This is a genomic window from Litoreibacter roseus (assembly GCF_009811795.1).
Taxonomy (GTDB): domain Bacteria; phylum Pseudomonadota; class Alphaproteobacteria; order Rhodobacterales; family Rhodobacteraceae; genus Litoreibacter; species Litoreibacter roseus.
Genome location: NZ_BLJE01000002.1, coordinates 1,194,688 through 1,305,207 on the forward strand (window position 1 = coordinate 1,194,688; position 110,520 = coordinate 1,305,207).

The 110,520-nt window shown below is 56.1% G+C and carries 114 protein-coding genes, 3 tRNA genes, 1 other RNA gene, 1 pseudogene and 1 CRISPR repeat array (2 of these 120 cut by a window edge); of the genes and pseudogenes, 51 read left to right on the plus strand and 68 right to left on the minus strand.

Annotation, left to right across the window (positions count from 1 at the left end; genetic code table 11):
* Positions 1-1,234: the 3' portion of a reductive dehalogenase gene (locus KIN_RS12895; protein WP_159807537.1), read on the plus strand. Its footprint begins 1,976 nt before the window's first position; the window shows 1,234 of its 3,210 coding nt (coding positions 1,977-3,210); the start codon falls outside the window, past its left edge; its stop codon occupies positions 1,232-1,234.
* On the opposite strand, the gene bluB is transcribed toward KIN_RS12895, so the two are convergent.
* From bluB to KIN_RS22245, 13 genes are all read right to left on the minus strand, one after another.
* Positions 1,231-1,911, minus strand: a complete 681-nt coding sequence (bluB, locus tag KIN_RS12900; RefSeq protein WP_159807539.1) for a 5,6-dimethylbenzimidazole synthase — start codon at positions 1,909-1,911, stop codon at positions 1,231-1,233. The genes KIN_RS12895 and bluB overlap by 4 nt on opposite strands.
* Positions 1,912-2,066: 155 nt before the next feature.
* Positions 2,067-2,141: transfer RNA gene (locus KIN_RS12905), tRNA-Phe, on the minus strand.
* A 91-nt stretch (positions 2,142-2,232) separates the two neighbouring features.
* The gene (locus KIN_RS22690) at positions 2,233-2,415 is read right to left on the minus strand and encodes a DNA gyrase inhibitor YacG (RefSeq protein ID WP_159807541.1); all 183 of its coding nucleotides are present in this window, start codon (positions 2,413-2,415) and stop codon (positions 2,233-2,235) included.
* A complete protein-coding gene (locus KIN_RS12915) occupies positions 2,412-3,437 on the minus strand; it encodes a ribonuclease E/G (RefSeq protein ID WP_159807543.1) in 1,026 nt (341 codons plus the stop codon). Before KIN_RS12915 ends, KIN_RS22690 begins: the two co-directional genes overlap by 4 nt.
* The gene (locus tag KIN_RS12920) at positions 3,437-4,018 is read right to left on the minus strand and encodes a Maf family protein (RefSeq protein WP_159807545.1); all 582 of its coding nucleotides are present in this window, start codon (positions 4,016-4,018) and stop codon (positions 3,437-3,439) included. Before KIN_RS12920 ends, KIN_RS12915 begins: the two co-directional genes overlap by 1 nt.
* Before the next feature lie 11 nt (positions 4,019-4,029).
* Positions 4,030-4,248, minus strand: a complete 219-nt coding sequence (gene infA, locus KIN_RS12925; protein WP_007205486.1) for a translation initiation factor IF-1 — start codon at positions 4,246-4,248, stop codon at positions 4,030-4,032.
* Between the two features lie 259 nt (positions 4,249-4,507).
* Positions 4,508-4,954: an arsenate-mycothiol transferase ArsC gene (locus tag KIN_RS12930; protein WP_159807547.1), complete on the minus strand. Its 447-nt coding sequence runs from the start codon at positions 4,952-4,954 to the stop codon at positions 4,508-4,510.
* A gap of 5 nt (positions 4,955-4,959) precedes the next feature.
* Complete coding sequence (locus KIN_RS12935; protein ID WP_159807549.1) at positions 4,960-5,427, minus strand: UPF0262 family protein; 468 nt, start codon at positions 5,425-5,427, stop codon at positions 4,960-4,962.
* Positions 5,424-6,725, minus strand: coding sequence for a histidinol dehydrogenase (hisD, locus tag KIN_RS12940; protein WP_159807551.1), 1,302 nt, complete (start codon positions 6,723-6,725; stop codon positions 5,424-5,426). Before hisD ends, KIN_RS12935 begins: the two co-directional genes overlap by 4 nt.
* Before the next feature lie 83 nt (positions 6,726-6,808).
* Complete coding sequence (locus KIN_RS12945; protein ID WP_159807553.1) at positions 6,809-7,300, minus strand: GNAT family N-acetyltransferase; 492 nt, start codon at positions 7,298-7,300, stop codon at positions 6,809-6,811.
* The gene (locus KIN_RS12950) at positions 7,297-7,776 is read right to left on the minus strand and encodes a DUF2948 family protein (RefSeq protein ID WP_159807555.1); all 480 of its coding nucleotides are present in this window, start codon (positions 7,774-7,776) and stop codon (positions 7,297-7,299) included. The genes KIN_RS12945 and KIN_RS12950 overlap by 4 nt, the downstream gene beginning before the upstream one ends.
* On the minus strand, positions 7,773-9,038 hold the full coding sequence (gene murA / locus KIN_RS12955; protein ID WP_159807557.1) for a UDP-N-acetylglucosamine 1-carboxyvinyltransferase: 1,266 nt from the start codon (positions 9,036-9,038) through the stop codon (positions 7,773-7,775). Before murA ends, KIN_RS12950 begins: the two co-directional genes overlap by 4 nt.
* A gap of 3 nt (positions 9,039-9,041) precedes the next feature.
* Positions 9,042-9,215 (minus strand): hypothetical protein, encoded by a 174-nt coding sequence (locus KIN_RS22245; RefSeq protein ID WP_174239119.1) that lies wholly within the window; start codon positions 9,213-9,215, stop codon positions 9,042-9,044.
* Between the two features lie 94 nt (positions 9,216-9,309).
* On the opposite strand from KIN_RS22245, the gene KIN_RS12960 reads away from it, so the two are divergent.
* Positions 9,310-9,384, plus strand: a tRNA-Thr gene (locus KIN_RS12960).
* Here the strand turns inward: KIN_RS12960 and KIN_RS12965 are convergent.
* The 5 genes and pseudogenes from KIN_RS12965 to KIN_RS12985 form a co-directional block, all read right to left on the minus strand.
* Positions 9,374-10,921, minus strand: a complete 1,548-nt coding sequence (locus KIN_RS12965; RefSeq protein ID WP_159807559.1) for a recombinase family protein — start codon at positions 10,919-10,921, stop codon at positions 9,374-9,376. The genes KIN_RS12960 and KIN_RS12965 overlap by 11 nt on opposite strands.
* 25 nt (positions 10,922-10,946) lie before the next feature.
* Positions 10,947-11,270: a hypothetical protein gene (locus tag KIN_RS12970; protein ID WP_159807561.1), complete on the minus strand. Its 324-nt coding sequence runs from the start codon at positions 11,268-11,270 to the stop codon at positions 10,947-10,949.
* A gap of 484 nt (positions 11,271-11,754) precedes the next feature.
* On the minus strand, positions 11,755-12,000 hold the full coding sequence (locus tag KIN_RS12975; RefSeq protein WP_207710132.1) for a hypothetical protein: 246 nt from the start codon (positions 11,998-12,000) through the stop codon (positions 11,755-11,757).
* Positions 11,997-13,622: a type IV secretory system conjugative DNA transfer family protein gene (locus KIN_RS12980; RefSeq protein WP_159807563.1), complete on the minus strand. Its 1,626-nt coding sequence runs from the start codon at positions 13,620-13,622 to the stop codon at positions 11,997-11,999. Before KIN_RS12980 ends, KIN_RS12975 begins: the two co-directional genes overlap by 4 nt.
* A gap of 244 nt (positions 13,623-13,866) precedes the next feature.
* Positions 13,867-14,030, minus strand: a pseudogene (locus KIN_RS12985) (transposase); the annotation flags it as partial.
* Between the two features lie 156 nt (positions 14,031-14,186).
* Between KIN_RS12985 and KIN_RS12990 the strand changes: the two are divergent.
* On the plus strand, positions 14,187-15,125 hold the full coding sequence (locus KIN_RS12990; protein ID WP_159807565.1) for a hypothetical protein: 939 nt from the start codon (positions 14,187-14,189) through the stop codon (positions 15,123-15,125).
* Positions 15,118-15,294 (plus strand): hypothetical protein, encoded by a 177-nt coding sequence (locus KIN_RS12995; RefSeq protein WP_159807567.1) that lies wholly within the window; start codon positions 15,118-15,120, stop codon positions 15,292-15,294. The genes KIN_RS12990 and KIN_RS12995 overlap by 8 nt, the downstream gene beginning before the upstream one ends.
* A 195-nt stretch (positions 15,295-15,489) precedes the next feature.
* On the opposite strand, the gene KIN_RS13000 is transcribed toward KIN_RS12995, so the two are convergent.
* From KIN_RS13000 to KIN_RS13010, 3 genes are all read right to left on the minus strand, one after another.
* Positions 15,490-15,708: a hypothetical protein gene (locus tag KIN_RS13000; protein ID WP_159807569.1), complete on the minus strand. Its 219-nt coding sequence runs from the start codon at positions 15,706-15,708 to the stop codon at positions 15,490-15,492.
* A gap of 12 nt (positions 15,709-15,720) precedes the next feature.
* Positions 15,721-16,011, minus strand: a complete 291-nt coding sequence (locus KIN_RS13005) for a hypothetical protein (protein ID WP_159807571.1) — start codon at positions 16,009-16,011, stop codon at positions 15,721-15,723.
* A gap of 95 nt (positions 16,012-16,106) precedes the next feature.
* Positions 16,107-16,589: a hypothetical protein gene (locus KIN_RS13010; protein WP_159807573.1), complete on the minus strand. Its 483-nt coding sequence runs from the start codon at positions 16,587-16,589 to the stop codon at positions 16,107-16,109.
* Positions 16,590-16,782: 193 nt separating this feature from the next.
* On the opposite strand from KIN_RS13010, the gene KIN_RS13015 reads away from it, so the two are divergent.
* Positions 16,783-18,600, plus strand: a complete 1,818-nt coding sequence (locus KIN_RS13015) for a helix-turn-helix domain-containing protein (RefSeq protein WP_159807575.1) — start codon at positions 16,783-16,785, stop codon at positions 18,598-18,600.
* 10 nt (positions 18,601-18,610) lie between these two features.
* Here the strand turns inward: KIN_RS13015 and KIN_RS13020 are convergent, their stop codons facing one another.
* A complete protein-coding gene (locus KIN_RS13020; RefSeq protein ID WP_159807577.1) occupies positions 18,611-19,105 on the minus strand; it encodes a hypothetical protein in 495 nt (164 codons plus the stop codon).
* A 57-nt stretch (positions 19,106-19,162) separates the two neighbouring features.
* Positions 19,163-19,633, minus strand: a complete 471-nt coding sequence (locus KIN_RS13025) for a recombinase family protein (RefSeq protein WP_159807579.1) — start codon at positions 19,631-19,633, stop codon at positions 19,163-19,165.
* A 297-nt stretch (positions 19,634-19,930) separates the two neighbouring features.
* Between KIN_RS13025 and KIN_RS13030 the strand changes: the two genes are divergently transcribed.
* A complete protein-coding gene (locus tag KIN_RS13030) occupies positions 19,931-20,470 on the plus strand; it encodes a hypothetical protein (RefSeq protein WP_159807581.1) in 540 nt (179 codons plus the stop codon).
* On the opposite strand, the gene KIN_RS13035 is transcribed toward KIN_RS13030, so the two are convergent.
* Positions 20,467-21,366 carry a hypothetical protein gene (locus tag KIN_RS13035; protein WP_159807583.1) on the minus strand — a complete coding sequence of 300 codons (900 nt, stop codon included), beginning with the start codon at positions 21,364-21,366 and terminating at the stop codon, positions 20,467-20,469. The two genes, KIN_RS13030 and KIN_RS13035, sit on opposite strands and share 4 nt — an antisense overlap.
* Before the next feature lie 214 nt (positions 21,367-21,580).
* Positions 21,581-22,348: a hypothetical protein gene (locus KIN_RS13040; protein ID WP_159807585.1), complete on the minus strand. Its 768-nt coding sequence runs from the start codon at positions 22,346-22,348 to the stop codon at positions 21,581-21,583.
* A 999-nt stretch (positions 22,349-23,347) separates the two neighbouring features.
* Here KIN_RS13040 and KIN_RS13045 point away from each other — a divergent pair.
* From KIN_RS13045 to KIN_RS13070, 6 genes are all read left to right on the plus strand, one after another.
* The gene (locus KIN_RS13045) at positions 23,348-23,860 is read left to right on the plus strand and encodes a hypothetical protein (RefSeq protein WP_159807587.1); all 513 of its coding nucleotides are present in this window, start codon (positions 23,348-23,350) and stop codon (positions 23,858-23,860) included.
* Complete coding sequence (locus tag KIN_RS13050; protein ID WP_159807589.1) at positions 23,857-24,453, plus strand: hypothetical protein; 597 nt, start codon at positions 23,857-23,859, stop codon at positions 24,451-24,453. The genes KIN_RS13045 and KIN_RS13050 overlap by 4 nt, the downstream gene beginning before the upstream one ends.
* Positions 24,454-24,459: 6 nt before the next feature.
* A complete protein-coding gene (locus tag KIN_RS13055; protein ID WP_159807591.1) occupies positions 24,460-26,640 on the plus strand; it encodes a calcium-binding protein in 2,181 nt (726 codons plus the stop codon).
* A 437-nt stretch (positions 26,641-27,077) separates the two neighbouring features.
* Positions 27,078-28,046 (plus strand): capsular polysaccharide export protein, LipB/KpsS family, encoded by a 969-nt coding sequence (locus KIN_RS13060; RefSeq protein WP_159807593.1) that lies wholly within the window; start codon positions 27,078-27,080, stop codon positions 28,044-28,046.
* A 318-nt stretch (positions 28,047-28,364) separates the two neighbouring features.
* Entirely contained in the window at positions 28,365-29,045 is a 681-nt protein-coding gene (locus tag KIN_RS13065) for a DNA methyltransferase (RefSeq protein WP_159807595.1), read from the plus strand.
* Entirely contained in the window at positions 29,042-29,683 is a 642-nt protein-coding gene (locus tag KIN_RS13070; RefSeq protein ID WP_159807597.1) for a hypothetical protein, read from the plus strand. The genes KIN_RS13065 and KIN_RS13070 overlap by 4 nt, the downstream gene beginning before the upstream one ends.
* 248 nt (positions 29,684-29,931) lie before the next feature.
* Here the strand turns inward: KIN_RS13070 and KIN_RS13075 are convergent, their stop codons facing one another.
* Positions 29,932-30,276, minus strand: a complete 345-nt coding sequence (locus KIN_RS13075; protein ID WP_207710134.1) for an H-NS histone family protein — start codon at positions 30,274-30,276, stop codon at positions 29,932-29,934.
* 697 nt (positions 30,277-30,973) lie between these two features.
* Between KIN_RS13075 and KIN_RS13080 the strand changes: the two genes are divergently transcribed.
* Complete coding sequence (locus tag KIN_RS13080) at positions 30,974-32,665, plus strand: AIPR family protein (protein WP_159807599.1); 1,692 nt, start codon at positions 30,974-30,976, stop codon at positions 32,663-32,665.
* Between the two features lie 131 nt (positions 32,666-32,796).
* Here the strand turns inward: KIN_RS13080 and KIN_RS13085 are convergent, their stop codons facing one another.
* Both KIN_RS13085 and KIN_RS13090 read right to left on the minus strand, forming a co-directional pair.
* Positions 32,797-33,753: a lipase family protein gene (locus KIN_RS13085; protein ID WP_159807601.1), complete on the minus strand. Its 957-nt coding sequence runs from the start codon at positions 33,751-33,753 to the stop codon at positions 32,797-32,799.
* An 807-nt stretch (positions 33,754-34,560) separates the two neighbouring features.
* Entirely contained in the window at positions 34,561-36,087 is a 1,527-nt protein-coding gene (locus tag KIN_RS13090) for a hypothetical protein (protein ID WP_159807603.1), read from the minus strand.
* 887 nt (positions 36,088-36,974) lie between these two features.
* On the opposite strand from KIN_RS13090, the gene KIN_RS13095 reads away from it, so the two are divergent.
* The 6 genes from KIN_RS13095 to KIN_RS13120 all read left to right on the plus strand — a co-directional run bounded on the left by KIN_RS13095 (position 36,975) and on the right by KIN_RS13120 (position 44,799).
* Positions 36,975-37,442 carry a mobile mystery protein A gene (locus KIN_RS13095; protein WP_159807605.1) on the plus strand — a complete coding sequence of 156 codons (468 nt, stop codon included), beginning with the start codon at positions 36,975-36,977 and terminating at the stop codon, positions 37,440-37,442.
* On the plus strand, positions 37,439-38,041 hold the full coding sequence (locus KIN_RS13100; RefSeq protein ID WP_159807607.1) for a mobile mystery protein B: 603 nt from the start codon (positions 37,439-37,441) through the stop codon (positions 38,039-38,041). Before KIN_RS13095 ends, KIN_RS13100 begins: the two co-directional genes overlap by 4 nt.
* Before the next feature lie 284 nt (positions 38,042-38,325).
* Positions 38,326-41,550 carry a type II CRISPR RNA-guided endonuclease Cas9 gene (cas9, locus tag KIN_RS13105; protein WP_159807609.1) on the plus strand — a complete coding sequence of 1,075 codons (3,225 nt, stop codon included), beginning with the start codon at positions 38,326-38,328 and terminating at the stop codon, positions 41,548-41,550.
* 78 nt (positions 41,551-41,628) lie between these two features.
* Positions 41,629-42,540, plus strand: a complete 912-nt coding sequence (gene cas1 / locus KIN_RS13110; RefSeq protein WP_159807611.1) for a type II CRISPR-associated endonuclease Cas1 — start codon at positions 41,629-41,631, stop codon at positions 42,538-42,540.
* Between the two features lie 35 nt (positions 42,541-42,575).
* The gene (cas2, locus tag KIN_RS13115; RefSeq protein ID WP_159807613.1) at positions 42,576-42,881 is read left to right on the plus strand and encodes a CRISPR-associated endonuclease Cas2; all 306 of its coding nucleotides are present in this window, start codon (positions 42,576-42,578) and stop codon (positions 42,879-42,881) included.
* 73 nt (positions 42,882-42,954) lie between these two features.
* Positions 42,955-43,781: direct repeats of the CRISPR family, unit length 36 nt; unit sequence AGTGTAGCTGTTCAAAATTCGCGGTCCAGCCGCAAC.
* Positions 43,782-43,815: 34 nt separating this feature from the next.
* Positions 43,816-44,799 carry a hypothetical protein gene (locus KIN_RS13120; RefSeq protein ID WP_159807615.1) on the plus strand — a complete coding sequence of 328 codons (984 nt, stop codon included), beginning with the start codon at positions 43,816-43,818 and terminating at the stop codon, positions 44,797-44,799.
* A 109-nt stretch (positions 44,800-44,908) separates the two neighbouring features.
* On the opposite strand, the gene KIN_RS13125 is transcribed toward KIN_RS13120, so the two are convergent.
* The 4 genes from KIN_RS13125 to KIN_RS13140 all read right to left on the minus strand — a co-directional run bounded on the left by KIN_RS13125 (position 44,909) and on the right by KIN_RS13140 (position 46,919).
* A complete protein-coding gene (locus KIN_RS13125; RefSeq protein WP_159807617.1) occupies positions 44,909-45,127 on the minus strand; it encodes a hypothetical protein in 219 nt (72 codons plus the stop codon).
* Between the two features lie 2 nt (positions 45,128-45,129).
* Positions 45,130-45,588, minus strand: a complete 459-nt coding sequence (locus KIN_RS13130) for a hypothetical protein (protein WP_159807619.1) — start codon at positions 45,586-45,588, stop codon at positions 45,130-45,132.
* A 686-nt stretch (positions 45,589-46,274) separates the two neighbouring features.
* Positions 46,275-46,559, minus strand: coding sequence for a hypothetical protein (locus KIN_RS13135; RefSeq protein WP_159807621.1), 285 nt, complete (start codon positions 46,557-46,559; stop codon positions 46,275-46,277).
* A 93-nt stretch (positions 46,560-46,652) separates the two neighbouring features.
* Positions 46,653-46,919 carry a hypothetical protein gene (locus KIN_RS13140; protein ID WP_159807623.1) on the minus strand — a complete coding sequence of 89 codons (267 nt, stop codon included), beginning with the start codon at positions 46,917-46,919 and terminating at the stop codon, positions 46,653-46,655.
* Between the two features lie 523 nt (positions 46,920-47,442).
* Here KIN_RS13140 and KIN_RS13145 point away from each other — a divergent pair.
* Both KIN_RS13145 and KIN_RS13150 read left to right on the plus strand, forming a co-directional pair.
* Positions 47,443-48,351 (plus strand): ArdC family protein, encoded by a 909-nt coding sequence (locus tag KIN_RS13145; RefSeq protein ID WP_159807625.1) that lies wholly within the window; start codon positions 47,443-47,445, stop codon positions 48,349-48,351.
* A gap of 122 nt (positions 48,352-48,473) precedes the next feature.
* Positions 48,474-49,958, plus strand: a complete 1,485-nt coding sequence (locus tag KIN_RS13150; protein WP_159807627.1) for an RES family NAD+ phosphorylase — start codon at positions 48,474-48,476, stop codon at positions 49,956-49,958.
* Here the strand turns inward: KIN_RS13150 and KIN_RS13155 are convergent.
* The gene (locus KIN_RS13155; protein WP_159807629.1) at positions 49,955-50,134 is read right to left on the minus strand and encodes a hypothetical protein; all 180 of its coding nucleotides are present in this window, start codon (positions 50,132-50,134) and stop codon (positions 49,955-49,957) included. The genes KIN_RS13150 and KIN_RS13155 overlap by 4 nt on opposite strands.
* A 543-nt stretch (positions 50,135-50,677) precedes the next feature.
* Here KIN_RS13155 and KIN_RS13160 point away from each other — a divergent pair.
* Both KIN_RS13160 and KIN_RS13165 read left to right on the plus strand, forming a co-directional pair.
* A complete protein-coding gene (locus KIN_RS13160) occupies positions 50,678-50,914 on the plus strand; it encodes a hypothetical protein (RefSeq protein ID WP_159807631.1) in 237 nt (78 codons plus the stop codon).
* Entirely contained in the window at positions 50,911-51,363 is a 453-nt protein-coding gene (locus tag KIN_RS13165; protein ID WP_159807633.1) for a hypothetical protein, read from the plus strand. The genes KIN_RS13160 and KIN_RS13165 overlap by 4 nt, the downstream gene beginning before the upstream one ends.
* A gap of 41 nt (positions 51,364-51,404) precedes the next feature.
* Here KIN_RS13165 and KIN_RS13170 read toward each other — a convergent pair whose 3' ends face one another.
* Positions 51,405-52,829 carry a relaxase/mobilization nuclease domain-containing protein gene (locus KIN_RS13170; protein ID WP_159807635.1) on the minus strand — a complete coding sequence of 475 codons (1,425 nt, stop codon included), beginning with the start codon at positions 52,827-52,829 and terminating at the stop codon, positions 51,405-51,407.
* A complete protein-coding gene (gene mobC / locus KIN_RS13175; protein ID WP_243144918.1) occupies positions 52,826-53,281 on the minus strand; it encodes a plasmid mobilization relaxosome protein MobC in 456 nt (151 codons plus the stop codon). Before mobC ends, KIN_RS13170 begins: the two co-directional genes overlap by 4 nt.
* Positions 53,282-53,929: 648 nt before the next feature.
* On the opposite strand from mobC, the gene KIN_RS13180 reads away from it, so the two are divergent.
* Positions 53,930-54,394 carry a hypothetical protein gene (locus KIN_RS13180; protein WP_159807637.1) on the plus strand — a complete coding sequence of 155 codons (465 nt, stop codon included), beginning with the start codon at positions 53,930-53,932 and terminating at the stop codon, positions 54,392-54,394.
* 15 nt (positions 54,395-54,409) lie between these two features.
* On the opposite strand, the gene KIN_RS13185 is transcribed toward KIN_RS13180, so the two are convergent.
* Genes KIN_RS13185 through KIN_RS13235 form a run of 11 tightly spaced genes read right to left on the minus strand, consistent with a single transcriptional unit; the run spans position 54,410 to position 66,667 of the window.
* Entirely contained in the window at positions 54,410-55,912 is a 1,503-nt protein-coding gene (locus KIN_RS13185; RefSeq protein ID WP_159807639.1) for a class I adenylate-forming enzyme family protein, read from the minus strand.
* A complete protein-coding gene (locus KIN_RS13190; protein WP_159807641.1) occupies positions 55,909-56,919 on the minus strand; it encodes an NAD(P)H-dependent flavin oxidoreductase in 1,011 nt (336 codons plus the stop codon). Before KIN_RS13190 ends, KIN_RS13185 begins: the two co-directional genes overlap by 4 nt.
* Positions 56,916-57,347 (minus strand): PaaI family thioesterase, encoded by a 432-nt coding sequence (locus KIN_RS13195; protein ID WP_174239120.1) that lies wholly within the window; start codon positions 57,345-57,347, stop codon positions 56,916-56,918. Before KIN_RS13195 ends, KIN_RS13190 begins: the two co-directional genes overlap by 4 nt.
* On the minus strand, positions 57,328-58,461 hold the full coding sequence (locus KIN_RS13200; RefSeq protein ID WP_159807643.1) for an acyl-CoA dehydrogenase family protein: 1,134 nt from the start codon (positions 58,459-58,461) through the stop codon (positions 57,328-57,330). Before KIN_RS13200 ends, KIN_RS13195 begins: the two co-directional genes overlap by 20 nt.
* Before the next feature lies 1 nt (position 58,462).
* Positions 58,463-59,656, minus strand: a complete 1,194-nt coding sequence (locus KIN_RS13205) for an acyl-CoA dehydrogenase family protein (protein WP_159807645.1) — start codon at positions 59,654-59,656, stop codon at positions 58,463-58,465.
* A gap of 21 nt (positions 59,657-59,677) precedes the next feature.
* Positions 59,678-60,853, minus strand: a complete 1,176-nt coding sequence (locus KIN_RS13210; RefSeq protein ID WP_159807647.1) for an acetyl-CoA C-acyltransferase — start codon at positions 60,851-60,853, stop codon at positions 59,678-59,680.
* A complete protein-coding gene (locus KIN_RS13215; RefSeq protein ID WP_159807648.1) occupies positions 60,850-62,937 on the minus strand; it encodes a 3-hydroxyacyl-CoA dehydrogenase NAD-binding domain-containing protein in 2,088 nt (695 codons plus the stop codon). Before KIN_RS13215 ends, KIN_RS13210 begins: the two co-directional genes overlap by 4 nt.
* A 21-nt stretch (positions 62,938-62,958) precedes the next feature.
* Positions 62,959-63,738 (minus strand): IclR family transcriptional regulator, encoded by a 780-nt coding sequence (locus KIN_RS13220; protein WP_159807650.1) that lies wholly within the window; start codon positions 63,736-63,738, stop codon positions 62,959-62,961.
* Positions 63,738-65,075, minus strand: coding sequence for a TRAP transporter large permease (locus KIN_RS13225; RefSeq protein WP_159808069.1), 1,338 nt, complete (start codon positions 65,073-65,075; stop codon positions 63,738-63,740). The genes KIN_RS13220 and KIN_RS13225 overlap by 1 nt, the downstream gene beginning before the upstream one ends.
* Positions 65,075-65,587 carry a TRAP transporter small permease gene (locus KIN_RS13230; RefSeq protein WP_159807652.1) on the minus strand — a complete coding sequence of 171 codons (513 nt, stop codon included), beginning with the start codon at positions 65,585-65,587 and terminating at the stop codon, positions 65,075-65,077. The genes KIN_RS13225 and KIN_RS13230 overlap by 1 nt, the downstream gene beginning before the upstream one ends.
* Before the next feature lie 27 nt (positions 65,588-65,614).
* Positions 65,615-66,667 carry a C4-dicarboxylate TRAP transporter substrate-binding protein gene (locus KIN_RS13235; protein WP_159807654.1) on the minus strand — a complete coding sequence of 351 codons (1,053 nt, stop codon included), beginning with the start codon at positions 66,665-66,667 and terminating at the stop codon, positions 65,615-65,617.
* Between the two features lie 167 nt (positions 66,668-66,834).
* On the opposite strand from KIN_RS13235, the gene KIN_RS13240 reads away from it, so the two are divergent.
* From KIN_RS13240 to KIN_RS13270, 7 genes are all read left to right on the plus strand, one after another.
* Positions 66,835-67,071 (plus strand): Lrp/AsnC ligand binding domain-containing protein, encoded by a 237-nt coding sequence (locus KIN_RS13240; protein ID WP_159807656.1) that lies wholly within the window; start codon positions 66,835-66,837, stop codon positions 67,069-67,071.
* 34 nt (positions 67,072-67,105) lie between these two features.
* The gene (locus KIN_RS13245) at positions 67,106-68,254 is read left to right on the plus strand and encodes an ABC transporter substrate-binding protein (RefSeq protein WP_159807658.1); all 1,149 of its coding nucleotides are present in this window, start codon (positions 67,106-67,108) and stop codon (positions 68,252-68,254) included.
* Between the two features lie 72 nt (positions 68,255-68,326).
* Complete coding sequence (locus tag KIN_RS13250; RefSeq protein ID WP_159807660.1) at positions 68,327-69,247, plus strand: branched-chain amino acid ABC transporter permease; 921 nt, start codon at positions 68,327-68,329, stop codon at positions 69,245-69,247.
* Positions 69,244-70,227, plus strand: coding sequence for a branched-chain amino acid ABC transporter permease (locus KIN_RS13255; RefSeq protein ID WP_159807662.1), 984 nt, complete (start codon positions 69,244-69,246; stop codon positions 70,225-70,227). Before KIN_RS13250 ends, KIN_RS13255 begins: the two co-directional genes overlap by 4 nt.
* Complete coding sequence (locus KIN_RS13260) at positions 70,220-70,969, plus strand: ABC transporter ATP-binding protein (RefSeq protein WP_159807664.1); 750 nt, start codon at positions 70,220-70,222, stop codon at positions 70,967-70,969. Before KIN_RS13255 ends, KIN_RS13260 begins: the two co-directional genes overlap by 8 nt.
* Positions 70,966-71,655, plus strand: a complete 690-nt coding sequence (locus KIN_RS13265) for an ABC transporter ATP-binding protein (RefSeq protein ID WP_159807666.1) — start codon at positions 70,966-70,968, stop codon at positions 71,653-71,655. The genes KIN_RS13260 and KIN_RS13265 overlap by 4 nt, the downstream gene beginning before the upstream one ends.
* Before the next feature lie 84 nt (positions 71,656-71,739).
* Positions 71,740-73,698, plus strand: a complete 1,959-nt coding sequence (locus KIN_RS13270; RefSeq protein ID WP_159807668.1) for a bifunctional 2',3'-cyclic-nucleotide 2'-phosphodiesterase/3'-nucleotidase — start codon at positions 71,740-71,742, stop codon at positions 73,696-73,698.
* A 3-nt stretch (positions 73,699-73,701) separates the two neighbouring features.
* Here the strand turns inward: KIN_RS13270 and dtd are convergent, their stop codons facing one another.
* From dtd to KIN_RS13315, 9 genes are all read right to left on the minus strand, one after another.
* Positions 73,702-74,145 (minus strand): D-aminoacyl-tRNA deacylase, encoded by a 444-nt coding sequence (dtd, locus tag KIN_RS13275; protein WP_159807670.1) that lies wholly within the window; start codon positions 74,143-74,145, stop codon positions 73,702-73,704.
* Positions 74,142-75,062 (minus strand): carbohydrate kinase family protein, encoded by a 921-nt coding sequence (locus KIN_RS13280; RefSeq protein WP_159807672.1) that lies wholly within the window; start codon positions 75,060-75,062, stop codon positions 74,142-74,144. Before KIN_RS13280 ends, dtd begins: the two co-directional genes overlap by 4 nt.
* Positions 75,059-76,153 carry a TFIIB-type zinc finger domain-containing protein gene (locus KIN_RS13285; protein ID WP_159808071.1) on the minus strand — a complete coding sequence of 365 codons (1,095 nt, stop codon included), beginning with the start codon at positions 76,151-76,153 and terminating at the stop codon, positions 75,059-75,061. The genes KIN_RS13280 and KIN_RS13285 overlap by 4 nt, the downstream gene beginning before the upstream one ends.
* Positions 76,150-77,256 (minus strand): SPFH domain-containing protein, encoded by a 1,107-nt coding sequence (locus KIN_RS13290; RefSeq protein ID WP_159807674.1) that lies wholly within the window; start codon positions 77,254-77,256, stop codon positions 76,150-76,152. Before KIN_RS13290 ends, KIN_RS13285 begins: the two co-directional genes overlap by 4 nt.
* Before the next feature lie 10 nt (positions 77,257-77,266).
* Positions 77,267-78,205 carry a DUF2927 domain-containing protein gene (locus tag KIN_RS13295; protein ID WP_159807676.1) on the minus strand — a complete coding sequence of 313 codons (939 nt, stop codon included), beginning with the start codon at positions 78,203-78,205 and terminating at the stop codon, positions 77,267-77,269.
* Between the two features lie 8 nt (positions 78,206-78,213).
* The gene (locus KIN_RS13300) at positions 78,214-79,395 is read right to left on the minus strand and encodes a toxic anion resistance protein (RefSeq protein ID WP_159807678.1); all 1,182 of its coding nucleotides are present in this window, start codon (positions 79,393-79,395) and stop codon (positions 78,214-78,216) included.
* Positions 79,396-79,405: 10 nt separating this feature from the next.
* On the minus strand, positions 79,406-80,263 hold the full coding sequence (locus KIN_RS13305) for a 5-bromo-4-chloroindolyl phosphate hydrolysis family protein (RefSeq protein ID WP_159807680.1): 858 nt from the start codon (positions 80,261-80,263) through the stop codon (positions 79,406-79,408).
* A gap of 153 nt (positions 80,264-80,416) precedes the next feature.
* Positions 80,417-81,241 (minus strand): TerC family protein, encoded by an 825-nt coding sequence (locus KIN_RS13310; RefSeq protein WP_159807682.1) that lies wholly within the window; start codon positions 81,239-81,241, stop codon positions 80,417-80,419.
* A gap of 68 nt (positions 81,242-81,309) precedes the next feature.
* Positions 81,310-82,122 (minus strand): pseudouridine synthase, encoded by an 813-nt coding sequence (locus KIN_RS13315; RefSeq protein WP_159807684.1) that lies wholly within the window; start codon positions 82,120-82,122, stop codon positions 81,310-81,312.
* Between the two features lie 75 nt (positions 82,123-82,197).
* On the opposite strand from KIN_RS13315, the gene KIN_RS13320 reads away from it, so the two are divergent.
* The 8 genes from KIN_RS13320 (at position 82,198) to rnpB (ending at position 87,653) form a co-directional block, all read left to right on the plus strand.
* Complete coding sequence (locus KIN_RS13320; protein WP_159807686.1) at positions 82,198-82,656, plus strand: nucleoside deaminase; 459 nt, start codon at positions 82,198-82,200, stop codon at positions 82,654-82,656.
* 1 nt (position 82,657) lies between these two features.
* Positions 82,658-83,305 (plus strand): ceramidase domain-containing protein, encoded by a 648-nt coding sequence (locus KIN_RS13325; RefSeq protein WP_159807688.1) that lies wholly within the window; start codon positions 82,658-82,660, stop codon positions 83,303-83,305.
* Between the two features lie 90 nt (positions 83,306-83,395).
* Positions 83,396-83,683: an Asp-tRNA(Asn)/Glu-tRNA(Gln) amidotransferase subunit GatC gene (gene gatC, locus KIN_RS13330; RefSeq protein WP_159807690.1), complete on the plus strand. Its 288-nt coding sequence runs from the start codon at positions 83,396-83,398 to the stop codon at positions 83,681-83,683.
* On the plus strand, positions 83,680-85,167 hold the full coding sequence (gene gatA / locus KIN_RS13335) for an Asp-tRNA(Asn)/Glu-tRNA(Gln) amidotransferase subunit GatA (RefSeq protein WP_159807692.1): 1,488 nt from the start codon (positions 83,680-83,682) through the stop codon (positions 85,165-85,167). Before gatC ends, gatA begins: the two co-directional genes overlap by 4 nt.
* Before the next feature lie 36 nt (positions 85,168-85,203).
* Positions 85,204-85,896, plus strand: a complete 693-nt coding sequence (locus KIN_RS13340) for a hypothetical protein (protein ID WP_159807694.1) — start codon at positions 85,204-85,206, stop codon at positions 85,894-85,896.
* Positions 85,851-86,591, plus strand: coding sequence for an N-acetylmuramoyl-L-alanine amidase (locus tag KIN_RS13345; protein ID WP_243144919.1), 741 nt, complete (start codon positions 85,851-85,853; stop codon positions 86,589-86,591). The genes KIN_RS13340 and KIN_RS13345 overlap by 46 nt, the downstream gene beginning before the upstream one ends.
* A gap of 89 nt (positions 86,592-86,680) precedes the next feature.
* Positions 86,681-87,202 carry a PAS domain-containing protein gene (locus KIN_RS13350; protein WP_159807696.1) on the plus strand — a complete coding sequence of 174 codons (522 nt, stop codon included), beginning with the start codon at positions 86,681-86,683 and terminating at the stop codon, positions 87,200-87,202.
* A 59-nt stretch (positions 87,203-87,261) separates the two neighbouring features.
* Positions 87,262-87,653: RNase P RNA component class A (rnpB, locus tag KIN_RS13355), an RNA gene on the plus strand.
* 37 nt (positions 87,654-87,690) lie between these two features.
* Here the strand turns inward: rnpB and ggt are convergent.
* Complete coding sequence (gene ggt / locus KIN_RS13360) at positions 87,691-89,442, minus strand: gamma-glutamyltransferase (protein ID WP_159807698.1); 1,752 nt, start codon at positions 89,440-89,442, stop codon at positions 87,691-87,693.
* A 198-nt stretch (positions 89,443-89,640) separates the two neighbouring features.
* Here ggt and rpmG point away from each other — a divergent pair, with 198 nt between their 5' ends.
* Together rpmG and KIN_RS13370 are read left to right on the plus strand one after the other, a co-directional pair.
* Positions 89,641-89,808 carry a 50S ribosomal protein L33 gene (gene rpmG, locus KIN_RS13365; RefSeq protein ID WP_011454349.1) on the plus strand — a complete coding sequence of 56 codons (168 nt, stop codon included), beginning with the start codon at positions 89,641-89,643 and terminating at the stop codon, positions 89,806-89,808.
* An 80-nt stretch (positions 89,809-89,888) separates the two neighbouring features.
* On the plus strand, positions 89,889-90,392 hold the full coding sequence (locus KIN_RS13370) for a GNAT family N-acetyltransferase (RefSeq protein ID WP_159807700.1): 504 nt from the start codon (positions 89,889-89,891) through the stop codon (positions 90,390-90,392).
* A 56-nt stretch (positions 90,393-90,448) separates the two neighbouring features.
* On the opposite strand, the gene KIN_RS13375 is transcribed toward KIN_RS13370, so the two are convergent.
* Both KIN_RS13375 and KIN_RS13380 read right to left on the minus strand, forming a co-directional pair.
* On the minus strand, positions 90,449-91,219 hold the full coding sequence (locus KIN_RS13375) for a Bax inhibitor-1/YccA family protein (RefSeq protein WP_159807702.1): 771 nt from the start codon (positions 91,217-91,219) through the stop codon (positions 90,449-90,451).
* A gap of 193 nt (positions 91,220-91,412) precedes the next feature.
* Positions 91,413-91,616: a DUF1127 domain-containing protein gene (locus KIN_RS13380; RefSeq protein ID WP_159807704.1), complete on the minus strand. Its 204-nt coding sequence runs from the start codon at positions 91,614-91,616 to the stop codon at positions 91,413-91,415.
* A 120-nt stretch (positions 91,617-91,736) separates the two neighbouring features.
* Between KIN_RS13380 and KIN_RS13385 the strand changes: the two genes are divergently transcribed.
* Entirely contained in the window at positions 91,737-92,684 is a 948-nt protein-coding gene (locus KIN_RS13385) for a LysR family transcriptional regulator (protein WP_159807706.1), read from the plus strand.
* Here the strand turns inward: KIN_RS13385 and KIN_RS13390 are convergent.
* Positions 92,587-93,552, minus strand: coding sequence for an NADPH:quinone oxidoreductase family protein (locus KIN_RS13390; protein WP_159807708.1), 966 nt, complete (start codon positions 93,550-93,552; stop codon positions 92,587-92,589). The genes KIN_RS13385 and KIN_RS13390 overlap by 98 nt on opposite strands.
* Before the next feature lie 181 nt (positions 93,553-93,733).
* Here KIN_RS13390 and KIN_RS13395 point away from each other — a divergent pair, with 181 nt between their 5' ends.
* The 4 genes from KIN_RS13395 to KIN_RS13410 all read left to right on the plus strand — a co-directional run bounded on the left by KIN_RS13395 (position 93,734) and on the right by KIN_RS13410 (position 96,693).
* Positions 93,734-94,024, plus strand: a complete 291-nt coding sequence (locus KIN_RS13395; RefSeq protein ID WP_159807710.1) for a helix-turn-helix domain-containing protein — start codon at positions 93,734-93,736, stop codon at positions 94,022-94,024.
* A gap of 83 nt (positions 94,025-94,107) precedes the next feature.
* The gene (gene hisN / locus KIN_RS13400; RefSeq protein WP_159807712.1) at positions 94,108-94,905 is read left to right on the plus strand and encodes a histidinol-phosphatase; all 798 of its coding nucleotides are present in this window, start codon (positions 94,108-94,110) and stop codon (positions 94,903-94,905) included.
* Positions 94,898-96,235: an 8-oxoguanine deaminase gene (locus tag KIN_RS13405; protein WP_159807714.1), complete on the plus strand. Its 1,338-nt coding sequence runs from the start codon at positions 94,898-94,900 to the stop codon at positions 96,233-96,235. The genes hisN and KIN_RS13405 overlap by 8 nt, the downstream gene beginning before the upstream one ends.
* Before the next feature lie 5 nt (positions 96,236-96,240).
* A complete protein-coding gene (locus KIN_RS13410; RefSeq protein WP_159807716.1) occupies positions 96,241-96,693 on the plus strand; it encodes a CAP domain-containing protein in 453 nt (150 codons plus the stop codon).
* On the opposite strand, the gene guaD is transcribed toward KIN_RS13410, so the two are convergent.
* Positions 96,657-97,982, minus strand: a complete 1,326-nt coding sequence (guaD, locus tag KIN_RS13415) for a guanine deaminase (RefSeq protein ID WP_159807718.1) — start codon at positions 97,980-97,982, stop codon at positions 96,657-96,659. The two genes, KIN_RS13410 and guaD, sit on opposite strands and share 37 nt — an antisense overlap.
* 112 nt (positions 97,983-98,094) lie before the next feature.
* Between guaD and mgtE the strand changes: the two genes are divergently transcribed.
* Positions 98,095-99,480: a magnesium transporter gene (gene mgtE, locus KIN_RS13420; RefSeq protein ID WP_159807720.1), complete on the plus strand. Its 1,386-nt coding sequence runs from the start codon at positions 98,095-98,097 to the stop codon at positions 99,478-99,480.
* Here mgtE and KIN_RS13425 read toward each other — a convergent pair.
* Together KIN_RS13425 and KIN_RS13430 are read right to left on the minus strand one after the other, a co-directional pair.
* Positions 99,477-101,831, minus strand: coding sequence for a hypothetical protein (locus KIN_RS13425; RefSeq protein WP_159807722.1), 2,355 nt, complete (start codon positions 101,829-101,831; stop codon positions 99,477-99,479). The two genes, mgtE and KIN_RS13425, sit on opposite strands and share 4 nt — an antisense overlap.
* A 134-nt stretch (positions 101,832-101,965) precedes the next feature.
* Entirely contained in the window at positions 101,966-103,258 is a 1,293-nt protein-coding gene (locus KIN_RS13430) for an O-acetylhomoserine aminocarboxypropyltransferase/cysteine synthase family protein (protein WP_159807724.1), read from the minus strand.
* Positions 103,259-103,397: 139 nt separating this feature from the next.
* On the opposite strand from KIN_RS13430, the gene KIN_RS13435 reads away from it, so the two are divergent.
* The gene (locus tag KIN_RS13435; RefSeq protein WP_159807726.1) at positions 103,398-103,991 is read left to right on the plus strand and encodes an ATP-dependent Clp protease proteolytic subunit; all 594 of its coding nucleotides are present in this window, start codon (positions 103,398-103,400) and stop codon (positions 103,989-103,991) included.
* Positions 103,992-103,994: 3 nt separating this feature from the next.
* A complete protein-coding gene (locus KIN_RS13440) occupies positions 103,995-104,411 on the plus strand; it encodes a VOC family protein (RefSeq protein ID WP_159807728.1) in 417 nt (138 codons plus the stop codon).
* Here KIN_RS13440 and KIN_RS13445 read toward each other — a convergent pair.
* The 3 genes from KIN_RS13445 to rlmB all read right to left on the minus strand — a co-directional run bounded on the left by KIN_RS13445 (position 104,406) and on the right by rlmB (position 106,614).
* Positions 104,406-104,876, minus strand: a complete 471-nt coding sequence (locus tag KIN_RS13445) for a CoA-binding protein (protein WP_159807730.1) — start codon at positions 104,874-104,876, stop codon at positions 104,406-104,408. The genes KIN_RS13440 and KIN_RS13445 overlap by 6 nt on opposite strands.
* Before the next feature lie 61 nt (positions 104,877-104,937).
* Positions 104,938-105,507: a carboxymuconolactone decarboxylase family protein gene (locus KIN_RS13450; RefSeq protein ID WP_159807732.1), complete on the minus strand. Its 570-nt coding sequence runs from the start codon at positions 105,505-105,507 to the stop codon at positions 104,938-104,940.
* A gap of 288 nt (positions 105,508-105,795) precedes the next feature.
* Positions 105,796-106,614 carry a 23S rRNA (guanosine(2251)-2'-O)-methyltransferase RlmB gene (rlmB, locus tag KIN_RS13455; protein ID WP_159807734.1) on the minus strand — a complete coding sequence of 273 codons (819 nt, stop codon included), beginning with the start codon at positions 106,612-106,614 and terminating at the stop codon, positions 105,796-105,798.
* A 119-nt stretch (positions 106,615-106,733) separates the two neighbouring features.
* On the opposite strand from rlmB, the gene KIN_RS13460 reads away from it, so the two are divergent.
* Positions 106,734-106,817 (plus strand) — tRNA-Tyr (locus KIN_RS13460).
* Between the two features lie 53 nt (positions 106,818-106,870).
* On the opposite strand, the gene KIN_RS13465 is transcribed toward KIN_RS13460, so the two are convergent.
* Positions 106,871-108,079, minus strand: coding sequence for an SMP-30/gluconolactonase/LRE family protein (locus tag KIN_RS13465; protein WP_159807736.1), 1,209 nt, complete (start codon positions 108,077-108,079; stop codon positions 106,871-106,873).
* A gap of 225 nt (positions 108,080-108,304) precedes the next feature.
* Between KIN_RS13465 and KIN_RS13470 the strand changes: the two genes are divergently transcribed.
* Positions 108,305-109,336, plus strand: a complete 1,032-nt coding sequence (locus tag KIN_RS13470) for a GT-B fold glycosyltransferase domain-containing protein (RefSeq protein ID WP_159807738.1) — start codon at positions 108,305-108,307, stop codon at positions 109,334-109,336.
* A gap of 5 nt (positions 109,337-109,341) precedes the next feature.
* On the opposite strand, the gene KIN_RS13475 is transcribed toward KIN_RS13470, so the two are convergent.
* Positions 109,342-109,545, minus strand: a complete 204-nt coding sequence (locus KIN_RS13475; protein WP_159807740.1) for a hypothetical protein — start codon at positions 109,543-109,545, stop codon at positions 109,342-109,344.
* 163 nt (positions 109,546-109,708) lie between these two features.
* Positions 109,709-110,520 carry the 3' portion of an MFS transporter gene (locus KIN_RS13480; protein WP_159807742.1) on the minus strand. Its footprint extends 367 nt past the window's final position, so the window shows 812 of its 1,179 coding nt (coding positions 368-1,179); its start codon lies beyond the right edge, outside the window — the gene reads right to left on this strand; its stop codon occupies positions 109,709-109,711.

A 110,520-nucleotide genomic window follows, 5' to 3' on the forward strand; every position in this document is an offset into this window, starting at 1 on the left:
GTGGTGGGATTTGGAACTGCAGCTCGATGGGGCCTATCGGCAGACCGACAAGCCCACCAACCAGCGCGACCTGCAAAGGGATCTGGACCTGAAATACGAGGATCAGACGCTGGCGGTCTACCCCGCGCCCCTTGCGCCGCATCCGTGGCCTTACCCGTTCCCGATGGATCGCGAGGCGGGCATCGCCGCCTATCAGCAGATGATAACGGCAGAGGTCTATCAGGCCCGTGCCGCGCGGGGCGAAACGGACATGATCCACAACTACGCGGTCCCGGGCGACGCCCCTGTTATCGCGGTCGAGGTCACCAAGGCCGAACGCATGACCGATGACGTCACCAAATTCGAGTTTCGCCTGCCAGATGGCGGCGATTTGCCCCCATGGACCGCAGGTGCGCATCTGGACATCGTCGTGGCACCCGAGTTCCTGCGCCAGTATTCTATGTCCGGCGATCCGGCAGACCGCTCCGTCTATCAGATCGGCGTGCTGCGCGAGGATCACGGGCGCGGCGGATCCAAACTGCTACACCGCATTTTCAACGAGGGCAGGCGGGTTTTCATCTCGAAACCCATCAACCATTTCGAACTGGTCGAAGATGCCCCCCTCAGCCTTTTGATGGGCGGCGGCATCGGCGTGACGCCGATGGTTGCCTTTGCCCACCGGCTGCACGCTTTGGGTAAACCCTTCGCGCTGCACTATTCGGTCAAATCCCGGCAAACCGCCGGGTATCTGACAGACCTCGAAGCCGTGCCATGGGCCGATCACGTCCATCTGCATGTCAGCGACGAGGATACCCGCGCCGATCTGGACGACATCCTTGGTCAGGCGCCCCAAGGTGCCCACGTCTACACCTGCGGCCCGGACCGCTACATGGATGCCGTCATGTCAGCCGCCGAACGGCAGAGCATCCCCGACGATGCCCGGCATCTTGAGTATTTCTCGGTCCCCGAACTGCCAGAATACGAGAACCACGATTTCACCTTGAAGCTCGCCCGCTCGGGCAAGACGCTTCATATTCCGGCGGACAAGGTGGCGACGGACGTGCTGGTTGAGAACGGGATTTCCATCGACGTGAAATGCTCGGACGGGATATGCGGCGTCTGCAAATGCGGGCTGGTCGCAGGCGAGGTCGAGCACCGGGATTTCGTCCTGTCCAAAGCACAGCGCGAAACGGCGGTGATCTTGTGTCAGTCCCGCGCGGCCGAACCGGGCGGCGTGGTGGAGGTCGACCTCTAGGGCGCGTTGCCCCACGTATCAGCGAAGATGAGATCATTGATGTCAGTCCGCGTGGCCCAGCCCCGCGCCTGTAATTCAGGTTCCGCGTGCAGCTCCGCCACATGGCCGATACACAGATAGGCCACAGGCACCACATGATCTGGCAGCTTCAGGATCGCCCGCAGATCCGCATCATTAAAGATACTGACCCAACCCACACCGATCCCCTCGGCCCGCGCGGCCAGCCAAAGGTTCTGCACCGCGCAGACCGTCGAATAGAGGTCAGTGTCCCTGTTATGGGTCCGCCCCAAAACGACAGGCCCGCCCCGGTCCCGGTCGCAGGTAATGCACAGATTAATTGGCGCTTCCGTGATCCCCTCCAGCTTGATGTCCGAATAAAGCGCGCGCCGTGCGTCGGGGAACTGCGCTGCAGCCTCTTCATTCGCACCGGTGAACGCGGCCTTGATCTGGCCCCGAACGCCGGGATCAGTGATCACAAGGAAATTCCAGGGCTGCATGAACCCTACCGAGGGCGCATGGTGCGCGGCCATCAAAAGCCGGTCGAAGATGTCAGGGGCGATTGGGTCCGGCAAGAACTGACTGCGAACATCCCGCCGCGTGGTGATCGCGCGATACACCGCGTCCCGATCCGCGTTGGAAAAAGGCCCTACTGGAACAAGAGATGTTTCATCTGTCATATCACTGCTCGGCCACCGTTCTCTGAGACCACCCTGCCCAAGATCGCGCAGAACATTCAACCCGCGAACGGTCCGACGGAAGTCCGATAAAAGTCCGAAGCTTTTCCGAAAGCCAGATACGATGAGTGATGACCAGAGCAGGAGGGGGTATGAGATGGTGCCCAGGGGTAGAATTGAACTACCGACACGAGGATTTTCAATCCACTGCTCTACCACTGAGCTACCCGGGCACCGGGGTTCGGCTTTTGCGAACCAGCGCGTTTTAGGACAGGCGCCGGGGGCTGTCCAGACCGGAAATTCGAAAAAATCGAGCGGCTGGCTTCAGTGCAGTTTCTTTGCTTCTTCTTCAAGCGCTTCGGCGAGTTCTTCTGTCTCGTCAGGGTCTTGGCTTGGAACCGCGTATTTGTCAGTCATCCATTTGCCAAGGTCAATGTCAGCGCACCGGCGGGAGCAAAACGGGCGGTATTTTTCGACGGGATCTTTTGAACAAATCGGGCAGCTCATGACACAAGACCTTTTGGCAGGGGCAAGCGTTCGCGTTTTCTCTGTAGTTCAAAATGGGAAAGGGGTGTCCAGCCTACAAGGGCCGTTTCCACTGGATCGGCCTTGAAAGCCGCCCGCAGGGTCTGCTCGAACTGCCGTCGGTCCTTCTTAGCCATCGGCGCCAGATCCAGCGTGATTTGCCCACCCAGCCCACGCAAGCGCAACTGGCGCGGTAGGGCACGGGCGCAGGCCAGGTTTGCCTTCAGGCCCGCCGCCGGGGAAAAATCGCCGCCAGTGTTCACGTCCACGGCGATCAGCGCCCGGGTTGGCTCAAGAAACAGTGAGCCGTCCTTGAGATCAACTTGAATGCTATCAAGGGCTGGCAAGGCATCAAGAACACCGTGATCTTCGAAACCGTGAACGGTTTCGGCTGTGGGCCAGTCCCGCCATGCCAGTTCATGGGGATCAGGTGCATCCACAAGAAGCTCGGGCTCGCGGTCTTTATCCGCCAAAACAGCATCGGCCAGATCAAGCAGTTGAGCGGTCTCTTCCGCGATGTCTTCGTCGTCGTGGTCGACCGCAGCGGAGCGGACAATGAGACCGTGGGCGGCGCTCTCGATGCGGCTCATGTGTACCGCATCCATTAGTCGGACCCGTGCCTCTTCATCTTTGATTTGGCGAGAGATATTTACGCCGGACGCACCGGGCGTAACGATCACGCTGCGGCCTTTGAAAATCAGCCTGTCTGTGACCGGAACAGCCTTTTGCGGCTCTGCATAGCTTGTGACCTGAACAAGCATGGCTTGGCCAGCAGCCAAGCCCTTGGCGTTGCGAAACAGGGCTGTTTGACCGTCGGGCAGCCGCAAAATCATCCCGCCCTGACCCTTAAGCGGCCGGTCCGCGATCGCACGATATATCGCACCGGGCGCGGGGGGCGCATCATCCGCTGGCGCGATCAGAAAATCATCGAGAACGCCGTCTTTCAGGAACGCAGCGGCTTTCCGGCCTGCAATTTCGTCCAGAACGATCAACGGGCCCTTCATTAGGACCAGACCGGAATGCCAGCGGCGCGCAGCAGGGTACTTGTCTCAGCAACAGGCAGCCCAACAACGGCGGAAAAAGATCCTTGTATCCACGGGATGAACGCACCGGCGGGGCCTTGGATGGCATAGCCACCTGCCTTGCCTTGCCAGTCCTGTGTCGCAAGATAGCCGTTCACCTCCCCATCGGACAGTGACTTCATCCGAACGGAGGTCACAACATCCCGCTGCCACAATGTCTCGCCCCGTTTCACAGCAACAGCAGTGATGACCCGGTGCCTGCGGCCGGACAGGGCGTACAGAAACTCCGCCGCTTCGCCCTCGTTTTCAGGTTTTCCAAGGATGCGGCGCCCCAAGGCAACGGTCGTGTCCGCGCATAGCGCGACCTCATCTGCGGCCAGCTTCATCGCGTTCGCCTTCGCTAGGGCGATCCGACTGCAATAGGCGCGTGGCACTTCGCCCTTCACAGGTGTCTCGTCAATGTCGGGGGGTCTGATCTCGTCAGGTGTCAGCCCAAGCTGCGCCAGCAGTTCACGTCTGCGGGGTGACCCGGACCCAAGCACCAATCGAAGTGCCGGGTCCACGGGAAATGTCGTCACTTGAAGCGATAGTTGATCCGACCTTTTGTCAGATCATAGGGGGTCATCTCAACCTGCACCTTGTCGCCTGCCAGAACTCGGATGCGGTTCTTGCGCATCTTGCCTGCCGTGTGTGCGATGATCTCATGGCCGTTTTCCAGCTCGACCCGAAATGTCGCATTAGGCAGGAGTTCCTTCACGACGCCGGGGAATTCGAGCAGTTCTTCCTTGGCCATGTTTACTCCATATATAATTAACCCGTCTTGCGGGCCGTGGCACTAGATGCGCCGGGATAGGGGATAATTCAAGAGCAAAGGCCTGCATGGCGCTGTTAATCAACAGAATGGGACCCTGACGTTCCGTCTCGTTCCAACAATCAAACCAGGCTCTCCGGAATTGATGTCCCGTCTGCACCCGAATTATCCCGCATCTCGAAACAGTAGAATGACATAGCTTAACATGTCAGGCGGGTTGAAACCGGTCGTCACCACCCCGTCAGTCGCCGAAACGTTCCTTGATCCGCGTCCGGATCTGGTCGCGCGCCTGTCTGTAGGAGTTCAGCTTTTCTTCCCGACCTTCGCCTAAACCAGTTGGATCAAGAATGGGCCAGTATTCCACGTCAAGATGATAAAAACGGGTAAGTTCCAGTGCCATCCTCTGGCTTGCGGGGCTCAGGGCTATCACCAAGTCGAAACCGGACAAGTCATCGCCCCACTCCTGCATCTCCTCGAAGGATCGTGTGCGATGCCGTGACAATTCCACCCCGATCTCGTCGCAGACCGCTATGGAAAACCCGTCGATCTCCATGTCATTTCTTACACCCGCCGACTGAACATAGATATCAGTGCCATAATATTTCTTCATCAGTCCTTCTGCCATCGGCGAGCGAACGGCATTGTGGTCGCAGCAGAAAAGAACCGATGTGGGAGGGTCTGCTGACACGGGCGTCAGGCTCCGAAATGCAGCACGCAGATCAGCGTGAACAGCCTGCGGGATGTGTCGATGTCGATCTCCACCTTGCCGTCCAAACGTTCTTTGAGGATTCGAGCACCCTCATTGTGGATGCCACGACGCGCCATGTCGATGGCTTCGATCTGGCTTGGGGGCAGCTTCTTTACGGCGTCGAAATAGCTTTCACAGATCTGAAAGTAGTCTTTCACCACTTGGCGGAAGGGGCTGAGGGACAAATGAAACTCGGCGGCCGGGCTTGTCTGCTCTGTCTTGACGTCAAAGACGATCCGCCTGTCCCGAATGGCCAGAAACAGGTGGTAGGGACCCACGGCATCCGCTCTTGGCAGGACGAAAGAGTTATCTTCCAGAAGATCGAAAATCGCGACTTTGCGTTCCTGCTCGATCTCTGGCGTAGGCGTAGGCAGCCCAGCGTCGTCAATGGCGATATGCGTCAGGTGGCTCATGAGTTCAGCTTGTCCAACCGGGCACGAACGCTCAACCCATGCGCTTCCAGTCCCTCCGACTGGGCAAGACGTTCTGCGGCAGGTCCAATGGCGCGCAGGGCCTCCGGTGTCATTCGTGCAAGTGTCGTGCGTTTGATGAAATCCATGACAGACAATCCGGAGGAAAAACGGGCAGAGCGCGCCGTTGGCAACACATGGTTTGGTCCGCCGATGTAGTCGCCTATGGCCTCGGGCGTCCAAGCCCCGATAAAAATTGCACCGGCATGGTGTACCCGTGCTGCCAAACCTTCCGCATCTGCGCACGCGATTTCCAAGTGCTCAGGCGCGATCCGGTCGCTGAGCACCAAGGCTTCATCCATATCCTGTACAACGATCACAGCACCGAAATCCCGCCAGCTAGCCGATGCGATGCTGCGCCGATCCAACGTCTCAAGGTAACGTTCCACAGCCTTCGCCACCTCGTTCCCAAAGTCCTGATCATCGGTTATCAGAATGGATTGTGCGCTTTCATCATGCTCGGCCTGACTGAGCAGATCGACAGCAATCCAGTCGGGATCGTTGTCCTTGTCCGCGATAACCAGAATTTCCGACGGCCCTGCGATCATGTCGATGCCGACCTTGCCAAACACCCGACGCTTGGCCGCGGCAACATAAGCGTTTCCAGGACCCGTGATTTTGTCGACGGGCGAGATGGTCTCGGTCCCGTAAGCCATCGCAGCAATCGCTTGGGCACCACCAATCCGATAGACTGTGTCGATGCCCGAAAGGCGCGCGGCCAATAAAACCAGAGGGTTTGACACACCATCGGGGGTTGGTGCGCATATCACCAAGCGCTCCACCCCTGCCACCTGAGCAGGGATCGCGTTCATCAGAACGGATGACGGGTAGCTTGCCAGACCGCCGGGAACATAGAGCCCCGCTGCACCAACCGGCGTCCAGCGCCAGCCCAGTGTTGCACCGTAGGCGTCCTGCCACTGTGCATCCTCGGGCATCTGGCGGTCATGGTATGCGCGGATACGCTGCGCAGCCAGCTCAAGAGCGGCGCGATCGTCGTCGGATACTTTCGCAATTTCTGCGTCCATTTCTTCAGCCGAGAACGACAACGTCGCGGGCGTGAGGTCCAATCGGTCGAACCGTGATGTCAGTTCGATGACGGCCTGATCCCCCCTATCGCGCACATCCGCGATGATCTCGGCGACTGCATCGTCGACATCGGGGCTGTCTTCCCGCTTCATGGACAGAAGCGCTGTGAAGGCGGCTTCAAAGTCGGGGGATATGCTGTTTAAGAACTGCGCCATCGGCATCCCTTAGCGGCGCAGGCATCAAGGCTCAAGACGGCTACAGATATCTGTCACATTCCGTCGCAGGGATGTCGCTCTTTTTAGCGGTCCAGAAAGCGGACAAAGAAATGATCATCCTCGAAAACTCCGTCCTCCAACACGATCCGTGGATTTGTGCCGAACCTCTGAAATCCCATTTTTTCGTAGAACGAAATGGCGCGGGGATTGCTGGCGGCCGCCTGTAATTCAAGTTGCAATATACCTGAAGTGTTCGCGTGATCGACAAGCGCATCGATCATCATTTGCGCCCCACCTTGGCCCTGATGCGTGGGACGGACATAAAATGCCACGATTTCCGCACGGTGCTGAATGCGCGCGCCAGAGTGCCGGATAAAAACAGCCGATCCAACGAGATCATCCGAGTTGAACAGCCCGAGGGTGTTTCCTTCGGCTAAGCGTGCTCGTAGTGCCTCATCGGGTTCCGCCATGAAATCATCGTAGGTCGTCAGGAATGCCTTTGGATATAAACGCAAGGCCTCGCCACGCAGATCACGCCACTGCGCCAGATCATCCGGCCCAAGCCAGCGGATCATTCCGGGTGCTCTGGTGCTTTTCCGGAGGGTGCCACATAGGGCCGGGTCACGTCCTGAAGCGTGACGTTCACACATTCCACATCCAGCGCGATGGCTCCGTCTCCTGCGAGGGTCAGTACAAGCTGGCCAACGCCATCTTCTCGCGCTTCCCACCCGATAGACAGGAGCGAAAACACAGTTTCCGGATCGTCGCGCTGAATTCCTTGGGAACTGACACCGGCCACGTCCTCGAACATCAGGATTGAGCGAACCCGTTCATAGGCGCGTCTGCGTTGGGCAGCGCGCGACTGATCTTCCCACCGGAAGCGGTTTAACAGCAGGACAAAGCGGCGTTTGGATGGCTCGTATTTCATTTCCGACGCAGGGAGGACGGCATCCTGCACCAACGCAGAAATCACCTGCAGATCCTCGGTATCTGCCGCAATCAGCTTCAGCGGGCGGTCATCCCCGTCTTCAAACTTTGCGTCTTCGGTCATTCAGGCACCCGCTCAATATGCGCCCCGCAGGCGCTTAGTTTTTCTTCGACGCGCTCATAACCACGGTCCAGGTGATAGACGCGGCTGACGACTGTTTCACCCTCCGCTGCCATCCCGGCAAGTATCAGCGAAACCGACGCGCGCAGATCGGTCGCCATGACCGGCGCGCCCTTCAGGTGATCGACCCCTTTAACCGTCGCGGTGCCGCCGTGAACCTCGATATCCGCACCCATACGGATAAGCTCTGGCGCATGCATGAACCTGTTTTCAAATATCTTTTCTTCGAGAACCGATGTTCCCTCCGCCGTGCAAAGCAGCGCCATCATTTGGGCCTGCAGGTCGGTGGGAAAGCCCGGGAAAGGCTCTGTTTCTACGTTAACCGCCGTGACGCGATTGTTGGTGCGTTTGACTTTCAGCCCAGTGGGCGTTTCTTCGATCGACACGCCAGCTTCTTCCAGCTTGTCGCAGAATGCTCCGACCAGCGCGCGGGTGCCGCCGAGACATTCGACCTCTCCACCCGTGATGACCGGAGCCAGCATGTAGGTCCCCAACTCGATCCGGTCTGTGACAACGGGATGGGTCGCCCCATGCAGCCGATCAACGCCTTGGATCGTAATGGTCGACGTTCCATGTCCTTCGATCTGCGCGCCCATCTTGATCAGGCATTCAGCAAGATCAACGATCTCTGGTTCGCGTGCGGCGTTCTTTAGAACAGTTGTTCCCTTCGCCAGCGTTGCAGCCATCAAGGCGTTTTCCGTAGCGCCGACGGATACGAACGGAAATTCGAACGTGGTACCCTTCAGCCCACCCCGCGCTTCCGCATGGACGTAGCCTTCCTTCAACTCGAGGGAGGCACCCATTGCCTCAAGCGCCTTGAGGTGCAGATCGACAGGCCGCGCCCCGATGGCGCACCCGCCCGGAAGTGACACCGTCGCATGACCGTCGCGGGCCAGCATCGGGCCCAGCACAAGGATGGAGGCCCGCATTTTTCGCACGATGTCATATTCGGCGGTGTGGTTGTGGATATCATGGCTCGACATGGCCAGAACCTGACCGTCCTGAAGCGACGAGACCTCGGCGCCCAAGGACTGAAGCAGGGTTGTCATAGTCTGGATGTCAGAAAGGCGCGGCGCGTTTGTCAGGGTCAGCGGTTCTTCGGACAGCAGCGTCGCCGGCATCAGCGTCAGGCAAGCGTTCTTGGCCCCTGCAATTGGAATTTGGCCGTTCAGAGCCCCGTTGCCCCGCACAATGATTTTATCCATGCCTTACTGCCCCTCGTTTTCTGACGATGTATTATTTGCCTCTGCCGCTTGGCGCGCGCGTGTTTGTGCCTTGCGTCGACCCATATTTGCCTTCAGCGCAGCCTTCAACCGATCTTCCCGGGAGGACGCGGTTTTCTTCCGCGTGGCTGGCGTTTGCGGCTCTTGTTTTTTGGTCATGTCCCCTCTTATCGCAGGGGCGCAATCCGGTCCAGATAGGGCTTGCGTCAGAACCGCTTTGATCGTATCCACCCGCCCACGCGAAGACGCGGATGCTGTGGTAGCTCAGTGGTAGAGCACACCCTTGGTAAGGGTGAGGTCGAGAGTTCAATCCTCTCTCACAGCACCATCTCACATTTTTCGTTATTAATTCCGCCTAAGACCTTGAAAGGTAAGGTTGTTTCGACAGTTCCATACACGCCTTCGTGGGAATAGGTCAGCGGCTTGGAAAAAACCAGCCTGAGCACCGTTTGACGAACGGCGTAGCTGCCATTTTTGTATATTTCCCAAGGCCTTGAGAGAACCTTGAGGGAGAGTTCAATACATTCTTCGAACCTCGCCTCATTCGGAAGGGGGGCACCGGCCTTTTCCGCGAGGCGGATCTTCTCTCTTTCCAGCTTTTCGATCCGGCTTTCGTAGGCTGAGATCACGCTATCGCTTCTGGCCTCAACGATACGATCCAGCAGATCTTCGATCTTACCGTTCACGGCTTTGAGTTCTACGCGCCACCTATCTTGCTCTGCATGCGTTTGTTCAAGACGCTTATCCCAAGCATCTTTGAACATGGCCTTGATTAGCCCGAACAACTGTGTTGTCGGCTGAAGACTTTTCAGGACGTCTTCGAACGCATCCTCTAGTTTCGCACGGGGCACAGATTTGCTCTGCAAGGAGCACCCGCGCGTCACACACCGGTAGTAAGCGTAGTGACGACGACAGCCCTTAGACCACGCACCTGTCATGGCTTTGCCGCACGAACTGCAGAGAACGTGGCCACGCAGTGGAAAATCAGGGTTGTAGTCCTTCCTGGCCGCAGGCCGGGCACCGGCGTCAAGATTGTGGAGAATACGTTCATGCGTTGCAAAACTGATCAGCGCCTCATGATGGCCACGCCGCAGCGGAACATCCCAAAGCTTGGCTTGCACATAGCCTGCATAGAGAGGGTTGCGCAGGATCTTCGTGATCTTCCACGCTCTGATCTTGCCATTGGGGAGGTCTTTTGGGAATTTCGCGCAGCTCTCAAGGTACCGCTGGACCTCCGCCTGGGACCGAAACCGACCGTCGGCATAACCGTTCAGTGCTTCCCGAAGGTATTCCGCAATGGGCTCATCCGGCACGAGGAATTTGCCGTGGACACGGTCCGTGGCGTATTTGAGACCCACAGGCGCATGGAAGACCCAATAACCTTTCTCAACCCGTGCGATCATCTTCTGTTTGACCTGCCGCCGGTTCTGCTCCCGCTCCAGTTCACCCTGAGCGGCGATCACGGTTTCTATGAACTTCCCTTCAGCAGAATTCTCAAAATTGAAGTTGAGGCACTCGATGGTCGCTCCGCGTTCCGCGAACTCTCGGCGGAGCTTGAAATGGAACTCCGTGTCCCGCGCCATCCGCTTGAGGTCATCGAATACGATTGTGTAGGGCTTCCCCTTCTGGGCGTCGAGATAGGCGAGCATTGCCCGCATGCCCGGACGGTTCATGAAGTCACCCCCGCCTGACGCGTCGTCAGGAAAGACCATTTCTACATGGTAGCCCTTGTTCTCCGCATATTGTCGGCACCTGTGCTCTTGGCTTTCCAAGCCCGAACCTTGAGTTTTTTGCTGGGTCGTGGAAACCCTGCAATAGATCAGAGCAGTCGTTTCCGTTTCGGTTTGCATGCGTTGTAGGACCATAGGGTATCTCTTTCTCGCACCGGCCTCAGGGAGCCGGAACGTCTGTTTTTTCTTCATCTTTGTGTTGATCCGATTGTACCTCAGTCGAGTCGGAATTTCCGTCGCGATCAAGAGAATTCTCTACTTTTCCACAAGCAGCCTGCTGCGCGGGATGGACCTCAAACCCGAGTTCGACGAAGCCGGAGACGATGGTCCAAAGAGCCTTCAAAACCTCCGCCCGCTCGGACGCAGTCAGGGATGCGTCCTCTAAATACGCATCGTACCGTTTCGTATCAATTTCGATGCTGCGAAAAGATCTGCGTTGAACGATCTTCTCTACGGCATCAGTGCCTTCGGTAACTTCATCCATGGCGCAAAACCTCCTTTCCGATACAGACCATCTGCATCGACTGAACAGCTTCGCCGTTTGGCAAATAGGCGATGAGATCAGTTCTTCTGATCTTCATGCGCAACCACCAAGGGCTGCATCTTCGCCTTATCTACAATTGTAGCACGCAATCGCGCTCAAAGCCAAATTCAGCGTGGCTTTGCGGTCCGATTGCGGACCCAAACGACCTTTCATCTTTCTCTGTCAAAACTTGTTCTTGCGTGCCCAAAGAGACGCGCAAAGCTGTGCTGGACCTCCAAATCTTGTTGAGCCGCCGTCAGTCCATTGCGCAGATCGGCGATGCGGCGGTCTTGCTCCGCGCTGCGCTCAGCAGCTAGGTTTTGAGCACTTCGTGGTGGTGTCAGAGCGTGGTCAGCTTCTGGTGCCTGTCGGTCTCTCAGACGCTGCAGCAGTTCGGCTTGGGATTTGATCGCTGGTGGCTCAGCCCCCAGCCGCCGAAACTCGCTCACCGGTCCCGATCACTTCGTTGCCGCCGTGGCTTGTCGTCCTTGCGGTTTTCCTCAAGGCGTTCACGGGGTGTGCGAAGGACAATGCGGTTGTCTATTGGCAAAGCTTTTAGGTCAATCGTATGCCCTTGCTGGTCTTTGTGTTCGAATGATGCACCGATTTTGGTGAAGTAAGACTTGTCGTCCTTACCTTCGGTAACGGTGAAGGCATCAAAGCTCGGCAGTTTGGGATCTTTATCGCTCATCTGTTGCTCCTGATTTTGGGGCGATAGCCCTCGATGTATGACCACGTACCGAAAGCATACTGCGGCAGGTGGGCGAACTCGGGGGGAACGGCCTCGGTGATCACGCGTGCTGATCGCTTGAACACATTTCCAGCAACTGGAATCCGATCCAGAGGCGGATGGAACGGATTTGGCAGGTAGGACCCAGCATAGCCGCACCGCTGGTAATATGGAATTTTTTGAGCATAGATCGGACGTAAGTTCTTACCCGAAATGAACAGGATCTGCCGATCTTCAGGCATGGCAAGTATTTCGTCTGGGCTCATCAAGGCCCGCTGCTGCTTCGTGCGGTGTGTCTCTCCGAAGCGGTGGGATCGCAAATCGTTGAGAGTAGAAAACGCATCCTCCCCGTTTAAGAACGCCATGGCGGCTTTCGTCTTCAGCCTTCGTGCGACTTCCTGGCGCAAGGTGTCGTCAAATTCCAGAGTTTCGTTGCCGAGCATCTCGGAAATCATCTGTGCGGTTTGATAATCTCGAACGCCGAAGAATTGACGCATCGCCGACGAACCGATGAAGCTCTGCAATGCAGGTTGGCCGAAATTACGGACAATCTGCCCAACGTCCTGATAAAGCGCCCATGCCTGGACACCTGCACCTCTTCCAAATGTAAACGCACGAAGAAGGGCATCAAAATGTCCTAGCTGCCCAGCCTCATCAACAACCATCGTGATGCGCGGCGCGGATGGTGCGCGGGACTTGTACAAGAGCTGCACGGTGAACATAACCCGCAGCAAAGGGCCCCACACGGATACATATTCGATTGGAACCACGATGAAGACCGATGCTGGCAGCTTTGGATCGCAGATATCTTCGAACGAGAAGTCTGGGGTCTCGAGCGCTGTTTGGAGTACAGCGTCGTCAAGGAAACTCATGTGGGCATATAGTTCACCTACAATGCCGCCAAATTCCCGTTCGCTGTCCTGTTGCTTTGCCAACATCTCCCCGGCGGTGCGGCGTGCGCCTTCAAAGCGAGAACTCAGCATAAATTCGAGGAGATCTGCCCATGCTTGAGGGTTCCCTTCGATTGTGCTGATCGCCCGCCACAGGCTGGGGAAGGAAACCGATCCGTCTCGCTCCACAAGGGCCTTCATGATGTTCTCGCACCATTCACACGCGCGCAACTCAAAATACCGCCCGTTTGAAGACTGATTTACCGGTATCAGACTTTGAGCGATAAATTTGCAATCTGCGTGGAACGTCGCCGTATCGAGGCGCAGTATATCCAGAGGCTGGACCCGATGCTTGGCGAGCGCATGCATCCCGGTCGGGTTCCAAGTCCAAACCGGAACAGCTGCAGCCGCGAAGGCCGGAAGTGTCACGCTTGAAATCTCACCGCGCGGATCAAGAACAAACCTGCGTTGAGTGGGGTTGGACAAAATCGTTCCCGCGAGAAGATCGCGCATTTTACCTGATCCTGCGCCCGCTATCGTTAAGAGCGGTGCGTCAGTTTGAAGGCAGAGATCTTGCCGTTCAAAAGAACCGATGCGATGCCCCAGTCCGTTCAGCATTTCAGCGGCTCTAAGCTCGAAGCCCGTACTCCAAGATGCTGATCCGAACCGCTGGTCCTCGTGGTCAAAGTGCATGAAGCCTCCCTTTATTGCAGGTCTTCAAAGAGGCAGCACGGCGCGCTCAAGCTTTGTGTCGTCGAATGGCTCGCTCATCGCGACCGCCACGTTTCAGAAAAGCTCTGCCGGGAAAACCTCTGGGTTCATGAGCACTCTAGCGGAGACATATGGCCTGCTTGGGGGGAAGCTGCGGTGAGCATCTGTGACACGTTTGCTCTCCCCGCTTCACTGCAGGGCGTGCGGAGGGTCAGCCAGGTTTGGCCTTCTTGACCCACTCGTTCACAGGGTCTGCGGCGCGCAACCGATCTTCGAGGAAATCGACAGGATCGCCGCCCAACGGCTCTCATGCTGCCCGGGGTTATCCAGAACCAGGCGAACGGCACGCTCGCGCACTTCGGGGGAATACTTGTTCGTCGTCTTGCTCACGATGTTCCATCCTACTCAGGAGTTGGAGCCTCCGGCAAACCCGGTGCGGTTCACCTGATCTTGTTCGTAGCAAAAGAAGCAGCGATTGCATTGACAGCATGAGTGACTGAAGGCAAGTCTTACGCTAAGGTGTATATAGTGATTGTTGGATAAGTTGTGATCAAGTTTGTAGTTGCCTTTAACAAGTGGCTGAATGCCCAAAATGGTTGGTTTAGAGCGGTACTCATTCCTTTCGTCTTGGGATCACTCAGTTTGCTCATCTTACTTTTTTGGAGAGACTTGGGGGCAATTTCTGGCGGCCTATTGCTAGCTACATATTTTATTGTGCTATTTTTTTCTTTTCTTGTGAACTTTGAGAACACAAAGTTTGTTGAAACCATTTATATAGAGAGGAAAATAGCCAGCAATAGAACAACGAATGTTGATGAGTTTGTTCAGGAAAAAATTCGGCGCATGTCTTTGGCCTTATCACAGAAAGACGAGCTATCAAACTTAAAGCTATCGAAAAAGATTAGGTCAGCAATTGAGTTACGTAAGACGGTAAATACACTCAATAGAGTTCTCTTTAGGCACCTAGACTTCTATCTTAGCGAGAGACTAGGGTCAGAGCGTGGTAATCTTTACCTATCACTACTTTGCCAAAATAATCAGTGCTTCGAACTACTTGGATCGCCTCAACACAGTCCTGCATCTAAGCGACACACAGGTGCATCAGATTCAATAAAAGTCTCTGATATGAGGGCGATGATCTCTCAGCTACATGCAGATACTGGTTTAAAGTATTCGGGTGCGTCTGACACTTTCAAGGCAGCCGAAGCAGGAAAATTCTATTTCTTTCATCCATCCCAAAAAGAAACTCTTAAATCGATCTTTATATATAAGATTACAAGCGAATTGCATGATTTACCAATGGGCTACTGGTGTTTGGAGTCTGATCGAGTTGGTGACTTACCATCTCCCGCCAACATAGCTGAGGATTCATCACTGGTCGAAATATTCTCTAGCTTTTCATCTCGTATTCAATTAGAATTTCTTTATAATGATGCATTATGTATTGCAGATAATATTTTTTTTAAAGGAAATAGCAATGAGTAATTTTGATGAAGCCATCTCTACTGATAGTACCGAGAGTGTTTCAAAGGCTGCCGACAGGGCGTTTGCGGCCAAGGATGAGAAAATCAGAGAAGCAATAGCAGCCGAAATGCGCCGGGATATTCATTCTGTGTTGCGCGGTCCTCTTAAGTTTTTGCGTCCGTTATTTTGAACTAGTAGTGACCTGCTTGAAGCGAGATCGTGAGGAAATTAGTTGTCGGCTGATCGATGTGCAGCGAATGAAAGTCCGGCCTATCAAAATCTACCCATCCAACTTCGCCTATGGTGATCGCTGCCGGTTAGCGTATCTACGTGCATGACAAAAGAGGGCGCAGCATTGCGCCCTCTTTTCTAATTGGTCAGTTGCTTACTTATAGGCGCTGTGGTTGTAGTCCTTGGTGGTTCGAACTTTTACGCCGACGATGACGAGAACAAGCGCGCCCAATCCGAACCAAAAACCGACATACGGGTCTCCCGCTGAGAAGTTGGCCCAACAGATGACGCCGGACAGAAGGCCCATGCCGATCAGGCAAGACTGCAACCGCTGTTTCTTGGGGTCTTTGATTTTCCCTGGAACATGAGGCATGTGAGTATCCTTTCAGAAGATTGGGGTTTTGGAGAGAATGAGGACAAAGCCCATCACGAGCGTGGAACTCCATCCGAAGCGGGCCACAGAGATCGACATCCAACAAATCAGGCCAAACGAGGCCAGCACCAGCAATTCGCCGAGATCGTAGCCCCATTGTGGCAAGAAAATCTTCCGGCCCAGCCACTGGCTGAAGATCCAAAGCTGTGGCGAGACCATGAGTGTGGTGAGAATTCCCGCCGCCAATGCGAAACCATTAATCGCATCGTTGCGCTTGCTCGGCCCATTTCCGTGATCGGACATACATCATCTCCCTTGCGGTTCTGCGAAGACGAGTCGTCTTCTGTGGAGAGGCTAGCCGACCTAATCACCGCTCCCGGGGGAAACGGCGATCTGGATCAGTTTGCGGCAGATAAACATAGCTCACTTTGAAACCGGTTTTCGTTCGCGACATCCAATTGCCAGGTGAAGGTGCGGATAGGGTATTTTGCCCTCAACAAGGTCGCGAGAATACGGGCACGTTCCCATGCTGCTTCCCGCACAAAGGGCTTCGCACCTTCGGCACAGGGCGTGTTGCAGAAGTCTCGGTACCACTCCGCGTGAGGTGGCTCGGAGCCTTCGAGCCCCTCTTCGTATTCCAATGCGTCGGTTTTGAGTTCGACGACCTCGTCTCTGCCATCGACAAAGACGCCTTTATAGTCTCGCAGGATGTCGGCCAGATGATCTGGCCAAGCCCGGCGGGGTATGTTTTCGTGGTATGCCATCCAGCGGACGCTACAAATAAATTCCGGGTTGGAGAGCTCAGCGTCCGTAGCAATCCGTGTCCGAATACGACTACAGTAGCCCAGTAAATTACAGAGCTCGCATTTCAATTCCGTCATGTTTCATCCTTCCAGATACGCTTGTTTTCCAAGGTCGCCTGAAGGATCAGCGCTGATCTTCCATGTGCCGCGCCCGGTGTTTCTTCATAAGAATCACGTGCTCGACACCATTTATATTTTCATGAAATCAGTAGCTTGGCGTGTATCAACTTGTTCCAGTCGGTTGCAACTTGTTCCAAAGAGGGCCGTTTGAATGAGTGAAAACAAGGAAGATCGTAGCGAGGGGGTACTACTCGGCGCTTACATCGAAAAGCGAATCGAAGAGTTCGGATTAAGCCAAGGACAACTTGCAAAACGAACTGGGATCAGCCGAAGCACAATTTCCCGCTATTGCCGGGGCGAAACGACGACACCCGAAGCGGACCAAAAGATCCGAATTCTCAAATTTCTCGATGGGTCCGAAGACTACATGAAGGGTTTTCGGGCATTCTGTCGCGAAGAATCCGGGGAGGACGTCGGGGACGACGCCACAGAAAAAAGCGACGCTCCGGAACACGGCGCGCAGCATTCGGAAACGCCGATCAAACCGGCGCGACCCCATCGACTTTGGCCTCTCTATTCCGCAGTGGCTCTGATTGCCCTGTGGGTGGTGGTCCAGTTTGGTGTCGAAGCGTATTGGTTATGGCATTCCGCCGCGGAAGAGACCGCATATCAGGAAGACGCCGTTCAACTGCAAGAGTTTGCGCAAGAGCTGGCAACACCCGCTGATCGAAGCCCCACTCAGAACGCAGAACACGATTTCACAAAGGAAGATTTGGCAAGCCATCTATCCATGTGGTGGAGCGGCGGACTGCTTACCTTCCGGTTTGACGTGCCCGCAGAAGTGCCATTACGGGCGCACATTTCGCTCAGGGTTGGGCAGAACGAACCCAAGATAGCCAGCGGTGTCCAGCAATACGTACCGGGAGACGTCGTACGTGTCTCCTTGGAAGATAGAGACAACAACATATTGGCTGGGCCGTTTGATATAACCGCCGAGGTGGAGATTGCTGTACAAGAGGCGATTTCGTTCGCGCTCGTGGACCGCAGGGAGCCAATCTTATGTGCAGCTGGAGGCTGCGAGATCCGCATCGGAGACCTGTGTGAAGGCAATTGGGCCAGCTTGAAACTCGGACGAGAAAAGGGCCTTTCGGAATTTACGCGAGACCTGTCGAGCTGCTCTGCAGAGACCTCATCAAGGAGGGAATGTTTTGCCGCGCCAGCTCGCTTTTTTCCAATCGGACCTGGTGAACAGATATTTGGGGTCCTTGAGCACAAAAGTGGCGCATCGTTCGCCTTTGAGACCGCCGCGCAAGATCTCCGCCTGGATAGTTCCCGGGCCGCAAGATCGTTCACCCAATTGCAACCTACAGACCCGTCTGCGGATATTCCCTATGCGCTTGCGTGGTATGAACCACCCAGTGTGACGACGCGGCGCCCCTTTCGGGTAGAGCTCACAGCGGGCGATTGTTTGGGGAACGGGGCATCACTAAATCGCAATTTCAAGAACATCTATTTTGATGTGGACGGCAAAGGGAACGTTCAAGGCCAATTGGACAATTTTCTAATCCCCGAGCCCGCGCGTGAGACCGTCGAGATCCTACTCACGGGCTTGGACGGTGAAGTTTACGGACCCTACATCTACAGGTTCGACGCAGCGGCTGTCATTGAGGCCGCGATCAAGAATGCTGAAAAGCCGGATAGTATCTCCTGCGGCAAGGAGGTTGCGTATCGTCTCGAGCTGGAAAATATCACTCACGCCTGCGACGTTCAGAAAGACCATCGGACATTGTTGTCATGGGGGCATGTAGACGAAGTGAGGCTCGGACCCTCTTTGGAGCAAATGGGCCAAGTCTTCCAAATCAATCTCGACCCCGCAACCATTATTGATCTATCCCAATATCGAGACCTGCATCCGTTCGATCCGCTGTTCAGTTTCCCGGTGCCTAACGACTGGCCTGAGGTTTTCTTCGAGATCCTGTATCGTGACGGCACGACATCGGTCACGCAGCGCATAAAACTGCCGCTCTAGAGCACGCGCATCAAAGGTCAGATGACGGAAACCGAAAATCGGATCGAAGCGCAGGTTCGGGGGCGCTTCCCAATAGCCTCTTGCAATACTTTCTGAGCGCGTTGGAAACCTCGTTGGCGGGCTGCGTGCAAACACCGCCTATGATTGTTGCAGCTGCTTCGGTCGGATCGCCGTTCATATCCAGGGGAAGGGTGAGTATTGATGAGTCGTCGTGGTGCTCGTCGCCATCTAAAGTCCAGTTTACGTCTTCGACTTCGACCAAACCTCTTGAGCTTATCTCTACGAATAAGATCTGCCCGGTCGCCATATCTTCCTTTTCTCGTTGAACACGAATCTTAAACGTCCGAGACCCGAACAGTCCATCCCATTCATCTGATTCATTTGCCAGATGGGCGCCTTCGGGCGCGGACAGAAGCTCGTCGAAAACAATTCCAAGCTGTTCCGCGACGGCTTCGACAAATTGAACGTTTCTGGAAAATGCCAAAAATGGCTCACTCGTATTCACTATACTATCCTAGCAAAAATCGAGAAAATTTCCAAATTTTGATCTGGATTCATTGGCTTAGGCCGCTATCCGGGGCCTTCCGGGAAAGCGCCCTTCCTTCGCGGCTTCGGCCATGCCTGCCAGTGTGCGTTCCCGGATGATCTCCCGCTCCAACTGGGCAACCGCCCCGAGAATGTGAAATACGAACTCTCCCATTGCGGTCGACGTGTCGATTTTCTCGGTTACGCTTTCGAAGAACGCTCCCTTTGCCTGTAGATCGGCGTTCAGATCGATTAGGTGGCGCAGGGATCGCCCCAAACGATCCAGACGCCAGACAATCAGCGTGTCGCCGGATTGTAGCGCTGCCAGAGCCTGATCCAGCGCCGGACGGCAAGACAGCGCGCCGGAAACCCCTGCGTCTTCGTAGATATGGTCGCACCCGGCGGCTTCTAGCGCCGAGATCTGCAATGCAAGATTTTGCTCTGCGGTGCTCACCCGCGCATAGCCAATTTTACGAGTCCCAACGTCTCGTATCGTGTTTTCCGTCATCGGACCGTCCTTTCGAAAGTCTGTTGTATATGACTTCGACCCCCGGCAACCGCGCCAGCGCTCTGCAACACACCCTCTCAAGATAGAAAACGACCCTTTTTCGGATTTGGCTCTTCGGCCTGTTTCCCGGATCTTTTTTGCCCGTTAAATGCACCGTATTTCAGTGCCTTAACTTCTAAAACGAAACGTACCACAAAATTCATGCCCCTTGCAAGAAAAAGGGTCCTTTTTCAACGCGTTATCAACAGGTTATAGAAACCTAACGCCTTGCCCGCAAACGAAGAAGGAGCAAGGCGCATGGCGCTTGAACCACTCAAAAATACATTCGCAGGACGCGCCTTTGGGGCGGGTTTGGCTGGCCTTGTGGCACTTATGCCCGTGGCGGCGACGGCGCAGGATGCTCATAGCGCGGCTGCTACTGGCTATGATTGTGGATTAATGAACGATGAGCTCTGCGAGTTCTCTCGACAGGCAAATGCGGCGCGCCAGTATGCGGCGAAAAATCAGAGTGTTGCGGTCCTTTTCCATATTGGTGACGATGTGCTCACGCGCGAGGATACTGAGGCGTTGATGGGGCGCGTGCAAACACACTTCGAGCAACAGTTTGCGGGTTTGGGAATTGAGGCGGCGACTTTTCCATCAAAGAATCCGGGGACAGCGGCAACTGGTCTGACTTTCCACTACGGCCACCTTGTGTTCCAGGGCACCGAAGGGCAAATAAACCTCAATCTCCAAGAGGGTATGGATGCCATCCCACAAGTTGCAGCGCAGCTTGATATCTTGCGCCAAACCCAACGGGCTAGCCTTGATGCGCCAGCTCCGTCGGATGGCAGTTAAGAGAACATGTTCAACGCTGTGTTATTCGCAGCAACATCGGCAGTCGTGCCTAAATCAACTTCTCGCCCTAGTTCGCGATCATCTTCCAGCGCAACATAAAGTGCTTGATCATCACTTTCAGCAGCCGCAGCGGCGGCAAATTCAACTTTCAGCCCGCCATCCATAACACCTTCGGCACGGAGCTTGGCCTCAGCTTGCGGCACAGTCATTCCGGATGCCCGCGCCGCTTCGATTTGCGGCATAACAGAGCCCAATATGCGTTGATACTCGTACTCACCTTGGAAAAAGTTTCCTATCGCGCTGTCTGCGTACTCGGGCAGCAGTTTCCCTTCATCATCTGTGATGGCTTCAAGGACGTCCTTACCAACGCGCTTAATGTATTCAGCATCTGTTTCGCTGGGTAGCTTTGCCGCTACCTCCGGCCCAAGAATATCTCCCGCCCACTGTTCAAGAGACATACCCGTTTCTTCTTCTAATCGGCGGCTAAAATCTAGGGCTTCCTCATCGCTCATCCCTTCAAAATACTTTCCAGCTATAAAACTACCAACCCCACCTTCGGCAAGTAGAAGCACGTAGAAAGCGCTATCTGCCGCGCGGCGGTCTTCGCGTTCCGACTGTGCGATTTTCCCACCTCTAGCGTCAGCGACACGCTCAGCGATCCCGCCGCGAATGCCGTCTTTGCTGCCAGAAATCACGCCATGATGTGTATCGAGCGCTTGCGCTTTATTCTGTGCTGTTTGGATTTTTGCGTAGTCATTCAACGCCGCCGGGTTGTGCCCGTCTAAAGTTGGGTCGGTGAGAGAGGTCGCGTTATCGAGAAAAAGGGATACAGGACCGAGTTGCCCTATATCACTCATATTTTCCCTGAACAGCTCGATTGCCGCTTCGTTTTTCATTTTCCTTCTTCGGCCACATACGCCCGAAGTCCCTATGTCGTTTTGGTTTGGACACCCTCGATTGCCGTTCGTTTGTCCATTTGACGCATGGGTTTTGGTTCTCTAAATCGGAACACATTTGCATGCGTCTGAAGAAAGACTACAGAAGTATGTTTAATAATTATGAAAAATTGCGTTGCATTTTATTCAAATGCTCTGGGAAATTTACTGATCGTTAAGAATTGCGGTCTGGCAGCTCCGCGTACCGTTCGAGGAGATAGTTCCAATGGGCACGTTCAGCAGACCGAAGCTTTCCCCAATACCATCCCATCGCAGTTGTCGCTCGGAAGCCCGTAGGTGAGTCTGTGAGGCTCTTGAGCAAGTTTCTGGGGCTGACTAATGTGCGTCTGACTTCGCGATGCAGAAGATTGTAGCGCTGCTCTGTGATTTCAACGTATTCAATCCCTCCGACAAATTTGCGAATCTTATTCTTTAAAGGTTGGCGTGCGCGCGGCGGTTCTATCGTGTCCAAAGACAAATCTGGCGTAGTCGAAGAATTTGCCTGGTCCAGCGTTCGGTTGGACATTTCTTGAAAGAACGTCCACGCTTCGCGGGATATCGACTTGTTCCGCCCGCTCAAGATATGCGCTATTTTCACAGGAGTTAGATCAGGTGACGCCTTTCTCAGATAGTTTGATGGAGCCACAGCATGTATCTTTGCCAGCTTTGATCGCATCGCGTTTGTGATGCGAACTCGCGACTTCGCACCATTGATCGGCTTGTTTGGGCCACCTGCGCCATCTGGCAGAGCCCTATAGGCCTGCAGAACAAACTCCAAATGCTCTCTTTGCGCCGTTCTGGTTCGCCCACTAATCCAGCCATCGATTATCGCACCACTCAATCGTTCGGGAACGGATTGCGTAGATTTGAGCAAGGTGATCGAGCCAGATTGAGTCCTGTGCTTTTCCGCGCGCAACTGCGATTTCAGTTCTATCGTCAGCATGATGCGCCCCTCATTGTTCTTTGTGCTTTTCATAGGAGCCAGTGTAGCAATTTGCGCTCATGGGACGGGCGCACAGAATGTGAAAATGAAAACTACCCACAGGTGACATTATACTGATTGCTGCGCTGCAACTTTTTCTACGTGGTTTTACGTTATCTCTCTTCCGCAAGATGTGCGGGGTAGTACCCCGCATCTTGGCAAGGGAGCCCGCTGCGCGCTCCCGTTGCATCCCTCCGGCCATGGCTCTTCCAGGGTCTTGAACCCATCCAGAGCCAGCAGACCGTATCGCCGGTCAATCACTCGCAGGAGACTTCGCTCTCCCTGCGCCCATCGATCCTTTCAGGAAGATCAGGGGCTATCGCGCCCCCTTGAAACCCACTCGCAAGGAGACTTCGCTCTCCCTGCACCCATCGACTTGGCAGGCGTTCCTGCCCCCAAGACCCCTGACCACTTCATGGAGCCGATTTCATCGAGAGAAAAGGCCATCGTCGCGCCCTTGTGTAATCCCGAACAACACCGGGGCTTTTCCATCACCATCCGCCGGCGCAAAATCATCTGCTAGTCTATTGCCTGTGTATGCCAATAACCGGCACCGTGGATCACTTTGGTATCTTCGCATTGCCGATGCCTTCGTGAAAGCATGAGTAAGTAAAACAATACCTTGGTTTTCCTACCGACCGCCGCTGAAGCATTTTATCAACTTTTGTAATGATCGCGCAAAGAGTAGGGCGACAATAGTCATCAAATACGTACATTGTCGCGAAATAAAGATCAAAAACCGGCGGTCATTAAATTACTTAGACTAACTAAGCCAAAAATGCTTCGAAACCATTTGCCTTCAAATTTCAAATCCTAGAAGGATAAATTCAAGAACTAGTGGGCGCATGGCAGCGTTCGGAAGCAAATATGTGTCAGAACAAGCTGGGTCCGGTATTCCTTACCTTTAATGTGCTTTGGAAAGAGTTAAAGTCTCGCGAGAACAAGGACATAGGCAGCTAAATGCTAACTTTTAAGGTGGTTTCTAATTTATCAGATTTGCTGAAGCTTGACGCAATTACTAGCGAAGCCCTTAGCGAGAGTAGGTTCAGGTATTTCGATTTTGCGCCCGAAAAATTTGAGAAGATGGCGCGAGAAATTTCTAAAGATTCCAAGCGAAATGGTGTACTGGTTTGCTATTCTGGCTCCACAGCTGTGGGATTTGTATTCTGTAATATTAGCGAACTCGCAATCGCTAGGGGTGCGTTAATCACAACGGTCACTATGTTTTTTGTACCTCAGAAATATCGGGACACACTTCTTGGCGGAAAGATATCTAACGGCTTACTTAGCGGTTTGGAGAATTGGACTAGAACGCGGGGCGGCCTAGAAATACTTTTTCATGCAAATTTCGGATCTGTTTCTGAGCGTGTTCATCGCTTTGTTAAAAGACGCGGCTTTGAAACGGTTGGCGGCACCTATGCAAAGACACTTGGAGCCAAGACGGAAGGTGAGCAAAAAAGGATAAAACTATGAATAGCGCAACCTTTATGCTGGAATTGGTACGTAAGTATTTCAGCATTTGCATTCTATGGTCGGCTATACTCTCTTTTAATATTTGGATGTCCGCGGGCGCTAGTGCAGAAGAGAATATTTCAATAGGAAAAAAAATTGTCCCAGGATTTAAGGTCGAAGATGAAGTTTCACAGGAATACATATATTCTGTTCTAACAACATATCAAATTCTCAATTCGAAATTAATATCTGAAGTTTATGGCCGTGTCGACGGCGGGCGGTTCAACTTTATATTCACGTCTGGTAGGGATTTTATAAAAGATCAAAGAGTATCTCGAGATGCCGTTGCAATACTGACGTCCGAAGCTCAGGAAAAAATCTTAAACCTTCCCACAAATACCGATGAATGCTATATTCAGACGTTCAATTTTTCAAATGCTGATCGGCTTTTCTTGGGAGTTCATAACGAACCCGAAGACTCTCCGGAACGAGTCTTTCAGTGCTTTGCTGTTACCTTGTGGTACTTTACGTTTGAAAGCCTCGATGGCGTCGATGCTGCTGATTGGCGTAAATCGATCTCAGAAATTTTCTCCAGCCTAATCGAAAAGAGATAACGAAATATGAGCGACTCAACGAACTCTAAAAGCGTAGACTTTCATGTAAATAGTACAGGCGGGTATGTCGAGCCACCTGAGTATGAGGATACGATTGATCATATTGGCTCTATTTCAAGACATACAAGTCTTGGAGTTCCGGGAGTAACTACTTCTGTTACAACTAGCATTAATCTGGAAACAAATGAGATAACTACATCACAGTCAATCGACGTAGATTTTAAACGTGTTGAAGTTTCATTTGAAAAGGACTCGGCGGGGATTGACGTTGTACCAGGCGCTGTGGACATTGGTCTTACTACCACCGGCGATGTAACAATAGGCGTAAGCGGGGAACTTCAAGATGGCACTACTGCCGGAGTTCATACATCTTTTGATGTACCCGGAATAGGTAGAAATATCTCTCTTCTTGGTGAATATACTGGCAAAGTCGTAGCAACATACCTTGGTGCATTAGATTCATTTCTCAATGGCGCATTGAAGCAAGGAGTAAGCCCGTTTAAGGCCGAGTCGTACTTCCAAGCGAACACTGGTGCAGAAGGGCAAGCGGCTCGAGCAGCGGAAAAGAATAGCTTTTCCTCGGATGTAAGCGCCGCGGAAAGCGCCGTTGAATCGTTGGTCGAAGGTGCGACCAACGCCGGTCAAGCGATCGTTGACGGCTTCACCTCAGGTGGTAACAAAATCGCAAATGGAAATATCATAGGCGGTATTGCAGACATCGGCAGAGGAATTGGAGAAGCCGTAGTCGAAGTGGCTAAGGGTATTGGGAACGCAATTGCTGACGTCGGCCGTGGGATAAGCAATGCTATTTCTTCCGTATTTGGACAACGTGATGATAATGACAACAAAGGGTCAGATAGAGGTAAACCTATCATCTTGGATATGGATGGCGACGGAATTGAGGTGCTAGTCGAAGGCGTGATTGATTTTGACATGGACGATGACGGGTTTCTTGAAAGAACATCATGGGTTGATAAAGACGACGCTTTTCTTGTTTTAGATCTCAACGCCGACGGCACAAGAGGGCAAGGTGACGGGGTAATCGACCAGACTAAAGAGTTGGTACTTGCTAAATGGCTCGGATGGGACGGTGCGACAGACCTCCAAGCTTTGGCACTCTTTGACCAGTCAGCAGATATGGGTGGAAACAATGATGGACTACTTACTTCAGCGGACAGTGTGTGGTCGGAACTCAGAGTTTGGCAGGATTCGAATTCTAACGGTGTTTCTGACTCTGGGGAGCTCCGTTCGCTAAACGAATTAGGCTTCGAAAGTATCAATTTGACTTATGATGACGGATCCGATTTTGCTGACCTCAGTAATGATATTACAGTTTACAATAATAAAATTCTGGGGACGGCTTCATATACACGGAATGGTGTAGTTCAAGAAGGTGGAGTCGGGGACGTTGCTCTTTCGTATCTTGCTGAAGGTTACCAGAAATCGACTTCCGGAGTGGAGCAAACAATTGCCTATGAAGTAGGAAGCTCTAGAAAACTTTACGATATACAAAGTAGCTCTTCAGCTGCAGTTGATCTAGCCGGCGGTGATTTTGATGGAGCAATTGGTGACGGGAGAGAAAACAGAATTGATGCTTCTGGAAGCACTATAGGCGTCGAATTATACGGCCATGGAGGTAATGACCACATCACTGGCAGTTCCTTTGACGACGAGATCGTCGGTGGATCTTATAACGATACCATAAACGGAGGAGACGGTTGGGATATTCTCGTGGGTTCAGAGGGGCACGATGTTATTCGTGGAGGTAGAAACGGTGACACAATATATGGGGACGGTGGGCATGATCGACTTTCTGGAGAGGACGGTTGGGACACCATCCACGGAGGTCGTGGAGATGATTGGATTTGGGGCTCAACCGGACAAGATACAATTCGAGGTGGGGCTGGATTTGATCGGTTGAATGGAGGCGCAAACGCAGATGTCTTCGAGTTCTTCTGGATTGATCCCGATACTGGCTATGGAGATGGTTATGACATCGTGCAAGACTTTAACATTTCTCTCGATACTGTCCGTTTCATGAACAGTATTGGAAATACAATGCAAAACCTATCGTTCTCTCAAGAAGGAAACGATTTACGGGTTGCCTATGGTGATGACGACGACGTGATTCTATTTCGAAACCTTTCAGAAACCCAATTCACTGCGTCAAATATTGAGTTCGTTTAGAAGTCTTTAGATTAATATCGGCATCCACATTATTTTGGGTGGGTGCCGATCCGGCAGTAGCTTGCTGCTAAAATTTACTAACTCTAGGTCAGAAGCTCTCAGCGCTCTTCTTAGAATAAGACTTGAAAATAAGAGAAATCTAATCAAAAACTTGGACCACTTAGCTCTTTTCCGTTAACATACTCTATTTTAAATAAATCCAATTTGATGATACATTTAGCTTGGTGGAGTCTTCAAGACTCCTTCATTCTTATCAGTCTTCCTACTCATACTTTGAACGATATAGCTGGACTAATATACGTCAACATAATGAATCTAAGGGCCAAATCCTATTTTAGATCAATTCTAAAATTGTACAGAGATTAAGCAAATTCATTGCCAAATGGAATGAGTGCATCTACAAGAAATAAGCTAGAATAGTAGATGCATGGTTCAACATGGAAATAACTAAAGATATCTCAGAGCTGCCAAATTCTGACGGAATTGTTATTCATTCGTCGTTTCTTTGGTTCGAGCGCTTGCAAGCCGGAAAATCCATGTTTTTCGCTAAGCTTGAAGAACGAGCCGCGCTGGAACAGGTTCCCATTTTCTTGGTCGATGCTGAGAACACAACATCTCAAAGATTGCGAGACTTAGATCACGTTCACTTATACCTCAGATATCGCAATCCATATATAAATAAAGGTTTTCATATTGCAACTGGATATATTAGAGGTTTTTGGTATTGTGATCCAAAAGGGGTTAACTGGAACTCATCTATTGTCAATATGGAATTTGATCCGAAAGAAATAGAATTTGATGCTGCGCGACGAACTTATTATGGTATTCGCGGGTTTGTACTCCCGCGAAATACATCTAGGCATTCACAACCTATTGTAAAAGGAGATCCATTGCCTCCGGCGGCCGCAACTATCTACTTACAGGACTTGGAGAACAAGAAATACTCGCCTCATTTTTTACGCTCAGAGGAGATGATTAAAACGGCTGCAGAATGTATTGACGGTAGGGTTTACGTAAAATTTCACCCATTGCAGACTATGAAAGTTCGGGAGTATATTACCGAGTTATGTGCTGAATACAAGAGTGTTGAGATAGTTGATCGGTCTATTCATGAGTTAAATGAAATATCTGATCTCATCATTACGCAAAACTCAGCCGCTGCCTTTGAAGCGCTTTTTCACAAGAAACCAATAATTACTTGTGGAAAGTCAGATTTTCATCACGCGAGTATTGTAGCCCGAACAATTTCTGAGCTGGAGCGTGGCATAGGTACCGCTGCAAGAAGATTAGTGGACTTTCAATATGCAAAGTACTTTCATTGGTTTTTAGCCGAGCAACTTTTAGAAGTTGAAAAACCTGAATTTGCCGACCGTCTATGGGCACGGATTATGACGCGAAATCCATAAGCCACCTGCTGATCAAAACCATTTTACCAAATGACTTAGCGCGTCTCTTCAAGACTGGGCTCGCGTGCGTGCACCAAGCCGCTTAGAGGTGTCTTGGCCCGCTAGGCTTTGATTGCTCGCGTAAGTCTTGGGGCTTCGCCCCCGGCGCGGTTCACGCAAAACAGATCGAAGAGATCCTTGCTTTAAGGGTTTCCCAAACGGGAGCCTCCCACAAAGACAGAGTATCTTTCGCCGGTTTTCCCTTCCCATTGCACCCCCACTGTTCGCCACGAGGCAAGGTTGCAAGCGCAACCCTAGACCCAAGGAAGGACAAGTAAGATGCAAAGGAACCAAATTATTCACGGAGAGGCGGCACAAGAGCTGATGAAGATGGCGGACGGATCGGTTGATCTAGTCGTGACCGATCCACCCTATCTGGTGAACTACAAAGACAGAACCGGGCGGTCATTGCTAAACGACGATAACGCGGCGGGCGTTTTGCCAGTGTTTGAGCCATTGGCGCGCGTTCTCAAAAACAATGCCTATTGCATCAGCTTTTGCGGCTGGTCAGCACTGCCGAGCTTTACCGCAGCATGGGAGAACGCCGGGCTACAGATCGTGAGTCAGATCGTATGGAAGAAGAAATATGCGTCCCGAACGGGATATACGCAGTATCGGCACGAGACAGCTTATGTTTTGGCGAAGGGGAACCCTGCCAAGCCTGCGCGCCCTATCGCAGATGTGCAGGACTGGGTTTACTCTGGCAATAAGCGGCACCCCACAGAGAAAGCCGTGGAGGTGATCTCCCCCTTGATCCGTTGTTTTTCCAATCCGGGTGATACGGTGCTGGACCCGTTTTCAGGATCGGGGTCAACGTCCGTTGCGGCTGTTTTGAATGATCGAGAGTTCATCGGCATTGAGTTGGAGAAAGCCCATTGTGAAACGGCACGCGCAAGAGTGGCTGGGGCACAAGCGTTCAAGACTCGGCAAAATGGTGTTGCGCGCGAGGTGGCAGCATGAGCATGTATTCCGAGCAGCTAAGGTTTACCGCGCTGCTGGACACGGCAGCGCAAGACAACAAAGCACGTAGCTTCGCGAAAGAAGCAGCACATTTGCCATCCGACTGGTGCGAGGCACGCGCCTTGCACCCTATCCAAATCAGAAACCATCACGCAGCGATGATGGAGAATGACTTTGACACCGCATTGCGCATACGCGCGGACGCCCACTTGCTCGCGAAAAAGCTGAATGGCGGCCAACCGGGCATCTTGGCTGGCAGGGACGCGCCCGGTTGCGTTCTTGCGCGTGCTGCCGCCGCTCCACGCGGATCTGAGCCGCTTTGGGGGCAGGATGGCCGGTTCATGGCGCGCGCTGCTGGCACGACGCTGGATGTCGAAGCCAAAGGTATGTTCGGAATAGGCGCAATCGCGATGCCCTACATTGGATTCTCCGTTCGGGCCGTCGATCCCACCACGCCATTTATCAGCGAAACCGGATATAGAAGTTTCTTGGGGGTGTCAGTTGCCCCACAGCCGGGCATTACGACAGGGGATTTTGTGCAAGAGGTGATCGAGACCTATATTGCACAAGAATTGAAGGGAAAGCTCTTGCGGATCAAAACTGACAGTCTGGCGGGGGCGACCTGGAACAGACCTTGACCACAGCCTCTTCAAAAAAATGCGACGAACCGTGCGGTTCGTCGCATAGAGACCAATAGGCCTGGAAGACGAGAAGTCGGCTCGGCCTTGATGTTTTAGAAGAATGTCATGCATTCAACCATAGAGATCAGTCTGCAAATCCCATTTTCCAAAGACCGCTATGAAAGCCTAAGTTACCGTCCACGAAACCCGCGACGGCCCGGATACAGAAGCTCTGTTTTAAAGCATGGCAATATCTTGAGGCCCGACTAAATCGCGAAATCATCTATAGACTTGCCTGCTTCTAAAGCCTCCTTGAGCCATTTCGGCCTTGGGCCTCTACCTGACCAAGTGAGGGCGGGGTTTTCTGGATGGCGGAACTTTGGAGCGCTGTCCGCTTTGGCGCGCGTTCTCTTTCTCTCCGATTTTTCTGGAGCTAAGCCCAGCTCTTCCAATTCGAACCCGGACTCTTTGATCAATTGCATGACGTCACGTTTTGTTGCCATGAGTGCTTCATGGCGAAGCTCTTGTTTGATCAATTGCAGATCAGCTTCATGCTGTTGAAGCTCTTGATAGGTCATCTTCTTCAAATCAGATTTCGTTGGTTTAGCCATTGCAGTTCTTCTCCTTGGTAGAGACTGACAGTGTGGGAACAACAGACTGCAGTCAATGAGGATGACAACTCAATCAGCCGAAGAGCGCGCAAATCTGTTATTTGCAACTGTATCGGCACCAAGTGTCGAAAGTTACTGAGAATTGACCCATATAGGCGTTGCTCTGACTTTTTAATTGGCCGTGTATGCAATGATTGAGGCGTGATTTCCGAGTACTCTCGACTTTGGGAAGAACCCCCAGGCGGGATGTTTCAATCGGGCATAGGAAGAAGTTCGATACGTTCGTAACTGACCTCAAACGTATGCTGCGACTGGGGCGACTCACACTATGGGACCCATGCGGTGCAAATGACGAATTCCTCTCCGCCACCACAGGTTAAAACCTCCGCAAACTAAACAAGATCTTTCCCGCACGGCAGCATCCGTGAAAAGCGTAATCAGGAAAGCGCTTTCGAATATTCCGAGCCGCCACTTTCTAAATCTGCAACACATTGTTTTTCCATAGAAATGGGCGGGAATTAGAACTTCACTGCATGCTCAAGATTTCGCCGTCAATACCGACAAAGCAGACATCCTCGCATATCGTATCAGTTGTTTATTTCTGAACTCAAACAACCCATGACAGACTCACTAATGCCGTGTACACCACTCATTAGGTAAGTAGAATCCGCCCATTAGAACTATCTGGATTATTGTTATGGATGACCCAATTCTCAGCTCATACCTGAAAGAATTTACGAAAAACTTTGATCTTGAAGGGCAAAAGGAAGCAGACGTCTTTGAGTTCTTCTCGGCTTATAGTGTTTTGCATCGTGATTTTTCGGAGCATACCAACTTAGCGGATGTAGTCGTCGCAGGTGGGCTTGACACCGGTATTGACGCGATTGGTATGTATCTAAACGACATACCTGTCGTCAGCACCATGCAAGTAGACGAAGTTTCAGCGAAGCAGAAGATAGATGCAGATTTTTGCTTTATACAGTCAAAAACATCACGCAATCTGAATTCGGCGGAGATAGGAAATTTCGTTCAAGGAGTAAAAGAATTCTTTGGTCGAAGGTACATGCCTGCAAATGATAGCATTGCGGATAAACGTGAATTGTCTGACCACATTTTTTCTAATAGCGTCAAGATGCGAGCTAAGCCAAGATTGCATCTCTACTATTGTTACAGCGGTTCGTTCAAAGGTGATCCTGCTATCGAAGCACGAGTGGCTGCGGGAAAGGCGGAACTCATGGAGTTCAACTTATTCTCTGAAGTAAATTTTTTGTTTGTTGATGCTGATAAGCTGCAAGCTCGATACCAAGAAGTAAACCTTCGGGTGGAGCGCGAAGTACAAATAAACGAATATGCCGCGCTTCCCCCGATCAACGGTATTAGGCAAGCCTACATCGGTGTGTTGCCATGCAAAGAATTGATTTCGCTTTTATCTAATTCAGAAGGAAAGCTGCACAAAGCGCTCTTCAATGAAAACGTTCGAGATTTTCTCAGTAGCAACCCAGTTAACAATGAAATCAAAGCCACGTTGCTATCAGTTGATAATCAGAGCCGACTTGCCGCATTGAACAATGGCATCACAATTGTCGCGAAGCGCATTCAGATCGTTGGCAAGAGGTTTGCACTTGGAGACTTTCAAATTGTCAATGGTTGTCAAACGAGCCATATTGTTTTCGCAAATCAGCACCTTCTGACCGAAGACACCTCGCTTCCGGTAAAGCTGATTGAAGCTGAAGATCGAGATCTTGTGAATGAGATTGTTCGTGCGACGAATAGGCAAACGGAAGTCAAGGATGAAGCGTTCGTAGTGCTTGGAGAGTTCCACAAGCGGTTAGAACGCTTCTTCATGAGCGTGGATGATTTACCAGCAAATAAGATCGTTTATGAGCGGCGTAAAAGACAGTATTCTGACACGGCATACACGGCTCAGAACGTCGTCACACTCACGTTTCTGACAAACAGCTTTGTAAGCTGTTGTCTTGAAAATCCTGTAGACGCGATAGACTATTATGGCGTTCTTCTAAAAAAATATGAAAAAACAATGTTTGTCGAAGGTCACTCACTTTGGCCTTATCTTTTGTCAGCAAAAATTCTAAAGGAAGTCGAAAAACTCTGTGTTGGGAAGGCTCGCCCATCACTTTGGAAGTTTCGGTTTTTAATTTCTACTATGGTCCGACGTAGTTTTGGCGACTTTCCCAAGCTCACGAACGACAGAGATCAAGCTGCATACGCAAAGGCGGCCTTGAAACAGATCAATAACAAGAAAGAATTCGAAAAAAGAGTTAGAAAAGCAGAGAAGAGCATTGCTGCTGCTATGACTGAAAAGGGACGTGCATTCGACAAAAGGAATGCTCATCAGGACCGTAAGTTCATTGCGGGCCTTCTTCAGTAAAGTTCAGCGCGCTAGTCTTTACCGGTAAACTTCTGGATGCTTGAGGCCGGAATGACTACTTTGGCGAAGCTGCACTGCGGCATCGACCGACCACATCAATGGCCGGATTGGGCCGAACCAAACGGTTTTCTCTAAAGGGGGGCGAAATCAGGCCAGTCTTCGCGCCAATATCTAGAGTTCTGTGGGTCGCGTCGAGCTTCACCAACGGCCTCAAAGCGATAGTGCTCCATGCTGTGGTGTTGTTGAAAATTCTTCAGTGCTAAGCCAAATAGCCAAGACCCGAAAAACTGCAGTTCCAACCCATCAGACTCATCGAATTCGGCGCCACTACACGTGAACTGCCTTGCATAGTTTTCGAAACCCAACATGCGTGGCGGGCAATGTGCGACAATGTCTAAGTGTCGACGAGTCGCAAAAATGCGGGAGGTCTCTATCAAGCTGGATAGCTTCCCAACTCTTGGGGAACCGAATATGTAGCAATCGTTGATTGGAACCTGAAATTGCATCTGATTCAGCAAAGCGGCGATGGCGCCACCCAGTGAGTGCCCCGATAGATAGATTGCACAATCAGATTTTGAAATTCTGTCTGCCATTTTACTGCTTAAACAGTCTCGAATAGCTGAGGCTAGTTCCTCAGCCTCGTTCAGAAAGCCTCGGTGGATTCGGCCGCCGAAGCTAGAATTGGATTTAAACGCGTTTAAATTAACCAGCCAATCGTACGCGAATTGGGTGCCACGCACTGCGACAAAGATGAATGTACGAGCCGGGATTAGCACCGCAACTGATCGTCTGGTGCGAATAACATGCACGCCTTGAAAGTCGAGGCTTTCGAGCGCGTCTGCAAAGTCGAATTCTTCGCCAATGACAAGCCTTTGAAACATCTCGCAAGGCACCAATTTTGCCCGCGAATGATTGTTCCGCTCTTCTTCTCCAATCGCGCAATAGGCCAAATGTGCCAAAATACTAGATGCCGCATTTCTTGTTACTTTAAATTGGCCCCGCTCTCTCGACCAATGAGACTGATTAATTAACAGCCAAAGTGGTCCACCTACTTGTCTAACTTCTTCTCGCGATGCTGGTTGTAACATCCTTTTGTCTCCTTCGAAATTAATTCAAAAAAATAGGAAAATGTGAGGTGGATCGGCACTCAGCATAACGATGAAATCAGTTGGCTCCAGATTATCACACTGCACATATTCTCTAGGACAACAGAACGGATAGAGTCAAAATTATTCGTATTGGCGGTCAAGGCGGCTCCGACGAAGCTCTGCAAAGATGTGCCGCGTCGCAGCAATAATGCTGAGATTTAAGATCGGCTTAGGCCGTTCGTTTCGATATTTTCTGGGCCGAGCCCCTATGATGCTGTGGACCGGAGAACGGCAGGAATGGGCCCAGAATGACAGATGCTGCGAGCTGCACCAATATCGGCTTTGTCGGAAACTGACCGTACAAATGAATTCGCCTTGAGATCGATTTTCCTGAGAAGCGTTAAAGCCCACAATGCTCCACTTCACGGCATTCTCGTGCCTGTAGGTTACCGAGGGAAAAGTGTCCGTATCCTGAAACTATTGATCCACGGGCAGTAGCACCCGGAGCCACTAAAACAAAAGGACAAAACGGCATCGTGATCAATCGGCCTAAATGTTCTCCGTTCCTCAGAATTTGTTGATTCACCACCGCGCAAGTGTCGCAATTGTTCGTTATGTCCCAATTGTAAGAAATTCTAGGATTTTGCGGAGTGCCCGTATTACTACCCACCGGCGCGTTACGAACCTGAAAACAGGATGGATCTATAGAGGTGTCCGCCTGGATGGGCCTTGGCGAGATGAGGAGGAGTGCTATAAAAATAGGGGCTAATCTTCTTTCACTATTCATGTCTTGTCCTTGACTGGGATTTACCGACTTAAAGTCACTGGAGGGCGGCCTAAGAGTTCATCGATTTGACGAGATGCCTCTTGAAAGAGTGGTAACAGATTTCCGTCGGTAGCGATTTGGCGAATGTAGGACAGCACCTCTAGTGCTGCCTCATAATCACCGTTTTTCGCATATTTTTCTGCGGATAAAAAAAGTGAAAGCCCGTCAACACTGGCTAAGGTCCGTTCAAGATCACGTTCACGTTCGCAGCGTGCGGCCATTGGTGCTCCAGGAATGCGGTCATCCAGTAGGCCTACTCGTGCGCAGTCTTCAGAACTCAATGCAGAAGCACGCTCGGCTTCATCATTCCATATTTCTGGTTCTTGCGGGTTCTGGATTATAAAGCGGCTTGTTGCATCACCCTGATAAGCAGGCCAGCTACTAGGTCCTATACTAACGCTAGAGCTGCCTTCTGATACAATGACGCCACCACCATTTGGAGTGAATTGAGCACCAACCCATCGACCGCCGTATTCACCCACAGGATCACGAAAAAACTCGCTTTTATATATACGAAATCCCAGACCTGAGGAAAGATCAACCGGTGTAACATAAACATCCACTCGCGCTTGGCGTGCGCGACCCTCGTTACGAACTGTGCGAACAATTACAAGTAGGCTGCGCCCACTAGGGGAAATAGAAGCAGCGGTGAATGATCGGACGCAATTATACTTTGGAGGATAAAGTGTTGTAATCTGCCGGCTACGGAACCAGCGTTCATCTTCTTCGGGTACAGATGCCGAAAGTGAATAACGTGAAATGACGGAGGCTTGTGGATTGAGCGGATTCCCTGGGGCTCGAACCAGGAGCACATCACCGAACAAAACTGTTAAAATGCGGATGCCTTCAGGCGTAACAGAATATGTTAAGGCACGCTCAGCGAATGGTCGTCCATCTGAGTGAGAGCGATAAAACCCATTGGCTATGCGACAGTGGGTCACGATTTCCTCATCGCGGTTGAAGCGAAGCGCGTTTATTGAAGAAGAGTTTGGCTCGTCACCTTCGTATCCATAATCGACAGGATTCCACCTCGAAACAGCTTCAGCGCCAGTTATAAGCTTACCCAATGGACCTCGTCTTAAGAGGCCACGTTGAGGTGCAATGATGCGCTCGATCACGGTCCCATCGAGCGTGACGGAGACATGTTGACCTTCTCTAAGCAAAAGCAGGCTTGGAAATCGAGGGTCGAAAGGTTGTGGACCTATAGGAGGCGTCGCTTTAAGTGCCTGTGTACCGCGCGGGTTACGCTGCCATTCTCTCACGCCCGGGATGTGAAAACCCTCCAACATTGCAATCTGGTTTAAAGTGCCCCTGGAGAGAGTTGAGACTCTCACACCGTTGGATTCTCGCGTGGCTACAAGTGTTCCATCCCCACTGATGGCGAAGCGCTCGGTGGGGAAAGGGAAGCTTTGGATCGCATTGTCCTGAGCAATGGCGCGCCCATCTAAAAGTGTAGCAGTGACCAATATGGCGAAAAATACTGCTATAAAATAATTGGATTTTCCCATGACAAGATCAACCCCCGTTACCTGAAACAATGATAGCCTAGCACCAAGATTCTAAGTGTGTCTCGAAAAAATCCTTAGCAAGAGCAGATCTTGATGTGTCGCGAAGCGAAACTCCGCTTTGTCCCGCAAATTGCCAGTTCGATCCGTTTCAGATTTGCAGTTGCAGCAAAGGTCAGCGAAGTGTGCTGCGACCGAAGCATCTAATGAATCTGGCTAAGATCGATTTCGGACCGCGAGCGATTCAGAATCCTCTTCTCACTCGCGCCACAACTGGGAGCGATCAAGAAAATTTGTATGTGACATAATCAAAACTATGTAGGACAGGATTAAAAAGAAGAGCTTTTGTTGGACACATCCGACGGTTGTGCGGGATGATCTGAACAGACCACGAGCACAACAGCAGAAAAATGCGACGGACCGGATAGTTCGCCGCATCAAGGTCTATCGGGCAGGACGACGATAGGCCAGTTCGGCTTTGATGTTTTTCAAAGACTGCCGTGCATTCCGGCGCGCAACGGAATCTTTAGGTGCTACTGAAGCTGTCAGAGCAGCTTCTCGAAAAAGACCCCGCAGTGCTGCGGGCGGCAGCTTCAAATTGAGTAACAAGTTTCATGTGATCCTCCATCTCTTGGGAGGCCCCGAACCACTCAGGGCCTTTCGGCCCGACCCACATCAGAGGCTCTGATTGGATCGGTGGACGTCTTGGAGATCTGGAATCACGTGACTGACAAAGATACTTATTGAAGCTACCGCGAAGTGCGCGAACGAGTTTGAAACAATATATATGCTCCTTCAGTCTATGTGATAACTTATAGATACCCTGTTTGCATTATATAGGTCATTGATATATACTCTTTAGTAAATTGAAAGAGTAGGTATTTATACCCATGTCCAGCGTGAAAGATACAGCAATTCGACAATATGCGCGTCAGCTTGATGACGCGGCAAGGCAGTGTGCCGGTCTGACCCCACCAAAAGAAGGTTGGATCACAACCATGCGCAAAGCACTTGAGATGTCCGCACCAGAACTGGCGCGCCGTCTGGGCGTGACCAAGCCCGCGATCTATCAGGCAGAGCGCAAGGAGCGCATAGGTGGTATCACTCTCCAGCATATGGAAAGACTTGCGGAAGCCATGGGCGGAGAATTTGTCTACGCAATCGTACCCAACGCGAGCGTGCGCGACGTTCTCTATTCGCAAGCCCGGGAAAAGGCGAAGCAAACGGTAAAGCGTGCCAGCGCCCATATGGCTTTGGAGCAGCAGTCTTTAACGCCGCAGCAGCTCAACCAGGAAATCGAGCGACTTGCCGAAGAGCTCTTGCGCGACCGACCGTCTGATTTTTGGGAGGCATCTTGATATTCGAAGAGCCTGAAGGTGCGACACCGTTAGATCCCGATGAGATTGAAGGGCTCAGGTTCAGGCATGTGGTGACGCGTGGAGAACTGGACGAGCTAGAGCAAGCCAACATCACCCAAGGTCTGCAATGGCTCGGACGCCGCCGGGGCGGTGATATTTTAACTGACGAATTTGTCCGCCGCTTGCATGAGCGGTTGTTTGGAGATGTCTGGGATTGGGCAGGTACCTATCGTCTTCGCGAAAAAAACATCGGCATCGATCCGTTTCAGGTTCCGATGCAACTTCGTATGTTGCTCGGTGATGCGCGATACTGGGTGGAGCATAACGTATACCCGCCACTGGAAGCCGCGGCGCGGTTTCACCATCGCATGGTGCAAATCCATCCGTTTCCAAACGGCAATGGACGTCACGCCCGCATCGCGGCAGATGTACTTCTTGCCGATCACTACAATCACCCCGCTATCGAATGGGCCAGCGGGTTCGATCTACAAGCCGACAATCAGCGGCGTATAGAATATATCAAAGCGCTCCGGGCTGCTGACAAAGGAGAGATAGAGTTGATGCTGGCGTTTGTTGGAGGAACAAAGCCCAAAGGGTGAGCAACTCCAACGATGGGAAAAACCGGCTGCGGCAGTTTCGATATAAACGGCAATACGCGGAAAGCGTCCCCTCCAATCAAACTACAAGGAAGACAAAGGTCAAAATAAGAAAGCGCAGGCCGTAGCCTGCGCTTTAATGTGGTGCAATCGAATGCTTGTTAACGGCTCGACCGCGAATTTTGAACAAGACGATATTTACAGAGAACTAAATCTTCTTCAAGCGCTTTTCGGTTGATTTGACGCAGACAAGAAACCAAAATTGCTCGAATTTTAGGAGTGTGTTTATGCGTCTTGGTCTTGATATTGGGACAAATTCGATAGGTTGGTGGCTCTATGCCACTGAACGCGGCCAGATAACTGAAGTCGTAGATGGCGGGGTGCGAATATTTTCGGACGGGCGCGACCCGAAATCTAAGGCATCGCTCGCCGTGGACCGTCGGGCGGCTCGAGCGCAGCGCCGCCGTCGCGATAGATATCTGCGCCGCAAGGCTGCTCTGATGAAGCGTATGGCAGAAGCCGGGTTGATGCCAGCCGAACCAAGTGAGGCGAAAAAACTTGAGGCACTCGATCCGTATGCGCTCCGAGCCGAGGGATTGGATAAAGAACTGCCGCTCACTCATTTTGGGCGTGCCCTATTTCATCTGAACCAAAGGCGCGGTTTCAAATCTAATCGCAAGACCGATCGCGGTGATAATGAAAGCGGTAAGATAAAGAATGCGACTGCGCGGCTGGACCAAGCGATGATCATCAAAGGCGCACGAACCTATGGTGAGTTTCTGCACATGCGTCGCAGCACAGTCAGTGATCCGAAGCAAGTGCCATCCGTTCGTACCAGACTATCAGTCGCACGATGGGAAGACGCCGAAAAGGAGGAGGCGGGTTATGATTTTTATCCCGACCGCCGCCACCTGTCGGAAGAGTTCGCTAAGCTTTGGATGGCGCAGGCCATGTTTCATCCTAATGTCTTGACTGATAACTTGCGTGATGAGATTGCTCTCGTCATCTTTCACCAGCGACCTTTAAAAACACCAGAGGTGGGGCTTTGCCTCTTCACCGAAGAAAAACGTATCCCCAGTGCGCATCCATTGAACCAGCGGCGCATTCTGGTCGAGACCGTAAATGCTCTGCGCATCGCAACACCCGGCGAACCGGTAACTGGTCTGACCACAGAACAGCGCGATCAGATCATCCATGCATTGGACAACAAAAAACATACAAAAACACTGTCTGGCATGTCTATGACGCTCAAGGCGCTCGGCAAAATAATACGTTTGAGGCCGGATCAGTATTTTACACTCGAGACCGCGAACCGTGATGCCATTTCATGCGATCCAGTCCGCGCGAGCTTATCCGATCCTCGCCGATTCGGGCCCAACTGGTCTTCACTTTCTTCCGATGCACAATGGGACGTGATAAGTCGCATCCGCGACGTTCAAAGTGAGGCAGAGCATGAAGCGCTCATAAATTGGCTCACATCCTTTAACGATCTTGACCGAGATCATGCCGTAGAAGTGGCACGTGCGCCTTTACCCGAGGGCTACGGGAGATTGGGTTTGACGGCGACCACCCGCGTATTTGCCAAGCTCGACGCGGATGTTATCCCATATAGTGAAGCAGTCGCACGGTGTGGCTGGCACCATTCGGATGATCGGACCGGCGAGGTGCTGACTGAGTTGCCTTACTACGGCGAAATCCTGACGCGTCATGTCATCCCTGGAAGCTATGACATAGAGGATGATGACATCAAACGCTATGGTCGCGTTACAAATCCTACCGTTCATATCGGGCTCAATCAATTGCGCCGTCTGTTGAACCGGATCATCACAGTTCACGGTAAACCGGAAGAGATCGTCGTGGAATTGGCTCGCGATCTGAAGTTATCTGAAGACCAAAAACGAGACGTTCAGCGCGGCATCAAAAAAAATACCGAAGCTGCAATCCAGCGCGGGAAGAAGCTAGAAGAATTGGGTGTACCCAATACCGGCGCCAATCGCATGGTTTTGCGCTTGTGGGAGGATCTCGGAGATGATGTCATGGTCCGAAACTGCCCTTATTCCGGCCAACGGATCAGCGCAGCGATGCTGTTTGACGGCTCCTGCGACGTGGATCATATCCTGCCATATTCCCGAACTCTGGATGACAGTTTCTCCAATCGGACGCTATGTTTGAAGGAGTTCAATCGAGAAAAGACTAATAAAACCCCTTGGGAAGCTTGGGGCAATATGGATCAGTGGGACGCGATCGCCGCTAATCTCAAGAACCTACCCAAGAATAAGGCTTGGCGATTTGCCTCCGACGCCATGGAACGATTTGAAGGTGAAAACGATTTCTCAGCTCGAGCGCTTAAGGACACCCAGTATCTATCTCGCATCGCTCGCGCCTATCTGAATGCTTTGTATGATGGTGGAGACCAAGAATCGCATGTTTGGGTGGTACCCGGTCGACTCACGGAAATGTTGCGTCGACATTGGGGTTTAAACAGCCTTTTGTCCGATAAAAACGGCGCGGTTAAGACCAAAAACCGGACAGACCATCGTCACCATGCGATCGACGCTGCCGTGGTCGCGGCTACGGATCGCTCTCTCATCCAACGTATAAGTAAAATAGCCAGTCGCGACGAACTTGTTGGTGCAGAACAGGTCGCTCGATCTGTCGCACCTCCATGGGAGGATTTTCAAAAGGACGTAGCTTCCCAATTGCGGCGTATAATAGTCAGCCATCGCGCTGATCACGGTCGCATAGACCCCGTTGCCCGTAAGTCCGGAAACGACAGCACTTCCGGACAGCTTCACAACGATACAGCATATGGGTTAGCTCATGACGGAAAGGTGGTCAGTCGCAAGCCACTCATGTCACTTGGCGCAGGTGATATCGCGATCAGCAAGCGCGGCGCGAATATCCGCGACGCAGATTTGCAACGTCATCTGGCGCGTGTGACACGTGGACTTGATGGAAAAGACTTGGAGAAAGCGCTATCGAATTTCGCAAATGCACCCAAATTACCTGATCAGTCTGACAACCCATACTTCCGAGTGCGCCGTGTGCGGATGGAAGACACATTGCAGAAAAGCGCTCAAGTTCAGGTTGCTGACAGGGATGGGAAGGTATTCAAAGCTTACAAAGGTGACAGCAATCATTGCTATGAGATTTGGCAACTTCCGAAAGGCAAGATCAAATCGCAGGTGATTACAACCTTCGAGGCACATCAAACAGGCTTGGATAGAAAGCCGCACCCCGCAGCTAAGCGGCTATTGAGGGTTTTTAAACGTGACATGGTCGCTATTGAGCGGGATGGAGAAACGATCATTGGCTACATTCAGAAACTTGACGCCGCCAATGGACTCTTCATTGCGCCACATGCCGAGGCGAATGCCGATGCTCGCAATCGTGATAAGATCGATCCGTTTAAGCTTATTCAAATGAGTGCAGGCCCCCTTATCAAAGCGAATATCCGACGGGTTTATGTTGATGAAATGGGCCGTTTGCGAGATCCGAGACAACCTAAATGATCTAAGATTTGGTGGAAACTCAAGAAAGCAATACAATTAGTGCCTTAGCGATTCGTGTTTAATTAGTGTGGTGATGTATTGGATCAGATTATTGATATTGCGACGGACGGTCGGCATTTGTCACGCGACCGTGGATTTCTGAAAGTAACTGAAGACGGGGCCGAGATTGGCCGTACTCCGCTTGATCAGATCGCAGGAGTTATTGTACATGCACATGGTACAACGTGGTCCTCCTCTCTCTTGGTGGAGTTGGCTGAACGTGGTGCGCCGGTGGTCCTTTGTGCGGCAAACCACGCCCCAAAATCCGTGCTCATGCCTTTGGAAGGACATCATACGCAAGGCGCTCGGATGCGAGCGCAATGGCAAGCGAAAACACCTTTGATCAAGCAAGCTTGGAAACAGGTTGTCTCCAACAAGATAAAAATGCAGGCCGCTGCTCTCGGTGCTTTTGGTGAAGCACATGCACCTTTGGAGATGATGATCCGAAAGGTGACCTCTGGCGACAGTACGAATATTGAAGCGCAGGCCGCCCGATATTACTGGCCCCGCATGATGGGTTTAGAGTTTCGGCGCGACACCTCGGCCGACCAACAAAACGCGCTTCTTAATTATGGCTACACAGTCTTGCGCGCAGCGACTGCCCGCGCCGTTGTCGCCGCGGGTCTGAATCCGACAATTGGTCTGTTCCACGCGAACCGTGGCAATGCTTTTGCCTTGGCCGACGACCTCATGGAACCGTTTCGACCGTTGGTCGACTGCACCGTCAGGGCAATTGTGAAGGAACGTGGAACAGAGGTTGATATGGAAGCTAAACAGGTTCTTGCGGGACTAATCGCAACCGATCTGCCCTTGGGCAATGGCATAACGCCAGTCTCGGTAGCGGTGATGAAACTTGCAACCTCTCTCGGACAAAGCTTCGAAACTGGCAAGCTCATCCTCGCCTTGCCGGAACCGCCAGACCCTCTCGTGATGGCGGGCTTGGGAAAATGACAGCGACTGTCACACAATTATCAGGATATCGTCTTATGTGGATTCTTGTGATGTTTGATCTACCGACGGATACCACGAAACAACGAAAGGATGCCGGCACTTTTCGCAACTTTCTGTTGGACGAAGGGTTCGAACGCAGCCAGTTTTCTGTTTATGCACGTTTCGTGAACGGGAAAGAGGCGTTTTCCACCCGGGTTAACCGTATCGAACGCAACTTGCCCGAGTCCGGTGATGTACAAATCCTCAATTTTACCGACCGACAATATCGTGATATTGTGCATTTCTCCGATCAAGGTCGTCGTGAGGCTCGTGAAAATCCAAAACAGTTGGTAATGTTTTGATGCGGTTCGTACAGAAATCACACACAAGCATCCAAATAAAGCCCTTCAGTTTCAGGACCTTATTTGGATATCAAGTGTAGCTGTTCAAAATTCGCGGTCCAGCCGCAACTGGCCTTCAGATCATCCTTCAGCCAGTTCCAGTGTAGCTGTTCAAAATTCGCGGTCCAGCCGCAACTGATCCACACACGATTGACCGCCAATCCAAAGTGTAGCTGTTCAAAATTCGCGGTCCAGCCGCAACACCGGCAGCCGCCTTTCCGCTGGTGCGACAAGTGTAGCTGTTCAAAATTCGCGGTCCAGCCGCAACGAGAACGAAGCGTGGTGGCGCGAGAACTGCAGTGTAGCTGTTCAAAATTCGCGGTCCAGCCGCAACGAACTGGCCAGCCAAAGGGTTACTTGGCGCAGTGTAGCTGTTCAAAATTCGCGGTCCAGCCGCAACTGTTACACTCTCTCCGCTCATGCGGTAAGAAGTGTAGCTGTTCAAAATTCGCGGTCCAGCCGCAACTCACCGCCTGACGAACACTAGGGTGTGATAGTGTAGCTGTTCAAAATTCGCGGTCCAGCCGCAACTGCCCTTGGCCTCCGCTGGCTGGATCTGGCAGTGTAGCTGTTCAAAATTCGCGGTCCAGCCGCAACAAAGGACAGACATATCCGGTCGCGTCGCCGAGTGTAGCTGTTCAAAATTCGCGGTCCAGCCGCAACAGCGAGGCCCAACCGGTCAAAAACGCTCATAGTGTAGCTGTTCAAAATTCGCGGTCCAGCCGCAACTAGGCAGCGGCGGCAGTCATCGGTCCGATGAGTGTAGCTGTTCAAAATTCGCGGTCCAGCCGCAACCGAATGGCAAGCCGACATCTTGAAGGCCGCAGTGTAGCTGTTCAAAATTCGCGGTCCAACCGCAACCGGGTGGCAACGGCCTAAGCCGCTCTATACCTCAATGGAAAGGGATTCCGTACTTACCAACCTCAAAGGAGACGCTAAGATTTTATATGTAGGAAATTTCGGGCTTGTTGGGGCAGCAGTGCGATCATTATTTCTGACTTTTTTTTTAGCAGCCATGCTGCTAGATACCTCGCATTCATCGGCACAAAGTTTTGACGTTGAAAAACTGGCGGAGCGTCTACCCCCACAAGTTCTGGAAAAATTTCAGTTCGAAGATAATGGCGAATTGATCTCTGGGCCTGTACGCGCTCGCGGGGAACCAATCGATTACTCGGAACTCCTTGATGTCGAACTTTTGAAGAGTGGTTTCTTAGATAGCATTTACAGCTGCGTCGAAGGCATTCACTACTGCGATCAAACTATATTCCGGCAAAGCTCAAAATCACTACCTCTAAAAGTAATTTCTGAGGACGGTATATTTGACCTTGATGCAGCAGAATTGGTGCATGAGGCTATCTTGCGCACGCTCGCGACACTCGGCTTTGAAGTTCCAGCAGAGGCTGACGAAAATAAATCCAGAATTACACTATATATTGGTTCCATAGATTACTTGCAAGATAAAACGAAGGCGCAAAGTGACAGATACGGCTTTGAACACTTCGAAAGGCTTCAAAAGAACCGTCCAATATCTTTAGTTGGGCAACTTCTAGATCGATTTCAGATAGAAGAACCAGATGACTACCGCTCGTGCTACGTATCTACCCGCGAACGCGCAGAACTTGATCGGATTACGATTTATCTTGAGCCAAATGACTTAGATATCTGTCTTGCCCATAGCTTAATGTACTCACTGGGCTTTGGTGCAACAGGAGCCAACCTACCGACGGTGACAAATGTATCTGGTCGATTTCAAGCTGCGACTCTCTTAGACTTTATGTTCGTCGAATGGCTTTATGATGAGGAGTTCCCGACTTCTAGCGGTATAGTTCCAATTAAAGAATTCCTAGAACATTCCCAATCTTCGGTGAATCGAAATTGAGGGCAGGCTTGAAGTTTGAAGATCATATAAACTCGACAAAATCCGCGTAAATAAATCTTTGTGCTTGTTAAATTTGCATATGCGACTTGGTAGCAAGACGTAGAAATTCTTAATCGAGTGTAAACTTTAAAGAGCCTTCAGAAGTAACAAGCGCGCCATTTTCTATCTCCATATCAGCGGTTACATGAACATTAGGCATTACTACAGCAGAGACTGGAATGTGTACCCCATCGTCGATTTCGGCGTCTACGGACACCATACCACCCTTAGATCCGTCCGGATTGGCATGGCTATACCAATCCAACCTAGCTTTTGAAAATAGTCCCATATCTAGCCACCTACCACAACATTTTGTAGAAAGAGTAACACATTACTACGACTTATAGAAACAGAAAATATTCCTATCACCAATGGGGCAATGCCTTCCACCGCAAAAGCTACCTGCGACCAAAAAACATAGAAATCAGCGTATCTTTCAAGTGGTCTTTGTGGGGCGATACCTTTAGATGAAAAATTCACTTCGCTACTCGGTTCCTCTTTAGCATATGCTTCGTTATCGCTGATTGCAGTGCTAAAGAAATCCCGTATGAGGTAGCAAATTGCTGCGGCTAGAATTAGAATTAAGGCAATTGCAAAAGCTCCTGCCAAAATATCTTTGTTGTTTTCGTCAATCTCGATCTCAGCTATCTTAATTGATTTTATGGGAAGGAACTGCAGCACTATAATGAAGAAAGAGAAGGTGTAGATCTTGGAATGCAACCCCTTAAATTCTGAGGAAAGAATAATCATTTAATAATCTTTCTATCCACCCTCTTCCAGATAAGGATACTCATTCCCAATTTTCCATCATCCCGTATCCTTCTAACTCTAAGTGTGAGCTTTCTTTTCCCGAGCGGCGTGACCCAAGCCTTTAGATTATATACGAAATTTGTCGTTTGACGCGACGGTGATTTCCAAGTACTCCAGAAAAGCTCGACGACTTCATTCTTATGAGCTGAATGTACTTTTCCCTCCGCGTAGTCCAAAGCACATTTAAAAGTGGCAGCCGAAGTATCTTCAACATAAGCGGTATCCATTAACTCGGGAACAACGACATCCATAAACGACCCAATCTATTTTAATATATTCTAACAAGCATTTTTTCGCCGACAAGAGCCTTAGTGCGGGGATATGATAAAATTTCTTGCTTGTTTTTTAGCCCGTTCCGAACCTTGGTTTCAGATATCCTCTCAAATTAAACCTAATTTACGGCTGCGTATCTCTACAAGATCGAGCTCACGTGAACCAGGCGGATGAGTACTGTCGTGGCCCTCCGGGCTTTGATCTCCCGCGTGGAGCTTGGACGTAGCCTCGGGCGCAGTTCAAGCAAAACAGATCGAACAGATCCTTGCTTTACGGATAGCTTCAACTGGAAACTCCCATAAAGGCATATGATCTTCCGCCGGTTTCCCTTTCCCTTGCCCCCCCACTATTCGTCACGAGGCAAGACAGACACTTGTTTTACCTGATGCTGCACTGGCCAAGACCAATATTTCGTCTTCTTCTGAGACAACGGCTAAACGCTGCTCTAGCGTGAGAAGGTTGGAGTCGATTCCATCGAAGAACTCCTTCATTTCATCGAGCTCACTGGCGATAAATCGCTCGGCAGCGTCTTTACGCATACTCCGGGCATTTTCTTGGAATGCGATAGCTTTATTCAAGAGCTGGCGTTTTTTGTATGCAATGGCATCGCCAGGAATGGCCGCAGATAGTTCCTCCATGATGTTGGACGCGCGTTCGAAGAAGGGCTGCAACAAGTACTTAGATGGATATCACCGAGGGTTCTCAAGGCGTTCAGTGGCGTTTGCTGGCTTCTAAAACCCCGTTTCAAAATGATCGATCTTGTTCCCGAAATAGCGCCGGATCGTATCGTGTGCGGTGTTGGTAAATCGCGCAGCGTCATCACGTCGAATGCCGATCACGCTCGTCTCCAAGCCGTTCTTCAGCGCAAATGTCGCGGCCTGACAACCGAGGGCCTTCTTTGTATTTGGCAGGACGGCCAAGTCGGAGAAGTGAAACTGCTTTCCAGCTTTGCGCAAGACCGAGAACCCGTCACCGGTGTTTTCTACCCCAACAGCCATGACCTAGTGAACGCAGCAGCACACCTGCAAGCTGGTTTCGTCTCACCCGCTGTGGTTTTTCGGTCGCCATCACTCAATTTTCGACCCTTCCAATGCAGCCTCGCCAAACTGCCTGGAGTGAAATAATTACCAATATAACAATATGTTAAGGTAAACGGCAGTGATTGGACGCCCATATTCACTGTTGCGAACGCCCCCTTGCGGGCCGGGCTGTCGTGAACCTAGCCAGTCTGTGCCTGTCTCGGCCCTGCGGCTTCCATCCCTTGCGCAGCTATAGCCAGCCGTCAACGGCTGACACTTCTTCCTTTGATTGGGGCCTTGCAGGCCCGTCCTCCGTCAAGGCCAAGCCCTTCGCTATGACTTCGGGCGCAGCCAGCGGTCTCCCCGTCCTTCCGCACTTCGTTTGTGCAGGACGGGCGATCCCCCTCCGCTGTCTGCGGTCTGTGACGGTCTCCCCCCGCTCATTGGCGCGGGCCTAGTCCGGTTGCATGCGCAACCGACTACCCGAGGAGAGGGGAAACAGATGAAAACCGATATTTATGAAAGAGTGACCAACAAGATCATTGCCGATCTGGAGCAAGGCGAGCTGACATGGCTCAAGCCGTGGAGCAGCGGCAACCTTGAAGGCAAGATCACAAAGCCTTTGCGGCACAACGGTGTGCCCTATAACGGTATCAACATCCTGATGCTGTGGGGCGCAGCCGTGGAGTTGGGCTATCTTTCCCCGTTCTGGATGACCTACAAACAGGCCAAGGAGCTTGGCGCGCACGTAAAGAAAGGCGAGCGCGGTAATCTGGTGGTCTACGCAAACACCATCACGAAGACCGAAGAGAAAGACGACGGCAGCGAGGAAGAGCGCAAAATCCCCTTTATGAAAGGATACAGCGTGTTCAACGTCGAGCAGATCGAAGGCTTGCCCGAACACTACTATGCCAAGCCCGAGCCAGTGATCGATCCTGCTACGCGCATCGATCATGCCGAAGAGTTTTTCGGGCAAGTTGGCGCAGATATTCGCCATGGCGGGAACAGCGCCCATTATTCGGGCGGCAGCGATCATGTGCAGATGCCAATCTTTGAGAGTTTCTGCAGCCCCGAAGCCTACTATGCGACACTTGCACATGAACTGACCCACTGGACGAAGCACAAATGTCGCCTTGATCGGGAATTTGGGCGCAAGCGTTGGGGCGATGAAGGCTATGCCCGCGAAGAGCTTGTCGCCGAGTTGGGCGCGGCGTTCCTCTGCGCCGATCTGGAACTGACCCCCGAGCCTGACACCGACCATGCCGCCTATATTCAAAGCTGGCTGAAGGTGCTCAAACACGACAAGCGCGCGATTTTTAGCGCCGCCGCGCATGCCCAGCGTGCCGCCGATTTCTTGCACGGTTACCAGCCGGTGATCGAGGCTGAAAATGAAGAAGGAGTTGCCGCTTAGGGCGGCTCCCAAGCGGCAAAATTTCGGCTGGCCTCACGGCCAGACGAGCTGGTTTGAAAGTCTTCAGGCTTGCCTTCGACCTCTCCAAACCAGTACCCTCTTCGAGGGAATGAGAGCAGAACATGCCAATAACAAAAGATGAATCTGACGAGCTAGAAGAAAAGAAGATTTGCGCCGGGTGTATCGGCGAGACCTATCTTTCAAACTGCGTCGAACACGAAGGTGAAGAAGACGAGTGTTCGTATTGCGGTGAAGAGCTTGGATGCATCACGCTTGAAGAATTGGCGGATCGGGTCGAAGCTGCATTTGAGACCCATTATTCGCGCACATCGGATGAGCCCAACTCATATCAATACGCGATGCTGCGCGACAAGGAAATTGATTACGATTGGGATCGTGAAGGCGAGCAGACCGTTTATGCCATCGCGGATGCTGTCAGTGTTTCAGAGGAGATTGCCGAAGATATTCAAGCCATCTTGGAATTCCGTCATTATGATATTGAGAATGCAAAGATGGGGATTGAGGATGAGTTTTCATCCGATGCCCATTATGAAGAAATCATGCCCGGCGATCATGAATGGCAAGAGCAATGGACGGAATTTGTTCGCCTCATAAAAACCGAAGCTCGCTTTTTCAGCCGCACCGCCGCTTCCCATTTGGGCGACCTCTTTGACCGGATCGACGAAATGCGCACCCATGACGGGCGCTCGCTCGTCATGGATGTCGGGCCGGATACCGAACTTACCCACCTGTTCCGTGGGCGGGTGTTCCAATCAGAGCCCCCACTGCAAAAGGCGATGGAACGTCCCGACAAAGAACTCGCAGCGCCACCGGCATGGGCGGCTGGCGCAGGCCGGATGAATGCACGCGGTATCTCGGCGTTCTACGGCGCAACCGCCCCTGAAATCGTTCTGGCAGAAGTCCGTCCGCCAGTCGGAAGCTGGGTTGCCATGGCACGCTTCGAGATCACGCGTCCGCTGAGGCTTCTTGACCTTTCAGCTCTGGTCGATGTTCATGAGCGCGGAAGCATCTTCGATCCTGACTATGCCCATCGCTTGGGAAGAATGATGTTCTTAAGAACTCTTTCCAGACGCATGGCGCGTCCCGTGATGCCCGATGATCAGGAAATGGAGTATCTGCCGACGCAGGCCATCGCCGATTACCTGTCAACAGAAGGCCAAGTACCGCTTGATGGAATCCTGTTCCCCTCCGTCCAGGTCGGGGGGAATGGGGTGAACGTGGTTCTGTTCCATAAATCATCGCGATGCGAAGAGTTGGACATACCCGAAGGTACTGAAATCAGTGCCCGTACATATACCAACTATGAAGATGGCCCGGAGCCGGACTTCCATGTGAGCGAGGAAGTTCCTCCCACCGAAGATGAGGCTGAAACCGAAGAACGGAGGCCGGGAATTTTTGAACCTGTATTGGGAGATTGGGATGAATGGTTCGATGCAGACCCTAGAAATGCGGCATTGAGGATCGATGTTGAATCCTTGCGTGTGCATGGAGTGAACGCGGTCCAGATCGAAACGAATAGTCATTCAGTGCGGCGGCATCGCTTCGAAAAGCGCGGCCAGCCTAACAGCCAGCCGCGAGCCCGTTAGAAACCTGGCGAGCGGGTCGCCAGTTCATCTTCGATATTGCGCATGCTCTGAAGAGCATCATGGCGCTCGGCGCTACTGCGCGGCGCTGCGCAAAAGGCGTTGAATGCTTTGGCCAACAGGCCGTGCAGTTCTGCCGTGCTGCGGGATGCCGCTTCAAATCGTGAGACGAGTTTCATCGCTATCCTCCTATGTTTCAAGGAGGCCCCGAACCGCTCAGGGCCTTTCGGCCCCGCACACATCATCCATGGCCAGTGAAGGCCCTGATGGATCGGGAAATCTCTTTGGAACAGATGGAGAGAAGCGTTTGAAGCACGCCGCTACCGGTTTGACGGGGGTGGACGTATCAACGTCTGATACGCATGCGGTCGAACGGACATAAGCTTTCATGCCGATGGGTACGCGCCCCTGCGCTCAGTGCGGTGCGATCTTGTTCAAAGACTTGCTTTTCTTATCGAAGTTGACGTGGTGACACGCAGCAGGCCGGTGCGCTCGCGGACGCGTTTGGCAGGCCTGCGCGTTTTTGCAGGTGGCATTGATCATCCTTGCTTGAGGGGACTTGCACCAAGAGCCCTTAAATCCCTGGCCGAATGCGGCTCAGCATTCAATGTCCTGCCCGCACCACCTGTCTTCGACAGCCGTGTTGAGCATGAACCCTGATCCTTTGCCTTCGGCGCGACGGGAGGGCGTTAGCAAGCCAACCCAAGCAAAGGAGACATACCATGGCACGCGAAAACACCAACCAAACCCAGCCGCTCAATGCACCCGATTATCTGGCGTGGCACGTCACCAACCGAAACGACAAATCCTTCTGGAACAAGGTCGGAGCCGCATGGCGGCACAAGGACGGGCGGGGCTACACCCTTCAGCTCGACACCTGTCCGATCAATGGCCGGATCGTCCTGCGCCTGGCGCTCGAAGATGCCCCCGAAACCGCAAACGATGCGGGGCGCTCATGAGCGCCACCGTCACGCCCAGGGAGTATCGCGTCGATCCCTCACGTCTTGCATCAGGCACATGGTGTCACTCGCGAGACCGGCAGATCGGCGAAGGCGATATCAGCGCATCTTACAGCGCCGACAAAATCGGCATGGAAGGAAAGGTCAGAAAACCATTCGCCTGGCAGAATGCACTTTGGGTTTGCACAGGAATGCAGTCTTACGGCGACTTTCGCGCAGCCGAAGCCTATAGGCTTGTGCCCGAGCGGTTCTTCAGCGGCGAGCCGACGACCTATAACGAGGTCGCTTGCCTGCCAGACGCCGAGCGGTTCAAGCCCGAGGGCTTTTACCACGGCATGCGGGTTCGCAGCGGAAAGCACGAGTTCATCCTTGTCGGGCCGAGCGTGAAGTTCCTTCCCAAAGAAGACAGCGAAACCATCGAGCAAGCCGATCTGTTCGATGCCCTCTAACCGAAAGCGCCGCCATTACTGGCGGCGCTTTTTCTTTGTTGTTAACGGTCAGGTTCCGGCCCTCTATCGGGTGGGTCTCGCCTGCTTTCGCGCAGGCGGCGCAAGCGCTCTTGCGTGTGGTCCTTGTGCTGCGCGGGTTCGGGTGCCTTTTCTCGGAGTTGATCAAGCCGAAGCTTGTTTTGATCTTTTTGCGGTTGCGGCGGGGATGGAGGCCGGGTCTGTTCGAAGGACGGCTTGGCTTTAGGCTCTTGGCCGCGCTGCATCAAACGGTAATTCGTCGCATCAAAATGAATCTCGCGCAGCGCCTGAGCATGCCGCGCCCGCGCGACCTTGATTTCATCTTGAAGCTTCCGGCGCTCTTGAAGCTGGGCGTTGATGATCGCCTGCCGCTGATCCTGATCACGCCGCATCGCCCAGAGAGCTTCCATCTCGTTTTGTTTTTCGATCATGGCGCGCTGCCCGATCAAGCGATCCCAAAGCCCCTTAATGCCCGTGCGCAGCCGTTCGGCTCGTTGCCGCGCCTCGGTTTCCGCACGGGCTTTTTGGCCCGCATCGAGCTTGGCGCGTTCTTCGCGATGGCCTTGAGCCAACTCTTGCCGCCGCTCATCCAGCTCCGCTTTGTCCTGATTGGCCTTGGCCCGCGCCTCGTCGATATGAGATTTGATACGCGGCAGGATATCTTCGCCGATCCGCTTGCGCGTGTCTTCGACGCTTCGCAAGGTTTCGGGCTGTCCAATCCGCGCTTTGAGGTCTTTGGCCTTGATGCCCGTCGCCCGCGCGATGGAGATTACTTCGCCCTCGAACGTCACAGCGACATGGCCACGCCGATCACCACGCGCCAGATACAGGCCGCGCTCTTCAAGGGCGTGTGAGAAGGTCGCGCCTGAATCGGAGGTTGCCCAGGCCTCTTGGATCATCTCTTTGAGATCACCAGCATTGCGGCCCGAACGCTTGGCTTGTTGCCATTCATCCAGGGTGAAGTTGCGCGGATCACGGTCTTTGGGATTGATCAGCCCGCGCGGCATCTGCCAGCCGTTTTCAAGATAGAGCTGGCGCGAAACCTCGCGCAGCTTGTTCTTGTAATACGACATCGGCTTGGCGGTCATCGTCGCGGCATCGATCCGGCTCCAAACCGCATGGCAATGCCTCCGTCCTTCTTTTTCATGAAAGAGGACCACGCGCGGTTGCCCGCCCAGGCCATTCTTGTCCTCGATGGCGGCGAGGGCCTGCTCGAAGGTCTGGATATGGGCGTTTTCTGTTTCGGGCGGGTTCAACGAGACCGAGAACAGATATTGCTGGCACTTCGTGCCTTTTGCGACCGCTTCGGCTTCTCGCAGCGCGCCGATCACATCCTCGGACATGAACCCCCGGATATCGTGCAACTCGACATGCTCGTTCTCTTCGGTTTTCAAGAGGTGAAGTCCAAGCTGCTTTGCACCGCCGCGCTGTGAACCTTTGAGGATCATGACGGCTCGCTATCGGTACGATGCCCCAAGGCCCGCAGCAGCTCGCGGCGCATCAGTGCCACATCGGCACAGGCGCGACGGATATCGCGTTCGGTATCGGGCATCATCGGCAATGTGCCGAGGTTCGCGGCCTTGGCGAGTTGGTTCAGGTTGTTGGCGATGCGCGATTGTCCGAGCATGGCCAGAACCTGGGCAAGCTTTTGTTCATCCTTGATCGGACGGCGCTGACGCGAGCGCGCACGCTTGCCACCGCCGCCTTTGCCGTTGAACACGCGGCGCTTGATATACGAGCCCAGCGGCTCGCTTCCGGCCAGTTCTTCCAACCGCGCCCGTTCTTCGAACGTCAGACGCAGGGAAAACGGCGGCAGCTTCTTGCTGCGCCGCGATGTTCCTAACTTGCTGTTTTCTCTATCCGAAGTGCTCATCATCACACCCCAGATCGATAAGATCATGTTGTGTGAGATGCTTTTCCCAGATCAGCAGCGTGTCGAAGAGAGAGTTCAAAGTTTCTCTCTCTAGCTGCACCATTTCACACCCCCTCCTGCTCTGGTGATCATCCGCTGCATCTGGCTTTCGGAAAAGCTTCGGACTTTTATCGGACTTCCGTCGGACTGTTTCGAGGGCAGTGATGGGCTTGGTTCGCGGCTGCAGGATCACGCGTCGTGCGAATTATTGCCCGACCGCAGAGGCTGACGTCATCCGTTGAGACAGTTCAAGCGCATCGTGATCTTAATGTATGCGTCCGGTCGGGTTGGTGTTTTGTGCGTGATATCTGCATGGGTTTTCGGGGCCAAGGCGTTACCGAGACTTGCCGTTGCGGGTGATTAAACTCTCGCATAACGTCGCTTAGCGATGCCTACATAGCGGGTTCTGAGGCGGCGTTTTGTGCGGCCGGGCATGGGACCTCAAAACGGAAAAAGAGGGAGGTTTGCCATGGCAGATGATCAAATTGCCTGGGTCAGCGATGTCCTGTTTGATCCAGAGTTTTCCCGCGGATTTGACTGCGATATTTTTTCTACTGATCGGGAAAGTGCGCTGGCTGAGCTGCGGAAGTCGAAGCAAGGGCTGCCTGTATCCGCTGATCTCTTGCCAAAAACGATGTGGGCGGGGAAGTATTACCCGAACCTAAAAAAGTACCGGATGTATTCAGTCCGGCAGGGTATTGGGCTGTCTCGAAAGAGGTTGCTGATATCCTGCGAGAGTTCGATCTGGGGCAAACCAAGCTCTACCCGGTTGAGCTGTTTCGGCATGATGGCAAGACCCCTATTGCGGGGCGACATGAATTTCTCAACCTTTGCGAGAAGAAGGCGGCCTTTGAGCCCAGCTTATCTGCGAAATTTTCCGAGTCGGAATACGCGCCCCCGGGCACATCCTTCGGTCTTTTTGGCTACGGCAAAGATTATGATCTGACTTTGAATAAAACGGCGCTGGTCGGCCCAGATCTTTGGCTAGACACCAAATTGAACCGCGCTGTTTTCTTGAGCAACCGCCTCGCCAAAGCTCTGGACGACGCAGGCTTCGCAAAGAAAATGCGGCTTCTGAAGTGTCACGTTGCTGACGCCTGAACCAAAGCCGCTTCCCTAAGCATCACCCAACTCCGCAGTGAAGGTGTCCAGTAGCTTGTGTTTCAGGATTTTTCCCGTTGGCGCGGCGGGCAGGGCTTTTGTCAGGATGATCCGCGCGGGGAGCTTGTAGCCCGTGAGACGGGGCCGGATGAAATCGCGTAGATCGTCAACGGTGAGGTCGCCCGAATTATCCTCTTGGACGAAGGCGAGGATTTCTTCGTCGTTGGAAGAGGTGGGACGACCGATCACGGCGGACTGCACGACATTGGGGTGATCGTTCAGTGCCGCCTCGACCTCGGGTGGGTAGACGTTGAAGCCGCCATGGATGATCAGTTCTTTCGAGCGGCCAAGGATGTGCAGGCAACCGCTGTCGTCAATGCGCCCCAGATCGCCGGTGTGCAACCAACCGTCCGTGTCGAGGGTCTTGGTGGTCTCGTCCGGGTTCAGGTAGTAGCCGCGCATGACATGGGGGCCACGGGTCAAGACCTCGCCAATGCCATCGCCGCCGCCGGGAACGGTCTGATCAATCGAGACCTCCACGCCAGCCAGCGGATGTCCGACCGAGATATCCGGGTCGCCGATTGTGTTCGATGTCGAGGCAATCCCGGCGGTGCTTTCGGTCATGCCGTAGCCGTTTTGAAGGGCGATGCCGTAAAAATCCTCCGCCTTGCGCTTCCAGACGGGATCAAGCGGGGCGGCGCCGGATGACACGTAGCGCAGGGCGCTGTCCTTCAGGTGCTCATGGCCGTTTTCCCGGGTGTATTGCATCAAGAGCGCGTGCATCTGGGGAACGGCAGGCAGGACGGTGACGCCGGTCCGCAGCGCGTCGAACAGCTTCTGGGCGGAAAAGCGGGCCTCCAGCCGGATTGTCGCGGTGGCGGTGACCGAGGCCATGATCATGGAGGCCAACCCAAACACATGGGTCATTGGAAGCGCACCATAGACGATGTCGCTGGGGGCGATTTGCCGAATATGCGCAGAGGCTTGACCGGCGAAAATCAGGTTGTCATGGGTGAGCATGACGCCCTTGGGCTGGCCCGTTGTCCCGGTCGTGTAGAGCAGAACGGCGACGCCGTCCTCCACCGCAGGGCTGGACGGGCAGGGCGTCGCGACCGAGACCTGTCCGAAGGCTCCGTCAACGGGCGTGGCCCCCAGACGTTGCGCGTGGGCCTGCGTTTCCGGCGAGGTCAGGCTGGCGCAAACCACCAGCCGCGGCGTGGCGTGGTTCAGAACGCGGTCAATTTCGTGACTGGTTTGGCGCGCATTGACGGGGACAGCCCACGCCCCCTGCTGCGAGCAGGCAAAGACGAAGGCTACGGCCGCGGCGCAGTTTTCCGTGATGATCAAAACCCGGTCGCCTGCGGCCACGCCATGGGTGTCTAGCACAGCCTTTGCGCTTTCGACGGCCTTTGAAAAATCCGCATAGGTCCATTTCGGGCCGTTCGTGTCCTCGATGGCCCTGCTGTCCGGGCTGCGCGTGGCGGCGTTCTTCAGAAGGTCGCAGATGGTTTGCGTCATTGCGGCGCCCCCTGATCCATTGGCATTGCGCTCAGCAGGCGGTTGCGGGCCGCGAGGGCCTGCGTCTCCAACTCGGCGACGATCTCGGCCATGGGGGCGATCCGGTTGACCATTCCCAGGGACTGACCGGCCGAGAGGAGACCGCGCGACACATCGCCCGTTTCATAGGCCTTTCGCCCGATCTTTCCCGCCACATGGGGCATCAGCGCATCGATCCCGATATCGGGGTCTTCTGTTTCCATCTGGGTGACCAGATCGGTTGTTTCATTCGCCAACGTCCGGATCGTGTTGCGCACGGATCGCATGGTCAGGGCGGTGTCCCGTTCGGTCGCGGCGATCAGTGCTGCCTTGTAATCTGCGTGCGCGTTCAGTTCAGAGGCGACCAGCAGGCGGGTGCCCATCACTACGCCCGACGCCCCCATTGCAAGCGCTGCGGTGATCTGTGCGCCGTCGCCGATGCCGCCCCCGATCAGGAAGGGACAGTCCAACCGGCGCGCGGCAAGCGCTGCGTTGACAAAGCTGCCGACCATGTCGAGGCCCGGGTGGCCGCCGCATTCCGCGCCGACGATCGAGACCATGTCCACGCCGAGGGTCGCGGCCTTTTCGGCAAAGCGGACGGAGGGCACTTTGTGGATCACGAACAGATCGAGGTCGCGCAGAAGGTCCATATAAGGCTCGGGATTGCGGCCGGACGTCTCGATAACTTCGACGCCTTCGCCGGCAATCAGCCGGAAGACGTCAGCCGTCTTTTCGCCGGGAACGAGCTTTGGCAGCATCGAGACATTGACGCCGAAAGGGCGGTCGCCGCTTAGATGCCGGGCCTTGGCGATTTCGGCCTTCAGGTCTTCGGGCTCCGGAAACCCGGCGGCGGTGATGAAACCCAGAATACCCGCGTTGGCCGCCGATGCTGCGTAGTCGGCATCGCCAAGCCACATAAGACCGCCTGCGACCACCGGCGCACGCAAGCTGAATTTGCGGGTCAGGTCGGTGTCGAAGACGGCGCTCATGTCTGGGGCACCCGTTTGAAGACGCCGTGGGACGTCGCGATAAGCGTGCCGTCTTCCGATTGCAGCACGCCGTCGATGAAGAGAAGGTTTCGGCCACCGCCGGTTAGCTTGCCCGTGGCGGTGACGCGGCCTTCTTTGGCGGGGGACAGAAAATGCGTGTTGAGTGAGATCGTCAGAAACGGGGCCTTTCCCGAGGGATCGACGGTCAGGCTGCCAGTGGCCCCGCTGGCGCTGTCGAGAAGGGTCGTGGCGATGCCGCCGTGCAGAACGCCGTGGCGGTTGAGATGCTCGGGGCCGAGATCAAGCCAGCAGCGCGCCTGACCGTCCGGTTGGCCGACATCCAACACGTATCCGATCAGCCGCTGCGGACCGGTTTCATTGCGGATCAAGCCGCCATTGGGGTCTGGATCAAGCGGCGCCGAGGGCAATGAAACGCTCCATATGATGGTCGGTGTCGCCCAGCTTGTGGTCGATCATGACGATCCGTTTCGCGAAATGGGCGAGGGCATATTCCTGCGTCATGGCGATGCCCCCGTGCATTTGGATGCTTTCCTCGGAGATCTGGCGGCCGATCCGGCCGATCAGGTGTTTCGCCGCGCTCACGTGGCGCTCGCGTATGTCACGGGCGTCTTGCAGGTGCCCCGCCGCAAGTATGGTGATGGAGCGTGCCTGTTCCAGTTCAATCAGCAGATCGGCGGTGCGATGCTGGAGCGCCTGAAAGCTGCCAATGGGGCGCCCGAACTGCTTGCGTTGCCCGAGATATTCGATGGTCAGCGCCATAGCCGTTTCCATCGCCCCGAGCGCCTCGGCGCAGAGGGCCACGGTCGCGCGTGACACCTGATGCTCAAGCGCAGGGAATGCCTTGCCTTTGGGACCAAGGCGAGCCTCGGCGGGGATGTGGACGTCATCCAAAATAATCTCAGCGGAGTGTCCGCCCCCAATGAGTTGCGAGCTTGTGATCAGCAGGCCTTGTGTGTCCGGCGGGACAAGAAACAGGGAAATCCCGTCGGGATCCTGTGCGTCGCCGGTTTCGCGGGCCGAGACGATGAGGTGTCCCGCAGTGCCCCCGTTTGAGACAACGGACTTGCGACCGTTCAAGACGATTGTGCCGTCGACCTCGCTGGCGGTCGTGGTGACGCGGGACAGGTCGTATCTGCTGCCCGGCTCCCCATGGGCCAAGGCCAGATGTATTTCGCCCGCAATGATCTGTTCGACCATTCCCTTCTGGGTATCATTGCCGATCTCCGCGATCAGGCCGCCTGCCAGCAATGCAGTGTCAAGAATCGGCTCCACGACACCTGCGCGACCCAGTTCTTCAAAAACCGTTGCGATGTCGAAACCTGCGCCACCGAAACCACCATCGTCTTCCGAGAAGAGCGCGCCAATCACGCCAAGCTCTGCCATCTCCTGCCAGATCTCGCCGCTGAAACCGGTCTCGCTGTCGATGATCTTGTTGCGCGTCTCCGTGTCGTATTTGTCCCTGAGGAAGCGTCGCAGGCTGTCCTGCAACATCTGGCGTTCTTCTGTCAGATTGAAATCCATCTCAGACCCCCAGCGTCGATTTGGCGATGATCTGGCGCTGTACTTCGTTCGATCCGCCGTAGATCGAAAGCTTCCGGTTGTTGAAATACTGTGCGGCGACGGGGGCCGCGTAATCCGGACCGACGGGCGGCTCGTTCATGCCGTCCACTGCCTCGCTGGCAAATGGCAGGGCGTAGGGGCCTGCTGCACGGCGGGCCAGGTCATTGATATCCTGTCGGATGACCGTGCCTTTCACTTTCAGCATGGAGCTCTCGACGCCCGGGGCCTGTCCTTGCGCGGCCTTGGAGATCACCCTCAGGTTTGTTGTCGCCATGGCCATCAGATCGATCTCCACCTTCGCGAGCCGCGCGGCGAAATGGGGATTTTCGATGAGAGGTCTGCCACCGGCCATCTCGGCCCGGGCGATCCGTTTCACGCTTTCAAGCCCAGCGGTCGAGAAGCCGACACCCGCGATGTTCGTGCGCTCGTGGGTCAGCAGATATTTGGCGTAGGTCCAGCCCTTGTTTTCTTCGCCCACCAGATTCTCGACGGGGACTTTAACATCCGTGAACCACACTTCGTTCACCTCGGCAGAGCCATCGAGCAGGATAATAGGACGCACCTCGATGCCCGGGGTGTCCATGTCGATCAGAAGGAAGCTGATGCCTTCCTGCGCTTTCGCGTCCGGGTCCGTGCGGACCAGACAGAAAATCATGTTTGCGTGCTGGCCCAGTGTGGTCCAGGTCTTCTGACCGTTGACAATATAATGATCGCCTTCGCGCACGGCCTTGGTTTTGAGGGATGCCAGATCAGACCCGGCGCCGGGTTCGGAATATCCCTGACACCACCAATCGTCGCCATTGAGAATGCGCGGCAGCCAATGGGCCTTTTGGGCGTCGTTGCCAAACTTGTGGAGCACCGGACCCAGCATGCTCACGCCGAACGGAACAATCCGGGGGGCGAATGCGAGGGCGCACTCCTCCTCGAAGATATGACGTTCTACGGCGTTCCAACCGGGGCCGCCATGTTCCACCGGCCAGTTCCCGGCCAGCCAGCCTCGTCCGTTCAGGATCGCGTGCCAGTCTTCATGTTCGGCCTTCGTCAGCGATTGCCCCTTGCGTACCTTGTCAGAGAAGGCGGCGGGTAGGTTATCGGACAAAAACTGTTTCACGTCCTCGCGGAATGCCAGTTCTTCGGCAGAGTAGTTCAGGTCCATCTCACCCTCCGTTCAATGTCATCAAAAAATCTCGAAAAGCCCGGCAGCGCCCATTCCGCCGCCGATGCACATGGTCACAACGCCCAGTTTTGCCCCGCGCCGCCGCCCTTCCAGCAACAGATGTCCCGTCATGCGGGCGCCGGTCATCCCGAACGGATGCCCGATGGAAATGGAGCCGCCGTTGACGTTGCACCGTTCATCCGGGATGCCGAGCGTGTCGCGACAATAGAGCGCCTGGCTGGCGAAGGCTTCGTTTAATTCCCACAGGTCGATGTCCTCGACGGTCAGCCCATGCCGCTTCAACAGCCGCGGGACCGCGAAAACCGGCCCGATCCCCATTTCGTCAGGTTCGCACCCGGCCACGGCGAACCCCTTAAAGGCACCTAAAGGTTCAATCCCTTCGTGGGCGGCGGTGTCGGCGTCCATCAGGACCAGCGCCGCCGCGCCATCGGAGAGCTGGCTGGCATTGCCCGCAGTGACGTACTGGTCCGGTCCGCGCACAGGGTCAAGCTTCTCAAGCCCGTCCAGTGTTGTGCCCGGACGGTTACATTCGTCCTTGTCCAAGACCGTCTCAACGTCGCTGATTTCGCCGGTTTCGCGATTTTTCTGGGCCATCACCGTTTCCATGGCCACGATTTCATCCGCGAAGAGACCTGCATCCTGTGCGGCGGCAATGCGGGTCTGGCTGCGCAGGGCATAGGCATCCTGTGCCGCGCGGCTGATCCCATAGCGCTGGGCCACGATGTCTGCGGTCTCGATCATCGGCATGTAGATCTCGGGCTTGTGGGCCATGATCCAGTCGTCCTTGGCATCGACCGGCGGGGGCTGTGTCAGCGAAATGCTTTCAACCCCGCCTGCTATTATGGCCGTGGCGCCTTCGCTGGTGATTGCGTGGGCTGCCGTGGCGATGGCCTGCAGGCCCGAGGCGCAAAACCTGTTGACCGTCATGCCGCCAACGCTGACCGGCAAGCCCGCGCGTATGGCACATTGGCGGGCGATGTTCCGACCGGTGGCTCCTTCGGGGAAACCGCAGCCGATGACGCAGTCTTCCAGCAGATCCGGTGCGATCCCGGCGCGGTCCACGGCGGCTTTGATGACATGCCCGCCGATCTCTGCGCCGTGGGTCTTGTTCAGCGATCCCCGGTGGGCTTTCGCCAGTCCGGTGCGCGCGGTTGAGACGATCACGGCCTGTGTCATACATCCATCCCCTGATTGAGATCCTCAAACGTGCGTCCCTTTTCCACGAGGCGCTCGAGCAAAGGGGCCGGTTGCCAGAAAAACGGGTCTTCGGTCGCAAAGTTGCGCAGATGGGCCAGGATGGTCTCAAGTCCGGTCATATCTGCGTATTTCATCGGCCCGCCACGCCATCGCGGGAAGCCGTAGCCTGCGATCAGCGTCACATCCACGTCCAGCGGGCGTTGGGCGATGCCATCCTCGACGACCCGCGCGGCCTCGTTGATCATGGCGCATATGAAACGGGTCTGAATGTCGGTTTCGCTGAAGGCGCGTGGCGTGACACCTGCGGCTGCGCGCTCTGCTGCGATCAGATCCAAAACCTCCGGGTCCTCGACACCCTTGCGCGCGCCGTCGGGGTAGAGGTAGAAGCCGCGCCCGGTTTTCTGACCGAACCGACCCATCTCGCAGAGCCGGTCGGCATAGGTGGGCACCCGTTCGCGTGGATCGCGGGTTGCAGCTTTGCGTTTGCGCGTGGCCCATCCGATGTCGAGCCCGGCCAGATCCGAGACTGCAAAGGGGCCCATCGCCATGCCGAACTTCACCAGTGCCTTGTCGACGTCGTAGGGGCTGGCGCCATCAAGCACCATGTTGTCTACGGCCATCCGATAGTGCGCCAGAATACGGTTGCCGATGAACCCGTCGCACACCCCGGCGCGAACCGCCGTTTTGCGCAGGCGCTTGGCCAATGCAAAGCCTGTTGCAACCACGTCTGGCGCGGTCTTGTCGGCAACGACGATTTCCAACAGTTTCATGATGTGAGCGGGCGAGAAGAAATGAAGTCCGATAACCGATTGCGGCCTGCTGGTCGCCGCGGCGATCTCGTTGATGTCGAGATAGGACGTGTTGGTTGCCAAGATGGCGCTGTCCTTGCAGACCTGATCCAATTTCGCGAAAACCTCTTTCTTGACGGCGATATCTTCGAAGACGGCTTCGATCACCAGATCGGCGTCTGACAGGGCGGCGTAGTCGGTGGCGGTCGAAAACGCCCCGGCGGTGATATCTTTGCGCCGCGCCTGAGAGAGCTTGCCGCGCTTTTCCGCACCATCCAGCAGTGCATTGACGGTTTTCTCGGCTTTTTCTGCCGCCGCACGGTCGCGTTCGATCAGTGTGACCGACAGCCCTGCCAATAAGGCCGCACCCGCAATGCCCGCGCCCATGGTACCCCCGCCGACAACGCCAATCCGCGTCAGCTCGCGCGGCACCACGTCCTGGAGTTCAGGCAGCTTGGATACGGCGCGTTCAGCGAAAAAGGCGTGAATCAGCCCCTCGCGCTGTGGCGAGTTCATGAGGTCGGAGAATAACTCCCGCTCTTTCGCCAGACCATCGTCGAATGGCAGGTCGCAGGCCGCTTGAACAGCCCTGACCGCAGTGGCCGGGGCGATCTGGCCCTTTCCGGCGGTTATCAGTTTTTGATGCCATGCGTCGAAATCGACCGGCTCTGGCGCTGGCATGTCGCGGGTCGGGCGGGGGCCGTTACCCTCTTTCAATACCTGTTCTGCATAGGCCAGCCCGATGTCGCGCGGGGTGCCATCAGAAATCTTGTCCAGAATGCCGAATTCCAGCGCCTCGGCTGCGGAGACATGACGGCCGGTTGTGATCATATCCAGCGCGGTTTCGGTTCCGGTGAGGCGGGGCAGTCGCTGTGTGCCGCCTGCACCTGGCATGATGCCCAGATGAACTTCCGGCAAGCCGACCTTGGCGCTGCCTATCGCGACCCGGTAATGGGCGCCCAGGGCGACCTCAAGCCCGCCACCAAGCGCTGTGCCATGGAGGGCTGCAACGACCGGCAGGGAGCAGTCCTCGATCCTGCTGCACACGCCGGGCAGCCACGGGTCCTGCGGTGGTTTTCCAAATTCACTGATGTCGGCGCCCGCGATGAATGTGTGTCCGTCGCCCACGATCAGGACCGCCTTTGCCTCGCGCTCGGCGCGCTCGATCTGGGTGACCAGACCTGCGCGCACGGCCTGAGATGCGGCATTCACGGGCGGGTTCTTGATTGTCAGGACCGCAATGTCGCCTGCCAACTCGTATTCAACGGCTGTCATTTCATGTCCCCCATTTCCATCTTACCCCCGTCGGACCAAGGCCGGACTGCGGCCCGTCATCTGTTCCAGTTCTCGCACGGCATCGCGCAAGCGCGGGCCTATTGTCGTCTCCATCCGCGCGTCATCCAGAACGCTGGGCAACGCGCCGCAGGAAAAGGCAACGGGCTGGCCGTATTCTTGTGCGTGAAACGGGACGGCGACTGCATTGATCGTGTCCGAGAAGCGCAGATCGCGCGGCGCGATGGTGAACCCGCGGGAAATCAACTCGCCGTAGCCGTCGGATCGGAATTTGCGCATTTCATCGCTGGGGGCGGTGGCCTCAAAGCGGGCGTCATCCAACGCGGCGACAATCGCCCGGCCGGAGGACGAACCGTAGACCGGAATCCGGTGCCCTGGTTCCAGCCAGATGGAGGCGGTGCCGCTTGGACGCCATGTCTTTGCCAGCATAAGGCGATCGTCATCGCTGACGGCCAATGACACAAGCGTGCCTGTGTCGTTGGCCAGTTTTTGCATCAACGCCTCGCCGATATCGATGAAAGATACAGAGGCCGTTGCAACATTTCCAAGGGCCAACGCGGCCGGGCCCAAGCGATACCGGTCGTTGCGGCCTTCATGGCTGAGAAAGCCCAACTCGCTGAGGGTGAAAGTCAAGCGGGACACGGTGCTGTTGGGTAGACCGGTGCGTGCGGCCAGTTCGGAATGGGTCAGGCCGTCGTCGCCAGCACGATAGGCACGCAGCAGACCAAGGCCCCGCGCCAGCGTGTTTGCAAATCTGCGGTCAGGGTTGCTGCGCACGTTCATCACATCCCCATGGGCAGCAAAAGTGAGATGATCGGGAAGGCCATAATCAGCCCCAGAACGATGATGTCGACGCTCAGGAAGCGGGCAATTCCGGCGAAGATCCGGTCAATCGGCGCTTCACGCCCCACCACATTGGCAATGACGAACACGTTGAGACCAACGGGCGGTGTGATCAGCCCGATCTCCAGCAGTTTTATGACGACCACGCCGAACCAGATCAGGTTCAGGCCATAGCTTTCGACCAGCGGGATCATCAGAGGTAGGGTCAGGACCATGATCCCGATGGGATCCAGGAACATGCCCAAGAGAAGGTAAATCAGGGCAATCGCCAACATCAGAACAATCACGGATGGCTCGGCTGCGGTCACGGTGCTTACGATGGTCGGCGCGACACCCGTGAGCGCGATGAAAGCCACGAAAATCTTTGCGCCCGCGGCGATGAAAAAGATTGCGGAGGTCTGGATGCAGGTTTCTTTGAGGCTTTCCCACAGGCCGCTTAGTGTGAGTTTCCGCTGGGCGAACCCGATAAGGGCTGTTGCGACCACACAGACGGCTGCAGCCTCGGTCGCGGTGAAGATGCCACCATAGATGCCACCGACAATGACGAGAAACAGCAGCAGGGCAGGCCATGCGTCCAACGCGGCTTTCATGCGCTCGCGCCGGGTGAAGACCTGATCGCCAACAGGGGCGATGGCCGGGTTGCGCCAGACCCAGATGCCGATGACCAGAATGAACCCCGCCAGCGTCAGAAGGCCCGGCAGGACGCCCGCCAGAAACAAGCGGCTGATCGAGGTTTCGGTGAAGATACCGTAGATGATGAAAAGGACCGATGGCGGAATGAGGGAGCCGAGCGTGCCGCCCGCCGCCACGCTGGACGTTGCCAGCCGCGGGTCATAGCCCATGCGCAGCATTTCCGGCACGCAGATCCGGCCCATGGTCGAGGCGCAGGCGATGGACGAGCCGGTGATCGCTGAGAACCCGCCGCACCCAACCACCGAGGCCATAGCCACGCCGCCGGGCAGCCGTGTCAGCCAAACCTTCGCCGCATCATAGATTTTTGTCGTGATTTCAGCGCGGTAGGCGATATGACCCAACGCTACGAACAAGGGGATCATACTGAGATCGTAGGAGTGGATCAGGTCGAAGGAGTTGGAATAGACAAGAGATGTCGTCGCGCGAATGGCGCGTTCGGGCATGAAGGTGCCCGTTCTGAATGCGAAGATGAAAAAGGTGGCAATCGTGGCCACGCTGGCCAACGCAAATGCGATCGGCACCCGGAGTGCCAAGAGGACAAGCACCGCCGCAAACGCGATGAGACCTATGGTGGAAGGGTCGATCATGCGGTGTCCTGCTCATCCGAGTTGGTCGGAACGATGCCGCCGGACAGAATGGTGCGGGTGTCGCGGATTGCCAGCTCGGCCAATCGGATCCAGCAGGCGGCTATGCCGATCAGAAAGAGAAGCCGTCCCGGCCATTTGGGCAGGTTCAGGTCGCCGTAGAAGAACCCACCGGAGGTCCAGTTGCTGGAGAACTCCCGCCAGCCTGCGAAAAGCAGCGGGGTCAGGGCGAGCATGCCGATGACCGACCCCATGACGATCAACCAGGATCGGGTGCGTGGTCCGAACCAGTTGGTTACGAACTCGACGGCCACGTGAGCGCGCGCCGCGGTGGCGGCGGCCAGAGGAAACAGGATTGCGGCCACCATCATCTCCCGGACAAAGGTGACCGTGTCAGGGAGCGCCGTATCGAACAGCGCCCGCGCCGCCACATTGGCCGAGATCATAAGTCCCAGGGCCAGGACCGCGACGGCGCCCAGCCCCAGAAGGACGTTCTCTAACTTGCCAAGCACGGGTGCGCGCCCGATCCAGCCTTCGCCTTAGTTCCCCAACCAAGGGTAGCCGTTGGCGTCCCGTTCTTCGGTGTATTTTGCGATGAGCTGCTGATACTCGTTCAGAAGATCGGTGCCGGGCAGGCCAACGCTTTGGGCCGTATCTGCCCACGCCTGAATGAACGGCTCGCCCAATTCCAGGAATTTCGCACGCTCTTCCTCGGGAAGTTCAATGATCTCGACACCCGCGGCGGTCATGTCTTCGATGGCTTTGGCATTGGCGTCCGTGATGAGCCGGCCGAAGTGATCGGCCATGTCAGAGCCGACCTCTTCTAGAAGCTGTTGCTGATCGGCGCTGAGGCTTCCATGAACATCTTCGTTCATAAAAATGCCGACACCGCCAACCTGTCCCCAGTCCAGAAGCGTGTAGCTGTCCATCACCTCGGCTTGCTTGAGCGCGGCAACGGCGTAGCTGTAGCCTTGTGAACAGTCGATCAGGCCAACATCAAGCCCTTGATATGCCTCGTAAATTGACATCCGAACCATGTTCGCACCCATCTCGCCGAACACTTTTCCGTAGGCGCCAACGCCCCTCACTTTCAGGCCCGCGACATCATCGGCTGTCCGGATGGCAGCGTCCTTGCAGCCGATATTCACGGCGGAGGTGGTGAAGGTACCGATATAGACCAGCCCCTTGTCAGCCAGATCGCTTTTGATCGCGTCGGAGGTGCGCATCAATTCATCTGTTGCGCGCATCCCGACCCATGCATCAGGGTTGTCGATCGGAAGATCCGCGATGCCGTAGCTGACAAGTTCCTGCGGATAATAGACCGAAATCACCGTACCCATATCAGCCACGCCATCCCGGATGGACGGCAGCGCCGCGTTCGCCTTGAAGAGCGCGCCACCCCATTGGATGTCGACGCGCATGTCGCCGTTAGAGCGACTTTCCAGCTCGTCCGCGAACCATTGGAGTGCGGCCGCCCGTGCGCCGCGGTTGGGGCCCGCCTCGCCGTGGATGAGAACTGTTTCGGCAAGACTGCCGACACTCGACAGGCCAAGCGCAAGGGTTGCTGCACAAACTTTGGCAAACATGGTCATTCTATATCCTCCCATTTCCGCTATGCGGAAAACATTTTTGATATATGAAAATGGTAGCAGTCACGTGACTGCCTCGCAATCGGGGAAATACGCCGCTCTGCAGCATACAATCTTCTCTTTACACGGGTGCCAATCGGGCTTTTCTTTCCATAAAACGGGAGCACTCAATGAAATGCGTTTTTATACAGATCCGCTGCAAACCTGGGACCGCCTATGCTGTGGCGGATCAGATCGTCCTGCGGGAAATTCACTCTGAACTGTATTCAACCAGCGGAAACTTTGACCTGCTCCTCAAGCTCTACATTCCTGAAGAGGAAGATACAGGTAAATATATTAACGAAAACCTGCTGGACATAGCGGGAATTGAACGGACACTCACAACACTGACGTTCAAGGCGTTCTGAAAAAGACGCTGCACGAAACCAAGGGGAGAACCACGTGAATTTCAAATCAATCGGGGCTGCGCTGGCATTGGCTGCGCTGTGCACATCTGCCGGGGCGGACGGCCATGGCGGCAAGGTGAAGGTCGGGATGATCACAACGCTGTCCGGCGGCGGTGCCGGGCTGGGCATTGATGTGCGCGACGGCTTCATGCTGGCGGTCAAGCAGGCGAACACCGACGCGCTGGAGGTCGTCATCGAAGATGATCAGCGCAAGCCGGAAATCGCGGTACAGTTGGCCGACAAGATGATCCAGTCCGAAAAGGTCGATGTGCTGACCGGGATTATCTGGTCCAACTTGGCAATGGCAGTGGTCCCGGCGGCAACGGCACAAGGCAAATTCTACCTGTCGCCCAACGCCGGACCGTCCGCCTTGGCCGGTAAGGGATGCCATCCAAACTATTTCAACGTGGCATGGCAGAACGACAACCTGCACGAGGCCGCGGGCGCCTACGCCAAGAGCGAAGGCTTCAAGAACTCGTTCATCCTTGCGCCGAACTATCCTGCGGGTCAGGACGCGCTGACGGGTTACAAGCGCCAATACGGTGGCGCGCTGGCGGGCGAGGTCTTCACGCAACTGGGCCAGACCGATTACGCCGCCGAGATCGCGCAAATTCGCGCTTCTGGGGCTGACAGCGTGTTCTTCTTCCTGCCCGGCGGTATGGGGATTTCATTCCTGAAGCAATATGCGGACAGCGGCGTCGAGATCCCGGTGATCGGTCCGGCCTTCAGCTTTGATCAGGGCATCCTGCAAGCGGTTGGCGACGCAGCGCTTGGGGTGAAGAACACATCCCAGTGGAACAAGGACATCGACAATCCAACCAACGCGGCCTTTGTCGAGAGCTTTCAGGCCGAGTACGGTCGGCTTCCGTCGCTTTACGCAAGCCAGGGGTTCGATACGGCGAACCTGCTGCTCAGCGCGATGGCCAAGGCTGACGTAAAAGATGCGGATGCGTTTCGGGCCGCCCTGAAGGCCGCTGAATTCGACAGCACCCGTGGGGACTTTGCCTTTGGTGACAATCATCACCCGATTCAGGACATCTATGTACGTGAAGTCATTCAGGAGGGCGATGTCTTCACAAACAAGATCATCGGCACCGCTTTGAGTGCGCATTCGGATGTCTACGCCGCAGACTGCAACATGTAAGGTCAGGCGGGCGCCCATCAGCGGTGCCCGCCTCCGACCCAGCCCCCTGAGCGTGATCCTCATTTCCCATCTATGACCCTATTGCTATTTCTCGAGCAGGTGCTCAACGGGCTGCAGTCCGGCGTGATGCTGTTTTTGACGGCAGCAGGACTGACGCTGGTGTTTGGCGTCATGGGGCTGATCAATTTGGCCCATGGGTCGCTTTACATGATCGGCGCATTCGCGGCGGCGGCGATTGCGGCAGCCACGGGATCCTTCACCTTGGCGATCATCGCGGCGCTGACGGCCGCCGCCGCTGCGGGCGCGCTGGTCGAAATGGTGGTGATCCGGCGGCTTTACACCCGGGATCATCTGGATCAGGTGCTCGCGACATTTGCGCTGATTCTCATTTTCTCGGAGGCGACGCGTTGGGTGTTCGGCTCTTTCCCGCTGTATCTCGATATACCGGACGCGCTGTCAGGCTCGGTAAGATTGCCCGGCGGGATCGAATATCCGCGCTACCGTCTGGCGCTGATTGCGGTAGGTCTGACCCTCGCGGCGGGTCTGTTCTTCCTGATCTCGCGCACGCGGCTGGGCATCCAGATCCGGGCGGGCGAAAGTGATCGGGAGATGATCGCCGCCTTGGGCGTGAATATCTCGAAGCTCTACACTCTCGTTTTTGCCCTTGGTGCGGCGTTGGCAGGCTTTGCGGGCGCGCTTGTGGGCGCCATCCAGTCGGTTCAGGTCGGCATGGGGGAGCCGGTTCTGATCCTAGCGTTCGTGGTCATCGTCATCGGTGGCATCGGTTCAATCAAGGGCGCGCTGGTGGGGGCTGTGTTGGTGGGGCTTACCGATACGCTGGGCGGCGTCTTGCTGCCCGAGGCCCTCAGGCTGTTCATGGCGCCGTCGGATGCGGCGGCGGTCGGGTCTGCCTTGGCGTCTATGCTGATCTACCTGCTGATGGCGGTGGTGCTGATCTGGCGGCCCCACGGTCTGTACGGGATGCGGGCATGATCTCTGAAAAACTTCTGAACGGTGCGCTGATCGCCGGGCTTTTGCTGGTCGTGCTTCATGCCCATCTGACGGACGCGCCCTTCACGATCACGCTGGCCACGAAGGTGGCAATCCTTGCTGTTGCCGGTGTGGGACTGAACATTGCGCTGGGACTGGGTGGGCTGGTCAGTCTGGGGCACGCGGCGTTCTTTGGCATCGGCGGGTATGCGATGGGCATTCTGGCGAGCCATGCGCAAAGCTATGTGCCACTGATGCAGTCCCCCGTTTTGATCGAAGGCACCAAGTCGATGCCTGTCATCTGGCTGGTGGCGCTTCTAGCGTCCGCTCTCGCGGCGTTGCTGATCGGGGCACTGTCGTTGAGAACGAGCGGCGTCTACTTCATCATGATTACGCTCGCTTTCGCGCAGATGTTTTACTATTTCGCGATCAGCTGGCCTGCCTATGGCGGCGAGGACGGGCTGTCGATCTATGTGCGCAACGGGTTTCCCGGCCTTAATACGCTGGATCCGATCCAGTATTTTCTTGTGTGCTTTGGAGTGCTGGTGCTTGCGCTGCTGGTCAGTTTCAGGCTCAGGACATCGCCCTTCGGGCTTGCGTTGAACGCGGCACGCCAATCGACGGCGCGGGTGCAAGCCATTGGTCAAAATCCGTTTAGATTGCGGCTGACCGCCTTTGTGATCTCTGGCGCGATCACGGGGCTAGCGGGCGCGCTGTTTGCTGACCTCAACCGCTTCGTCAGCCCCACTATGTTCAGCTGGCAAACCAGTGGTGAGATCATGGTGTTCGTCATTCTGGGCGGTGTGGGCCGCGTGATGGGGCCGCTGGCCGGTGCGGCGCTGTTCATCTTGCTGGAACATCTTCTGGGGGGCGTCTCGGACTACTGGCATATCTATCTGGGCGCCTTGCTTCTGGGCGTGGTTTTGTTTGCCCGGGGCGGTCTGGTCGGCGTTTTGACTGAAGGGCGGTCCGGTGATGACTGACGTGATCCTGCGCACTGAGGGTATGAGCAAAAGCTTCGGTGCCGTGATGGCCAGCGAGGACGTCTCGCTCGATCTGCGGGCCGGGGAAATTCACGCGATCATCGGTCCCAACGGGGCGGGCAAGTCCACGCTGATCGGTCAAATCTGCGGTGCGATCGAGCCTGACCGGGGCCGGGTCGTTCTGAATGGGGCGGATGTCACAGAACTACCGGTTCATGCGCGGGCGCAACTTGGGCTGGCGCGGACGTTTCAAATCTCAACGCTCGCGATGGAAGATAGTGTGCTGGAGCATGTGCTGCTTGGGGTCTTGTCCACTGATCAGCCTCGGTTGGGGCTTTGGCGTGGGGCAAAGTCCTACCGCAGCGCAGAGGACCGCGCGCGAACCGTTCTGGAGCGCGTGGGATTGTCGGCTGTCGCCTCCCGCCGCGTGGCGAAGCTGTCGCATGCGCAACGCAGGCAGTTGGACGTGGCGATTGCCCTGACGCTGCGCCCGAAGGCGCTGGTGATGGACGAGCCTATGGCCGGATTGGGCACGGACGGTTCGCGGATGATGACTGAATTGCTTGGCAGGTTGCGCCAAGAGGCACCTATTTTGCTAGTGGAGCATGACATGGACGCCGTTTTCGCCTTGGCAGACCGCATATCGGTGCTGGTCTATGGCAAGATCATCGCAAGCGGGTCGGTCGACCAGATCCGGTCCAATGCCGATGTGCGCGAAGCTTATCTCGGTGATCTGCTATGAGCCTTTTGAACCTTGTTGGGGTCGAGGCGCATTATGGTGCCAGTCAGGCCCTGTTCGGCGTCGACTTGCGGGTGGCTGAGGGTGAGGTTGTGGCCTTAATGGGCCGCAATGGCATGGGGAAAAGCACGACGATCAAGACGCTGTGCCGATTGTTGCCCTGCTCAAGCGGGACGATCAGCTTTGCAGGTCAGTCGATCCTTGACTTGCAGTCCCATCAGGTTGCGCGGTTGGGCATCGGCTTGGTGCCTGAAGGACGGCGGTGTTTTCCCAACCTGACCGTTACCGAGAATTTAATCGCGGCTGCGCGTCCCGGTCACTGGACCCTGCGGACAGCTACGGATCTCTTTCCAAAACTTGGCGAACGGGCCGGTCAGCTGGCGGTATCGTTGTCTGGGGGGGAGCAGCAGATGCTGGCCATCGCGCGGGCCTTGATGACCAATCCAAGGCTCTTGGTTCTGGATGAGGCGACCGAGGGGTTGGCCCCCTTGGTGCGGCAGGAAATCTGGGCCGCGATCCGCGCGCTGAAGCGGGACAGCGGGCTGGCTATTCTGGTGACCGACAAGAGCCTTTCCGAATTGCGGACCGCCGCAGATCGGGCCGTTATCCTCGAGCGGGGAAAGACCGTCTGGGCCGGAGACTTCAACGACGTCACGCCGGAGCTCGCGGACAGATATCTCGGCGTTTAGCAGCCGAGGAGATGAAGAATCTCTTAAGTTCTGTTACGTTTCTGCTTTAATCTTTTCCGTGTCATACTTTAAAGGAGCGTCTTCATGTCTGCATTTTTCACGCGTCGGGGATTTATGGGCGCCACTGCCGGATTTATTGCATTGCACCCGTTTTCAGCACGTGCCGCCGCCAATCAGGCCCATTTGCGGATCATGGAAACTACGGATCTGCACGTCCATGTGTTCCCTTATGATTATTATGCCGACAAACCGCGTGATACGGTTGGTCTGGCCCGTACTGCGTCGATCATTGAGGCCATCCGTGCCGAGGCGACCAATTCACTGCTGATCGACAACGGAGATTTCCTGCAGGGCAATCCGATGGGCGACTACATCGCCTACGAGCGCGGCATGAAGGAAGGCGACGCGCATCCGATCATCACGGCGATGAACACGCTTGGTTTCGACGCCTCCACGCTTGGCAACCACGAGTTCAACTACGGCCTTGATTTCCTGTCGAAATCCTTGGCTGGCGCTGATTTTCCGATTGTGTCTGCCAACGTGATCAAGACCCTTGGCAGTAGCCCGACACAGGATGAGACCTTCATTCCACCCTATGTTATTCTGGACCACACTGTGACCGATGGGAGTGGTGCGGACCATCAAATCCGCGTCGGTCTGATTGGGTTTGTCCCGCCTCAGATCATGATCTGGGATCGTCGCCACCTAGAGGGCAATGTGCAGGCCCGCGATATTATTGAGACGGCCCAAGCCTATGTACCGCAGATGAAAGAGCAGGGCGCAGACCTGATCATCGCGCTCAGCCATTCGGGGATCGGTCCTGCGCAACACTCGGACGGCATGGAAAATGCCTCGGTGCCGTTGGCGGCGTTGGACGGGATCGACGCCGTTCTGACCGGGCACCACCACCAAGTGTTCCCGTCCTCCTCCTACGATGGCATTGCAGGTGTTGATACCGCAGCAGGCACGATCCACGGCAAGCCTGCCGCGATGGGGGGCTTCTGGGGATCCCATCTGGGGCTCATTGATTTGATGATCGAGCAGTCCGGCAACGCGTGGAAGATTGTGAACCACACCAGCGAAGCGCGACCGATTTCCGAGCGCAACGAAGACCGCTCCATCACTGCGCTGGTCGACAGTGACGAGGCGGTGTTGGACAGCGTGCGCGCGGAACATGAAGCGACGCTGGCATATGTGCGCCGCGCGGTCGGCAAGACGGATGCGCCGCTGCATTCATACTTCGCGCTGGTTGCGGACGATCCGTCGGTCCAAATCGTGTCAATCGCGCAAAGCTGGTACATCGCGCAGATGCTGGCTGGGACGGAATACGCGGACCTGCCGCTGCTGTCTGCGGCTGCGCCCTTCAAGGCCGGGGGCCGGGGCGGCGCTGAGTATTACACGGACGTGCCAAAAGGGGACGTGGCGATCAAGAACGTCTCGGACCTCTACCTCTATCCCAACACGGCACGCGCGGTTCTGATCACGGGCGCACAGGTCAAGGACTGGCTGGAACGGTCCGCCGGGATCTTCAACCAGATTGCGCCGGGCGAGGCGGATCAGGTACTGCTGAACCCTGACTTCCCGTCCTACAATTTCGACGTGGTGGACGGCGTGACCTATGAGATCGATCTGAGGCAGCCTTCGAAATTTGATGAAAAGGGCGGTCTGATCAACCCCGATGCCAACCGCATTCAAAACCTTCAATACAATGGCGCGCCGATTGATCCAGAGGCGCAATTCGTGGTGGCGACGAACAATTACCGCGCCGGCGGGGGTGGCGATTTCCCTGGTGCAGGCGGCGACACGATCATATTCGAGGGACCGGATACCAACCGCGATGTCATCGTCCGCTATATTGTCGAACAGGGAACGATCAGCCCGCGCGCCGATGCCAACTGGACCTTCGCACCTATGCCGAACACGAGTGTGCTGTTCGACACAGGGCCAAGTGCGGCGGAATATGTTGAGACGGTTGAGGGCGTCGATATCGAGCCTGCGGGTGACGGGCCGGACGGGTTCTCCCGCTTTCGGATCGCGCTTTAGCTGCTAGGCCCGGTCGTCCATCCAGATCGTGACCGGGCCGTCATTCACCAGATCCACGGCCATGTCGGCCCCGAACTGACCGGTCTCGGTCGGGATGCCTTGGCCGCGCAGTGCTTCGACGAAGTCTTCATAAAGCGCCTCACCCACCTCCGGTTTGGCGGCCGTTGAAAAGCCGGGGCGGTTGCCGCGAGATGTATCGGCTGCGAGCGTGAACTGGCTCACAACAAGGGCTGCGCCTGAAATATCGAGAAGTGAGCGGTTCATGCGCCCTTCATCGTCCTTGAATATTCTGAGTTTCGCGATCTTGGCGGCCAGCTTTTCGCATTGGGCCGGGGCGTCTCCATCCATTGCGCAGATCAGGATCAAAAGGCCCGTTTCGATCTTTCCGATGGTTTCGCCGTCAACGGTGACGCCTGCACTGCTGACGCGCTGAACGAGCGCCCTCAAAGTTCACGCGACCACGGTGGATTGGCACCTGCCCGTGAGACCGTCACCGCAGCGCAGCGGATGCCCATGTCGAGGACGGCGCGGATATCATCGGCTTGAAGGCCCGCGATGGCTGTCTTGGTCAGGAGGTTTTGCCGCTTCAAGCCAGCAAGTACACCGGCATTGAACGTATCACCGGCGCCAACGGTGTCGACCACGTCCACCTTTCGCGCGGGCACAAAGATCTGTTCGCTGCCGGTGTATCCGGTTGCCCCCTTTGCGCCTTCGGTGATCAGCACCAGCCGCGTGCCGCGGTCGATGATGCCATGTGCCAGATCGGCCAGCGCGCCGTCGCCCTCAAGCCAGGCGAGATCCTCGTCGCTGAGTTTCACGATATCAGCCTGGGCCATCATATCCCGAATGCGGGTCCGGTACTGTGCCTCGTCTGTGATGAAGCTTGGACGGATGTTCGGGTCGAACATCGTGACTTTCGTTTCGCTGCTGCGCTGCATCAACGTCTGAAACGCCGTCCCGCATGGCTCCCCAACCAGAGAAATCCCTCCGAAAAACAAGGCCTCGACGGTGTCGGGCAGATCCGGCAGATCATCGACGGACAAACGCCTGAGCGCCGTGTTTTCATCGTAGAATGCGTATTTCGCCTGACCATCCTCCAAGGTGACAAAAGCCAGTGTCGTGGGCGCATCGCTTCTTGGGCAAAAGCTGTCATCGACGTTCGAGGCGGCCAACGCGCCGGACAATCGCGTTCCGAACAGATCGTCGGACAAGCCACAGAAAAACCCTGCATCGGCGTCAAGCCTGCCAAGCGCGATCGCCGTATTGAACACCGCGCCGCCCGCATGGGGTGCGAAAGCATTCTCACCGGAATCGGTCGTCCGGGGCAGCATGTCGATCAGCGCTTCACCGCAACATAGTATCATTGTGCCTCCGCCGAGAAATATCCGATTGCTGCCGCGACACCCAACGCGAAAATGACAGCAATGGCAATCTTGAGAATGGACCACGGGCGTTCGCCCCGAACCTTTCCGGTTTGTCCGTTCACGACGAAGCGGAAGCTTTTGCCGCGGTATTTGTAGGCTGCGATCCAGACGGGCAGCAGGACGTGTTTGAAGGTGATGTCGCTGATGTCCGTTTTCGCGGACTGGATCCGCTGCTTGTCACCGCCGATGTCAAACTTGATGTCACGTGTGATGCGCCGATCCATAATCGCCCGGGCGGTCTTGAACGCCTCATCCAGAGGGATTGTGTAGGCCTCTGACCGGAAGCCTGCCAGAAAGCCAGGCGCGTACGGGCTGAGCTTATCTAGTTCCCAAGGGGCCAGATCGGTCGTGTAGCGCTGTGGCAACGAGCGCGTGGCACTCACAAGAATATCGTCAAACGCCCGCGCCACCCGCCCGGATTTTGGGCGCCAGCGGGTCTTCGCAACTTTGCGTTGGCGCGACTCGCCATCGACCATGACCCGGCGGGTCTCGTAATAGGTGTCACCGCGCAAGCCTGAATATGCGGTCCGTGTGTCCGCGTCGTAGGTCCAATAGGGGACGTAGATGCCACTGAGGCGCCGACCTTTTCGAGCGTAATCCTGCAGGCCGCTTGGCGCAAACCACAGCTTGCCCAGCCAGTTGTTCATCGCGTCCCGCGCATCACTTTCCGTGATTTCGAAAGGCGCAACACCCGCGGGCTTGATGTGACGGTGCGGCCCCGTGTCTGCGACGACGGGGGTGGCACAGAACGGACATTCGGCGGCATGGGCTGTCGGGTCGAATTCGACCACCGCCCCGCAATTGGGACAGGAGGACACGCGGGTTTCTTCTGTCTCGGACTGGTTAAATTGCTGGCGGACCATCCGCTCGAAATCCAGCTCGCGGATCGGTGTCGCATTTGCGTCCGAGATCTCTTCTGTGTTTCCGCAGTGATCGCACACCAATAGACCCGTATCCGGCGCAAATCGCAGGTCAGAGCCGCAGGTGTCGCAAGGAAACCGGTGGTCTTGATCGGATGGCACAGGCGTCAGGCGGGCGGCGGTGGGGGCGGCATGACAGTGAAGAGCTGGGCCAGTTCACGCACATGGGACGCTTTCAGCCATCCATCCTGACCGGCGGTCCAGACATGGGTCTCACGCGTCAGTTTGCCGTCCTGTGCCATGCGGCCCAGATCCGCCCTTGAATACGGCCCGTGCGTTTGACCGTTTTCAGCCAGATGCCAGACGTGTTCGACGGGCGGCGGCGGTGGCGGTGCAGCGCCCCAAGGGCCGGGTCGCGGGGCCATCTGATGCGCCATCTGGTTGGCCATCGCCATGCCCATGCCCATTCCGAGGCCTTCGCCCATCCCGCTGCCGCCTGGGGCTTGCGCCGCAGCGGTCATGGCTTCTGCCGTAGAGTATTGCGTGTATCTGTTCAGGTCGCCCGCGATGCCGGTCGATGTTCGCTTGTCGAGGGCCGCTTCGACAGCTTCTGGCAGCGAAATGTTTTCGATGTAGAACTCTGGGATCGCTAGCCCGTAAGCCTGCACTGTCGGCGCGATGGCATCTGCGACCAGCTTGGCCAGATCGCCTGTGTTCGCGGCCATGTCCAGAACGGGAATGTTGGAGCCAGCAATGGCGCGCGAAAACTCTTGCACGATGACATTGCGGATCTGAAAGCTGATCTCGTCCATCGTAAATTCGCCGTCTGTGCCCACGATCTCGGTCAGGAACAGGGCCGGATCGGTGACGCGCACGCTGTAGGTACCAAAGGCACGCAGGCGCAGGGGGCCAAACTCCGGATCCCGCAGCATGATCGGGTTTTTCGTGCCCCATTTGAGGTCGGTAAACCGCGTGGTGTTGACGAAATAGATCTCAGATTTGAAGGGGCTCTGGAAAGCGTGATCCCAGTGGTTCAGCGTCGTCAGGATCGGCATGTTGTTGGTCTCGAGCATGTAGAGACCGGGTGTGAAGACGTCGGCAAGCTGGCCTTCGTGGACGAATACGGCAGCCTGACCTTCGCGAACCGTCAGCTTGGCGCCGTATTTTATGGCATGGTCATACCTCTCAAAGCGCCAGACCATGGTGTCCCGCGTGTCATCGACCCAGTGAATGACGTCGATAAACTCGCCCGTCAGAAAATCCAGAATACCCATATCTTTCCCCTCAGCTTTCGCCGTCCAAAAGTTCCGCTGCCAGCACTTCAGCCACTTGCCGGACCTGTGTCGGGTTCGCGCCCAGCGGCAACCGCTCGTCGTAGAGCATATCGAGCAGCAATTCGTCGTGGCGGGTCAGGAGAGCAAACTCGTTGTCATCGTTGAAGATCGATGGTCGCGCGACCGCACTGTCATTGTTGAGCCCGAGCCCCTGAGCGATTTCCTCGTGATAACACGATTGGCGCAGCAGATCTGGATGCTCGGCCCGGACAATAGCAATCGCCGAACCGAGCGTGTTGGGCTGGCCCTGCATCTCAAACACGTAAACCGCGCAATAGACGTCGCGTGGCATGGTCGCTATCTGTGAAACTATGCCTTCCGATAAGCCGGGAAAGAGCGTCTTCAGCTTTGGTCCGAACCCTTCCAGCGCGTCGACATCCAGAACTGCGATGTGAAAATTGCCGCTGGCGCCGGTGGGTCGGATGTCCTGTCCCGTGAGGTTGGCCAGACGAGCAGCATAGCCGCCAATCAGATCGGTATCGCTGGCTTTGCGATCTTCGGGGACCGTTTCACCGAAATGGGTCTGCATGCGGATCGGTCCGCTCCACCTCTTGATCAGACTGGCGGACGGAGTTTCGACCAACTGGCCGTTGAGCAGGCTGAATTCGTTATAAGCGGCGATGCGGACGAAATTGTTGACGACCTGCCGTTTGCTGAAGGGCGTGTCCGGCCCGCCGCCATCCACCCGCAGCAGGCCTTGGCTCAGCAACCGTTGCTGGACGTTGCTGTAATAGGCTGCCAGATCCTGACTGCGCGGCGACGGCTCCGGTTTGGGTTCCGGCACAGTCGTGACGTCCCGCGGGGCGGGCACGGGGCTGGTCGGGAAGAGATCACAGCCTGACACCAACAGCGCAGCGCATAGGCTGAGAGCGCCGGTTCTACGAAACATGGTCATCGTCAGAGGCTTTCACCAATCGATTTGCCCTGCGGTGTGCCACGCGCGCCGGCTTGGGCCAAGGTGTCCCGCAACCGGGTTTCCATCTGCGCCAGTTCTGCTTCCGCCGCTTCACGCTTGCGCTTGCCCTCGTCGGCGATCTGAAGGGACTCGTTGATCGTCGCGATCAGGTCCTCGTTGGCCGCCTTGACGGAGGTGATGTCGAACACGCCGCGCTCCATCTCTTCGCGTACGGTTCTGTTGGCATCTTTCAGGTTTTTGGCGTTGGCGGTCAGAAGATCGTTCGTCATATCGTTCGCAGCGCGGACGGCCGTGGCGGCCTCGGCAGAGCGCTGGATTGTCAGGGCCTGTGCCAGTTGCGTCTCCCACAAAGGGACTGTGTTCACCAAGGTGGAGTTGATTTTCATCACAAGGCTTTTGTCATTCTCCTGCACCAGTCGTATCGACGGCAGGGATTGCATCGTGACCTGCCGGGTCAAAAGCAGATCGTGAACCCGGCGTTCCAGGTCATCCCGGGCGGCGCGCAGGTCACGCAATTCTTGCGCGGCCATGACCTGTTCGTCTTCGGGTTGCCCTGCGAGATCGGCCTCTTTCGCCGGGATCGTCTGCGTGTCCAGCTCCGCAAGCTTTTCCTGACCCGCCGAAATATAGAGACCCAGTTCGCGGTAAAATTCCAATGTGCGTCCGTAGAGAACATCCAGCGATTTGATATCTTTGAGCAGGGTGTGCTCGTGGGTCAGCAGCTCATCGGTGATCCGGTCGATCTGTTCCTGCACATCCTCAAAGCGAGCCATCAGCTTGGCGGCGGGTGCTGCGCGGCCCACCAGCTTTTCCCACCAAGACCGTTCGCGCCGCATGTCCATTTCATTGACCGAGAACCCACGGATCGTCGTGACAATATCCCGCAGAGAGCTTCCGGCGGGGCCGACATCCTTGTTCTTCACGTCCGACAGCATGGCTTGGCTGACGTCTTGCAATTTGCTCTGTGCGTTGGAGCCGAAGGCGACGATGGAGTTGGTGTCGCTTATGTCAATCTCGTCCATGCGCTTGCGGATTTCGTCGGCCGTCTCAGGCGCGGCTTCGGCCAGTGCCGGAGGATCTTCGGGCTCGCTCAGGACGATCTCTTGGGCTTCCTGAATGACAACGGCTGCGGCTTCCGCCTTTTCGCGAACGGTCTTGGACATACGGGTACTCCTATTTAACGCGCACACCTTCGCGCCGCAGACGGTCTCGCAGCACATCTATCTCAATATCAAGATCAGTTCGATTGTCTTCCAGAAAGGCGCGGGTTTTGGCCGTAAAATTGGCCTCCAGATCGTCCAGAAGGGCAAGATAAGCCTTCGACGCCGCCGGATCGCGACCATGGGACTGCAGATCTGCAAGTTTGAACGTCGCATCGCGCGCGCCCAAAAGGTAGACGCTGAGGTATCGCCGGGCCGCGCTGAGTTCGCGGGGATCGTTTTCCACCCTGCGAAACATCGCCCGCGCCGCTGTCTGAAATTTCTCGACCCGTGCGATCATCACGCGATCGCGGGTTTGCTCGATCGCGTCCGACATGGCTCTCAAGTGCTTCTCCGCCTCATCCACGGCGCGCGCGACGCGATCTGTCTGATATGCGTCAGTGCCGGTCGCGGTCTTGTTGCGCAAAGGGTCAATCCCGAATGAGATCAGGTGAAGAGCGCTTGCCAATATGCCATAGAGAATGCCGTCAATCAGGCCTGTGTCGAACGTTGCCAATCCAACGCCGAGGCCCACAAACACAGACCCGAATATTTTGCGTGGCAGGGCAGGGCGGCGGGCAATGGTTCGGGCCTCATAGGCCTCTTGTGCCTCCAGCCCCTCGCGTGTGAGCCACGCGGCGCCCACGATCAATGCGAAGGCGGTGAGGGACGATATTGTTGAGACGGCACCGCCGCCAAATGCCGTAAACAGCAGGGGGAGGGCTGCCACGAACAGCAGATTTGCGCGCGCGCGCCCGGCCTGCGGCCGTTTTTTCGCCAAGGGCGCGTCCTTCGCATCGGGGCTGAACGGTCCACCAAACTGTTGCGCCATCACAGTGCCCCGAAGGACGCCAGTGCGATCAGCACCACCAAAACGACATATGACACCTTTCGAATGGCGTTCGTAGACATTGCGCCCCCGCGATTATGTATACGCTCAAAGATATGGTCAGACCGCCGTGATTGCTAGGTCAACGGCGGGGGTCTAATGCGTTGGCGTTTGGGCTGCCCGGCGTTCCGCGTCCAGTTTCCTGCGATACCCGGACTGGATGATTTCAACGGCGAAGAGGACGATGACGGCAAAGTAGAAGGTCGATTTCGACATCGGCACAAGTGGATAGCCGAAAATCTTGATGGCAAGGTCGTCGTCATGGGCCGCATGGGACGCGGCCACGCCCGCCTCGCCCAGAAGCACGACGCCGACGATCAAAAGGATGAAGAGGCCCAGAACCTCGTACATGCGGTTTTTCTCTAGAAAAGCCGTGACGCCATCCGCCAGAAGCAGCATCGCCAGCCCAGACAGCAGTATGGCTGCGGCCAAGACGGGAAAGACGTCGGTGATTGCAATAGCAGAGAGGACGGAGTCGAAGCTGAAGATGAGGTTCATGAAGACGATCAGCAGGACAACCTGCGCGGCAGATTTGCCCGGTTTCGCCTCGACGCCATGGCCGAGATGTTCGATAGACAGCATGTGCGCAATTTCCTTGACGGCTGTGTACATGATGAAAATGCCGCCAAAGACGAAGACACAGGTTGCGAAATTGACGCCTCCGGTGATCACACCCTCCCAGTTGAACACGAAAAACGGCTCTGTCAGTTTGCCCAGCAGGCTGACCATCGCAAAGAGCAGGATGATCCTAAGGGCCACGGCGAGGATGATGCCCCAGAACCGCACCGCCTTCTGGTGCGCGACGGGTGCGCGCTGGCTTTCGATTGAGATGTAGAGCAGATTGTCGAACCCGAGCACAGCCTGCAGGAAGCAGAGCATCAGCAGGTTTCCCAGATTTTCGATTGTCAGAAGTTCGGCCACGCTGCCCTCGCACTTGATCTATATGTCCTCTGACATACAGGACGCGCGACGTTCGGCAAGGTTCCGCTTTATTTTCGGGGCATGTTTCTGCGGCGGGACTGCGCGGGCTTCTTTTTGAGCCGCGGTTTTTCGTCTGGCCCCTGAAGCCCCAGTTGATCGCGGATGACGCGGGACTTTATCTCGTCGACGTCGCCGGGCTTCAGATCATCCAGCCGAAACGGACCGTAGCTGACGCGGATCAGGCGGTTCACTTTCAAGCCGATCTCATCCATCGCCCGACGGATTTCCCGGTTCTTGCCCTCGCGCAACCCTACGGTCAGCCACGCATTCGCGCCCTGTTGGCGGTCAAGCGAGATCTCCATCGGCTGGAATCGCTCGCCGTCTGCCACGATCCCGCGTTTCAGTGGCGCTATGGTGGTCTCGGACGGTGTTCCGTTCACCCGCACGCGATACCGCCGCAGCCAGCCAGTAGAGGGCAGTTCGAGCTTTCGCTTTATCCCGCCGTCGTTCGTCAGAAGCAGCAGACCTTCAGAGTTGATGTCGAGCCGCCCGACGCTCATCACGCGGGGCATTGTCTCAGGCAGGGCGGCGAAGACTGTATCGCGCCCCTTGTCGTCCTTCTCGGACGTGACCAACCCGATTGGCTTATAGTAGCGCCACAGTCTTGGACGCTCTGCCGGGCCAACGGGTTTGCCATCGACGGTGATCTCATCGGTCTCGGTGACGTTCAGTGCGGGGCTGGTGATTTGCGATCCGTTGACTGACACACGGCCCGCTACGATCATATCCTCCGCCCCGCGGCGCGAAGCGATGCCCGCACGGGCGAGGACCTTGGCGATCCGGTCGCCGGGCGGGGTGGGCTTTGAGGTTTGATCTGACATGAGAGTGGCCTACTGCTTTGTCACAGGCGTGAAAAGGGCTTGATCCATCGGGCGCGCCGCAACGAGGGGGCTTTCATGGTGTTTACAAGTCATATGGATGCGGCTTTGGACGAGGCGCGGGCGGCGGGTGACCGCGGCGAAGTGCCTGTTGGCGCGGTGATTGTGGCGCCAGATGGGCAGGTCTTGGCGCGCGCTGGAAACCGGACCCGAGAGTTGCACGACCCATCCGCCCACGCAGAGCTTTTGGCCATCCGCGCGGCTTGCCGTGCCTTGGCGGATGAGCGTCTGAATGGTTGCGACCTCTATGTGACATTGGAGCCCTGTGCGATGTGCGCAGGTGCCATTGCCGCCGCCCGCATTGCCCGCGTGTACTATGCCGCGTCTGATCCGAAATCCGGCGGCGTGGCCCATGGCGCACGGGTGTTTTCCCATCCCCAGTCCCACCATGTACCAGAGGTTTATGATGGGTTGAGTGCGGCGGAGGCCGAACATCTTCTGCGGGATTTCTTCGCGTTGCGCCGTCAGGGGGGCTGATATGAACTGGGCGCGCCAGATTGACGGCTATTGCGAACGGATGGACCTGACCTTCTGGGCGGAGCCGGTGAACGCCGTGACCAATCTGACCTTCCTGATTGCGGCAGTCATCATGTGGCGGCGGACCGCCGGACTGCCTGCCGCCCGCGTGCTGTGCGTCATTCTTTTCGCGATCGGCGTTGGCAGCTTTTTGTTCCACACCTTTGCAACCATCTGGGCGTCCACTGCGGATGTGGTTCCGATCGGTCTTTTTGTGCTGACCTATATCTATCTCGCCAACCGCAGCTATTTTGGTCTTCGCCCCCTCTGGGCTGTCGGGGCGACTGTTCTGTTCTTTCCGTTTGCCGCGTTGATCGTGCCGGTCTTTCAGGCAATTGGTCTTGGCAGCTCGTCCGGCTACGCCCCTGTGGCGCTGCTGATTTTCATCTATGCGCTCGCACTGCGCTCTAAGCTGCCGCAAGTGTCGAATGGGCTTCTGCTTGGGGCCGCAATCCTGTGTGTGTCGCTGACCGCGCGAACCATAGATGAACCGCTCTGCGTCGCCGTGCCCTTGGGGACACATTTCCTGTGGCATTGTTTGAACGGGATTATGCTGAGCTGGATGATCGAGGTTTATCGACGGCACGTGCTGCGCACCGCGCAGGCCTGAGCGACAAGATGCGTCGCCACCCATCTGTTGCGCTTGAAGCTGGCGAAGGGCAGCGGTATTGGAGCGATCAGTGCAAAACGGAGACTGCCGATGTCCATCGATACCGAGACCGCCCGGCGCGTGGCAAAGCTGGCCCGCATCGCGGTGGATGACGCCGATCTGCCTGTTCTGGCAAGCGAATTGAACGGTATTCTGAATTTCATGGAGCAGTTGAACGAGGTCGATGTGGAGGGCGTAGAGCCCATGACCTCTGTCACGCCGATGCGGTTGAAACGGCGCGAAGATGTCGTGACCGATGGCAGCCAGCAAGAGGCGGTTCTGGCCAACGCGCCGGATGCGCGGGAAGGGTTTTTTGCAGTGCCGAAGGTGGTCGAATGAGCGATCTGTCCAAATTGACGATCTCAGCGGCCCGCGATGGCATGCGGCGCGGTGATTTTACCAGCACCGAGATCACGCAATCCTGCCTGACCGAGATCGAAAACGCACGCTTTCTCAACGCGTTTGTCCATAACACGCCCGAGATTGCGCTGGATCAGGCGAATACCGCCGACACGCGAATTGCAGAAGGTGATGCGCCCGACATGTGTGGCATCCCTCTGGGGATCAAAGACCTGTTTTGCACCAAGGGTGTTCCGTCACAGGCAGCCTCCGCCATTCTGAACGGGTTCAAGCCCGAATATGAAAGCACCATCACCAGCCAGCTTTGGACTGCCGGCGCGGTCATGCTGGGCAAGCTGAACATGGACGAGTTCGCCATGGGCTCCTCCAATGAGACGTCCACTTACGGGGACGTTGTGAACCCGTGGCGGCGCGACGGGTCTAACACGCAATTGACACCGGGCGGGTCTTCCGGCGGGTCCGCCTCTGCAGTGGCGGCTGACCTTTGCCTTGGGGCGACCGGTACGGATACGGGCGGCTCGATCCGTCAGCCTGCCGCTTTCGTGGGCATCACCGGGATGAAGCCCACCTACGGGCGGTGTTCCCGCTGGGGGATTGTTGCCTTTGCGAGCTCGCTCGATCAGGCCGGGCCAATGACCAAGTCCGTCCGCGACGCTGCGATCCTGCTGGGGGCGATGGCTGGGCACGACCCGAAGGATTCCACATCTGCCGAACTGGCCGTTCCGGATTTCGAAGCGGCACTCACGGGTGATATCAAAGGCAAGAAGATCGGCCTGCCAAAAGAATACCGCATGGACGGTATGCCCGGCGAGATCGAAAAGCTCTGGGCGGATGGCGCTGAGATGATGCGTGATGCGGGCGCGGAGCTTGTCGATATCTCGCTGCCCCATACGAAATACGCCCTGCCTGCTTATTACGTGGTGGCCCCGGCTGAAGCGTCCTCGAACCTTGCGCGCTATGACGGCGTGCGGTTTGGCCATCGCGCGGCGTTGAGCCAAGGGGACGGCATCACCGAGATGTACGAGAAAACCCGTGCCGAAGGGTTTGGCGACGAGGTCAAGCGGCGGGTCATGATCGGAACCTATGTACTGTCCGCGGGCTTTTACGACGCCTACTACAACCGCGCGCGCAAGGTCCGGACCCTGATCAAGAAGGACTTCGAAGATGTGTTCGCACAAGGGATCGATGCGATCCTGACACCTGCCACACCCTCTGCCGCCTTCGGACTGGGGGAAATGACCGATGCCGATCCGGTTCAGATGTACCTCAACGATGTGTTCACCGTAACGGTGAACCTCGCGGGTCTGCCCGGTATCGCTGTGCCTGCTGGTGTCGACAATCAGGGATTGCCCCTTGCTCTGCAGCTGATCGGGCGCCCGTGGGAAGAGGCGGATTTGCTCAATCACGCATATGCGTTGGAACAGGCGGCCGGTTTTGTGGCGAAACCCGAAAAGTGGTGGTAGCCTAGCAGAGTCTTGAGAGCAGTAAGGTCAAAAAATATGCGCGGTTTCCTGATTACCCTGTCGCTTTGCGGCCTCGTTGCCTGCAGCCCCCCGGTGCCCAACAGCGCGTCCGGCGTGGGCTTCGACAACTATGACAGCTACCGCACGGCTCAACAGGCGCGCGATGCGGAGCTGTCCCGTCCGGGCCGGACCACGGTGCGCCCGCCGGTTGTCAGCGTTCAAACGAATGCGCCCGTCACGACAGTCGAGCAACGGACTGCGGCGGACGCGGTCGCGGCCGTGCGCGGCACCCAGCCTGCGCAGACACGCCGCACCGCCTCGGTTGATATCAACAATCCCGGTATCTCCGACGAGCAGGATTTTGACGCGGTTTCCGAACGTCAGACGATCGAGTCCGATGCGCAGCGCCGCGCCGCGCAAAGTGCGAATTACAAGGTTATTCAGCCAGAGGCCGTGCCGAACCGTCCAAGCGGCAAGACCCTGACCCCCATCGAGTTTGCCCTGTCCACCAGCCATTCGGTGGGTCAGCGCAAGTATTCCCGTAACCCTCTGGCCAGCCGCGCTAAATTCGAGCGGCAGTGCGCGGCTTATCGGTCTGCCGATGCAGCGCAGGATGATTTCCTGAAGCGCGGCGGTCCGCAGCGTGACCGCAAGGGGATTGATCCCGACGGGGATGGCTACGCTTGCGGTTGGAACCCTTCGGTCTACCGCCAAGCGGTGCGCAACTGACACCGGCTTGGCATCCCTCCCCAAATCATGGGGAGCGGAAAGGTTGTAGCCGCCCGGACCTCGTGGTTTTGCACTACACAGCGATGGAGTGTGGTCATGCGGCCATACGCACGCTTTGCAATCCGGAAACCCAAGTGTCGGCGCATTATTTGATCCATGCTGATGGCGCGGTGTGCCAACTGGTCGAGGAACAGCGCCGGGCCTGGCACGCGGGCGCGGGGTCGTGGGGCGGGGTGGCGGATGTGAACTCCCGCTCAATCGGCATTGAGCTGGACAACACTGGATTTACGCCTTTTGCGGCTGCGCAGATGGATGCGTTGGAAGAGCTTTTGTCGGATATACTGGGCCGCTGGGATATCCCGGCACAGAACGTGATTGCCCACTCTGACCTTGCGCCGGGCCGCAAAATCGACCCTGGCCCCCGGTTCGACTGGCAAAGATTGGCGCATGGTGGTTTGTCAATCTGGCCGTCCCCCAATTGCGCCGAGATCGCCCCAGATCCCGCACGGTTTCTGAGCGATCTGTCCACATTCGGGTACCAGACAGACCTTGAGACTGAAATAATACTGGATGCGTTTCGACTGCGCTTTCGACCTGCGGCCCGGGTGCGCGCCCTTGAAATTGCCGATATGAAACTCGCAGCTGCTCTTGCGTCGACATTTCCACATCGGACCAGCTACACCGCTTTGGTTTAAAGTTTAAGGATTTCCTCCTCGGCCGTTAGCTTCTTGGTCATTTCCTCCATTCTATCAATTGGGTCATCAGATATTGTGCGAGGGACCAAATGAACGAGGTAGTGACTATTGACGCGCGGCACGCGGAACGACTTCGTGCCGACGGGGAAGAACTGAAAAAGACAACCGGTGGCGTCGATGACCTTACGGTTGCGCTTGTCGCCAACAGTCCGGATTGCGTCAAACTTCTGGATCTGTCTGGAAAGCTCTTGTTCATGAGCGCGGCAGGCAAATGCGCCCTTGAGTTGACCGACTTTGACTTCGAAAGCATCAGGGGGTCCGAATGGGCCGCCCTATGGCCGGAAGGGGTGCAGGACACGATCCGGATGGGATTGTCCCGTGCAAAACGCGGTTCCCGTTGGACGTTGACAGCAGCATGTCCGACAGCAACAGGTAAATTCCGGGTTTGGGATATCACGATCTCCCCGCTCTATGGTGGCGATACGATGAGCATGGAGGACCGCAGCAGCTTCAACCGCCTTCTGGCCATTTCGCGTGATGTGACGACAGCTTGGAAAGCGGGCGAACGCGCCCATGCGGTTATTCCGTCATCTTGCGACGAGCCGGATTGATCGAGCGCCAAAGTCATTGCGATTGACCTGACATCCCTGCGGGCCTAGATCAGGCGCGCGCGGAAGACTGGATGATCGCGGTTCTGCAAGGGATCGAGGAAAGTCCGGACTCCACAAAACGACGGTGCCGGGTAACGCCCGGCCGGAGCAATCCGAGGGAAAGCGCCACAGAAAACAGACCGCCCGGGCCGTATGCTCCGGGTCAGGGTGAAACGGTGAGGTAAGAGCTCACCGCGTGGCTGGTAACAGTTGCGGCACGGCAAGCCCCACCGGGAGCAATGCCAAATAGGGATCTCGTGGGGCGCCAAGCCCCGGGGCAGGGTTTTGGCCCCAGACGATCCGGGTTGGCAGCTAGAGGCGCGCGGGCAATCGTGTGTCGAGATGAATGATCATCCAGGATCGGGCCCCGGTTCGATCCGGACAGAATCCGGCTTACAGGTCTTCCGCGCATCTCCGGGTGGTCCGATGGACCACCCTTCGTCCTGCGATCACTCGCCGAGGGCGATGCCTTCGCGGCGGGGATCAGCGCCACCTTCCAGCCCATCCGGCGAAATTACGATCCCATGCAAGCCAGATGTCAGATCCCGTGCATTGATCTCAAACCCGAGGGCGGCCAATGGCTCTGACAAATCGGCCGCAGTGGTGCCATCTTCGATGTCATAGGTACCGAAGCGGTTGACCAGATGAGGCATGTCGATCGCCTGCTGAATGTTCATCCCCCAATCCAGATGGGCGATGATGGTCTTCGCAACATAGCCGATGATCCGGCTGCCCCCCGGCGATCCGATCACCATTACCGGCGCATCATCCCGCAAGACAATCGTCGGCGCCATGGAAGAGCGGGGCCGTTTCCCTGGTTCGATCCGGTTGGCAATCGGCACACCATCCGTGTGCGTCCGGAAGGAAAAATCCGTCAACTCGTTGTTCAGCAGAAAGCCCCCCGGGGCCATGACACGCGAACCAAACCCGTTTTCAATCGTCGTGGTCATGCTCAAGGCATTGCCTTCCCCATCCACGATCGAGATGTGCGACGTCGATGGGAGTTCCAGCGAAATGTCATCCGCCAGAAGCAACGCGTGATCAAAGGGCGGATTGCCTGGCGCTACTTCGGGCAAAGCATCGTCACCCGCCAAAAGCTGGGCACGCTCTGCCAGATACGCTGGGTCAACGAGACCTTTCGTAGGCACAGGCACGAAATCGCTGTCGGCCATGTAGCGTCCGCGGTCCGCAAATGCCAAGCGAGAGGCATCACCAATCAACCGCCAGCTTTCCGGGTTTTCCGCGCCAAGCGCGGCCAGATCGTAGGGGGTGAGCAGGCCGAGAATCTGACCGACGGTCAGGGCACCCGATGAGGGCGGACCCATTCCGCAGACGTCATGGTTCCGGTAGGTGGCACACACCGCAGGCCGTTCTTTGACCTGATAGGCGCTCAGGTCCTGCAAGGTCATCAGGCCGGGATTGCCCTCCGCACCTCGCACAGCGCTGACGATACCCTCCGCGATTTCACCGCTGTAGAACGCGGATGTGCCATGCTGCGCAATGAGCCGTAGAGTGTCGGCATAGGCCTGGTTCTGCAGCGTGCTGCCCTCTGCAATCGGTGTCCCACCCGGCAGGAAATAGGCAGCAGTTGCGGGGAAACGGCCCAGCCGCTCCGCTTCATTGGCAACAAGCGTTGCAAGGCGGGGTGACACGGCAAAGCCGTCCTCTGCTAGCGCGATGGCGTCCTCAAAGAGCCTCTGCCAATTGGATGTTCCCCATTTGCGATGGGCCTTTTCCATCAGCGCTGGGGTTCCCGGTGTTCCAACGGACAAACCGCCGACCACTGCGTCGAAGAACTGCAGGGGTTCGCCGTTTTCGTCCTGAAATACCGTCGGTGTGACGGCCATGGGTGCCGTTTCCCGACCGTCCAGCGTGGTCAGCTCACCGGTCTCCGCGTCGTACCAGACCAAGAATGCACCGCCCCCAAGGCCCGAGCTCTGCGGTTCCACAAGTCCCAGAACGGCCTGTACGGCCACCATGGCGTCGGCGGCGGATCCGCCATTGCGCAAGACCTTTGCACCGGCCTGGACGGCCAAGGGGTTGGCTGCCGTAACCATCCAATTTTCGGACGTGACCGGATTACCGCCGTCCTTGGACGCCTGCGCGGATGCGGCTTCGGGCGCGATGGCATCGGCGGCCTCCTGGGCCAAGAGCGGCTGTGTCAGGGTGAAGGAAGCAAGAACAGCTAGTGTAAAGCGCATGGAACATCCTTTCTGATATTAATGATTAAAGCATGGCCCAATTTGCAGAACTCGCAAGTGCGGGTTTTCCAACGGACCCCTATGACCGCATTTTCCCGTTGCAAACCTGCTTTCTGCATTGACTCGGGCACCCCCACGCTTAAAAGGCTGCTTTCAAGGAATTCTAGGGCGTATCTGCCCGCCGAGAGGAGATGTGAGATGGCGAAGCCAACCACGATCAAAATCCGCCTGAACTCGTCCGCGGGCACGGGCCACTTTTATGTGACCAAGAAAAACGCCCGCACCATGACCGAGAAAATGGTGGTGCGCAAATACGATCCCGTTGCGCGCAAGCATGTCGAATACAAAGAAGGCAAGATCAAGTAAGATCGCCTCTTTCAGATGACACGGAAAGCCGCGCCTTTGAGCGCGGTTTTTTTGTTTTCGAATGACAGGTTGAGAGACGAATGGACATTCGCCCGACCACAAAGGCCGATATTGCGGCGGTTGATGCGTTGCTCGCGCACAGCTATCCGGCGTTGTTGAAGGCTGATTATCTTGCGTCAGTTCTGGTTACTGCGTTGCCGATCATCTCACGGGCCCGGCCCGAACTTGTCACATGCGGGACATACTACGGCGCTTTTGAAAATGGTATTTTGCGAGGGGCAGGGGGGTGGACCTTGGGCGCCCCGAGTGGTGGAAGGCGGCGCAATCGGGTGGGCCATATCCGGCACGTGGTCACCGATCCGGATCACATTCGTCGCGGCATCGGAACGCGGCTTATGGTCCACACTTTGCAGGTCGCGCGAACCTACGGCGTGACCCGGATGATGTGTCAAGCAACACGAACGGCCGTACCGTTTTATCGCAGCGTCGGTTTCGAGGTGCTGCGCGATATCCTCGTGCCGCTTAGACCCGGGATCGACTTTCCGGCGGTCGAAATGACCTCCTTGCTGGCGGACGGCTCATAAAAAAAGGGCTGGCGAATTGGCACCAGCCCTTCCGTGCTTTTGTCCAGAGGTTCGCGTTATTCGCGATTGCCAAACAGCTGCAGCAGGAACATGAACATGTTGATAAAGTCGAGATACAGGCTCAATGCGCCCATGATCGCTGCTTTACCAAGCCACTCCTGATCGCCATGCGCGGCATGGGCCAGATAGGTGTTCTTGATGTTCTGCGTGTCGTAAGCTGTCAGGCCGGCAAAGATCAGCACACCGATAATCGACACCGCGAACATGATCGCGGGGGAGCCGATAAAGATGTTGATCAAGGACGCCACGATCAGACCGAGCACACCCATGATCAGGAAACTACCCCATCCTGAGATGTCTTTTTTCGTCGTATAGCCCCAGAGGCTGAGGCCTGCGAATGCAATCGCAGTGACGAGGAAGACTTGGATGATCGAGAAGCCCGTGTAGACTGCGAAGATCCAGCTGAGGGACAGACCCATGGTTGCCGCAAATGTGTAGAATACCAGCTGTGCGGTTGCCGCAGACATCCGGTTTACCATCGCGCTGAAGCCGAACACAAAGGCCAGCGGTGCGAGCATGATCACCCACCGCAGTGGCGACGTCCAAAGCGTTGCGCCAAGGTCGGTCAGATAGGTGTTTGAACCGATCTGGTATTGGGTCGGCACGTCAGAGATCGCCAAACCCGCAATCGCCCAAGCAGCAAGTGCCGTGATCAACATGCCTACGGACATCGTGCCGTAGACTTTGTTCATATGCGCCCGCAACCCTTCGTCGATTGCGGCCGTTCTTACACCGCTCGCCGGGCGAACATTGGTGTATCCGTCCATTTAAAGTCTCCCTTTCACAATCCAAAACGTGAGGCCCGGGTTGCCCCGGAGAGTTCTGCTTCGAATGTGGGGGAGTCTTGCCTTTATTTCAAGGATAACAGGCTTGAATTGGTAAACAAACCAAACCTGTTTCCCAGAATGGTCAGATAGTCGCAGTTTTGAGCAACTGTAGCGGGATTTGTGGCCATTGGCGTCAACGGTCCCAGTATGAAGGAGCGTCCCAGACGGGCCGGTTCGCCTCGGTCTCGGCCTCTGCGGCCGTGATCCCGATATCCTTGAGCTGCGTTTCGTCAAGCTGCAACAGTGCGCGGCGCTGACGATACAGGTCCCAGTAAGACAATGGGCTGAACCGTCTCAGCGAAGTTCTGACAGCAATATGTGCACTCAGATCAGTCATTTTGTACCTCATTTCCTGTGATGATAAGCGGCAAACGCATCATTTCTGTTGATTAACCTAGTGATTGGGCGCACATTAGTATAATGAATGATTGAAGAGAAATTCATCACGGAGTGTGATATGCTTAGAAATCTCGATCTGGTGTCCTTGCGGTCGCTCGTCGCGGTCGCCGATACCGGCGGTGTGACGAAGGCTGCGGGTTACCTTCATCTCACCCAATCGGCGGTGTCGATGCAGCTCAAGCGTTTGGAGGACGCACTGGGCCTAAAACTGTTAGACAGGTCGCACCGGACCGTGTCGCTGACAAGCGAGGGCGAGCAATTGTTGAGCTATGCACGCCGGATGATTGCCTTGAATGACGAGGTCTACACCCGCCTCACGGCAAAGGAGTATGAGGGCGAGATCGTTTTGGGCGTGCCCCATGATATCGTCTATCCCGCGATCCCGACCGTGTTGCAGAAGTTCAGCGCTGCGTTCCCTCGGATGCGTGTCAACCTTCTGTCGTCCTATACGATGAAATTGCGGCAGGATTTTTCCCGTGGTGAATGCGATATCATTCTAACGACCGAAGAAAGCTGTGGAGAGGGGGCTGAGACCCTCTGTGAACGCAGGCTGGTCTGGATCGGCGCACCGGGTGGCGTTGTGTGGAAGACACGGCCGCTGCGGTTGGCCTTTGAGGAAAGATGCTCATTTCGCAGTGCGGTGCAGCGCCGTCTGGATGAGGCCGGGGTTCCGTGGGAGCTGGCTGTGGAATCCGCGTCAACCCGAACGGTCGAGGCGTCCGTCAGTGCGGATCTTGCGGTTCACAGCGTCATTGAGGGCATGATGCCGCCTTACGTGGCACAGATAGACCACGGTGGCGCCTTGCCAGAGCTTCAGACGGTGCGGATCAATCTCTACCGCTCGGAATTGGCCCAAAGCCCGGCGGAGCAAGCGCTCGTCGATTTGCTGAGAGAGGCCTACACCGGTGTCAGTTCGTCATCTCAACGACAACCTTCCCGGTTGAACGGCGAGACCGCAGCAGCTCCAGCGCCTCTTCCGTTTGCGACAGGGGAAGCGTGTGGCTGATATGGGGTGTGATTTTCCCTGAGCCATGCAGTGAAAACAGTTTGCTCAGGCTGTCTGTCAGGACTTCTGGTTTGAATTTCAGATAGCCCCCCCAGTAAAAGCCAATGACCGTGATGTTTTTCACAAGAAGGTGGTTCGCAGCGATTTGGGGGACATCGCCGCTGGCAAAACCGATGGTCAGTACCCGCGCTTCGGGATTGCAGCTGCGCAGCGCAGCGGTGAACAGATCTCCGCCGACCGGGTCGTATACCACGTCAGCGCCGCCAAGTTCTTTGACGCGGGCGCGCAGATCATCGGTTTCAGTATCAATCAGGTGATCCGCCCCCGCCTCTTTGGCGACTGCCAGTTTGTCCGCGCCCCGCGCGACGGCAATGACTGTTGCGCCCATCAACTTGCCCAACTCAACGGCGGTTAAACCGACCCCGCCTGCCGCCCCAAGAACAAGAAGCGTTTCGCCGGGTTTCAGGTCCGCTCTGTAATCAAGCGCCACGTGCGATGTGGAGTAGGCGACCTGAAACGCGGCAGCGGTCACGAAATCCATTGCATCGGGAAGCGCCACGCAAAGTGCCGCTGGAAACACACCGTATTCTGCAAGTCCGCCGTGGCCACCGAACACTGCGACGCGCGCGCCAATCTCAAGATTTGACACGCCATCGCCAAGAGCAACGATTTCGCCCGCGACTTCCATACCCGGGGCAAAGGGTAGGTTGGGCCGCTCTTGATACGTCCCCTTGATCATCAGCAAATCCGCGAAGTTCAGCGCGCAAGCGTGTATCTTCAGAAGCACTTCGCCTTTCGCCGGGCTGGGCTTAGGGGCGTTCTCCACCAGTTCCGTTTTGCCAAATTCGGTGACTTGGTAGGCGCGCATATCAAACTCTCCTGACTGAATCGCTGTCTTCTACACAGGCGGATGCGGACGTGCCATCCCCGCAAGAGACCGCTGAGCGAGCCCCCCGCTAAAATTCCCGTATTGTTCTTGAATATTTGCTGCTAGTGTTCGGATCACAAGGGTGTCTGGGGGACACTTGTAGAGCGACGAGGCAGAACTCATGCCACATCCAGTTGATCTTCACCTGGGACGAAAATTACGCCAGCAGCGGTGGCTGTCTGGTATGACCCAATCCGAGCTTGGCCAAGCTGTCGGGATCAGATTTCAGCAAATACAGAAGTATGAAGCTGGCACCAACCGCATCAGCGCGTCCCGTCTTTGGGACATGGCGCAGGTGTTGGGGGTGCCGGTGGGTGTTTTCTTTGACGGCCTTTCATCGGATCACGAAGACGACGGCTTCGACGATGCGCAGGTACAGGGCGTGCCGGCTGGGACATCTCTGCCCGTCTGAGTTGAGGGGGTCGCGTAACGGCGGGACTTGATCGGCATGCGCGGGTATGCGAACCCAAAGTGCCGTCCACTGCCGGGGATCACATGACGTCAGAAGATACTATGCAGCTTGTGGCTTTGGCCGAGCGACTGGCCGATGCCGCCCGCGCCGAGACGTTGCGCCATTTTCGCGGCGGATCGCTGGGGACGGTGTCAAAGGATGCTGACGGGTATGATCCGGTAACCGTTGCAGATCGCGCGGCAGAGGCGGCAATGCGTGATATCCTTGCGGCAGAACGACCACAGGACGGGATCCTCGGGGAAGAATACGGAACGCAGGTAGGCACCAGTGGTCTGACATGGGTTCTGGATCCAATCGACGGCACACGGGGGTATGTTGCCGGAACACCGACCTGGGGCACGCTGGTTGCTGTCCACAACGGCACCGCGCCGATCCTTGGCCTGATCGACCAGCCTTACATTGGCGAGCGTTTCATCGGCGGCTTGGGTCAAGCTGCCTTCCGAGGTCCGCATGGAACGGGGGCCCTCAACGCATCCCGGACCACGACCCTGTCAGATGCGATTATCTTTACGACCTTCCCAGAGGTCGGGACCGAGGTGCAGCGTGCGGGGTTCGAGGCGGTCACCAAAGGCTGCAAGCTCACCCGTTACGGGATGGATTGTTATGCGTATGGACTTCTTGCCCTAGGCCACGTCGATTTGGTGATCGAGGCCGGTCTTGCCCCCTACGATATTCAAGCGCCCATCGCTGTTATCGAGGCTGCTGGCGGTATCGTGACAAATTGGGATGGTGCTCCGGCGGATCAGGGCGGGTCAGCTCTTGCGGCCGCAACACCTGCGCTTCATGCGGCAGCGCTTGAAATACTGAGAAGCTATGCCTGAGACACTGATCAAAGCGGCCCGCCACATTGTCACGATGGATGATGAGCGGACCGAAATCGCCCATGGCGACATTCTGATCCGTGATGGCGTGATCGCTGATATCGGCAAGGATCTGACGACAACGGGCGAAACCGTGCTGGCCGAGGGTTGTCTGGTCACGCCCGGTTTGATCAACACCCACCATCATATGTTTCAAACGCTGACCCGGGCTGTTCCTGACGCTCAGAACGCACTTTTGTTTAATTGGCTGGAAACGCTCTATCCCATCTGGGCAAGGTTCGGGCCTGAAGAGATGTTCACCTCGACGCAGATCGGGCTTGCCGAATTGGCTCTGTCAGGGTGTTCGATGTCCTCCGATCATCTGTATCTTTATCCGAACGGCGCACAGCTTGATGACACGATCGCTGCCGCGCGCGAAGTGGGCCTGCGGTTTCATGCAACCCGCGGTTCCATGAGCATTGGGCAGAGCAAAGGTGGGTTGCCGCCGGATATGCTTGTCGAGACGGAAACGCAGATCCTTGAGGATTGCATCCGTGTTGTTGATGCTTTTCATGACGACGCGCCAGGTGCGATGGTGCGCGTCGGGCTTGCGCCATGCTCGCCCTTTTCAGTCAGCACAGAACTCATGCGCGAGACGGCCGTGCTGGGGCGTGACAAAGGTGTTCGCCTGCATACCCATCTGGCGGAGAATGACGAAGACATCGCCTATTCGATCCTGCACTACGGGTGCAGACCCGGCCAATACGCCGAGCAGTTGGGATGGGTGGGCTCAGACGTTTGGCATGCCCATTGCGTCAAACTGGATGCCAGTGAGATTGATCTCTTTGCGCAAACAGGCACCGGCGTGTCCCATTGCCCATGTTCGAATTGCAGGCTGGGGTCAGGCATCGCGCCGATCCGCGCGATGATGGACGCCGCAGTTGACGTAGGGCTGGGGGTCGATGGATCAGCCTCGAATGACACTGGGAACCTCGCGGCGGAGGCCCGGCAGGCCCTGTTGCTTCAGCGCGTTGCTAACGGAGCGAAAAGCTTTTCCCCCTATGATGCTTTGGAGATCGCCACGCGAGGTGGCGCGAAAGTGTTGGGGCGCGAGAATGAATGCGGGCAGATCAAGACCGGGTTTCGAGCAGACCTTGCGTTGTGGGACATGACGGACGTGTCTGCCGCAGGCACATGGAATCCAGCCGCTCTGGTGCTGTCTGGGCCTAATCGTGTGCAGCACTTGTTTGTCGAAGGACGGCAGATCGTTCGTGATGGCCAGATCATCAGCTTCGATCTGGAGGCGGCGATCAAGACCCAAAACAGGCTGGCCGTCCGGTTGATGGAGTGAGTGTGATGCGTGTTGCTTTGATGGTTTGTCTGGTGTTCTGGATCACGGCGTGCGGCCCTGTTCCGGGGCGCGGTGCGAATGGCGAGGTTGTCGGTGACACCCAAGCACTTTTGAACGAGATCAGGGAAGAGAACGGCAAAGCGGCATTGGCCGAATCCCCGCTATTGCTACGGGCAGCGGCCCGCTATGCACGCGATCTCAGCCGAAGCGGGGCGTTCTCGCATACGGGGCCCGATGGCTCGACGCCCGGGTCAAGGGTGAGGGCTGCGGGGTATGACTGGTGCTTCATCGCGGAAAACATCGCACAGGGTCAAAGGAACGAGCAAACGGTCATGGAAGACTGGATGAAGTCCCGCGGACATCGCCGCAACATGCTGTCAGGTCGCGCGAAAGAATATGCGCTTGTGCGCGCGGAAGGAAACTACTGGGTCTTGCTGCTCGGGTCGAAATCCTGCTGATCACAACGGTTGCCCGCGATCCATACATCCCGGATTGCCCGATCGTCCCCCATCATGATTGTTGGGAATACGCTGTCCCAGAAGCCTTCGGCCTCGGCGATGCGTTGCGCGATTGCGGCGGTCGAGCTTAGGTTGAGCACCACCAGATCCGCCTCAAGACCCTTGGACAGGTTTCCAATCTGGTGATCTGCGTGAAGCACCTGCGCTGAGCCGCAGGTGGCCAACCAGAGCAGCTGCGAAGGATGCAGCGCGCCACCATTCAATTGGCCCAGCTCATAGGCCGCCGCCATCGTGCGCAGCATTGAGAAAGATGATCCACCGCCAGTGTCTGTCGCAAGGCCAATTCGCTGCCCCATCTGTTTCAGGCCAGCCATGTCGAAAACGCCTGATCCGATAAACGTATTCGACGTCGGACAATGTACCAATCCCGCACCGACCTCTTGAAGCCGATCTTTTTCTCGCGGCGTCAGATGGATGGCATGTCCGTAAAGACCCCGGGCACCGACAAGTCCATGCGCCTCATAAGTGTCCAGATAATCCGTGGCATCTGGGTAAAGGTCTTTCACCCATGCGATTTCCTCGGACTGTTCGCTGAGATGTGTCTGCATCAGGCAATCGGGGTGTTCCGCCCACAGAGCGCCCAACGCGTCCAGCTGCTCGGGCGTGGATGTGGGAGAAAATCTGGGGGTGATGACGTAGCCCAGCCTGTCCACGCCGTGCCATGTCTCGAGCAGGCGCTTGCTGTCTGTGTAGGCGCGCTCTGGTGTGTCCCTAAGGCTGTCCGGCGCATTGCGATCCATACAGGTTTTGCCAGTGAAAGCGCGCAGTCCCCTGCGCTTTGCCTCTTCGAAGTAGGCGTCCACACTTTCCGGGTGGCTTGTGGCGTAGCTGACGGAGGTCGTCGTTCCGTGGCCTAAGGCCAGATCAAAGTACCGTGCGGCGATCTTTCTGGCGTAGGTGGAATCGTTGAACCGAGCCTCTTCGGGGAAAGTATATGTATTCAGCCAATCGATCAGTCGTTTGCCCCAACTGGCAATCATCGCTGTCTGCGGATAATGCACATGCGCGTCAATGAACCCGGCCATGATTAGGTCGTCGCCGTAGTCCGTCACAGTCGCACCGGGCGGAACTGACAGATCTTCTGCGGGACCAACGGCGGCGATTAGCCCGTTTTCAATCACAACAGCGCCCCGCCGTTCAATCTGCGCGCAACTGTCCCAAGGCTGGGCGAAGGGATCGCCCGTGTACTGCAGTGTCTGCCCGCGTAGAACGTGTGTTTTGCCTGTCATGCGCCGGACCCTATCGGCCTGCAAAAGAAATGAAAATCGGTCATTGCACCTCTACCTTTCACAGAAACGCTCCGATATGGTCGCGCCAAGACGTAGGTTGATTGGGGGCGACATGACAGACACTCAGGTCAACGTTCAGGAAAGCCCCGAGGACGATTACGCGCTCGACAAGGAGCTTGTTGCCAATGTCGTGGCAGCCATCGAGGCGATGGATGCGATCGCTCTCGATACGTTGCTGGAACGGCTCCACCCGGCGGACGTTGCCGACCTTCTCGAACAGATTGATCCGTCTGAGCGTCGGGCTCTGCTGTCGCTTTGGTCCATGGGTATTGATGGCGATATCCTGTCCGAACTTGAAGAGTCCCTGCGCGAAGAGGTGATCGCCTTTCTGCCCGCCGGGGTCTTGGAAGAAGCGGTGCGCGATCTGGATTCGGATGATGTCGTCGATCTAATCGAAGACCTTGAGGACCAGCAGCAAGAGCAGATCCTTGAGGCCCTGAATGACGCAGACAGGGTCGCCGTTGAGCAGGCCCTGGCCTTCCCGGAGTTTTCGGCCGGTCGTCTGATGCAGCGCGAGCTTGTGGTCGCGCCGCAGCATTGGACCGTGGGCGAGGCTATTGATCACCTGCGCTCAGAGGATGACTTACCGGATGCGTTCTATCACGTGATCCTTGTGGATTCCGCGTATCACCCGGTCGGGTATGTTACCTTGGGCCGTCTTCTGGGATCGCCACGACAGACACCTCTGACAGAGCTGCAAGAAACCAGCTTTCGGGTTATTCCCGTGACCCAGCCAGAGCGGGACGTGGCCTACGCCTTCAACCAGTATCATCTAATCTCAGCACCTGTCGTCGATGAGGATGACCGGCTGGTTGGCGTCATCACCATAGACGACGCGATGGTTGTTCTTGATGAAGAGGCGGAAGAAGACATCTTGCGCCTCGCGGGCGTTGGCGGGGACGAGAGCCTGTCGGACCGTACGCTGGAAACTGTACGTCAGCGCTTTCCATGGCTGGCGGTAAATCTGGGAACCGCCATACTTGCCTCAGTTGTGATCTCACAGTTCGAGGAAATTCTGTCTCAGATCGTGGCACTTGCGGTCTTGATGCCCATTGTGGCGTCCATGGGCGGCAATGCCGGGACGCAATCTCTGACAGTTGCGGTGCGCGCGATAGCGACCCGGGACCTCACCGGATCAAACCTATTGCGGGTGGTCCGCCGCGAGGCTGTCGCGGGGTTGATCAACGGTGTGATCTTCGCGGTCGTTATGGCGATTATCGGTGTGCTGTGGTTCGGAACGCCGCTGTTGGGGATTGTGATCGCCGTCGCGATGGTCGTCAATCTGGTCGTTGCGGCGTTGGCTGGTATCCTGATCCCGATCGGCCTTGAAAAGCTGGGCGTCGATCCTGCGCTGGCGTCCGGGGCATTCGTGACCACTGTCACGGATGTCGTGGGCTTTTTCGCATTCCTGGGATTGGCCGGGGCGCTGCTGGTCTAGCTGTTCGGCATTTCCAAGGTCAATGTTCGGCCGCGCCGCACGTATTTCAGTTGCGTCTCGCCAATCGCGGCAACCCGGCCTCCGTCGATATTGTCGCCAACAGCTACCTTCTTGAACCGACCATTCGGCATGCGGACCAAGGCGCGTCTGCTTGAGGGTGTTCCGAAGACGCCAACCAGCGCAACATCCCCGAGAGCGATTGCGTTATTGTCGGTTGCGGCCCGCGCGACGCTGGGGGCGATAGGCCCCGTTGGTTGGGCACGGCTGCGCGCAGGTACGGCAGGTCCGCTGGCCCGGCCTGCAGCGGTGGATGCGCTCCCCGCCGTATCGGACGGTGTCGCGCGCACGCGGGTTGCCATCCGCTCGATATCTCGAGGCCGTGCCGTCGGGCGCAGTGTCGTGGCGGACGCGGTTTGCACCGCCGGACCGCTGGCGGCCTCAGCCAACGCTCGTGCGATCGCAGAGGTCTGGGCGTCGCTCTGGCGGGCAATCTCGGCAATACGGTCCTGCGCGAATGCGGCGACTTCAGGGGGGCGGCGAACGGGTTTATTCTGGTTCGGGCCGGTTGGAAAGATGGACCCAAGGTTAGAGATCTGCGCCTGCGACGGCTCAGCCGCCTCCGACAGGATATCCGGTCGCTGGATCGGCAAGCGCCGCGTCACCGCTTCGATCGCGTCTACCACATCGCTTGGCGCATCTTCGAGCGTCGGTCGAACATCGGGCGCGGCAGGCGGTTTGCCCGCTTGGACCGGCACACCATCAGGCGTCACGATCCCCTCTTCGGTCGGTACGATAAGGCCGTCATCGGACAACTCGTAAGTTGTGCCGGCGGGGGGCGGGGGAAGTGGTGCGCGGAATTCTTCTTCGGACTCCGGTACGATCTGTTCCAACGCGTCCGGGGCGTTGGTATTTGGAAGTTCGGGGTCAAACCGGGCTGGAACGATATTGCTGACGGTGTCTGCGACGCGGGCGCGGCCCATCTCGGGTGATTGTGGCCAAATACCGGTCGCTGCATACTGCGTTGCAGTGTCTACGGGATCGCCGGCAGAGCTTTCTGGCTCAACGCTCTCAATGCTTTCGGTATCAGGGACTGCGACCGCGACGTCTTCTTCGGCTGGGGCAGGGGTAACCTCTTCCGGGAAAGGTAGAGCGGCAACCGGAGCGGTTGCCGCGCTCTCTGTATTTTCAACCGGCACACTTGGCGCAGCGTCGGCTTGGGTTTCTGGCTCTGGCTGCACGATGATTGGCGGTGGCGGATCGTTTGTCACGATCTCGTCCGGTCCGGCAAACATCCGTGCGACGGAGCCTTCGGGCAGAACGAAAGACGACAGGATGGCAAAGAGACCCAGAGCAATCAGCAGCAGTATCGTCAGGACTAGACCTAGCCCCGCGCCGCCTTTGGGCTGTTTGGGTTTTTTAGCCAGTTCCGCGATTGAATCGCGCTCATTTGTCTCGTTGGAGGCTGGCCTCTTTTCCGCGACAGGCGCCTTTGGTCTAGTCGGTGGAGGTGCTTTGATTGATGGCTCGCGGGCGACGCCTTTGATGGGCGCGGGTGCTGCTGTGGAAGGCAGGACTTGCTTTCCTGCCTTCACCTGAGCGCTTGGATCAAGAAGCACAGGTTGCGTTTCTTCCGCTTCCGCAGGTTTTAGAGGCGGTTCCTTCCGCGTCAAAGCGGCCTCGGCTTTTGCGACGGTTTCAGGTGAAATTTCATCGCGCGTTGCCAGAATGCGCGATGCCCTGCGGCTGGCAAAGGCTGGAACGGCCCGATCTGCAACCAATGGGGCGGGTGGCTCGGGCGGTTTGGTGATCGGATCGGCGTAGTTCTCAACGATCCGCACCGGGTCTTCGTCCGTATCAAAGCCGCCCGTGCCCGACCAAGGACCCAAAAACGGCTCCCCATCGAAATGCTTCGGGTCTGGTATCGCCGCGAACCCGCGCGGATTCAGCTGATAGGACGACAGGAATTGTTCGGCCTCTTTCAAGGTTTCGCGCGCGACCGCGACGACCTTCACCTTTGGCGCCTGACCCGAGATATCGTAGCGCAATTCGTCCGCGCTGTAGGGGGTCCGCTCACTCAGCGCGTCCGCCACTTCCCGCTCTATGTCCTTGTCGATTTTGACGGTGGCATACAGCAGTTGCGACGCGGGCAGGATCAGCTTCGTTGTAAACTCAGGCCCCTCCAGGTCCAGCGCCATCTGCCGTAGTTTGTCGAGACCGTCTTTCAGATCATCGCTGTCCAGCGCCACTGATCCAATTTCGACCCAGCCCTGTGCCTCGGCGGGGCGATTGGGATCACGATGAAGAAGGACAATTGCGTCCTCATTCAAATTTAGCGCAAAATTCGGCATCATCAGCAGTGTTCAGCCCCAACTCGATCCGGGTCCCGCGGGCGCCCTCTGAAAACGTTCCGCCTTATATCCGATATCAGGCGTTTTAGAAAGGTGGGCGCGGATGGTGTATCGCGCCCACTTTCATTTGTTGCAGCTTAGGCTGTCGCCTTGCTAAGCGCTTGATCCAGATCAGCGATCAGGTCTTCGGCGTTTTCAATGCCGATGGACACGCGAACGACATTCGGTGCAGCACCCGCGGCCTCTTGCTGTTCGGCGGTCAACTGGCGGTGCGTTGTCGATGCGGAGTGGATGATCAGCGATCGGGCATCGCCCAGATTTGCCACATGGCTGAAGATTTCCAGGCTGTCGACCAGCTTGATGCACGCCTCATAGCCACCTTTGACGGCGAAAGTGAAAAGCCCACCAGCGCCTTTCGGGCAAATTTTGGGGACCCGCTTCTTGTAAGGCGAGCTGTCAAGGCCCGCATAAGTGACGAAATCGATGCGGTCATCTTTTTCCAGCCACTGCGCGATCTTCTCGGCGTTCTCTACATGCCGTTCCATACGTAAAGACAGCGTCTCGATACCCATCAAAGTGTAGTGAGCGGCCTGTGGGTTCATTGTCATGCCCAGATCGCGCAGACCGATTGCGATGCCGTGGAAAGTGAATGCAAGCGGGCCGAAGGTCTCTGCGAATTTCAGTCCGTGATAGGCGGGCTCGGGCTCGCTCAGGGACGGGAACTTGCCGGACGCTGCCCAGTCGAACTTACCGGAATCGACCACACAGCCACCGGTGACCGTGCCGTTGCCGGTCAGGTATTTGGTGGTAGAATGCACGACGAGCGTGGCGCCGTGTTCGATGGGACGGCAGAGATAAGGTGTCGCGGAGGTGTTGTCGACGATCAACGGGATGCTGGCGGCGTCGCTGATCGCAGCAATGGCATCCAGATCCGTGATATACCCGCCGGGGTTGGCGATCGCCTCGCAAAAGACTGCCCGTGTGTTGTCGTCGATCGCCGCCTTGACCGCATCCTCATCATCGAAATCGACGAATTTCGCGGACCAGCCGAAGCGTTTGATGGTTTGGGAAAACTGCGTGACCGTTCCGCCGTAAAGGCGGGTGGAGGCGACCACGTTGCAGCCGGGTTGCATAAGCGGGAACAACGCCATGATCTGTGCGGCATGTCCCGAGGAGCAACATACTGCGCCAACGCCGCCTTCCAGCGTCGCGACGCGTTCCTGAAGAACAGCCACTGTCGGGTTGGTCAGCCGCGAATAGATGTAGCCAACCTCTTGCAGATTGAACAAGGCTGCGGCGTGCTCTGCATCGCGAAACACATAGGCCGTGCTTTGATAAATCGGCGTCTGCCGCGCGCCGGTTGCCGGGTCAGGCCGCGCGCCTGCATGAATTTGCAACGTATCGAAGCCGTAGCTTTCCGTGTCTGACATTAGGCCACTCCCATTTTTTGTTTGGGCGCAACCTAGGGCAAGCGTTTCGCGGGAACAATCCCACACGCGGCTGAGCGTTCGCTGGCAAACCCCGGCGAAGCTCTTTACGCTCAAACTACCGATTCAGGAGGATTTATTCATGACATCTCGACTTCTCGACGATCCGTCCAACCGCGAGGACCCACCGTCCAAAGACCGTATTGATCAGCTCTTTTTTCAAAGCCGCAACGTTATTATCACCGGTGAGATTAATGACAAGGTGGCCCACCGCGCTGTGACTCATCTTTTGGCCCTCGCCGAGGCGGGGGATGATCCAATCAACGTGATGATTTCATCGCCCGGCGGGCATGTGGAATCCGGTGACATGGTTCACGACGTGATTAAGTTTATCAAACCCACCGTGCGAACCATCGGGTCGGGCTGGGTTGCCAGCGCGGGCGCTTTGATCTTTGTCGGCGCCGAGCGGGACAATAGGTACTGTCTGCCCAACACCCGCTTCCTGCTGCATCAGCCCGCAGGCGGAATTGGCGGCTCGGCCAGCGATATGATGATCCAAGCCGATCAGATCCGGATTATGCGTGAACGCTTCGATCATCTGTTCGGGGAGGCCACCGGACAGAAACCTGAAAAGATCGCCGCAGACACCGCACGTGATTTCTGGCTAACGGCGTCAGAGGCAATTGAGTATGGCCTGTGCGGACGTCAGATCACCCGCGTGACGGAGCTTGGCTAAGCTATGCCGACCCCGTTCCACCTTGCGTATCACGTGACGGATCTCGACGTGGCGCGCGCTTTTTATGGCGACACGTTGGGATGCAAGGAGGGACGGTCCACCGACACATGGGTGGATTTTGATTTCTTTGGTCATCAGATTTCGCTTCATTTGGGACAACCGTTTCAGACTTCGAATACGGGCAAGGTCGGGGACCATATGGTTCCGATGCCGCATCTTGGTCTGGTGTTAGACTACGAGGATTGGCGCAAACTGGCTGATCGTCTGGGGGCGGCGGAAACCCCTTGGGTTTTGCCGCCCTCCGTCCGGTTCGAGGGGGAGCCGGGCGAGCAATGGACAATGTTTTTCAGGGACCCGAGCGGCAACCCGATAGAGATCAAGGGCTTCCGCGATGTGGACGGCGTGTTCGCCAGTTCATGACAGCCGCGAAGAGATTACGCCTGTATTGAACCCGCCCATCCGTAATTCCCCGAACAGGCGTTGATACTCGATCTTGGGGCAGCGGTCCTCGACAACCTTTAGACCGTTGTTGCGCGCTTTCTGGGCGGCATCGGCATGCTGTACGCCAATCTGCATCCAAATCGTGCGCAGGCTTGGCAAAGCTTCCATAGCTTCATCGACAATGCCCGGCACCGCGTCCGATTTGCGGAAAATATCGACCATATCGACCTGCGCCCGGTCCGGAATATCTGAAAGGCTGGCTGCAATCGGGTCGCCAAAAAGGAGTTCACCCGAATAGCCCGGGTTTACCCCGATGACCCGAAACCCTTTCAAGGACAGGTACCGCGCAACGTAGTGACTGGGTCGGACGGGGTTTAGGGACACCCCGACACAGGCGATCACCTTTGTGGTGGTCAGGATTTCTTTGATATCGGCGTCGGTCATGGGGAATGGTTGCAACGCCAGATCGGCAATGCAACCATCCTGTTATTTAGTTGACCGGTGCTTAGGCTGCTCTCTCGGCTTTTGGTGTCCACGCAAACTTAGCGAATGCGTCGTCTGTCGGCGTGTCAAAGATCGCATTGGTGTAGTTGGACATCACCTTCTGGGCGAGGATCAGGATCACATCGAGAATGGCGCGTGTTCCATAGCCTGCATCTTCGAACCGTTGGATCTCTTCCGCGGTCGGGCGACCATGGGCATCGCGGACGGCTAAAGTGAATGCCCTTAGGGATTCCAGTTTCTCATTGGGCAGCGGGGTTTCGTCGCGCAATGCATCGATGATGTCCTGGTCGATTTTTTCGCCGTGTGCGATCGCGGTGTGGGCCGGGACACAGTAGTGACATGCATTCGCGACGTTGACAGTCATCCAGACAACGGTGCGCTCGTCTGGGCTGAACGCAGTTCCGTCGATGGCAAGGCGGTGTAGCCGCTGGTAGCCTTCCAGCAAACCGGGGCTTTCAGCCATGACGCCGTGCAGGCTCGGCAACCGACCGAATGACTTGATGGAGTTTTCCAGAAGCGGCTTGGAGCCGTCGGGCGCGCTTTCCAGATCGTGTACTTTCGTTTCGGGCATCCCTTGTCCTTTCGCAGTTCATTGGTGTTGGGCTACACCTAGCGATCGGATTGCAAAGAGATAGACCGACCAGCGCGGACGGTCTGTGCGGGGATGCAGATCAAGTCTGAGTGATCAAATTTTTCACAAAAAAAGCGCCCGCGATCCTGCAATGGCATCGACGGGCGCAGTTATCGGAACGAGGGACAGTGAAGCTAGGCGCAGCGTTCCGTGCGTACGCCTGCATCAATGAGTTAGGCAATTGGAGCAAGCGTTCCAGTGGTCAAACACGTTTGTGAACGGATCGGGTCATTCGGTCGCGGGTCCGTGCCCAACATCTGGTGGTTTCGGCACCTTGGTTTCATAGAGCGCCACCGCGGCGGCATTCGAAACGTTCAGAGAACCGAAAGATCCGACGGGGTCAATTCTGGCCAATACATCGCAAGTGTCCTTGGTTTTGTCTCGCAACCCCGGACCCTCTGCGCCCAAAACCAACGCAAGTGGGCCGTCCATTCCACGTGTCGTGGCGTCTAACGTATCGGCGCCTGTTTCATCCAAGCCAACAAGCGTGTAGCCCATGTCGCGCAGTGTCTCCATCGCTGTGGCGAGGTTTTTGACCCGCACGTAGGGCTGACGTTCCAACGCACCCGACGCGGTTTTGGCCAATGCACCAGTTTCCGGGGCGGAGTATCTATGCGGTGCGATGACGGCGCGCGCGCCGAACACTTCTGCAGATCGCAGCATCGCGCCTACATTGTGCGGGTCTGTGACCCGGTCCAGCACCAGCACGCGGGCCGGCTGTCCGTGCGGGGCGCACAGATCCGACAGAGATCCCCAGTCGAGCGGTTTGACTTCCAGCGCCGCGCCCTGATGCACCGATTGCGGATCAAGCGGGGCGGCGAACTTGCGCGGGTCCGATGTTTCGATCTGAAGATCACCTGCTGCCGGGATGGCATCGGCCAGCCTGTCGGCCGCGTTCTTTGTGACGACGAGCTTCAGCTTCTCCCGCATGGGGTTCAGAAGCGCGTCTCGCACCGCATGCAACCCGAACAGCCAGACAGTTTCTGCTGCCGCAGCGCGCCGGTCTCGTTCCTTCTGGATCACCCATTTGGGCTTCTTCTGTGCCATGGTGGCCTCTTTCGTTCGGGTGATCCACGTTGACCATTTGCACGACCCAGCTACAAGAGCAGAGCGCGCGTTTTTCATGTTGACGGAGCGCAGGGACACTTATATTCCAGCCGCTCAGTGGGCGACAGGCCGCAAGGTGTGGCAGGGGACTGTAACTCCCTCGCGGAGACGCACGCCTGGTTCGATTCCAGGGTCGCCCACCACTTCTCACTTTTGTTTGGTAAGCCCCGCGCGCAGTAACGCGAGGCTTTGTGCTTTAAGCCGGGGCTGCGCCTTGGGTGCCGACATACACCGCATAGATTGACTGGCTCGCCGCCATGAAGAGGCGATTGCGTTTCGGCCCGCCGAAACAAACGTTTCCACAGATCTCGGGTATCCGGATGCGCCCCAAGAGCGTGCCGTCAGGCGCCCAGACTGTTACGCCGGAATAGCCGACATTCCGCCCGGCGTTGGACGAGCACCAGAGGTTCCCCGCAACGTCGGCGCGAACCCCGTCGGGGCCGCATTTGACGCCATCAATCATGAAGTCCGAGAAAAGTCGGCCGTTCGACAAAGTGCCATCATCGTTCACGTCGAACGCATACATGTTGCCCATGCCGCCGGGGCCAGTATCGCCGGGACCTTTGCCCGTGGAGGCAATGTACAGAGTTCTGTAGTCCGGCGAAAAGCACAGACCGTTGGGGTCCGGCGCGTCGTCCTCTGTGGCGACCTGAGTGACTGTTCCGTCGGGCGCGATGCGGTAGGTTGCAGTTGGCAGTTCCCGCACGGCCTCCCCGATCTCCGGCGGCTGTCCCAGACGATTGTTCAGAAGCCCGTCGACGTTGGAAGGACCGCCAGCCGCATCCGGCGCGCCTTCATAGAGCTGGCCCCCATAGGGCGGATCGGTGAACCAGTAGCTGCCATCCGGATGCGCGACGACGTCGTTGGGTGAGTTTAGACCCTTGCCTTCGAAGTTGTCCGCAAGGATCGTGACAGAGCCATCAAGCTCATACCTAACAACCCGGCGTGTGAGGTGCTCACAACTCAACTGGCGGCCCTGAAAATCGAAGCTGTTCCCGTTGGAGTTGTTCGACGGGTCCCGAAACTCCGACACGTGGCCGTCGTCTTCCAGCCATCGCATCTGACGGTTGTTCGGAATGTCGGACCAGACAAGGTAACGCCCTTGCGCGTTCCATGCAGGTCCCTCGGCCCAAAGCGCACCGGTCCAAAGCCGCTGGATCGGGGCGTTTGGCTGCATCAACCCCCAAAATCGGTCGTCCAGTGCGATGACGTCGGGGTCCCAGAAATATACGTTGGGCGGCGCGTCAGGAGCAAAACTCCGTGACGGCTGGGTGATCGTGCTTGGCGGCTCGACCGCCGTTGACTGGGCATTTGCGGCAATCGGCGCCAAACCCAGTGTTAAACCTGTGCTGCCAATAGCGCTCAATGCGGTTCGACGGGATACGGTATGTCTATGCGACTTCATGAAAGATCCTCCCAAACATATCAATGAAGACCGCCAGCGTAGGAGCTATCGGATCAGAGTAAGGGGATTTCTCTGACGTCAGGTCAGTCTGGGCGGAGGTCCGCCAATCGGGTGCTGGCGTGAGGTCGGGCGAACCAAAAGGCCATACCCGCGGATTTCCTTTTTCTTCTTCTTTAGCTTTTACAGCAAACTGGCTAGCGTTCCGCGACATTCTGAAACGGTTATATGCCTTCGAAAACGCCCAAATCCCGGTCGACAGACGCTACGCCTGTTTCTCAGACGTTCAACATTCTTGCCGTCGCGCAGGCGGGGCGTCTGCAATACGAGGCGATCCTGCTTCTGGCCTCGCTTCGGGACACCAATCCGGATTTTGCCGGACGCATCATCATAGCTGAGCCGCAGATGAACGATCAGTGGGCGCGGGATCCGAAGATCAACAACCCTGACGTTCGCGCCCTTCTCATCGCGCTTGGCGCCGAGATTCTGCCGTTCGAGAATAAGGTATTCGGCGCGTCCTATCCCTACGGCAACAAGATCGAGGCGTTAAATGTCTTGCCGGAGAAGGAGCCGTTTCTCTTTCTGGATACCGACACGCTTGTGATTGATGACCTTGCGCGTGTCCCGTTTGATTTTGACCAGCCCACCGCGTCGATGAAGCGCGAAGGGACGTGGCCCAAGATCGAGCTTTACGGACCGGGATATGCCGAAACCTGGAAGTCGCTCTACGACAGGTTCGGGCTGTCTTTTGAGGATACTCTGGATCTGTCCCAGCCCGATGAGTACTGGGCCCGGTATCTCTATTTCAACGCGGGGTTCTTTTATTACAGCTGTCCGCGTCAGTTTGGATCGCGTTTTTTGGAATACGCATGGGCGATCCGCGATGATCCTCCGTCCGAGCTGGTGTGCCAAGAGATGTCGCCTTGGCTGGATCAGGTTGCCTTGCCGCTTGTGATCCATTCGTTCGGGGGCGGGCGGGATGCGGCTGTTTCTGATGTTATGGATCACGTAGCGACATGCCATTACCGCGCGCTGCCTTTGCTATATGCGAAGGAAAGCGATGCTGTCGTCGATGTCCTTCACAGGGTTTCCGCGCCCAACAAGGTCAAGAAGGTCGCCAAGCAATATGATCCGTTCAAGCGGATGATCTATCAAGGACGTGGCATGAAAGTGCGGGCCATGTTTGACCGCGACGACCTCCCGAGGAGAGAACAGCGGATCCGCAATCAGATCAAACGTGCCAACCTGTGGATGCGATAGCGGCGCTAATTGGTGCAACCTCTGGCATAGAGGTCAGCCGCACTGTCGGCGCCGGAGCACAAAAGCCGCTGTTCAGCGCTGCCGCGTTGAAACGTCGAGCTGCCGCTGGTGCTTGTCTGATAGGTTGTCGCGCAGCCCGATACGAGAAAGGCGAGGGCCACAGCCGTAAGAACGTGGGGGCTTGGGGTGCATACAGTTTTAAATTTCACGTTAGTCTCCTGACCCGGCACAACCTGACCACGCGCTTGACGGGCATGAGCCGATGTTTTCTTTGCAAAATGCAAGGGCGCTGTGCCTCACGATCTTAGTGCGCGAGATAGGGCAAAAGTGATCGGTGTCTTGTGCATGGGCAGAGAAGTGGCGGTTTTTTGATCACCCGACGGTGTAGTCTGGCTTACTGAGATTGTTTGACACGACGATATGAAGCACTGCGATCAGTGCCGTTACGCCACCCGCTACACCAAGCGCACCAAGCCCGTAGGAGGAGATGACGGCACCCCCAAGAGCCGACCCCAAAGCGGCACCGACGTAGATTGCAGCGGCGTTAAGGGCCAGGACAACGCCGGTTCGTTCCGGCGCTATCGCGATCAGTCTCACCTGCTGGCCTGCCATGAAAGACCACCCGCAAATCGACCAAACCAGAAGCAACCCAAACAACAGGCTATTGGGGAGCGGCAGTGTCGAAAAGAGCGGCATCAGAACGACCTGCAGGCCTGCCAAACCAAGGAGCGTCCGAAATGGACCGATTTTGTCTGCAAGCATGCCGCCCAGAACATTCCCAATGACCGCGCCTAACCCGAAGATGAGCAAGGCAACCGTGATGCCATCCCGCTCAAACCCCATCTGGGTCGCAAGGAGCGGACTGATGTATGTGTAGAGGACGTAGATCGCGCCCAGAAAAGATGTGGTGAACAAGACAGCCAGCATCGTCGGTCCATCGCGCAAGGTCGCGCCCAGATCAGCAAGGCTCACAGTCTCAAATGACAGACCAGAAGGCACCCGCGTCCAGATCAGAAAAATACAAGGCAAGGCCAACGCAACAACGATCAGAAGTGCCGCGCGCCACCCGAATGTGTAGGCCACGAAGCTTCCCATCGGGACGCCAAGAACCTGTGCGAGGGTCAGCCCGAAAAATACGGCTGCCAACGCGCGTCCGCGCCGTTCCGGTGGGCTTAGCCCTGCGC

What these genes read in the sequence shown, in the direction of transcription:
- bluB (WP_159807539.1), bottom strand. Translation starts at nt 1,911, where the DNA reads ATGACAGATGAAACATCTCTTGTTCCAGTAGGGCCTTTTTCCAACGCG.
- KIN_RS22690 (WP_159807541.1), bottom strand. Translation starts at nt 2,415, where the DNA reads ATGAGCTGCCCGATTTGTTCAAAAGATCCCGTCGAAAAATACCGCCCG.
- KIN_RS12915 (WP_159807543.1), bottom strand. Translation starts at nt 3,437, where the DNA reads ATGAAGGGCCCGTTGATCGTTCTGGACGAAATTGCAGGCCGGAAAGCC.
- infA (WP_007205486.1), bottom strand. Translation starts at nt 4,248, where the DNA reads ATGGCCAAGGAAGAACTGCTCGAATTCCCCGGCGTCGTGAAGGAACTC.
- KIN_RS12935 (WP_159807549.1), bottom strand. Translation starts at nt 5,427, where the DNA reads ATGAGCCACCTGACGCATATCGCCATTGACGACGCTGGGCTGCCTACG.
- hisD (WP_159807551.1), bottom strand. Translation starts at nt 6,725, where the DNA reads ATGGCGCAGTTCTTAAACAGCATATCCCCCGACTTTGAAGCCGCCTTC.
- KIN_RS12945 (WP_159807553.1), bottom strand. Translation starts at nt 7,300, where the DNA reads ATGATCCGCTGGCTTGGGCCGGATGATCTGGCGCAGTGGCGTGATCTG.
- KIN_RS12950 (WP_159807555.1), bottom strand. Translation starts at nt 7,776, where the DNA reads ATGACCGAAGACGCAAAGTTTGAAGACGGGGATGACCGCCCGCTGAAG.
- murA (WP_159807557.1), bottom strand. Translation starts at nt 9,038, where the DNA reads ATGGATAAAATCATTGTGCGGGGCAACGGGGCTCTGAACGGCCAAATT.
- KIN_RS22245 (WP_174239119.1), bottom strand. Translation starts at nt 9,215, where the DNA reads ATGACCAAAAAACAAGAGCCGCAAACGCCAGCCACGCGGAAGAAAACC.
- KIN_RS12965 (WP_159807559.1), bottom strand. Translation starts at nt 10,921, where the DNA reads ATGGTCCTACAACGCATGCAAACCGAAACGGAAACGACTGCTCTGATC.
- KIN_RS12970 (WP_159807561.1), bottom strand. Translation starts at nt 11,270, where the DNA reads ATGGATGAAGTTACCGAAGGCACTGATGCCGTAGAGAAGATCGTTCAA.
- KIN_RS12975 (WP_207710132.1), bottom strand. Translation starts at nt 12,000, where the DNA reads ATGAGCGATAAAGATCCCAAACTGCCGAGCTTTGATGCCTTCACCGTT.
- KIN_RS12980 (WP_159807563.1), bottom strand. Translation starts at nt 13,622, where the DNA reads ATGCACTTTGACCACGAGGACCAGCGGTTCGGATCAGCATCTTGGAGT.
- KIN_RS12995 (WP_159807567.1), top strand. Translation starts at nt 15,118, where the DNA reads ATGAGTAATTTTGATGAAGCCATCTCTACTGATAGTACCGAGAGTGTT.
- KIN_RS13000 (WP_159807569.1), bottom strand. Translation starts at nt 15,708, where the DNA reads ATGCCTCATGTTCCAGGGAAAATCAAAGACCCCAAGAAACAGCGGTTG.
- KIN_RS13005 (WP_159807571.1), bottom strand. Translation starts at nt 16,011, where the DNA reads ATGTCCGATCACGGAAATGGGCCGAGCAAGCGCAACGATGCGATTAAT.
- KIN_RS13010 (WP_159807573.1), bottom strand. Translation starts at nt 16,589, where the DNA reads ATGACGGAATTGAAATGCGAGCTCTGTAATTTACTGGGCTACTGTAGT.
- KIN_RS13015 (WP_159807575.1), top strand. Translation starts at nt 16,783, where the DNA reads ATGAGTGAAAACAAGGAAGATCGTAGCGAGGGGGTACTACTCGGCGCT.
- KIN_RS13025 (WP_159807579.1), bottom strand. Translation starts at nt 19,633, where the DNA reads ATGACGGAAAACACGATACGAGACGTTGGGACTCGTAAAATTGGCTAT.
- KIN_RS13030 (WP_159807581.1), top strand. Translation starts at nt 19,931, where the DNA reads ATGGCGCTTGAACCACTCAAAAATACATTCGCAGGACGCGCCTTTGGG.
- KIN_RS13035 (WP_159807583.1), bottom strand. Translation starts at nt 21,366, where the DNA reads ATGAAAAACGAAGCGGCAATCGAGCTGTTCAGGGAAAATATGAGTGAT.
- KIN_RS13040 (WP_159807585.1), bottom strand. Translation starts at nt 22,348, where the DNA reads ATGCTGACGATAGAACTGAAATCGCAGTTGCGCGCGGAAAAGCACAGG.
- KIN_RS13045 (WP_159807587.1), top strand. Translation starts at nt 23,348, where the DNA reads ATGCTAACTTTTAAGGTGGTTTCTAATTTATCAGATTTGCTGAAGCTT.
- KIN_RS13050 (WP_159807589.1), top strand. Translation starts at nt 23,857, where the DNA reads ATGAATAGCGCAACCTTTATGCTGGAATTGGTACGTAAGTATTTCAGC.
- KIN_RS13055 (WP_159807591.1), top strand. Translation starts at nt 24,460, where the DNA reads ATGAGCGACTCAACGAACTCTAAAAGCGTAGACTTTCATGTAAATAGT.
- KIN_RS13060 (WP_159807593.1), top strand. Translation starts at nt 27,078, where the DNA reads ATGGAAATAACTAAAGATATCTCAGAGCTGCCAAATTCTGACGGAATT.
- KIN_RS13065 (WP_159807595.1), top strand. Translation starts at nt 28,365, where the DNA reads ATGCAAAGGAACCAAATTATTCACGGAGAGGCGGCACAAGAGCTGATG.
- KIN_RS13070 (WP_159807597.1), top strand. Translation starts at nt 29,042, where the DNA reads ATGAGCATGTATTCCGAGCAGCTAAGGTTTACCGCGCTGCTGGACACG.
- KIN_RS13075 (WP_207710134.1), bottom strand. Translation starts at nt 30,276, where the DNA reads ATGGCTAAACCAACGAAATCTGATTTGAAGAAGATGACCTATCAAGAG.
- KIN_RS13080 (WP_159807599.1), top strand. Translation starts at nt 30,974, where the DNA reads ATGGATGACCCAATTCTCAGCTCATACCTGAAAGAATTTACGAAAAAC.
- KIN_RS13085 (WP_159807601.1), bottom strand. Translation starts at nt 33,753, where the DNA reads ATGTTACAACCAGCATCGCGAGAAGAAGTTAGACAAGTAGGTGGACCA.
- KIN_RS13090 (WP_159807603.1), bottom strand. Translation starts at nt 36,087, where the DNA reads ATGGGAAAATCCAATTATTTTATAGCAGTATTTTTCGCCATATTGGTC.
- KIN_RS13095 (WP_159807605.1), top strand. Translation starts at nt 36,975, where the DNA reads ATGTCCAGCGTGAAAGATACAGCAATTCGACAATATGCGCGTCAGCTT.
- cas9 (WP_159807609.1), top strand. Translation starts at nt 38,326, where the DNA reads ATGCGTCTTGGTCTTGATATTGGGACAAATTCGATAGGTTGGTGGCTC.
- cas2 (WP_159807613.1), top strand. Translation starts at nt 42,576, where the DNA reads ATGTGGATTCTTGTGATGTTTGATCTACCGACGGATACCACGAAACAA.
- KIN_RS13120 (WP_159807615.1), top strand. Translation starts at nt 43,816, where the DNA reads ATGGAAAGGGATTCCGTACTTACCAACCTCAAAGGAGACGCTAAGATT.
- KIN_RS13125 (WP_159807617.1), bottom strand. Translation starts at nt 45,127, where the DNA reads ATGGGACTATTTTCAAAAGCTAGGTTGGATTGGTATAGCCATGCCAAT.
- KIN_RS13130 (WP_159807619.1), bottom strand. Translation starts at nt 45,588, where the DNA reads ATGATTATTCTTTCCTCAGAATTTAAGGGGTTGCATTCCAAGATCTAC.
- KIN_RS13135 (WP_159807621.1), bottom strand. Translation starts at nt 46,559, where the DNA reads ATGGAGGAACTATCTGCGGCCATTCCTGGCGATGCCATTGCATACAAA.
- KIN_RS13140 (WP_159807623.1), bottom strand. Translation starts at nt 46,919, where the DNA reads ATGGCTGTTGGGGTAGAAAACACCGGTGACGGGTTCTCGGTCTTGCGC.
- KIN_RS13145 (WP_159807625.1), top strand. Translation starts at nt 47,443, where the DNA reads ATGAAAACCGATATTTATGAAAGAGTGACCAACAAGATCATTGCCGAT.
- KIN_RS13150 (WP_159807627.1), top strand. Translation starts at nt 48,474, where the DNA reads ATGCCAATAACAAAAGATGAATCTGACGAGCTAGAAGAAAAGAAGATT.
- KIN_RS13155 (WP_159807629.1), bottom strand. Translation starts at nt 50,134, where the DNA reads ATGAAACTCGTCTCACGATTTGAAGCGGCATCCCGCAGCACGGCAGAA.
- KIN_RS13160 (WP_159807631.1), top strand. Translation starts at nt 50,678, where the DNA reads ATGGCACGCGAAAACACCAACCAAACCCAGCCGCTCAATGCACCCGAT.
- KIN_RS13165 (WP_159807633.1), top strand. Translation starts at nt 50,911, where the DNA reads ATGAGCGCCACCGTCACGCCCAGGGAGTATCGCGTCGATCCCTCACGT.
- KIN_RS13170 (WP_159807635.1), bottom strand. Translation starts at nt 52,829, where the DNA reads ATGATCCTCAAAGGTTCACAGCGCGGCGGTGCAAAGCAGCTTGGACTT.
- mobC (WP_243144918.1), bottom strand. Translation starts at nt 53,281, where the DNA reads ATGATCTTATCGATCTGGGGTGTGATGATGAGCACTTCGGATAGAGAA.
- KIN_RS13185 (WP_159807639.1), bottom strand. Translation starts at nt 55,912, where the DNA reads ATGACGCAAACCATCTGCGACCTTCTGAAGAACGCCGCCACGCGCAGC.
- KIN_RS13190 (WP_159807641.1), bottom strand. Translation starts at nt 56,919, where the DNA reads ATGAGCGCCGTCTTCGACACCGACCTGACCCGCAAATTCAGCTTGCGT.
- KIN_RS13200 (WP_159807643.1), bottom strand. Translation starts at nt 58,461, where the DNA reads ATGGATTTCAATCTGACAGAAGAACGCCAGATGTTGCAGGACAGCCTG.
- KIN_RS13205 (WP_159807645.1), bottom strand. Translation starts at nt 59,656, where the DNA reads ATGGACCTGAACTACTCTGCCGAAGAACTGGCATTCCGCGAGGACGTG.
- KIN_RS13210 (WP_159807647.1), bottom strand. Translation starts at nt 60,853, where the DNA reads ATGACACAGGCCGTGATCGTCTCAACCGCGCGCACCGGACTGGCGAAA.
- KIN_RS13215 (WP_159807648.1), bottom strand. Translation starts at nt 62,937, where the DNA reads ATGACAGCCGTTGAATACGAGTTGGCAGGCGACATTGCGGTCCTGACA.
- KIN_RS13220 (WP_159807650.1), bottom strand. Translation starts at nt 63,738, where the DNA reads ATGAACGTGCGCAGCAACCCTGACCGCAGATTTGCAAACACGCTGGCG.
- KIN_RS13235 (WP_159807654.1), bottom strand. Translation starts at nt 66,667, where the DNA reads ATGACCATGTTTGCCAAAGTTTGTGCAGCAACCCTTGCGCTTGGCCTG.
- KIN_RS13240 (WP_159807656.1), top strand. Translation starts at nt 66,835, where the DNA reads ATGAAATGCGTTTTTATACAGATCCGCTGCAAACCTGGGACCGCCTAT.
- KIN_RS13250 (WP_159807660.1), top strand. Translation starts at nt 68,327, where the DNA reads ATGACCCTATTGCTATTTCTCGAGCAGGTGCTCAACGGGCTGCAGTCC.
- KIN_RS13255 (WP_159807662.1), top strand. Translation starts at nt 69,244, where the DNA reads ATGATCTCTGAAAAACTTCTGAACGGTGCGCTGATCGCCGGGCTTTTG.
- KIN_RS13260 (WP_159807664.1), top strand. Translation starts at nt 70,220, where the DNA reads ATGACTGACGTGATCCTGCGCACTGAGGGTATGAGCAAAAGCTTCGGT.
- KIN_RS13265 (WP_159807666.1), top strand. Translation starts at nt 70,966, where the DNA reads ATGAGCCTTTTGAACCTTGTTGGGGTCGAGGCGCATTATGGTGCCAGT.
- KIN_RS13270 (WP_159807668.1), top strand. Translation starts at nt 71,740, where the DNA reads ATGTCTGCATTTTTCACGCGTCGGGGATTTATGGGCGCCACTGCCGGA.
- KIN_RS13280 (WP_159807672.1), bottom strand. Translation starts at nt 75,062, where the DNA reads ATGATACTATGTTGCGGTGAAGCGCTGATCGACATGCTGCCCCGGACG.
- KIN_RS13290 (WP_159807674.1), bottom strand. Translation starts at nt 77,256, where the DNA reads ATGGGTATTCTGGATTTTCTGACGGGCGAGTTTATCGACGTCATTCAC.
- KIN_RS13295 (WP_159807676.1), bottom strand. Translation starts at nt 78,205, where the DNA reads ATGTTTCGTAGAACCGGCGCTCTCAGCCTATGCGCTGCGCTGTTGGTG.
- KIN_RS13300 (WP_159807678.1), bottom strand. Translation starts at nt 79,395, where the DNA reads ATGTCCAAGACCGTTCGCGAAAAGGCGGAAGCCGCAGCCGTTGTCATT.
- KIN_RS13305 (WP_159807680.1), bottom strand. Translation starts at nt 80,263, where the DNA reads ATGGCGCAACAGTTTGGTGGACCGTTCAGCCCCGATGCGAAGGACGCG.
- KIN_RS13315 (WP_159807684.1), bottom strand. Translation starts at nt 82,122, where the DNA reads ATGTCAGATCAAACCTCAAAGCCCACCCCGCCCGGCGACCGGATCGCC.
- KIN_RS13320 (WP_159807686.1), top strand. Translation starts at nt 82,198, where the DNA reads ATGGTGTTTACAAGTCATATGGATGCGGCTTTGGACGAGGCGCGGGCG.
- KIN_RS13325 (WP_159807688.1), top strand. Translation starts at nt 82,658, where the DNA reads ATGAACTGGGCGCGCCAGATTGACGGCTATTGCGAACGGATGGACCTG.
- gatC (WP_159807690.1), top strand. Translation starts at nt 83,396, where the DNA reads ATGTCCATCGATACCGAGACCGCCCGGCGCGTGGCAAAGCTGGCCCGC.
- gatA (WP_159807692.1), top strand. Translation starts at nt 83,680, where the DNA reads ATGAGCGATCTGTCCAAATTGACGATCTCAGCGGCCCGCGATGGCATG.
- KIN_RS13340 (WP_159807694.1), top strand. Translation starts at nt 85,204, where the DNA reads ATGCGCGGTTTCCTGATTACCCTGTCGCTTTGCGGCCTCGTTGCCTGC.
- KIN_RS13350 (WP_159807696.1), top strand. Translation starts at nt 86,681, where the DNA reads ATGAACGAGGTAGTGACTATTGACGCGCGGCACGCGGAACGACTTCGT.
- ggt (WP_159807698.1), bottom strand. Translation starts at nt 89,442, where the DNA reads ATGCGCTTTACACTAGCTGTTCTTGCTTCCTTCACCCTGACACAGCCG.
- rpmG (WP_011454349.1), top strand. Translation starts at nt 89,641, where the DNA reads ATGGCGAAGCCAACCACGATCAAAATCCGCCTGAACTCGTCCGCGGGC.
- KIN_RS13370 (WP_159807700.1), top strand. Translation starts at nt 89,889, where the DNA reads ATGGACATTCGCCCGACCACAAAGGCCGATATTGCGGCGGTTGATGCG.
- KIN_RS13375 (WP_159807702.1), bottom strand. Translation starts at nt 91,219, where the DNA reads ATGGACGGATACACCAATGTTCGCCCGGCGAGCGGTGTAAGAACGGCC.
- KIN_RS13380 (WP_159807704.1), bottom strand. Translation starts at nt 91,616, where the DNA reads ATGACTGATCTGAGTGCACATATTGCTGTCAGAACTTCGCTGAGACGG.
- KIN_RS13385 (WP_159807706.1), top strand. Translation starts at nt 91,737, where the DNA reads ATGCTTAGAAATCTCGATCTGGTGTCCTTGCGGTCGCTCGTCGCGGTC.
- KIN_RS13390 (WP_159807708.1), bottom strand. Translation starts at nt 93,552, where the DNA reads ATGCGCGCCTACCAAGTCACCGAATTTGGCAAAACGGAACTGGTGGAG.
- KIN_RS13395 (WP_159807710.1), top strand. Translation starts at nt 93,734, where the DNA reads ATGCCACATCCAGTTGATCTTCACCTGGGACGAAAATTACGCCAGCAG.
- hisN (WP_159807712.1), top strand. Translation starts at nt 94,108, where the DNA reads ATGACGTCAGAAGATACTATGCAGCTTGTGGCTTTGGCCGAGCGACTG.
- KIN_RS13405 (WP_159807714.1), top strand. Translation starts at nt 94,898, where the DNA reads ATGCCTGAGACACTGATCAAAGCGGCCCGCCACATTGTCACGATGGAT.
- KIN_RS13410 (WP_159807716.1), top strand. Translation starts at nt 96,241, where the DNA reads ATGCGTGTTGCTTTGATGGTTTGTCTGGTGTTCTGGATCACGGCGTGC.
- guaD (WP_159807718.1), bottom strand. Translation starts at nt 97,982, where the DNA reads ATGACAGGCAAAACACACGTTCTACGCGGGCAGACACTGCAGTACACG.
- mgtE (WP_159807720.1), top strand. Translation starts at nt 98,095, where the DNA reads ATGACAGACACTCAGGTCAACGTTCAGGAAAGCCCCGAGGACGATTAC.
- KIN_RS13425 (WP_159807722.1), bottom strand. Translation starts at nt 101,831, where the DNA reads ATGATGCCGAATTTTGCGCTAAATTTGAATGAGGACGCAATTGTCCTT.
- KIN_RS13430 (WP_159807724.1), bottom strand. Translation starts at nt 103,258, where the DNA reads ATGTCAGACACGGAAAGCTACGGCTTCGATACGTTGCAAATTCATGCA.
- KIN_RS13435 (WP_159807726.1), top strand. Translation starts at nt 103,398, where the DNA reads ATGACATCTCGACTTCTCGACGATCCGTCCAACCGCGAGGACCCACCG.
- KIN_RS13440 (WP_159807728.1), top strand. Translation starts at nt 103,995, where the DNA reads ATGCCGACCCCGTTCCACCTTGCGTATCACGTGACGGATCTCGACGTG.
- KIN_RS13445 (WP_159807730.1), bottom strand. Translation starts at nt 104,876, where the DNA reads ATGACCGACGCCGATATCAAAGAAATCCTGACCACCACAAAGGTGATC.
- KIN_RS13450 (WP_159807732.1), bottom strand. Translation starts at nt 105,507, where the DNA reads ATGCCCGAAACGAAAGTACACGATCTGGAAAGCGCGCCCGACGGCTCC.
- rlmB (WP_159807734.1), bottom strand. Translation starts at nt 106,614, where the DNA reads ATGGCACAGAAGAAGCCCAAATGGGTGATCCAGAAGGAACGAGACCGG.
- KIN_RS13465 (WP_159807736.1), bottom strand. Translation starts at nt 108,079, where the DNA reads ATGAAGTCGCATAGACATACCGTATCCCGTCGAACCGCATTGAGCGCT.
- KIN_RS13470 (WP_159807738.1), top strand. Translation starts at nt 108,305, where the DNA reads ATGCCTTCGAAAACGCCCAAATCCCGGTCGACAGACGCTACGCCTGTT.